The 115343-nt window shown below is 73.0% G+C and carries 69 protein-coding genes and 1 pseudogene (1 of these 70 running past the window's edge); 30 read left to right on the top strand and 40 right to left on the bottom strand.

The window, feature by feature from the left end; all coding sequences use genetic code 11:
* The 5 genes and pseudogenes from AB0I91_RS07230 to AB0I91_RS07250 form a co-directional block, all read right to left on the bottom strand.
* On the bottom strand, positions 1–11362 hold an 11362-nt coding region (locus AB0I91_RS07230), incomplete at its 3' end, for an SDR family NAD(P)-dependent oxidoreductase (protein ID WP_499635747.1).
* Between the two features lie 32 nt (positions 11363–11394).
* Entirely contained in the window at positions 11395–16011 is a 4617-nt protein-coding gene (locus AB0I91_RS07235; protein WP_499636138.1) for a type I polyketide synthase, read from the bottom strand.
* A gap of 28 nt (positions 16012–16039) precedes the next feature.
* Positions 16040–24349: pseudogene (locus AB0I91_RS07240) on the bottom strand (type I polyketide synthase); the annotation flags it as partial.
* 185 nt (positions 24350–24534) lie between these two features.
* Positions 24535–25953 carry an NAD(P)/FAD-dependent oxidoreductase gene (locus tag AB0I91_RS07245; RefSeq protein ID WP_498776761.1) on the bottom strand — a complete coding sequence of 473 codons (1419 nt, stop codon included), beginning with the start codon at positions 25951–25953 and terminating at the stop codon, positions 24535–24537.
* A 37-nt stretch (positions 25954–25990) separates the two neighbouring features.
* A complete protein-coding gene (locus AB0I91_RS07250; RefSeq protein ID WP_498776759.1) occupies positions 25991–26425 on the bottom strand; it encodes an SRPBCC family protein in 435 nt (144 codons plus the stop codon).
* A gap of 212 nt (positions 26426–26637) precedes the next feature.
* Here AB0I91_RS07250 and AB0I91_RS07255 point away from each other — a divergent pair, with 212 nt between their 5' ends.
* The 3 genes from AB0I91_RS07255 (at position 26638) to AB0I91_RS07265 (ending at position 29284) form a co-directional block, all read left to right on the top strand.
* Complete coding sequence (locus tag AB0I91_RS07255) at positions 26638–28218, top strand: acyl-CoA carboxylase subunit beta (protein WP_499614782.1); 1581 nt, start codon at positions 26638–26640, stop codon at positions 28216–28218.
* A gap of 4 nt (positions 28219–28222) precedes the next feature.
* A complete protein-coding gene (locus tag AB0I91_RS07260; RefSeq protein ID WP_498776755.1) occupies positions 28223–28405 on the top strand; it encodes an acyl-CoA carboxylase epsilon subunit in 183 nt (60 codons plus the stop codon).
* Positions 28406–28531: 126 nt separating this feature from the next.
* Entirely contained in the window at positions 28532–29284 is a 753-nt protein-coding gene (locus tag AB0I91_RS07265; protein WP_498776753.1) for a thioesterase II family protein, read from the top strand.
* 316 nt (positions 29285–29600) lie between these two features.
* Here AB0I91_RS07265 and AB0I91_RS07270 read toward each other — a convergent pair whose 3' ends face one another.
* Positions 29601–32378 (bottom strand): AAA family ATPase, encoded by a 2778-nt coding sequence (locus tag AB0I91_RS07270; protein WP_499635750.1) that lies wholly within the window; start codon positions 32376–32378, stop codon positions 29601–29603.
* A gap of 380 nt (positions 32379–32758) precedes the next feature.
* Between AB0I91_RS07270 and AB0I91_RS07275 the strand changes: the two genes are divergently transcribed.
* Positions 32759–33283: a flavin reductase family protein gene (locus tag AB0I91_RS07275; protein ID WP_498776749.1), complete on the top strand. Its 525-nt coding sequence runs from the start codon at positions 32759–32761 to the stop codon at positions 33281–33283.
* A gap of 103 nt (positions 33284–33386) precedes the next feature.
* Here AB0I91_RS07275 and AB0I91_RS07280 read toward each other — a convergent pair whose 3' ends face one another.
* The 10 genes from AB0I91_RS07280 to AB0I91_RS07325 all read right to left on the bottom strand — a co-directional run bounded on the left by AB0I91_RS07280 (position 33387) and on the right by AB0I91_RS07325 (position 46128).
* Positions 33387–34727: a coproporphyrinogen-III oxidase family protein gene (locus AB0I91_RS07280; protein ID WP_499614788.1), complete on the bottom strand. Its 1341-nt coding sequence runs from the start codon at positions 34725–34727 to the stop codon at positions 33387–33389.
* A gap of 35 nt (positions 34728–34762) precedes the next feature.
* A complete protein-coding gene (locus AB0I91_RS07285; RefSeq protein ID WP_499635753.1) occupies positions 34763–37366 on the bottom strand; it encodes an insulinase family protein in 2604 nt (867 codons plus the stop codon).
* Positions 37363–38436 (bottom strand): HesA/MoeB/ThiF family protein, encoded by a 1074-nt coding sequence (locus AB0I91_RS07290; protein WP_499614794.1) that lies wholly within the window; start codon positions 38434–38436, stop codon positions 37363–37365. Before AB0I91_RS07290 ends, AB0I91_RS07285 begins: the two co-directional genes overlap by 4 nt.
* Before the next feature lie 7 nt (positions 38437–38443).
* Positions 38444–39694, bottom strand: a complete 1251-nt coding sequence (locus tag AB0I91_RS07295) for an aKG-HExxH-type peptide beta-hydroxylase (RefSeq protein ID WP_499635755.1) — start codon at positions 39692–39694, stop codon at positions 38444–38446.
* On the bottom strand, positions 39687–40733 hold the full coding sequence (locus AB0I91_RS07300) for an aKG-HExxH-type peptide beta-hydroxylase (protein WP_498776739.1): 1047 nt from the start codon (positions 40731–40733) through the stop codon (positions 39687–39689). Before AB0I91_RS07300 ends, AB0I91_RS07295 begins: the two co-directional genes overlap by 8 nt.
* The gene (locus AB0I91_RS07305) at positions 40730–42034 is read right to left on the bottom strand and encodes a hypothetical protein (protein ID WP_498776737.1); all 1305 of its coding nucleotides are present in this window, start codon (positions 42032–42034) and stop codon (positions 40730–40732) included. The genes AB0I91_RS07300 and AB0I91_RS07305 overlap by 4 nt, the downstream gene beginning before the upstream one ends.
* On the bottom strand, positions 42031–43365 hold the full coding sequence (locus AB0I91_RS07310) for a tetratricopeptide repeat protein (RefSeq protein WP_499635758.1): 1335 nt from the start codon (positions 43363–43365) through the stop codon (positions 42031–42033). The genes AB0I91_RS07305 and AB0I91_RS07310 overlap by 4 nt, the downstream gene beginning before the upstream one ends.
* A complete protein-coding gene (locus AB0I91_RS07315; protein ID WP_498776733.1) occupies positions 43365–44660 on the bottom strand; it encodes an MFS transporter in 1296 nt (431 codons plus the stop codon). The genes AB0I91_RS07310 and AB0I91_RS07315 overlap by 1 nt, the downstream gene beginning before the upstream one ends.
* A 73-nt stretch (positions 44661–44733) precedes the next feature.
* Positions 44734–44883 carry a hypothetical protein gene (locus tag AB0I91_RS07320; protein WP_498776730.1) on the bottom strand — a complete coding sequence of 50 codons (150 nt, stop codon included), beginning with the start codon at positions 44881–44883 and terminating at the stop codon, positions 44734–44736.
* Between the two features lie 129 nt (positions 44884–45012).
* Positions 45013–46128 carry a phytanoyl-CoA dioxygenase family protein gene (locus AB0I91_RS07325; RefSeq protein WP_499614806.1) on the bottom strand — a complete coding sequence of 372 codons (1116 nt, stop codon included), beginning with the start codon at positions 46126–46128 and terminating at the stop codon, positions 45013–45015.
* A 508-nt stretch (positions 46129–46636) separates the two neighbouring features.
* Here AB0I91_RS07325 and AB0I91_RS07330 point away from each other — a divergent pair.
* Positions 46637–46813, top strand: coding sequence for a hypothetical protein (locus tag AB0I91_RS07330; RefSeq protein WP_499614808.1), 177 nt, complete (start codon positions 46637–46639; stop codon positions 46811–46813).
* A 46-nt stretch (positions 46814–46859) separates the two neighbouring features.
* Here AB0I91_RS07330 and AB0I91_RS07335 read toward each other — a convergent pair whose 3' ends face one another.
* The gene (locus AB0I91_RS07335) at positions 46860–49784 is read right to left on the bottom strand and encodes an AfsR/SARP family transcriptional regulator (protein WP_499614811.1); all 2925 of its coding nucleotides are present in this window, start codon (positions 49782–49784) and stop codon (positions 46860–46862) included.
* Positions 49785–49900: 116 nt separating this feature from the next.
* Here AB0I91_RS07335 and AB0I91_RS07340 point away from each other — a divergent pair, with 116 nt between their 5' ends.
* The 11 genes from AB0I91_RS07340 (at position 49901) to AB0I91_RS07390 (ending at position 69614) form a co-directional block, all read left to right on the top strand.
* Entirely contained in the window at positions 49901–50542 is a 642-nt protein-coding gene (locus tag AB0I91_RS07340; RefSeq protein WP_498776722.1) for a response regulator, read from the top strand.
* 207 nt (positions 50543–50749) lie between these two features.
* Positions 50750–52459 carry an IlvD/Edd family dehydratase gene (locus AB0I91_RS07345; RefSeq protein WP_498776720.1) on the top strand — a complete coding sequence of 570 codons (1710 nt, stop codon included), beginning with the start codon at positions 50750–50752 and terminating at the stop codon, positions 52457–52459.
* 161 nt (positions 52460–52620) lie between these two features.
* Positions 52621–55359, top strand: a complete 2739-nt coding sequence (locus tag AB0I91_RS07350) for a PKD domain-containing protein (RefSeq protein WP_499635763.1) — start codon at positions 52621–52623, stop codon at positions 55357–55359.
* 507 nt (positions 55360–55866) lie between these two features.
* The gene (locus AB0I91_RS07355) at positions 55867–59502 is read left to right on the top strand and encodes a tetratricopeptide repeat protein (RefSeq protein WP_499635766.1); all 3636 of its coding nucleotides are present in this window, start codon (positions 55867–55869) and stop codon (positions 59500–59502) included.
* 78 nt (positions 59503–59580) lie between these two features.
* On the top strand, positions 59581–61152 hold the full coding sequence (locus tag AB0I91_RS07360) for an OmpH family outer membrane protein (protein ID WP_499635769.1): 1572 nt from the start codon (positions 59581–59583) through the stop codon (positions 61150–61152).
* 30 nt (positions 61153–61182) lie between these two features.
* The gene (locus AB0I91_RS07365) at positions 61183–61752 is read left to right on the top strand and encodes a hypothetical protein (protein ID WP_498776712.1); all 570 of its coding nucleotides are present in this window, start codon (positions 61183–61185) and stop codon (positions 61750–61752) included.
* Positions 61753–61807: 55 nt separating this feature from the next.
* Positions 61808–62230: a hypothetical protein gene (locus tag AB0I91_RS07370; RefSeq protein WP_499635772.1), complete on the top strand. Its 423-nt coding sequence runs from the start codon at positions 61808–61810 to the stop codon at positions 62228–62230.
* Positions 62227–62808, top strand: coding sequence for a nucleotide exchange factor GrpE (grpE, locus tag AB0I91_RS07375; RefSeq protein WP_499635775.1), 582 nt, complete (start codon positions 62227–62229; stop codon positions 62806–62808). The genes AB0I91_RS07370 and grpE overlap by 4 nt, the downstream gene beginning before the upstream one ends.
* A complete protein-coding gene (locus AB0I91_RS07380) occupies positions 62805–64454 on the top strand; it encodes an Hsp70 family protein (RefSeq protein WP_498776706.1) in 1650 nt (549 codons plus the stop codon). Before grpE ends, AB0I91_RS07380 begins: the two co-directional genes overlap by 4 nt.
* 55 nt (positions 64455–64509) lie before the next feature.
* Positions 64510–66594: an Hsp70 family protein gene (locus AB0I91_RS07385; RefSeq protein ID WP_498776704.1), complete on the top strand. Its 2085-nt coding sequence runs from the start codon at positions 64510–64512 to the stop codon at positions 66592–66594.
* Between the two features lie 5 nt (positions 66595–66599).
* A complete protein-coding gene (locus AB0I91_RS07390; protein WP_499635778.1) occupies positions 66600–69614 on the top strand; it encodes a hypothetical protein in 3015 nt (1004 codons plus the stop codon).
* A gap of 48 nt (positions 69615–69662) precedes the next feature.
* On the opposite strand, the gene AB0I91_RS07395 is transcribed toward AB0I91_RS07390, so the two are convergent.
* Positions 69663–71432: a serine/threonine-protein kinase gene (locus tag AB0I91_RS07395; protein WP_499635781.1), complete on the bottom strand. Its 1770-nt coding sequence runs from the start codon at positions 71430–71432 to the stop codon at positions 69663–69665.
* 612 nt (positions 71433–72044) lie between these two features.
* Between AB0I91_RS07395 and AB0I91_RS07400 the strand changes: the two genes are divergently transcribed.
* Positions 72045–73493 carry a pectate lyase family protein gene (locus tag AB0I91_RS07400; RefSeq protein WP_499635785.1) on the top strand — a complete coding sequence of 483 codons (1449 nt, stop codon included), beginning with the start codon at positions 72045–72047 and terminating at the stop codon, positions 73491–73493.
* A 186-nt stretch (positions 73494–73679) separates the two neighbouring features.
* On the opposite strand, the gene AB0I91_RS07405 is transcribed toward AB0I91_RS07400, so the two are convergent.
* Together AB0I91_RS07405 and AB0I91_RS07410 are read right to left on the bottom strand one after the other, a co-directional pair.
* Entirely contained in the window at positions 73680–75254 is a 1575-nt protein-coding gene (locus AB0I91_RS07405) for a hypothetical protein (RefSeq protein WP_499635788.1), read from the bottom strand.
* A gap of 657 nt (positions 75255–75911) precedes the next feature.
* Positions 75912–76820, bottom strand: a complete 909-nt coding sequence (locus tag AB0I91_RS07410) for a LysR family transcriptional regulator (RefSeq protein ID WP_498776694.1) — start codon at positions 76818–76820, stop codon at positions 75912–75914.
* Positions 76821–76893: 73 nt separating this feature from the next.
* Between AB0I91_RS07410 and AB0I91_RS07415 the strand changes: the two genes are divergently transcribed.
* Positions 76894–77886, top strand: a complete 993-nt coding sequence (locus tag AB0I91_RS07415; protein ID WP_499635791.1) for a Gfo/Idh/MocA family protein — start codon at positions 76894–76896, stop codon at positions 77884–77886.
* Positions 77887–77982: 96 nt separating this feature from the next.
* On the opposite strand, the gene AB0I91_RS07420 is transcribed toward AB0I91_RS07415, so the two are convergent.
* Positions 77983–78813 carry a class I SAM-dependent methyltransferase gene (locus AB0I91_RS07420; protein ID WP_498776690.1) on the bottom strand — a complete coding sequence of 277 codons (831 nt, stop codon included), beginning with the start codon at positions 78811–78813 and terminating at the stop codon, positions 77983–77985.
* A 52-nt stretch (positions 78814–78865) separates the two neighbouring features.
* Positions 78866–79690, bottom strand: coding sequence for a methyltransferase domain-containing protein (locus AB0I91_RS07425; RefSeq protein WP_499635794.1), 825 nt, complete (start codon positions 79688–79690; stop codon positions 78866–78868).
* Between the two features lie 235 nt (positions 79691–79925).
* Between AB0I91_RS07425 and AB0I91_RS07430 the strand changes: the two genes are divergently transcribed.
* The 6 genes from AB0I91_RS07430 to AB0I91_RS07455 all read left to right on the top strand — a co-directional run bounded on the left by AB0I91_RS07430 (position 79926) and on the right by AB0I91_RS07455 (position 85401).
* Positions 79926–80783: a methyltransferase domain-containing protein gene (locus AB0I91_RS07430; RefSeq protein ID WP_498776686.1), complete on the top strand. Its 858-nt coding sequence runs from the start codon at positions 79926–79928 to the stop codon at positions 80781–80783.
* Entirely contained in the window at positions 80780–81250 is a 471-nt protein-coding gene (locus tag AB0I91_RS07435; RefSeq protein WP_498776684.1) for a PPOX class F420-dependent oxidoreductase, read from the top strand. The genes AB0I91_RS07430 and AB0I91_RS07435 overlap by 4 nt, the downstream gene beginning before the upstream one ends.
* A 64-nt stretch (positions 81251–81314) precedes the next feature.
* Positions 81315–81818: an SRPBCC family protein gene (locus tag AB0I91_RS07440; protein ID WP_498776682.1), complete on the top strand. Its 504-nt coding sequence runs from the start codon at positions 81315–81317 to the stop codon at positions 81816–81818.
* A 70-nt stretch (positions 81819–81888) separates the two neighbouring features.
* Entirely contained in the window at positions 81889–82422 is a 534-nt protein-coding gene (locus AB0I91_RS07445) for an EF-hand domain-containing protein (RefSeq protein WP_498776680.1), read from the top strand.
* Positions 82423–82573: 151 nt separating this feature from the next.
* Positions 82574–84040: a TldD/PmbA family protein gene (locus AB0I91_RS07450; protein WP_499635797.1), complete on the top strand. Its 1467-nt coding sequence runs from the start codon at positions 82574–82576 to the stop codon at positions 84038–84040.
* Complete coding sequence (locus tag AB0I91_RS07455; protein WP_499635800.1) at positions 84034–85401, top strand: metallopeptidase TldD-related protein; 1368 nt, start codon at positions 84034–84036, stop codon at positions 85399–85401. The genes AB0I91_RS07450 and AB0I91_RS07455 overlap by 7 nt, the downstream gene beginning before the upstream one ends.
* On the opposite strand, the gene AB0I91_RS07460 is transcribed toward AB0I91_RS07455, so the two are convergent.
* From AB0I91_RS07460 to AB0I91_RS07480, 5 genes are read right to left on the bottom strand one after another with little or no spacing between them, the layout of a single operon-like run.
* Positions 85306–86274: a homocysteine S-methyltransferase family protein gene (locus tag AB0I91_RS07460; protein ID WP_498776674.1), complete on the bottom strand. Its 969-nt coding sequence runs from the start codon at positions 86272–86274 to the stop codon at positions 85306–85308. The genes AB0I91_RS07455 and AB0I91_RS07460 overlap by 96 nt on opposite strands.
* Positions 86271–87425 (bottom strand): trans-sulfuration enzyme family protein, encoded by a 1155-nt coding sequence (locus AB0I91_RS07465; protein WP_499635804.1) that lies wholly within the window; start codon positions 87423–87425, stop codon positions 86271–86273. Before AB0I91_RS07465 ends, AB0I91_RS07460 begins: the two co-directional genes overlap by 4 nt.
* A gap of 8 nt (positions 87426–87433) precedes the next feature.
* Positions 87434–88297, bottom strand: coding sequence for a class I SAM-dependent methyltransferase (locus tag AB0I91_RS07470; protein WP_499635806.1), 864 nt, complete (start codon positions 88295–88297; stop codon positions 87434–87436).
* Positions 88298–88320: 23 nt separating this feature from the next.
* Positions 88321–89583, bottom strand: coding sequence for an aminotransferase class V-fold PLP-dependent enzyme (locus AB0I91_RS07475; protein WP_498776668.1), 1263 nt, complete (start codon positions 89581–89583; stop codon positions 88321–88323).
* Entirely contained in the window at positions 89580–90296 is a 717-nt protein-coding gene (locus tag AB0I91_RS07480) for a crotonobetainyl-CoA--carnitine CoA-transferase (RefSeq protein WP_499635810.1), read from the bottom strand. The genes AB0I91_RS07475 and AB0I91_RS07480 overlap by 4 nt, the downstream gene beginning before the upstream one ends.
* A gap of 154 nt (positions 90297–90450) precedes the next feature.
* On the opposite strand from AB0I91_RS07480, the gene AB0I91_RS07485 reads away from it, so the two are divergent.
* From AB0I91_RS07485 to AB0I91_RS07505, 5 genes are read left to right on the top strand one after another with little or no spacing between them, the layout of a single operon-like run.
* Positions 90451–91824 (top strand): DUF885 domain-containing protein, encoded by a 1374-nt coding sequence (locus tag AB0I91_RS07485; protein WP_499635813.1) that lies wholly within the window; start codon positions 90451–90453, stop codon positions 91822–91824.
* Positions 91821–92537: a DUF899 family protein gene (locus tag AB0I91_RS07490; protein WP_498776662.1), complete on the top strand. Its 717-nt coding sequence runs from the start codon at positions 91821–91823 to the stop codon at positions 92535–92537. Before AB0I91_RS07485 ends, AB0I91_RS07490 begins: the two co-directional genes overlap by 4 nt.
* A 52-nt stretch (positions 92538–92589) precedes the next feature.
* The gene (locus AB0I91_RS07495; protein WP_498776660.1) at positions 92590–93879 is read left to right on the top strand and encodes an aminotransferase class V-fold PLP-dependent enzyme; all 1290 of its coding nucleotides are present in this window, start codon (positions 92590–92592) and stop codon (positions 93877–93879) included.
* Positions 93880–93895: 16 nt separating this feature from the next.
* A complete protein-coding gene (locus AB0I91_RS07500) occupies positions 93896–95608 on the top strand; it encodes an ABC transporter substrate-binding protein (protein ID WP_498776658.1) in 1713 nt (570 codons plus the stop codon).
* The gene (locus AB0I91_RS07505) at positions 95605–96246 is read left to right on the top strand and encodes an NHL repeat-containing protein (protein ID WP_498776656.1); all 642 of its coding nucleotides are present in this window, start codon (positions 95605–95607) and stop codon (positions 96244–96246) included. The genes AB0I91_RS07500 and AB0I91_RS07505 overlap by 4 nt, the downstream gene beginning before the upstream one ends.
* A 15-nt stretch (positions 96247–96261) precedes the next feature.
* Here the strand turns inward: AB0I91_RS07505 and AB0I91_RS07510 are convergent, their stop codons facing one another.
* From AB0I91_RS07510 to AB0I91_RS07570, 13 genes are all read right to left on the bottom strand, one after another.
* The gene (locus tag AB0I91_RS07510) at positions 96262–96939 is read right to left on the bottom strand and encodes a winged helix-turn-helix transcriptional regulator (protein WP_499608328.1); all 678 of its coding nucleotides are present in this window, start codon (positions 96937–96939) and stop codon (positions 96262–96264) included.
* Between the two features lie 54 nt (positions 96940–96993).
* Positions 96994–98304 (bottom strand): ABC1 kinase family protein, encoded by a 1311-nt coding sequence (locus tag AB0I91_RS07515; protein WP_498776653.1) that lies wholly within the window; start codon positions 98302–98304, stop codon positions 96994–96996.
* Complete coding sequence (locus AB0I91_RS07520) at positions 98288–98926, bottom strand: NHL repeat-containing protein (protein ID WP_498776840.1); 639 nt, start codon at positions 98924–98926, stop codon at positions 98288–98290. Before AB0I91_RS07520 ends, AB0I91_RS07515 begins: the two co-directional genes overlap by 17 nt.
* The gene (locus AB0I91_RS07525; RefSeq protein WP_499608331.1) at positions 98926–99825 is read right to left on the bottom strand and encodes a class I SAM-dependent methyltransferase; all 900 of its coding nucleotides are present in this window, start codon (positions 99823–99825) and stop codon (positions 98926–98928) included. Before AB0I91_RS07525 ends, AB0I91_RS07520 begins: the two co-directional genes overlap by 1 nt.
* 79 nt (positions 99826–99904) lie before the next feature.
* Positions 99905–101107: a DUF6004 family protein gene (locus tag AB0I91_RS07530; RefSeq protein WP_498776650.1), complete on the bottom strand. Its 1203-nt coding sequence runs from the start codon at positions 101105–101107 to the stop codon at positions 99905–99907.
* Positions 101108–101517: 410 nt separating this feature from the next.
* On the bottom strand, positions 101518–101946 hold the full coding sequence (locus AB0I91_RS07535) for an acyl-CoA thioesterase (protein ID WP_499635817.1): 429 nt from the start codon (positions 101944–101946) through the stop codon (positions 101518–101520).
* On the bottom strand, positions 101939–107296 hold the full coding sequence (locus tag AB0I91_RS07540) for an SDR family NAD(P)-dependent oxidoreductase (protein ID WP_499635820.1): 5358 nt from the start codon (positions 107294–107296) through the stop codon (positions 101939–101941). Before AB0I91_RS07540 ends, AB0I91_RS07535 begins: the two co-directional genes overlap by 8 nt.
* Positions 107293–108240 carry an enediyne biosynthesis protein UnbU gene (locus AB0I91_RS07545; protein ID WP_499635823.1) on the bottom strand — a complete coding sequence of 316 codons (948 nt, stop codon included), beginning with the start codon at positions 108238–108240 and terminating at the stop codon, positions 107293–107295. The genes AB0I91_RS07540 and AB0I91_RS07545 overlap by 4 nt, the downstream gene beginning before the upstream one ends.
* Complete coding sequence (locus AB0I91_RS07550; RefSeq protein ID WP_499635826.1) at positions 108237–110126, bottom strand: CRTAC1 family protein; 1890 nt, start codon at positions 110124–110126, stop codon at positions 108237–108239. The genes AB0I91_RS07545 and AB0I91_RS07550 overlap by 4 nt, the downstream gene beginning before the upstream one ends.
* A 25-nt stretch (positions 110127–110151) precedes the next feature.
* On the bottom strand, positions 110152–111048 hold the full coding sequence (locus AB0I91_RS07555; RefSeq protein WP_499635828.1) for a DUF1702 family protein: 897 nt from the start codon (positions 111046–111048) through the stop codon (positions 110152–110154).
* A gap of 195 nt (positions 111049–111243) precedes the next feature.
* Positions 111244–112983 (bottom strand): ABC transporter substrate-binding protein, encoded by a 1740-nt coding sequence (locus tag AB0I91_RS07560; RefSeq protein WP_499635831.1) that lies wholly within the window; start codon positions 112981–112983, stop codon positions 111244–111246.
* Positions 112984–113025: 42 nt separating this feature from the next.
* Positions 113026–113511: an SRPBCC family protein gene (locus AB0I91_RS07565; RefSeq protein ID WP_498776636.1), complete on the bottom strand. Its 486-nt coding sequence runs from the start codon at positions 113509–113511 to the stop codon at positions 113026–113028.
* A gap of 103 nt (positions 113512–113614) precedes the next feature.
* Entirely contained in the window at positions 113615–115012 is a 1398-nt protein-coding gene (locus AB0I91_RS07570; protein WP_499635833.1) for a cytochrome P450, read from the bottom strand.
* Between the two features lie 323 nt (positions 115013–115335).
* On the opposite strand from AB0I91_RS07570, the gene AB0I91_RS07575 reads away from it, so the two are divergent.
* Positions 115336–115343 carry the beginning of a zinc ribbon domain-containing protein gene (locus AB0I91_RS07575; protein WP_498776632.1) on the top strand. The gene runs 556 nt beyond the window's last position, so 8 of the gene's 564 nt are visible here — the first part of the coding sequence; it begins with the start codon at positions 115336–115338; the stop codon falls past the right edge of the window.

The raw sequence follows: 115343 nt of genomic DNA on the forward strand, positions 1-115343 counted from the left end.
ACTCGTCCCGATCCCGACCGACCACCACCGCCCGGTGCTCGAACACCGAACGACCAGCCAACGACAAGCCGACGTCCACCGGCCGGACATCAGCGTCCACAGAAGCCAACCGCACAGCCTGAGCACGCACTGCCTCAGCCGAACGACCCGACAACACCCACGGCACCACCGGCAAGTCGTCGCCCACGGGCTCCCGGCGCTCGTCGCGCCCCTGCTCGATGATCACGTGCGCATTGGTGCCGCTGATCCCGAACGACGAGATACCGGCCCGACGAGGATGCCCGTTCGACGGCCACTCCCGAGCCTCCGTCAACAGCTGCACGTTCCCCGCCGACCAGTCCACGTGCGGGGACGGCTCGTCAACGTGCAAGGTCGGCGGCATCACGCCGTGCCGCATCGCCATGACCATCTTGATGATCCCGGCAACACCCGCAGCCGCCTGCGTGTGACCGATGTTCGACTTGATCGACCCCAACCACAGCGGCGCGTCCCGGTCACGCCCGTACGTCTCCAACAACGCCTGAGCCTCGATCGGATCACCCAACGTCGTGCCGGTGCCGTGCGCCTCCACCGCATCCACATCAGCGGCCGTCAGACCGGCGTTCGCCAAGGCCTGCCGGATCACTCGACGCTGAGACGGACCATTGGGGGCCGTGAAGCCGTTCGAAGCGCCGTCCTGGTTGATCGCCGTGCCACGGACGACCGCCAACACCCGGTGGCCGTTGCGGCGCGCGTCCGACAACCGCTCCACCAGCAGCATCCCGACGCCTTCACCCCACCCGGTGCCGTCCGCCGAACCCGCGAACGACCGGCACCGGCCGTCCGGCGACAGCCCGCGCTGACGGCTGAACTCCACGAACGTGTCCGCGGTCGCCATGACGGTCACGCCGCCCGCCAAGGCCAACGAGCACTCGCCCGACCGCAGCGCCTGGCTCGCCAAGTGCAATGCCACCAACGACGACGAACACGCCGTGTCCACCGTCACCGCAGGCCCTTCCAGCCCCAAGGTGTAAGCGACGCGACCGGACGCCATCGCGCCGGTGTTGTTGTTCGCTTCGTAGTCGTGGTACATCATCCCGGCGAAAACGCCGGTATCGCTGCCCCGCAGGGAAACCGGATCGATCCCCGCCCGCTCGAACGCCTCCCAGGACGTCTCCAGCAACAACCGCTGCTGCGGGTCCATCACCAACGCCTCGTTCGGGCTGATCCCGAAGAACGCCGGGTCGAACTCCGCAGCCCTGTACAGGAAGCCGCCCTCACGCGTGTAGCTGGTGTCCTGCCGCTGACCGGTCGGGTCGAACAGCCGCTCGACGTCCCAACCGCGATCGGTCGGGAACTCGCCGATGGCGTCGACACCGTCCGCGACGAGCCGCCACAGGTCCTCGGGCGTGCTGACACCACCGGGGTACCGGCAGGCCATGCCCACGATCGCGATCGGCTCGTCGGTCACCGACGTCGTCGCCACGACCGCCCGCGCCCGCTCGCCCTCACCGGTGACCTCGCCCAGCAAGTGCTCGGCCAGCGCGAACGGCGTCGGGTAGTCGAACGCGAGCGTCGCCGACAGCCGCATGTCCAGCGCCGTGCTCAGGCCGTTGCGGAACTCCACCGCCGACAACGAGTCGAAACCGAGATCGTTGAACGCCTGCTCCGGATCGATCGCCTCCGGACCCGCGTGACCCAAGGTCGCAGCCGCCTGCGCCCGCACCAACTCCACCAACACCGCGAGCCGCTGCTCCTGCGCCAACCCCGCCAACCGCTCACGCCACACCGACGAACCACCGGACGCCGCCGCACGCCGTGCCGGGCGGCGCAGCAACCCGTGGAGCATGTGGGGCACCTCGGTCGCGGTCGCGCCGGACATGTCGACGTGGATCGGCACCAAGGCAGGCAGGTCGAGTGCCAGCGAGGCGTCGAGCAGCGCGAGCCCCTCGCCGGCCGACAGCGCGAGCACACCGGACCGCCGCATCCGCTGCACGTCGGCTTCGCTCAGCTCGCCGCCCATGCCCGCTTCGTCGGCCCACAGGCCCCAGGCCAGCGAGTGCGCCGCCAATCCGTTCGTCCGCCGATACGCCGCCAACGCGTCCAGATACGCGTTCGCCGCCGCGTAATTCCCCTGACCCGGCGCACCCAACACCCCAGACGCCGACGAGAACAACACAAACGCCGACACATCGCCGACCAACTCGTGCAGGTTCCACGCCGCGTCCACCTTCGGACGCAGCACCCCGTCAACCCGCTCAGGCGTCAACGACCCGATCACACCATCGTCCAGAACACCCGCAACGTGGACCACACCACCGACCGGACGCCCGGCCAACAGCCCCGCCAACGCCTCACGATCGGCCACGTCACAGGCCACCAGCTCGACCTCGGCCCCAGCCTCAGCCAACTCCGCGACCAACTCGGACGCCCCAGGCGCGTCCATCCCGCGCCGACTCGTCAACACCAAGTCAGTCACACCATGCGAGGTCACGAGGTGCCGGGCCACCAACCGACCGAGCGAACCCGTCGCACCCGTCACCAACACCCGACCCGAGAACCGCACCTCAGACCCGGACTCGGTCACCCGAACCAACCGGGCGCCGTGCATCACGCCGTCCCGCACAACGACCTGCGGCTCACCGGTGCCCAGGACAGCGGCCATGTCGAGTTCGGCGTCGGTGTCCACCAGAACGATCCGGTCGGGGTTCTCCGACTGAGCCGAGCGCACCAAGCCCCACACCGCGGCACCGGCCAGATCCGTGACCTCACCGAACGCCACCGCACCCCGCGTCACCACGACGAGCGACGAACCGTCACCAAGTGCCAACCAGTCCTGGATCTCACCCAGCACCCTTGACACCTCTGCCCGCACTCCCGCAGCGTCCGCACCCGGCGCACCGGCCTCCAGCACCACAGCGTCCGCCGAGACGGGAGTCCCCGACACCGGCGACCACTCCACCCGGAACAACGACTGCGCGGACGGCGAAGCCGACTGACCGGTCGACACCGGGCGCAGCGCCAGTTCACGCACGGACGCGACCGGGTTGCCGTCGGCGTCCGCGACGTCCAGCGCCACCGCGCCCTCGCCCAGCGGCGACAACCGCACCCGCACCCGCGACGCCCCGGCCGCGAACAACGACACGCCGGACCACGTGAACGGCAACATGGCCTGCTCACCCAACGCCCCGGTGAACGAGGAAGCGTGCAGGCACGCGTCCAGCAAAGCGGGGTGCACCCCGAAAGCCGAGCCGTCGACGTCGTCCGGCAGCGCCACCTCGGCGAACACGTCGTCGCCCAGCCGCCACGCCGACCGCAACCCCTGGAACACCGGCCCGTACTCCAGGCCCGCCTCGGCCAGCACGTCGTAGTGCCCGGCGACGTCCAGCGGCTCCGCGCCGGCCGGCGGCCACTGCCGCAGGTCGAACCCCGCGACCGACGTCCCCGACGACAACACGCCCTCCGCGTGCAGCACCCAGGGCAGGTCGTCCCCGCGCTCCGGGCGCGAGTGGACGGTCACCGTGCGCCGACCGGTCCGGTCGGGCGCGCCCGCGATCACGCGCAGCTGAACGCCCTGGTCCCGGTCCTCGTCGGGCAGCACGAGCGGCGCGGTGAGCACCAGCTCGTCGAGCGTGCCGCAGCCGACCTCGTCACCGGCCCGGATCGCCAACTCCGCGAACCCGGTGCCGGGGAAGACGACCGCGCCACCGACCGCGTGATCGGCCAGCCACGGCTGAGCCCGCACCGACAACCGGCCGGTGAGCACCGCGCCATCGGTGTCCGGCGCCACCACGACCGCGCCGAGCAACGGGTGCTCCGGCACGTCCAACCCGGCGGACACGACGTCGCCCGCACCGAGGGTCGCGCCCGCCCACGCCTCACGCCAGTAGTCGAGCGAGTCGATCCAGTACCGCTCGCGCTGGAACGCGTAGGTCGGCAGGTCGACCCGCCGCCCACGACCGCCGAAGAACGACGGCCAGTCGACCGACCCACCGGTGGCGTACCACTGGCCGAGCCGCTTGACCAGCGTCAGCGCTTCGTCCTGCCCCTTGCGCTGCAACGGAATCGCACCATCGACCAGCGCGCTCAACACACCGTCCGGCCCGACCTCGACAAACCGCGCCACGCCCTCGTCACGCAGCCGCGTCACGGCATAGTGGAACCGCACCGCGTCCCGCACGTGCCGAACCCAGTACTCCGGATCCGTCACATCACCGGCCGTAGCGATCGGGATAGTCGGCTCCCGGAAGCCCAACTCCCGCACCACCACGCGGAAGTCGTCCAACATCGGGTCCATCAACACCGAGTGGAACGCGTGCGACACCGACAACCGCTTCGACCGCTCGAACCTCGCGGCCACCGCCAGCACCTCAGCCTCGACACCCGAAACCACGACCGAATCCGGCCCGTTGACCGCCGCAATGCCCACACCGGCCGTCAACAGCGGCAGCACCTCGGCCTCGGCGGCCTTGATCGCCACCATCGCCCCACCTTCGGGCAACTCCTGCATCAAACGCGCACGCGCCGACACCAAGCGACAGGCGTCCGCCAAGGACAGCACCCCGGCAACGTGAGCCGCTGCGATCTCACCGATCGAATGACCAGCAACCCGATCCGGCCGAACACCCCACGACTCCAACAGCCGGTAAAGCGCCACCTCGAACGCGAACAGCGCAGGCTGCGTGAACTCCGTGCGGTTCAAGCGGTCCGCGTCCTCGCCCCACACCACCTCCCGCAACACCGGGTCGAACCCGGCCAACACCTCGTCGAACACCCGAGCGAACACCGGGAACACGACCGACAGCTCACGGCCCATCCCCAACCGCTGCGAACCCTGACCAGTGAACAAGAACGCCGTCTCACCACCAGCCCGCGCCACCACCGGCACGACATCCGCCAAGCCGCGCACCAACTCGTCCCGGTCCCGACCGACCACCACCGCCCGGTGCTCGAACACCGAACGACCAGCCAACGACACCGCGACATCCACCGGCCGAACGTCAGCGTCCACGGATGCCAACCGCACAGCCTGAGCACGCACCGCCTCGGCCGAACGACCGGTCAACACCCAAGGCACCACCGGCAGGCCCGCGTCGTCCTCGTCGACCGACTCAGCAGCCACGCCTTCGACGATCACGTGCGCGTTCGTGCCGCTGATCCCGAACGAGGAGATGCCGGCCCGACGCGGCCGACCCTCGGCAGCCCACTCCCGAGCCTCGGTCAACAGCTGCACGTTCCCAGCCGACCAGTCCACGTGCGGAGACGGCTCGTCAACGTGCAACGTCGGCGGCATCACGCCGTGCCGCATCGCCATGACCATCTTGATGATCCCGGCAACACCCGCAGCCGCCTGCGTGTGACCGATGTTCGACTTGATCGACCCCAACCACAACGGCACCTCACGATCACGCCCATACGTCTCCAACAACGCCTGAGCCTCGATCGGATCACCCAACGTCGTACCCGTGCCGTGCGCCTCCACCGCATCCACGTCGGCAGCCGTCAAACCGGCATTCGCCAACGCCTGCCGGATCACCCGACGCTGAGACGGACCGTTCGGTGCGGTCAGGCCGTTGGACGCGCCGTCCTGGTTCACCGCCGTGCCGCGGACCACGGCCAGCACCGGGTGACCGTTGCGGCGGGCGTCCGACAGCCGCTCCACCAGCAGCATGCCGACGCCTTCACCCCAGGACGTCCCGTTGTTGGTGGCCGCGAACGACCGGCACCGACCGTCCGGCGACAACCCGCGCTGACGGCTGAACTCCACGAACACCTCGGGCGTCGCCATCACGGCCACCCCACCGACGAGCGCCAACGAGCACTCGCCCGATCGCAGGGCCTGGCTCGCCAGGTGCAACGCCACCAAGGACGACGAGCACGCCGTGTCCACCGTGACCGCCGGGCCTTCCAACCCGAACACGTACGACACCCGCCCGGACGCGATGGCGCCGGTGCTGCTGTTGGCGGCGTAGTCGTGGTACATCATCCCGGCGAACACACCGGTGTCACTGCCCCGCAACGACACCGGGTCGATCCCCGCCCGCTCGAACGCCTCCCACGACGCCTCCAGCAGCAACCGCTGCTGCGGGTCCATGATCACGGCTTCGTTGGGGCTGATCCCGAAGAACGCCGGGTCGAACTCGTCGGCGTCGTGCAGGAACCCGCCTTCACGGGTGTAGCTGGTGTTGGGCCGCTCGCCCGTCGGGTCGTACAGCTTGTCGACGTCCCAGCCCCGGTTGGTCGGGAACGGCGACACCGCGTCCACGCCGTCGGCCACCAGCCGCCACAGGTCCTCGGGCGAGGACACGCCACCGGGGTAGCGGCAGGCCATCCCGACGATGGCGATCGGCTCGTCGGTGACGGTCGTGGTCGCGACCGCCGCCGCGTCGTCACCGAGACCGGACACCTCGGCCACCAGGTGACGCGCAAGCGCTTGCGGCGTGGGGTGGTCGAACACCAGGGTCGCGGGCAGCCGCACGCCGACCGCGGTGCTCAGGCCGTTGCGGAACTCCACCGCCGACAACGAGTCGAAGCCCAGGTCGTTGAACGCCCGCTCCGGGTCGACCGCCGCCGCGGAGGTGAACCCGAGCACGGACACGACCTGGTTCAGCACCAGGTCGAGGAGCGCGGCCTCCCACTCGTCCTCGGGCAGCGCGGCGAGCACCCGGCGCAACTGGGCGGGCTCGCTCCCGGTGCCGGCACGACGCCGCCGCGCCATTTTCACCAAGCCGCGGAACAGCTCGGGCATCAGCTCGCCACGCGCCCGGATCGCGCCCAGGTCGAACGACGCGGGGATCACCGCGGCCTCACCCGTGCCGATCGCGGCGTCGAGGAGCGCGAGCCCTTGTTCGGCGGCCAGCGGCAACACACCGGCACCGACCACCCGGGAGCGGTCGGCGTCCGTCAGCCGGCCGGACATCCCGGCGTCCTCGGCCGCCCACAGGCCCCAGGCCAGCGACTGCGCCGCCATCCCGTTCGCCCGCCGATACGCCGCCAACGCGTCCAGATACGCGTTCGCCGCCGCGTAGTTCCCCTGACCCGGCGCACCCAACACCCCAGACGCCGACGAGAACAACACAAACGCCGACACATCACCCACGAGCTCGTGCAGGTTCCACGCCGCATCCACCTTCGGACGCAACACCCCGTCAACCCGCCCAGGCGTCAACGACGCGATCACACCGTCGTCCAACACACCGGCGACATGCACCACACCATCGACGGGGCGCCCGGCCAACAACCCGGCCAACGCCTCCCGATCAGCCACGTCGCAGGCCACCAACTCGACCTCGGCCCCAGCCCCAGCCAACTCGGCCACCAGCTCACGAGCACCCGGCGCATCCATCCCACGCCGACTCGTCAACACCAAGTCGGTCACACCATGCGCGACGACCAAGTGCCTGGCCACCAACCGACCGAGCGAACCCGTCGCACCCGTCACCAACACCCGACCCGAGAACCGCATCTCAGACCCGGACTCGGCCACCCGCGCCAACCTGGCCCCGAACAACGCCCCGTCACGCACCACCAGCTGCGGCTCACCGGCACCGAGCACCACGGCCGGGTCCACCTCGGCGTCGGTGTCCACCAGGACGATCCGACCCGGGTTCTCCGACTGCGCCGACCGCACCAGACCCCACACCGCGGCACCGGCAAGATCCGTGACCTCACCGAACGCGACCGCACCCCGCGTCACCACGACCAACGACGAGCCATCACCCCGCGCCAACCAGTCCTGCACCTCACCCAGGACCCGCGACACCTCAGCCCGCACGCCGGCAGGGCCGGCACCGGGTGCGCCGGCCTCCAACACCACGACGTCCGCCGACACCGGAGACGCCGACACCGGGGACCACTCCACCCGGAACAACGACTCGAACGTCCCGGCCGCGGCGGCCCCGACCTGCTTCACGTCGACCGGCCGCAGCACCAGCGACGCCACCGACGCGACCGGAGCGCCACCGGCGTCCGCCACGGCCAGCGCCACCGCGCCCTCGCCCACCGGCGACAACCGCACCCGCACCCGCGACGCCCCGGCCGCGAACAACGACACCCCGGACCACGAGAACGGCAGCACCGCGCGCTCACCGAACAACCCGGTGAACGACCCGACGTGCAGGCACGCGTCCAGCAACGCCGGGTGCAGCCCGAACGACCCGCCGTCCACCCCGTCCGGCAGCGCGACCTCGGCGAACACGTCGTCACCCAGCCGCCACGCCGACCGCAACCCCTGGAACACCGGCCCGTACTCGAGGCCCGCCTCGGCCAGCACGTCGTAGTGCCCGGCGACGTCCAGCGGCTCCGCGCCGGCCGGCGGCCACTCGCTCAACGACTCGCCGTCACCGACGGCCCCGGCACGCAGGAGACCGGTGGCGTGGTGGGTCCACCGCACGTCGGCGGGAGCGTCCTGCGGGCGCGCGTACACGTCCACCGAACGGCTCGCGGACTCCCCCACCGCGCCGACCACGACCCGCACCTGCGCGCCGCCGCGTTCGGGCAGCACCAGCGGCGCGGTGAGCGTCAACTCCTCGACCACACCGCAACCGACCTGGTCACCCGCCCGGATCGCCAACTCGACGAAACCCGTGCCGGGGAACACGATCGAGCCGCCGACGACGTGATCGGCCAACCACGGCTGCGCCGAAGCGGACAGCCGCCCGGTCAGCACCACGCCGTCGGAGTCCGCGAGGACGACGACCGCGCCCAGCAACGGGTGGTCAGCCGGGTCGAGGCCCGCCGAGGAGAGGTCGCCGAAGCCCGGCTTCACGTCGAGCCAGTACCGCTCGCTCTGGAACGCGTAGGTCGGCAGGTCGACCCGCGTGCCGCGGCCGTCGAAGAACGCCCGCCAGTCGACCGCGCCGCCCGTGCCGTGGAACCGGCCCAGGCCCGCCACCAGCGTGACCGCTTCGTCGCGTCCCTTGCGCTGCACCGCGATCGCGCCCTCGACCAGCGCGCTCAGCACGCCATCGGGCCCGACCTCGACGAACCTCGTGACACCTGCGCCCTGCAACTGCGTCACGGAGTCGTGGAACCGCACCGCGTCCCGGACGTGCCGAACCCAGTACTCCGGATCCGTCACATCACCGGCCGTAGCGATCGGGATGGTCGGCTCCCGGAAGCCCAACTCCCGCACCACCACGCGGAAGTCGTCCAACATCGGGTCCATCAACACCGAGTGGAACGCGTGCGACACCGAAAGCCGCTTCGACCGCTCGAACTTCGCGGCCACCGCCAGCACCTCGGCCTCGACCCCGGAAACCACGACCGAGTCCGCGCCGTTCACCGCCGCGACGCCCACACCGCCGGTCAACAACGGCACCACCTCGGCCTCGGCAGCCTTGATCGCCACCATCGCGCCGCCCTCGGGCAACGCCTGCATCAGGCTCGCCCGCGCCGACACCAACCGACACGCGTCCGACAGCGACAACACCCCGGCAACGTGAGCCGCCGCGATCTCACCGATCGAATGACCAGCAACCCGATCCGGCCGCACACCCCACGACTCCAACAGGCGGAACAACGCCACCTCAAAGGCGAACAACGCAGGCTGCGTGAACTCGGTCCGCTCCAGCCGCTCTGCGTCCTCGCCCCACACCACCTCCCGCAACACCGGGTCGAACCCGGCCAACACCTCGTCGAACACCCGCGCGAACACCGGGAACACGACCGACAGCTCACGGCCCATCCCCAACCGCTGCGAACCCTGACCAGTGAACAAGAACGCCGTCTCACCACCAGCCCGCGCCACCACCGGCACGACATCCGCCAAACCGCGCACCAACTCGTCCCGGTCCCGACCGACCACCACCGCCCGGTGCGTCAACGGCGCACGGCCCGTGGCCAGCGAGAACGCGACATCCGTCGGTCGAGCGGCGGGGTTGGCCGACCACCACGCGCGAAGCCGCTCGGCCTGCGCGGCGAGCGACGCCGCGTCGTTCCCCGACACCAGCAGCGGCACGACCGGCAGCTCTGCCGTCGCGAGCCCGGCCTCCTCCTCCGGCGCCTGCTCGATGATCACGTGCGCGTTCGTGCCGCTGATCCCGAACGACGACACACCGGCCCGACGCGGCCGACCCTCGGCAACCCACTCCCGGGCCTCGGTCAACAACCGCACGTCGCCGGCGGACCAGTCCACGTGCGGCGACGGCTCGTCCACGTGCAGGGTCCGCGGCATCACGCCGTGCCGGATCGCCTCGACCATCTTGATCACACCGGCGACACCGGCGGCGGCCTGCGTGTGACCGATGTTCGACTTGATCGACCCCAACCACAACGGCGCGTCCCGGTCACGCCCGTACGTCTCCAGCAACGCCTGGGCCTCGATCGGGTCGCCCAACGTCGTGCCGGTGCCGTGGCCCTCGACCACGTCGACGTCCGCGGCGGACAGCCGGGCGTTGGCCAGGGCCTGCCGGATCACCTGGCGCTGGGACGGACCGTTTGGGGCGGTCAGGCCGTTGGACGCGCCGTCCTGGTTCACCGCCGTGCCCCGCAGCACGGCCAGCACCGGGTGACCGTTGCGCCGCGCGTCGGACAGCTTCTCCAGCAGCAGCACGCCGACGCCCTCGCCCCAGCCGGTGCCGTCGGCCGCGCCCGCGAACGACTTGCACCGGCCGTCGCGCGACAGGCCGCCCTGCTTGCTGAACGCGACGAACGCGCCGGGCGTCGACATCACCATCACGCCGCCCGCGAGCGCCATCGAGCACTCGCCGGACCGCAGCGCCTGGCTCGCCACGTGCATCGCGACCAGCGACGACGAGCACGCGGTGTCCACCGTGACGGCGGGCCCTTCCAGGCCGAGCGCGTAGGCGACCCGGCCGGAGATCACCGCGCCGACGCTGGCCGTGCCCAGGTAAGCCTCGGCGAGTTCCGGTGAGCCGTCGAGCAGCGCCGAGTAGTCCTGCAACCCGGAGCCGACGAACACGCCGACCGGCGCGCCGCGCACCTCCTCCGGGTTGATGCCGGCCCGTTCGAACGCCTCCCACGACGCGTGCAGCATGAGCCGCTGCTGGGGGTCGGTGACGAGGGCCTCGCGCGGGCTCATGCCGAAGAAGCCGGGGTCGAAGTGGCCCGCGTCGGGCACGAAACCGCCGACGTGGACGTAGCTCGCGCCGATGCCGTCCGCGGTGCCGCCCACCAGCTCGCCCAGGTCCCAGCCGCGGTCGGCCGGGAACGGCGTGAGGGCGTCGACGCCGTCGTCGACGAGCCGCCACAGGTCCTCGGGCGAGGACACGCCACCGGGATAGCGGCAGGCCATGGCCACGATCGCGATCGGCTCCGGCTCCGCGCTCTCGACTTCCCGCAACCTCCGCTTGGTCTGGTGCAGGTCGGCGGTGACGCGCTTGAGGTACTCCAGGAGCTTGTCGTCGTTAGCCATCGTGTTCACGGCGTCCTTTGATTTCGTGCCCCTGCCCGGGGTCAGGAGATTCCGAGCTCGGTGTCGATGAAGGTGAAGAGGTCGTCGGCCGACGCGGCGCGGAGGCGGTCCTCGACGTCGGCCGCGGACCCGCCGACCTCGCCGAGCCGGCCCGCCAGCGCCTGGAGGCGCGCCACCAGGCCCAGGCGGGTGATCTCGGCGGCGGACAGGCCGGCGGCGGCCCGTTCCAGCCGTTCCAGCTCGGTGAGCGCGGACGGCGGCTCCGCCTCGCCGTCACCGAGCACCGAGTGCAGGTGGTCGGCGAGCGCGGCGGGGGTGACGTGGTCGAAGACCAGGGTGCTGGGCAGGCTGCGGCCGGTGACCGCGTTCAGCCGCGCCCGGAGGTCGACCGCGGCGACCGAGTCGAACCCCAGGTCGGTGAACGTGCGCGCCTGGTCCACCTCGGTCGGGTCGTCGTGACCGAGGATCGCGGCGACCTGCTCGCGCACCGCGCCGAGCACGACGCCCGCCCGTTCGGCGGCGGGCAGGGCGGCCAGGCGGGCGGCCAGCGCGGGTTCACCCTGCTCGGGCGACGGGTCGGCGAGGACGGCCGCGGCCTCGGGCAGGGCGGCCAGCAGGGGCCTCGGTCGGGCGGAGGTGTAGACGGAGGTGAAGCGGGCCCAGTCGAAGTCGGCCACGACCGGCGCCGCGTCGCCGGTCTCCAGCACCCGCCGCAACGCCCGCAGGGCGAGGCCGGGCGGCATCGCCGGCGCGCCGATCCGCCGCATGGTCGCGGCGATCTCGTCGTCCACCATGCCGCCGTCCCAGGAGCCCCAGCCGACGGCGGTGGCGGTGAGGCCGCGCGCCCGGCGGTCGGCGGCGAGGCCGTCCAGGTAGGCGTTGGCGCTGCAGTAGGCGGCCTGCGCCGCGCTGCCCCACACCGCCGACCCGGAGGAGAACAGCACGAACGCGTCCAGCGGCCGGTCGGCCAGCAGGGCGTCGAGGTGCGCGGCGCCGGCGATCTTCGCCGCGCCGACCCGGGCGAACCCGGCCGCGTCCAGCTCGGTGAGCGGGGCCAGCGGTTGGGACGCGCCGGCGGCGTGGACCACGGCGGTCAGGCCGGGCAGGCCGGCGAGCAACCCGCGCACGGCCTCGCGGTCGGTCACGTCGCACGCGGCGATCGTCACCTCGACGCCGCGCGCGACGAGGTCGGCTTCCAGGTCGGCCGCGCCGTCGGCGGCCCGGCCGCGGCGGCTGGTGAGCACGACGTGCTCGGCGCCGTGGTCGGCGAGCCACCGCGCCACGTGGGCGCCCAGGCCGCCGGTGCCGCCGGTGACGAGCACGGTGCCGCGGGCGCGCCACGGTTCGTCGGGCGTGCCGCCGGACCCGCGGACGAGGCGGCGCGCGAAGACGCCGCCCGGTCGGATCGCCACCTCGTGCTCGCCGCGATCGTCGGCCAGCACCGCGCCCAGCCGCTCGACGACCTGCGCGTCCACGTGCGGCGGGAGGTCGACCAGGCCACCCCAGGTGGTCGGCTGCTCCAGGGCGAGGCCGATGCCCAGGCCCCACGTCGCGCTCTGCCGCGCGTCGACCGGCTCCCCGGTCCCGACGGCGACCGCGCCGGCGGTCGCGCACCACAGCGGCGCGGTGATGCCGGCGTCGCCGAGCGCTTGGGCGAGCACGACGTTGTCCACGAGGCCGCGGGACAGCACGGCACGCTCCTCGGTGCGGTCGAACGCCAGCAGCGACAGCACGCCGTCGGGTTCGGGCGCGGCGGCCAGCGCGGTCGCCAGTCCGGCCCGGTCGGCGCCGCTCACCTCGACCGGCAGCACCAGGGCGCCGGCGTCGGCGAGCCCGGCGAGCACCGCGTCGAGGCGCGGGTCGTCCCCGGCGGGGTGGGCGACCAGCCAGGTGCCGTCGAGCCGCGCGGACGGCGGCGTCACGGGCTGCCACTCGACGCGGTAGCGCAGGGCGTCCGCCGGGTCCACCGCGGGCACGGGCACGTCCCGCCAGTAGCGGCGGCGCTGGAAGGCGTAGGTGGGCAGGTCGACGCGGCGCACGTCCCACCCCGCGAACACGCCGGCCCAGTCGACGGTGACGCCGAGCCCGTGGGCGTGGGCCAGCGCGGCGAACACGTCGTGCCGCTCCGCCCCGTCGGCCCGCACGGTCGGCAGGAACACCGCGTCGCCGTCCTCGACGCAGTCAGGCCCCATCGCGGACAACACGGCAGCGGGCCCCAGCTCCAGGAAAGTCGTGACGCCCTCGGCGTGCAGCCGGCGGACGCCGTCGCGGAAGCGGACCGCGTCACGGACGTGCCGCACCCAGTAGTCGGCCGCCAGGTCCCGCGCGCCGACCGGTTCCCCGGTGACGGTGGAGACGATCGGGATCGACGGCGCCCGGTAGTCCAGGCCGCGGGCGACCTCGGCGAAGTCGGCGAGCACCGGCTCCATCAGCGGCGAGTGGAACGCGTGCGACACGCGCAGCCGCCTGGTCCGGCGGCCGAGCGCGGTGAAGTGGGCGTCGACGGCGTCGACCGCCTCCTCCTCGCCGGAGACGACCACCGCGGTCGGTCCGTTGACCGCGGCCACGTCCACGCGGCCGTCCAGCAGCGGCACGACCTCGTCCTCGGTCGCCTCCACCGCGAGCATCGCACCGGTGCTCGGCAGCGCCTGCATGAGCCGGCCGCGTGCGGTGACCAGCGCCGCCGCGTCACGCAGCGACAGCACACCGCTCACGTGGGCGGCGGCCAGCTCGCCCACCGAGTGGCCCGCGAGCAGGTCCGGCCGCACGCCCCACGACTCGACCAGCCGGAACAACGCCACCTGGAACGCGAACAGCGCCGGCTGGGCGAACTCGGTGCGGTCGAGCCGCCCCGCGTCCTCGCCCCACACCACGTCCCGCAGCACGGGGTCGAGCTCGGCCAGCACCTCGTCCAGGGCGGCGGCGAACACCGGGAACGCGGCGTGCAGCCCGCGCCCCATGCCCAGCCGCTGCGCGCCCTGGCCGGTGAACAGGAACGCCGTGCGGCCACCGGGCCTGGCGTGGGCCGTGGACACCCCGGCGGGTGCGGCGGAGCCCTCGGCCAACGCGGTCAGGCCGCGCAGGAGCCCCGGCACGTCCTCGGCCACCACCGCGGCCCGGTGGTCCAGCGCGGCCCGCGTGGTCGCGAGGGAGAACGCCAGGTCGGCCACGTCCACCGCCGGGTCGCGCAGCACGTGGCCGCGCAACGCCGCGGCCTGCGCGGGCAGCGCCGCCGCCGTGCGGGCCGACAGCAGCAGCGGCACCGCGCCCGGCGCCCGGTCGGCCCGGTCCGCGGCAGGCTCCTCGGCGGGCGGCTCCTCGATGATCACGTGGGCGTTGGTGCCGCTGAGCCCGAACGCGGACACGCCCGCGCGCCGCGGGTAGCCGTGGTCCGGCCACGGCGCCTGGTCGGTGAGCAGCCGCACCGCGCCGCGCGACCAGTCCACATTGGACGAGGGCGCGTCCACGTGCAGGGTGCGCGGCAGCACGCCGCGCCGGATCGCCTCCACCACCTTGATCACGCCGCCCACACCCGCAGCGGCCTGGGTGTGCCCGACGTTCGACTTGATCGACCCCAGCCACAGCGGCCGGTCCGCGGGCCGGCCCCGGCCGTAGGTCTCCAGCAGCGCCACGGCCTCGATCGGGTCGCCCAACGTCGTGCCGGTGCCGTGCGCCTCGACGAGGTCCACCTGGTCGGCGGGCACCTGCGCGTCGGCGAGCGCGGCGCGGATGAGGCGTTGCTGGGCCGGGCCGTTGGGCGCGGTGAGCCCGTTGCTCGCGCCGTCGGAGTTGATCGCGGTGCCGCGCACGACGGCGAGCACCGGGTGCCCCTCGCGGCGGGCCTGCGACAGCCGTTCCAGCAGCAGCACGCCCACGCCCTCGCCCCAGGCGGTGCCGTCGGCGGCGTCGGCGAACGACTTGCACCGCCCGTCCGGCGCCAGCCCGTTGTCCTGGCTGAAGCCGACGAACGACTCCGGGCCGGGCATCACGGTCGCACCGCCCACCAAAGCCATCGAGCACTCGCCGGAGCGCAGCGCCTGGACCGCCCAGTGCAGGGCGACCAGGGACGACGAGCACGCCGTGTCGACCGTGACGGCCGGGCCGACCAGGTCCAGGAAGTAGGCCAACCGGCCCGAGGCGACGCTGGCCAGGCCGCCGGGACCGGCGCCGATGGCGTAGTCGTGGTAGACGACGCCGGTGAACACGCCGGTCGCCGTGCCGCGCAACGCGGTGGCGTCGATGCCGGCCCGTTCGACCGCCTCCCACGCGGTCTCCAGCAGCAGCCGCTGCTGCGGGTCGGTGTCCCGCGCGTCCCGGGGGCTGATGCGGAAGAAGTCCGCGTCGAACTCCGCCGCGTCGTGCAGGAACCCGCCCCGGGTCACGTAGGTGCGGCCCGGCGTCGCGGGCTCCGGGTGGTACAGCGCGTCGGCGTCCCAACCGCGGTCGGTCGGGAACGGCGAGATCGCGTCGACCCCGCCCTCCACCAGCTCCCACAACTGCTCCGGCGTGCGCACCCCGCCCGGGAAGCGGCAGCTCGCGGCGACGATCGCGATCGGCTCGTGCCGTCGCTCGTCCACCTCGCGCAGCTGCCGCTTCGCCTGCCGCAGCTCGGTCGTCGCGCGCTGGAGGTAGTCCCGGAGCCTGTCGTCGTCGCCCATCGCCTCATTCACCCAATCTCCGTGCGGACTACGCGCCGAACTCGCGGTCCAGAGCCGCGAACAGCTCCTCGTCGGTGGCCGCCTCGTAGTCGGCGTCCTCGGTCTCGACACCGCCCTGCAGGTCGCGCCACCGGCGCAGCACCGCCTCCAGCCGCGCGGTCACCAGGTCGGCGTCACCGTCGAGGGGCCCGGCCGCGGCCAGCGCCGCCTCCAACCGCTCGACCTCGCCGAGCACCGCGCCCGCCGCGCCGCCGTCCTCCGCCCGGACCTCGACCTCGAGGTAGCGGGCGAGGGCCTCGCACGTCGGGTGGTCGAACGCCAGCGTCACCGGCAGCTCAAGCCCTGTCGCCGCGCCGAGCCGGCGGCGCAGTGCCACCGCCGCCATGGAGTCGAAACCCAGCTCCTGCAACGGTCGTCCCGGCTCGACCGGCGCCACGGTGGCGTGCCCGAGCACGGCGGCCACGTGGGCGCGCACCAGGTCGAGCAGCACCCGGTGCCGGTCCACTTCGGACAGCGGCGCCAGCCGCGCGGTGAGCCCTTCGGTGTCCTCGCCCGCGCCCGCGAGCAACGGGTGCTCCGCGGCGAGCCGAGCCACGGCCGAGGAGTCCGCCCCGACCAGCCAGTACTCGTCGCGCTGGAAGGCGTAGGTGGGCAGGCCCACGACCACGGCGCCGGTGGGCGCGAAGAACGCCCGCCAGTCGACCGCCGTGCCGCGCGCGTGGGCCGTGGCGAGCGCCGTGACGAGCCGGTGCTCCTCGCCGTGGCCGCGCCGCAGCGTCGGCACGAACACGTCCGGGCCCGTGCTCGACAGGACCGCGTCCGGCCCCAGTTCGAGCGCCGTGGTCACGCCTTCGCCCAGGAGGCGCCGCACCGAGTCGTGGAACCGGACCGCGTCGCGGACGTGCCGCACCCAGTGCTCCGGGTCGGTCACGTCACCGCTCGTCGCGATCGGGATGGTCGGCTCCCGGTAGGTCAGACCCGTCGCGACCGCGCGGAAGTCGTCCAGCATCGGGTCCATCAGCACCGAGTGGAACGCGTGCGACACCGAGAGCCGCTTCACCCGCTCGAACTTCGACGCGACCAGCACCACGTCGGCCTCGACGCCCGAGATCACCACCGAGTCCGGCCCGTTGACCGCGGCGATGCCCACGCCCTCGGACAGCAACGGCAGCACGTCGGCCTCGGCGGCCTGGATCGCCACCATGGCCCCGCCCTCGGGCAGCGCCTGCATCAGGCTCGCCCGCGCCGAAACCAACCGGCACGCGTCCGGCAACGACAGCACGCCGGCCACGTGGGCGGCGGCGACCTCGCCGATCGAGTGCCCGGCCAGGAAGTCGGGCCGCACGCCCCAGGACTCCAGCAAGCGGTGGAGCGCGACCTCGAAGGCGAACAACGCGGGCTGCGTGAACTCCGTGCGGTCCAACCGCGCCGCGTCCTCGCCCCACATCACGTCCCGCAACACCGGGTCGAACCCGGCCAGCACCTCGTCCAGCGCGGCGGCGAACACCGGGTACACCCCGTACAGCTCGCGTCCCATGCCCGGCCGCTGCGAACCCTGGCCCGTGAACACGAACGCGGTGCGCGCGTCCCGACGTGCCCGCTCCACCACCGGCGGCACCCCGGGCCCGCCGGCCAGCACCGACACCGCGGCCTCCGCCTCGGCGCGGTCCGCCGCGACGATCACCGCCCGGTGCTCCAGCGCGGTGCGGGTGGTCGCGAGCGACAACCCCACGTCCGCCGCACCGCCGCGCGGGTCCGCCGCCAGCAACGCCGCGGCCTGGGCGGTCAGCGCCTCTTCGGTCCGGCCCGACAGCAACCACGGCACCACCCGCGGCTCGACCTCGGGTCGTTCGACGTCCGCCGGCGGCACGGCTTCGAGGATCACGTGGGCGTTGGTGCCGCTGATCCCGAACGACGACACGGCGGCACGGCGCGGGCGCGCCACCGCGGGCCACTCGACCGCCCCGGTGACCGGCCGCACCGCGCCCGCCGACCAGTCCACCTGCGTCGACGGCTCGTCCGCGTGCAGGGTCGGCGGCACCACACCGCGCCGCATCGCCTCCACGGCCTTGATCACCCCGGTGACGCCGGCCGCGGCCTGGGTGTGCCCGAGGTTCGACTTGACCGACCCCAGCCACAGCGGGTCTCCGGTGCGGCCCTGGCCGTAGGTGGCGAGCAACGCCTGCGCCTCGATCGGGTCACCCAGCGAGGTGCCCGTGCCGTGGCCCTCGACCACATCCACGTCCGAAGTGGACAGACCGGCACTCGCCAGCGCGCGCCGGATCACCCGTTCCTGCGACGGGCCGCTCGGCGCGGTCAACCCGTTGGACGCGCCGTCCTGGTTGACCGCCGACCCGCGCACCACCGCCAGCACCGGGTGCCCGTTGCGCCGCGCGTCCGACAAGCGCTCCACCAGCAGCAGCCCGACGCCCTCGGAGAACCCGGTGCCGTCCGCGCCCGCGCCGTAGGAGCGGCACCGGCCGTCGGCGGACAGGCCGCCCTGCATGCTGAAGTCGACCAACGTCTCCGTCGTCGCCATCACGGTCGCACCGCCCGCCAGCGCCAACGAGCACTCGCCGGCCCGCAGCGCCTGCACGGCCAGGTGCAGCGCCACCAGCGACGACGAGCACGCCGTGTCGATGGTGACCGCCGGGCCCTCGAAGCCGTAGGTGTAGGCGATCCGGCCGGACGCGATCGCGCCCGACGCGCTGTTGAGCGGGTAGTCGTGGTACATGACGCCCGCGAACACGGCGGTGTCGCTGCCGCGCAACGACAACGGGTCGATGCCCGCGCGTTCGAACGCCTCCCACGACACCTCCAGCAGCAGGCGCTCCTGCGGGTCCATGGTCAGCGCCTCCGCCGGGCTGATGCCGAAGAACCCGGCGTCGAACCGCCCCGCGTCGTGCAGGTACCCGCCGGCGCGGGCGTAGTGCTTGCCGGGCACGCCCGGTTCGGCGTCGAACCCGCCGTCGAGGTCCCACCCCCGGTTGGCGGGCAGGTCGGAGATCACGTCGACGCCGTCCGCCACCACCCGCCACAGGTCCTCCGGTGACGCCACGCCACCGGGCAGCCGGCAGGCCATCGCGACGATCGCGATCGGGTCGTCGTCCACCCGCCGTTCGACGACCTCCGCGCGGGCCGCCACCCGTGCGCCGAGCAGCTCGTCGAGGTAGGCGGCCACGGCCCGGCACGTCGGGTGGTCGAACACCAGCGTGGCGGGCAGCCGCAGCCCGGTCACCGCGTTGAGCCGGTTGCGCAGGTTCAGCGACGAGAGGGAGTCGAACCCGAGGTCGCGGAACACCCGGTCCGGGTCGACCGACGCCGCGCCGTCGTGACCGAGCACCTCGGCCGCGGCGGCGCGCACCTCGCCGAGCAGCACGCGGGCGCGTTCCTCGTCGCCGAGCGCGGCCAGCCGTTCGGCGGCGGAGGTCTCGCCCACGCTCTGCCGGACGGGCACCCGGGCCAGGTCGCGCAGCATCGGCGGCGCCTCGTGCCGGACGGCCCGTGCCCGCAGTGCGGCGCGGTCCACCCGCATCAGCGCGACGTGCGCCTCGTCGGTCCGCAGCGCCGCGTCGAACAACGCCAGTCCCGCGTCCACGTCCAGCGGCGGCAGCCCGAGTTCCGCCAGCCGCCGCACGTCCGCGTCGGCGAGCGACTCGCCCATGCCCGTCCCGGTCCACAGACCCCAGGCGAACGACGAGGCGGCCAGCCCTGCGGCGTGCCGATGGGCCGCCAGGGCGTCCAGGAACGCGTTCGCCGCGGCGTAGTTGGCCTGGCCGGGACCGCCGAGCGTCGCGGCGAGCGAGGAGAACAGGACGAACGCCGCCAGGTCGAGTCCCGCGGTCACCTCGTGCAGGTGCCACGCGGCGTCGACCTTGGGCCGCAGCACCCGCTCCACCCGGTCCGGCGTCTGGGCCGCGAGCACACCGTCGTCGAGCACGCCGGCCGCGTGGACGACCGCCGTCAGCGGGTGCGCCGCCGGCACCGAGCCCACCAGTGCCGCGACCGCGTCACGGTCGGCGAAGTCGCACCGGGCCACCGAGACGTGGGCGCCCGCCTCCGTCAGCTCGGCCACCAACGCGTCGACGCCGGGCGTGTCCGGACCGCGCCGGCCGGCCAGCAGGAGGTGCCGCACGCCGTGCCCGGCCACGAGCCGGCGGGCGACCCGCGCACCGAGCCCCGTCGTGCCGCCCGTGATCAGCACGGTGCCCTCGGGGTCGAACCCCGGCGCGTCACCACCGCCTTCAACCGCCACCAACCGGGGCGTGGCCAGGACGCCTTCCCGCACCGCGACCTCGGGCTCCCCACTGGCTATAGCCGCGGCGAGCACCGCCTCCGACTTTGCGAGCCCGTCGGTCTCCACGAGCACGAACGCCCCGGGGTTCTCCGCCTGCGCCGCCCGCACCGCGCCCCACACGGGCGCCACGCCCAACGCGGTCGCGTCACCGGTGACGACGACGAGACGGGAGGACGCCAACCGAGGCTCACCCACCCACTCCCGCAACACCCGAACAGTCCGCTGCACCACCTCGTGCACGGCGCCGGGCACCCCAGCCCCACCACCGGCAGGCCCGACCGCCGCGCCAGCAGCCGGCGCGACACCGACCAGCCCGTCACCGGCCGGCCTAGGCACCCGCCACACGACGACCTCGGGCACCTCATCACCCTCGAAGGCGGCGAGACCGTCCTCCCACCAGCCGTCGACCTCCAGCCACGCACCGTCCACCCCACCGGCAACCGCGGCGAGCGGCGTCCACTCCACCCGATAAGGCGTGTCCCGCCGGCCCGACCGCGCGTTCACCTGCTCGGCCGACACCTCCCGGATCACCAGCTCGTCCACCGACAGCACGGGCCGCCCGGCCGAGTCCGCCACCTCCACCCCGGACCCCGCCAACCGCACCCGCAGCGCGGTGGCCCCGGTCGCGTGCAACGTCACCCCGGTCCACGCGAACGGCAGCGCCGTCGCGCCGCCCTCGTCCGCCGTCACCAGCGCCGCGTGCAGGGCCGCGTCCAGCACCGCCGGGTGCAGCCCGAACCGGTCCGCGTCACCCCGCGCCCGCTCCGGCAGCACGGCCTCGGCGAACACCTCCTCGCCCCGCACCCACACGGCCCGCAACCCCTGGAACACCGGCCCGTAGGCATACCCCCGAGCCAGCAGAGCCTCGTAAGCCCCGGTCACGTCCACCTCGGTCGCACCGGCCGGCGGCCACTCGGAGGCCAGGTCCATCGAAGGCGCGCGGGCCGCGGACTCCGCGAGCGCGCCGACCGCGTTGCACACCCACGCGTCGTCGCCCTCCCGCCGCGAGTGCACGGCGACCGACCGCGCCCCGTACTCGTCGGCCACCCCGACGACCAGCTGCACCCGCACGTCCCCGTCGGCCGGCAGCACCAGCGGCTCCTGCAACGTCAGCTCGGCCAGCAGGTCGCACCCGACGTGGTCACCAGCCCGGATCGCCATCTCCAGGAGCGCCGTGCCCGGCAGCAGCACCGCGCCCAACGCGTCGTGATCGGCCAGCCACGGGTGCGTCCGCACCGACAACCGGCCGGTGAACACGTGCCCGCCGCCGTCCGGCAGCTCGACCGCCGCGCCGAGCAGCGGGTGGTCCACCCGGTCCTGGCCCACGGCGGGCAGGTCGGCCTCCGTCGCCACCGGCTCCAGCCAGAACCGGTCCCGGTGGAACGCGTACGTCGGCAGCTCCACCGTCCCCGAGCCGGGGTGGAACCCGGTCCAGTCGACGGGCGCGCCGTGCACGTACGCCGTCGCCAACGACAGCGCGAACCGGTCCAGGCCACCGTGGTCGCGGCGCAGCGAACCGACCGTCACCGCCGGCTCGCCCGAGTCCTCCACGGTCTCCTGCAGACCGACCTGGAGCACCGGGTGCGGGCTGCACTCCACGAACAGGCCGTAGCCGTCCTCCAGCAACGCGCGGGTCGCCTGCTCGAAACCGACCGTCCGACGCAGGTTCGCGTACCAGTAGCGGGCGTCCAGCACCGCCGTGTCGTCGAGCTTCCCGCCCGTCACCGTCGAGTAGAAGGCCACTGTGGACGATCGCGGCCGGACCGGCGCGAGCACGTCCAGCAACCGGCCCTCGACCGCCTCGACGTAGTGCGAGTGCGAGGCGTAGTCCACCGGGATGCGGCGGCCCTCGACCCCCGCCTCGGCCAGCTCGGCGAACATCTCGTCCAACGCGGCGGACTCGCCGCACACCACCACCGAACCCGGGCCGTTGACCGCGGCGAGCGACAACCGCCCGTCCCAGCGGTCCACCCACTCCTGCGCGCGCGCACGCGGCAGCGGCACGGACATCATGCCGCCCTTGCCCGCCAGCTCACCGGCGATGACGGCGCTGCGCAGCGCGACCACCCGTGCACCGTCCTCAAGGGACAGTGCGCCGGCCACGCACGCCGCCGCGATCTCGCCCTGCGAGTGACCGACCACCGCGGCCGGCTCCACGCCGCACGAGCGCCACAACGCCGCGAGCGACACCATCACCGCCCACAACGCGGGCTGCACGACGTCCACGGCCTCCAGCGACGGCGCGCCGGGCGCACCGCGCAGCACGTCGGTCAACCGCCAGTCCACGAACGGTTCGAGCGCTTCGGCGCACCGGGTCAGGCTGTCGGCGAACACCGGCGCGGTGTCCAGCAGCTCCACCGCCATGCCCGCCCACTGCGAACCCTGCCCGGGGAACACGAAGACGACACCCGGCTCTTCGTGCGCCACACCGCTCACGACCACCGGACCGCCGGCCGCGGGACGACCGGCGGCCAGCGCGTCCAACCCCGCCACCAACTGCGGACGGTCCGCGCCGAGCACCACGGCCCGGTGCTCCAACGCGGCACGGGTCGTCGCCAGCGAACGCCCCACCGCACCCACCGGCAGGTCGCGCACGGCCGCCAGCAGCCGCGCCGCCTGACCGGGCAACGCCTCCGCGGTGCGCGTGGACAGCGGCCACGGCGTCACACCGACGCCCGCGCCGTCCTCGACCGGCGGCACGTCCTGCGGCTCCGCCTCTTCCAGGATCACGTGCGCGTTGGTGCCGCTCACCCCGAACGACGAGACACCGGCCCGGCGCGGCCGGTCGGACGCGGGCCACTCGCGGGCCTCGGTGAGCAACCGGACGTCACCCGCCGCCCAGTCCACGTTCGGCGTCGGCTCGTCCACGTGCAGCGTCTTCGGCAGCACGCCGTGCCGCAGCGCCATGACCATCTTGATGATCCCGCCGACCGCGGCGGCCGACTGGGTGTGCCCGATGTTCGACTTGAGCGAGCCCAGCCACAGCGGTCGGTCCGCCGGCCGGTCCTGCCCGTAGGTGGCCAGCAGCGCCTGCGCCTCGATCGGGTCGCCGAGCCGGGTGCCGGTGCCGTGCGCCTCGACCGCGTCCACGTCGGCGGGCCCCAGTCCCGCGTCCTTGAGGGCGCGGCGGATCAACCGCTGCTGCGACGGGCCGTTCGGCGCGGTGAGGCCGCTGCTCGCGCCGTCCTGGTTGGTGGCGCTGCCGCGGATCACCGCGAGCACCCGGTGGCCGTTGCGGCGGGCGTCGGACAGGCGCTCCAGCAGCACCACGCCCGCGCCCTCGCCCCACCCGGTGCCGTCGGCCGCGGCGGCGAACGACCGGCACCGGCCGTCCGGCGACAACGCGCGCTGCTTGCTGAACTCCACGAACGTGTCGGTCGTGGCCATCACGGCGACGCCGCCCGCCAGCGCGAGCGAGCTCTCGCCCGTCCGCAGCGACTGCACGGCCAGGTGCACCGCCACCAGGGACGACGAGCAGGCCGTGTCCACGGTGACGCACGGCCCCTCGAAGCCGAACACGTACGACACCCGGCCGGAGGCGACCGAACCGTTGCTGTGGGCCTCCGGGTAGTCGTGGTACATCATCCCGGTGAAGACGCCGGTCGGGCTGCCCTTGAGCGACCGGGGGTCGAGGCCCGCCCGCTCGAACGCCTCCCACGACACCTCCAGCAGCAGCCGCTGCTGGGGATCCATGTAGAGCGCCTCGTTGGGGCTGATCCCGAAGAACGCGGGGTCGAACCCGGCGACGTCGTGCAGGAAGCCGCCCGTGCGGGCGTAGGACTTGCCCGGCCGGCCCGGCTCGGGGTCGTAGATCCCGTCCACGTCCCAGCCGCGGTCGCCGGGGAACTCCGTGATGGCGTCCGCGCCGTCGTCGACCAGCCGCCACAGGTCCTCGGGCGAGGCCACCCCGCCCGGATAGCGGCACGCCATCGCCACCACGGCAATGGGCTCGGTCGAAGTCGAACCGGAATTCTCCAGTTCGGTTATGCGCCGACGCGCCTCCCGCAAGTCCTGGGTGGCCCTTCTGAGATAGCCGAGAAGCTTTTCGTCGTCGCCCACCGCAGGCACTCCCCTGGTCAGCTTTCGCCCCAACGTCGACCGACGCTACGTTTTCCCCACCCCCTGACCACAACCCTTAGTCGTCCCGCGCGGCTCTTATTCACGCGGCGCGGTCCGCGCCGGCGGATCGGGGTCGGCGCGGACCGCGCGGGCGGGTCGGGCGCCGGTCAGCCCGGCGGGATCACGGATCCGATCCGGGACAGCGGCTCCCGGAACGCCGGGTACCGCTCGATCGCGTCCGCGAGCGCCATCTCGGGGTGCCGCGGTCCGCGCAGCACCGTGAACAGCAGCGGCAACGTCATCATCGAGCGCCGCGGCGCCAGGAACGACGCCACCTCGAACGTGGCCCGCGCCACCGCCGGGTTCTCCGCGGACACGCGGTTCCAGCGGGCGATGAACCGCTGCTGCCCCTTGCCGCCGCGCACCTTCATGGTCGACTCGGCGCCGGGGAACAGGCTGTCGTTGAACGTCGCGGCCTGCCACGACCCGACCACCGACTTCGCCACCGCGGTCTGCACCCGGCGGGTGAACCCGTCGGCGAGACCCCGCTTGACCAGCTCGGCGCGCAGCGCGAGCGCCTGGAACGCGGCCATCGACATGCCGGTGGCGTAGTTCGGGTTGAGGATCGTGGCCGCGTCGCCGACCACGAGGAACCCCTCCGGCACGGGCAGCTTCTCGAAGTGCCGCTGCCGGTTGACCAGGCCCCGGTAGGCGCGGATCTCGGTGAGCGGGCGTGCCGCCGCCATGAGCTCGGCCACCAGCGGGTCCTGCAGGCTCCGCGCGAACGCGAGGTAGCCCTCCTCGTCGGTGGGCGGCTGCGCGCCCTTCGTGCCGATCATCGACACGATCCACTTGCCGTCCTCGTTCGGCAGCAGGCCCGCGCCGCGACCGGGGCGGCCGGTGCCCGAGTCGGCCTGCACGAGGATCGCCGGGAAGCCGTCGGCCAGCGCCGCCGGCGCCTCGTAGGTGCGCCCGGCGTAGGCGAAGCCGGCGTCCTGGAGGTCCTCGGCGACCTTGGGCAGGCCCAAGGACTCCAGCCACACCGGCGCGCGCGACCCGCGACCGGTCGCGTCCACCACGACGTCCGCGGCCAGCGTGCGCTCGGGCCGGTCGGCGTCCTGGTCCGCCCGGCTCTCCAGCCGCACGCCGGTGACCCGCGCCGCGTCACCGATCAGGCCGACCGCCTTGGTCCCCTCGACCACGTCGATCGCCGGGTGGCCCAGCACCCGCCCGCGCACCACGTGGTCGAGCAGGTGGCGGCTGGCCGCGAGCACGTAGGCGCGCCCGTCGTACGGCCGCGACCAGCCGTGCATCGAGACGCCGAGGAACTCGTCGCCCATGCGCCTGCGGTGCGCGCCCGCCGCGTAGAGCAGGTCGCTGGTGCCGGGCAGCAGCTCGTCGAGCGCGTCGACCCCGCCGCCCATGAACATGTGGAAGTGGTGCCCCTGCGGCAACCCCTTGCGGGGTAGCGGCGCGTCGGGGAACCGGTCGCTCTCCACGACGGTCACCCGGTCCACGTGCTCGGCGAGCGCGGCGGCGGCGAGCATGCCGGCCATGCCGCCACCGAGCACGACTGCGTGCGTCATCACGGTCCTCCCGCGTCTGCCCGGCAGTGGGCGCGGCTCAGGCCTGGGCGGCGGCGCGGCGGCGCGCTTCCGCCTCCAGCGCGGCGAACGTCTCGTGCATGTCGGCGCGCATGCCCTTGAGGAACAGCTTCTTGAACACGGGGACGAACGCGCCGCTCAGCTCCACCTCGCGGGTGACCTTGACCTTGCCCTCGCCCACCGGCTCGAAGATCGTGTTGATCAGCATCTTCCCCATCGGCATCGGCGACTCGGTCGAGTAGCTGCGGCCGTCCTCGATCGCGGTGATGGTGAAGTTGCCGCGGGGGCCGCCGCGGGGCTTGGTCCAGCCGGAGGCGCCGACCTCGAACCGGCCCTCGAAGCCCAGCTTCTCCACGTGCGGGTCCCAGTCCTGCCACGCCTTCAGGTCCGAGGCGACCTGCCAGAGGTACTCCGGCTCGGCCTCGATCGTCGCGGACTCGCTGAATGACAGCATCACACACCTCACCTTTGCGCGGTCGATTTCCGCATCAGTCAAACCGCGCGCGCGGGCGCCGCACCAGAGGACGGACCCCCTAACAGTCGGTGGGCCCCTTAACGACTAGGGGGCACCACCGACACTTAGGGGACCGCCGGCATGGCCCAATTCGTCGCCGGACACTTCAATGAAATCGTCCCGGTCCGAGCCGACCCCGTGGAGTGCGACCCATGACGACAGCGCCAGAGCGCCCGCGACTCGTCGACATGCGGGCGCGGGCGGAGGAGTTGGCGGCCGTGCGGGAGTCCGCGGAAAGGGGCCCGTCGCCGCGCGCCTCGGAACAACAGCACGCGCGCGGGAAGCTCACCGTCCGGGAAAGGCTCGACCTGCTCCTCGACCCCGGCACGTTCCGCGAGGTCGAGCAGTTCCGCCGGCACCGCGCGACCGGCTTCGGCCTGGAGGACCGCCGTCCGCACACCGACGGCGTGGTCACCGGCTGGGGCGAGGTCGACGGGCGCACGGTCTTCGTCTACGCCCACGACTTCCGCATCTTCGGCGGCTCGCTGGGCGAGGCGCACGCGGAGAAGATCCACAAGGTGATGGACCTCGCCGAGGCCGCAGGCGCGCCGCTAGTGTGCCTGAGCGACGGTGCGGGCGCCCGCATCCAGGAGGGCGTCACCGCGCTGGCGGGCTACGGCGGCATCTTCAGCCGCAACGTGCGCGCGTCCGGGGTGATCCCCCAGATCAGCGTCATGCTCGGGCCGTGCGCGGGCGGTGCGACGTACTCGCCCGCGTTGACCGACTTCGTGTTCATGGTGCGCGGGATCTCGCAGATGTACATCACCGGGCCGGACGTGGTGGAGGCCGTCACCGGCGAGCGCATCACCCACGACGACCTCGGCGGCGCGGACGTGCACGGCAGCACGTCCGGCGCCGCCGCGTTCACCTACGAGGACGAGGCCGAGTGCCTGGCCGACGTCCGCCACCTGCTGTCGCTGCTGCCCTCCAACAACCGGGAGCTGCCGCCCGCCGCGCCCACCGACGACCCGTCGGACCGGCGCAACGACGTGCTGCTCGACCTGGTGCCCGCGAGCCCCAACCTCGGCTACGACATGCGCGCGGTGGTCGAGGAGATCGTCGACGACGGCGACTTCTTCGAGGTGCACGAGCGCTGGGCGCGCAACATCCTGTGCGGGCTGGCCCGGATGGGCGGCCACGTCGTCGGCATCGTCGCCAACCAGCCCTCGGTGCTCGCCGGCGCGCTCGACATCAACGCCTCGGAGAAGGCGGCGCGGTTCGTGCAGACCTGCGACGCGTTCAGCATCCCGCTGGTGACGCTGGTCGACGTGCCGGGCTTCCTGCCGGGCCGCGAGCAGGAGCACGGCGGCATCATCCGGCACGGCGCCAAGCTGCTCTACGCCTACTGCAACGCCACCGTGCCGCGGGTGCAGGTGATCCTGCGCAAGGCCTACGGGGGCGCGTACATCGTGATGGACTCCAGGTCGATCGGCTGCGACCTGTCCTTCGCCTGGCCCACCAACGAGATCGCGGTCATGGGCGCGGAGGGCGCGGCGAACGTCGTGTTCCGCCGCGAGATCGCCGCCGCGCCCGACCCGGCGGCGGCGCGGGCCCAGCGCATCAAGCAGTACCAGGCCGAGCTGGTGCACCCCTACTACGCCGCCGAGCGCGGGCTGGTGGACGACGTGATCGACCCCGCCGCGACCCGGTCGACCGTCATCGACGCGCTCGCCGTGCTGCGGGCCAAACAGGCCAAGCTGCCGTCGCGCAAGCACGGCAACCAGCCGGTGTGAGCCGATGAGCGCACCGCTGCTGCGCGTCCTCAAGGGACGGCCGAGCGACGACGAGCTGGTCGCGGTCGTGCTGGCGCTGGTCGCCGCCACCTCCGGCAACCCCGGACCGTCCCGTCCCCCGACGACGAGCCCCGGCTGGACCAGCGCGCCGAGCCACCGCGTGCCCGGCGCGTGGACCTCGCGCTGACCGGCCGGCACGCGGACCACGAACCCGGCGCGCGGCCCCCGCGCTCACCACCGAAACCTCAACCCGCCCAGACGCGCCGACCTCGCGCCCACCACCGATACCTCAACCCGCGAAAAGGACCGACCGTTGACCGCACCGCCCGTTGCCGGCGCCTGGATCAGGCGTTTCCACCCCTCGCCGGACGCACCCGTCCGCCTGGTGTGCTTCCCGCACGCCGGCGGGTCGGCGTCGTACTACTTCTCCACCTCGCGCGCCCTCTCCCCCGACGTGGAAGTGCTGGCCGTGCAGTACCCCGGCCGCCAGGACCGGCGGTCCGAGGCGTGCGTGGACGACGTGCACCGCCTCGCCGACCTGGTCGCCGAGGAGCTGGCCGCCTGGACCGACCGGCCGCTGCTGCTGTTCGGCCACAGCCTCGGCGCGTCCCTGGGCTTCGAGGTCGGGTGCCGGCTGGAGGAGTCGGGCGTGCGGCTGCTCGGCCTGTTCGCGTCGGGCAGGCGTGCACCCAGCCGGTGGCGTGACGAGCACGTGCACCTGTTGGACGACGACCAGCTCGCGGCCAACCTGGCCCGGATGAGCGGGACGGACTCGACCGTGCTCGCCGACCCCGAGATGCTGCGCGCCGTGCTCCCCGCCGTGCGGGCGGACTACCGCGCCGCCGAGACCTACCGCGGCCGGCCGGGCGCCCGGCTGGCCTGCCCGGTGCGCGCCCTGACCGGCGACGAGGACCCCGAGGTGACGCTCGACGAGGCCCGCGCGTGGGCCGAGCACACCACCGGCGGCTTCGACCTGGAGGTGTTCGCGGGCGGCCACTTCTACCTCAACGACCACGCGCCCGCCGTGCTGGCCTCGCTCCGCCGGCACCTCGCCCGGCCGACCTGACGGGGTGCCCGCGACCACGCCGGGGCAGCCCGACCCCACCGCGGCCCGACCCCGCCCGACCACGACCACCGCACCGGACCGGACGCCCCACCCGCCCACGCGCCGACCCGCAACCGGACCCGCACCCGCAACCGGCGAGACCCGACCCGAACCCGCAACAGCACCAGCAACCGGCGAAACCCGATCCGCACCCGCACCCGGCGCAACCGGACCCGGACCTGTACCCGCAACCGGCGCGGCGCGACCCGCCGACAACCCACCGGACCGACCGACCCGCCTGCCCGCGACCGCGCGCCGACCCCTGCCCGGCGCGGCCCTACGCCGGCGGGATGTCGTGCCGCACCAGCACCGCGGGCAGCTCGCTGCGGCTGGTCACGCCCAGCTTCCGGTAGACGCGGGTCAGGTGCTGCTCGACCGTGCTCACCGTGATGTAGAGCCGTCGCCCGATCTCGCGATTGGTGTGCCCGAGCCCCGCCAGCTGCGCCACCCTGATCTCGGCGTCGCTGAGCACCGCGGCGGTGGACGGCGTCGGACCCCGGCCGGCGGCCTCGCCCGGCGGCCCGCCCGGCTCGGCGCCGACGAGCACCTCCGCCTGCGCGGGCAGGCCGGCCCGGCACTCCTTGGCCTCGTGCGCGGCGCGGCGGGCGAACACCCGCGCCCGGTCCACATCGCCCAGCTCGTGGTGCGCCCGGCTCAGGTCCTGCAACGCGCGCGACAGCTCGAACCGGTCCCCCGCCTGCTGCAACGCGTCCACGGCCTGCGCGAGCAGCGCCGGCCGCTTCGCCACCTCACCGCACCCGGCGAGCACGCGCAGCGACAGGCCGGTCGTGCGGCGATCGGTGCCGCTCACCCGTTCGAGCTGGTGCCGGACCAGGTCGCGCGCGGTCAGCGGGTCGCCGAGCCGCAGGTGCGCCTCGGCCAGGTCCGTGCGCCACGGCAGCAGGGCCGGCACGTCGGCGCCCCGTTCCCGCGCCATCGCGCCGCACTCCTGGAGGTCGCCGACCGCCGCCAGCACCCGGTCGCTCGCGAGGTGGTGCAGCCCGCGGGCGCGCAGGAACCACAGCCCGTGCGACGTGCCCGCCATCGCGTCGGGCGTCGGCCGGCGCAACGTCTCCTCGGCCGCGTCGAGCCGCCCGGACGCCACCTGCGCGAGCGCGAGCGTCCCCAACGGCGAACCGACGCACACGCCCCAGTCGGCGGGCGGCATCAGCTCCAGCGCCGACTCCGCGGACGCGACCGCGTCCGCGAGGTCGCCCATCAGCAGCGCGAGACGCGCCCGGACGTCGCTGAGGTACGCCTGCCACGCCGTGGCGCCGCGCCGCGCGGCCTCCTCCACGAGCCGGTCGCACCACGCCGCGGCCTTCTCCGCCCGGTTGCCGTGCCCGAGCGCGATCAGCGCCGTGCCCATCGTCTCCAACGTCGCGTCGCCGAGCCGACTGCTGTGCAGGAGGTGCTCGGCGGTCACCGTCAACGCCTCGGAGACGCCCTGCGTCCACACGTTGCCGAGCAGGCTCGCCGCCCTCGTCCACGGGTTGTCCGCGGCGCGCTGGTGCGCGGGCCCCAGGTCGCGCACCCGTTCCCGGTGCGCGCCGTGCACCCACAGGTAGACCAGCCGCGCCTCCACGACCAACTGCGTGTCGACCTCGCGGTCCGCCCCCGCCAAGGAGTCCATTATCCCCAGCGCGAGCGTCGTGTCGCCGTGCCACAACGCCTCGCGGAGCGTGGCGAGGCCGTCCCGGTCGGACAGCTCGCCCTCGGCCGCGGCGGTGCGCACCAGCTGGCGCGCCACCCCCGCCCGCGACGGGCGGACCCGCCACGACGCCCGCACCACGGCGACGGCCAACGACACGCGCTGCCCAGGGTCCGTACACGTGTCCAGCGCCAGTTCGAGGTAGCGCACGGCGGTCTCCACGCGGTCGCCCGCCAACGCCACGTCCGCCGCCTCGCGCAGCACGTCCACCACCCAGTCCGCGTGCGGACCGGCCGCCTCCAGCAGGTGGTCGGCCACCTCGACCGCGGGCGCGCCGACCTGGCGCAGCAGGTCCGCGGCGTCGGCGTGCAACCGGGTGCGCCGCGTCCGGGGCAGGCTGTCGAGCAACGCCTTGGCCACCGCGGGGTGCCGCAGCCCGCACCCCTCCACCAGGCCGGCGGACACCAGCAGCTCCAACGCCCGCCGCACCTCCGGCAACGGCAGCCCGACCAGCCGCGCGACGTCGTTGGGACTGGCCTTGGCGCAGAGCACGGCGAGCCCGCAGGCCGTCTCCAGCAGCGGGGTGCCCCAGCGGTGCAGGGCGGCGACGACCTCCGGGCCGAGCAGGTCGCCCGGCGCGCCGTGCCCGCCCTCGCGCGACGCGGCGAGGTGCTCCTGGACCAGCACGGCGACCAGCAACGGGTTGCCCGCGCTCGACCGGTGCACGTCCGGCGCGACGCGCTTGGCCTCGTCCTCCGGCAGGAACCGCGACGCGTGCCGCACGACGCCGCGCACGTCCAGCGGGCCGAGCCGCAGCCGGCGGTGGGGCTGCCGGAACAGCTCCGCGTGGAACCTCGGCAAGGTGGACTCCGGCGTCGCCCACTCGCTGACGACCAGCATGACGCGCGCCGAGCTCAGCCGGCGCCACAGGTACAGCAGGAGCTGCAGGGAGGTGCTGTCGACGAACTGCACGTCGTCGATGCCGATGACGACGGGTCGTTCCCGCGACAGCTCGAGCAGCGCGCCGCAGACCTCGCGCGCGGCCCGCACCAGGCCGGGTTCGGCGTACCGGCCGGCGCCGATGTCGTGGTCGCCCTCGTCCACCGTGGCCGCGACCGCGGCGAGCGGTTCGAGCAGGCGTTCGGCGAGGTCGTCCGGCAGTTCCACCACGCGGAAGAGCTGTTCCATGACGGCCAGCTGGAGCTTGCTCTCCGCGGCCGAGCCGACCGCCATCAGCGACACCGCGCCCGACTCGGACGCCTGGCGGGTGAACTCGTGCAGCAGGGACGTCTTGCCCGTGGCCAGGCCGCCGCTGATCAGCGCGAGCTGGCCGCCGCCGACCGAGGTCTTGGCGAGCAAGGCGTTCAAGGTGCCCAGTGCGTCGTTGTGGTCGACGAATACCACCCAAGCGTTCCTTCCCCCAGTGGTGAAACCCCTAGCACCGTCGTCAGTGGACTCTCAGACCGCGGTGCCGTGCCCGGCTACCCCTAGTGGGCAGGACTGGGGTTCAAGCGCCCGATCGGCCGATCGGATCGGGAAGAAATGTGCGACCGATCGCGCGGCCGACCCGCCACCACCGGCGACGCAACCTGCCCGTGCATGGTCAATCACGGTCCGTAGAGGTCGACAAACCCAAGTGGACGGTAAGTGGACACATTCTTGCGAAATCCGTCGTGATGAACCGGGCGCCGGATGAACCACCCCCTAATCCCCGCTGTGGCACTGACCCGGCCACCGCCGGCCAAATAGGATCGACAATTGTCCCCAGGCGAATGGAGGGCGCGGTGGCGGACAGCCTCGCGGATGGGACGCCGGCCGACGCGGTGCGGTTCCGGCACGCGCTGGCGGCGTTCCCCAGCGGGGTGACGATCGTGACGACAGGCGACCCGGACGGCCGCTGGTGGGGCTTCACCGCCACCTCGTTCTGCTCGCTGTCGATCGACCCGCCGCTCGTGCTCGTGTGCCTGGCCAAGACCGCGTCGTGCCACGGGGCGTTCCTGACCGCCGAGTCGTGGGTGGTCCACGTCGTCCCGGCCCACCGCAGCGACCTGGCCCGCCGGTTCGGCACCAGCGGCGTCGACAAGTTCGAGGGCGGCGACTTCGAGCCCGACCCGCGCGGCAACCCCGTGTTCTCCGACGCGGCGGCGATCCTGCACTGCGACGCGTTCGCCCGGCACGACGGCGGCGACCACACCATCCTCGTCGGCCGCGTCACCGGGACCCGGGCGAACGGCCACCCGCCGACCGTCTACTTCCACCGCGCGTTCCACGCCCTCGACGAACCGGTGGCCGCGAACGGCCGGGGCTGACCGCGGCCCGCCGGACATCCACAAAGGAGGATCGCCCGGCACCTCCCCGCCGGACCTCCACGTTCCGAAGTCGCCGGCGACGGGCGGTCCGCGCGGGGCCCGTTCACGACGACGTGGTCACCCGGCTGACCCCGGGCGCCACCCGTCCGTACGCGATCCGATGCCGGTGCCAGCCCACACCGGACTCGGTGAGGCGCAACTCGCGCTCGTCGAGCGTGGCGAGCCCGGCGTCGACGACCTGACCCGCCAGCGCGCCGAAGTCGTCCACGAACGACGTGCCGAAGCTGCGCCGGTAGTCGGCCAGGTCGATCGAGTGGAACATCAGCCGGCCCACGACGTAGCGCTCCCGGCGCTCCTGTCCGGTCAGCTCGTCGGCGACCGAGTCCACCGCGTGCTCGCCGCGGCCGACGGTGGCGATGTAGCCCTCGACGTCCCGGTGCGCCAGGTAGCGGCGGCGGTTGACGTACCCGTACGCACCCGGCCCGATCGCGAGGACGTCGACGTCGTCCTTCTGGTACATCCACGTGTTGTACCGGCTCTCGTAGCCGGGCCGGGCGAAGTAGTCGATCATGTACATGTCGAAGCCGGACTTGCGCGCGGCCTCCACGACGTCGTCGTACATGGCGCGGACCTGCTCCGCGCCGGAGGGCAGCGGCGCGGGCACCTTCCCCCGCTTGATGAAGTTGTGCTGCGGGCTGCCGTGGTGGACCCGGTACTCGTAGATCGTGAAGTGCTGCACCTCCAGCTCCGCCAGGCGCCGCAGGTCGCTCTGCCACACCTCGCGGGTGTGCGAGGGCAGGTTGTACATCATGTCGAGCTGGATGTTGGTGTGCCCCAGGCGGTTGAGCCGGTTGATCACCCGCGCGCTCTGCTCCGCCGCGTGGGGCGAGCCGATCACGCGGAGGACGTCCTCGTGGAACGACTGCACGCCGAGGCTGACCCTGTTGATCGGCGATCCGGCGACGTACTCCACCTTGTCCTCGGTGAAGTCCCTGGCGTTGCCCTCCAACGTCAGCTCGCAGCCCTCGGCCAGCGGGAAGCTGGTGGTGATCGCGTCCACCACCCGTTCGAGGTTGGCGGTGGTGAGCACGGACCCGGTGCCACCTCCGATGTACACCGCGCGCAACCTGCCGGTCTGCCAACGGCGACGCCGCCCCCACCGCTGGATGTCCGCGACGAGGGCCTCGACGTACCGGGCCTCCCGGGCACGGGGGTCGTTCTCCGACAGCAGCTCGATGAAGAACGGGCAGGCGTGGCAGCGGACCCGGCAGAAGGGGATCGACACGTACAGGACGAAGTCGCCGCCGACCTCGTCGAGGCCGAACAGGCGCTCCGCGGCGGCCGCACCGCCGGTGTTCGGCCGCAACGGCGGCAGCACCGGGATCAGCGGGTGCGCGGACCGCTCGGTGGAGAGCGGGGTCGGCGGGGTCAGGTTGGTCGGCATGGCATCTCCTGTGTCTCGGGAGGTCTTCGTTCCGGTCAGCGCCGACTGCTCTCGCGGAGGTGGTCCAGCGCCTCGGGCGAGGCGGTGGCGCCGACCGCCGGCGCCCGACGGACGAGGTGATCGGCGCAGCGGAGCACGTCGGCGGCGCGCACGGAGGCGATCGCGTCGTGCGCCCGCCCGCGACGGCGCCCGAACCCGGACTCCCGGTCGGCGAGCACGTCGGCGGCCAGGGTGTCCACGGAGGTGAGCGGGTGGAGCGCGGTCGTCGCCGCGGTGTGCGCGGCGGCGACCTCCCGTTCGGACGGCGGGTCGCCGCCGAGCCCGGTGAGCGCGGCTCGGGTGAGCGCCAACGCCGCCGCGGCGTCCGCGCCGCCGACGCAGGTCGTGGTGAGGACGCCGGTGCGGAGCGAGAACGCGACCTTGCTGCCGTGCGCGCCGATCCGGCGCAGGGCGTCGCGCAGCCGCCGGTTGAGCACGGCGGCGGTGACCAGTGCCGCCGCGCCGTCCCCACCGCCGGGTTGCGCCAGGTCGTACGCGGTGGCGACGACGAGGTCACCGCCCCTGGACGGGATCAGCACCGGGCCGCTCACCAGCGGCGGCCGCACCGCCGTCGGGCCGTCGTCCGACCCGGTGAGCGCGGCCTCCCACCTCTCGACGTCCGGGGCCGGCGCGTCACCGCTCTGGGTGATCACCACCCGCGCCGTCCGCACGGCCACCGTGTCGACCGCGGCGGCGATCGCGCGGCGCAGCGCGTCCTGGTCGGCGACGAGGTCCTGGAGCGCTCGCCGCCGGCACCAGCCGTCGACCAGGTCCTGCGCGGCGCCCGTGGTCGAGACCTGGGCGTGGGCGGCGCTGACCACCAGGCCCGGGGTCGTGGGCGTGGCGGAGGCCTCGCGGCCCACCACCGCCGGGACCCGCTCGAACCACCTGTCCGGCTGGTCGCGCAGGGCCGTGATCCGCTGCGCCAGCCACGTGCGGGCCTCCGCCGCGTCGTCCTGGTGGTGGCGCAGGCAGACCCGGAGCCTGATCCGCGGCCGGTCCGGCGCGGAGTCGTGGGCCGTCGCCGTGACGGTCACGTCCGACCGCCACCGCCGCGCGTGCCGGAACGGCGCGACCGCGGTCGGCAGCAGCGGGAGGACGTCGAGGTCGCAGACGAGGTCGAGGTCGGCGACGGCGTACCCGATGCCCTTCGTGTCCGTGGTCCACAGCCAGGTCCGCGCCGCGCCGGGAACGGGTGTCGGCACGCAGCGCGGGTGCCTCGGTGCCGGCCGCGCGGCTGGGACGGCGGGCAGGGCCGTGTCCGGAGCGGGGCCCGCCGCGGCAGGGGTACCGGCGTCCACCGGCGGCGCCGGAACCCGTGACGAGGTGTGGTCGACGAGTGCCCGCCCGAAACGTACCGAGGTGCCCGTCAGCAGCGACAGGACGCGGTCCGGGTGCTCGGCGCACCAGCGGAGGTGCTCGGGCAGGTTCAGGGCGTCGACCGGGGACAGCCCGCGGACCAGGGGCGCCACCGCGTCGAGCACCAGCTGCACGGCCCACGGGTGGTGCGGGTGCTTGCCGTTGCTGCGGTCGAGCGCCCGCAGCAACAGGCGGCGGGCCGCGTTCGTCACGTCCTCCGCGCGGAACGCCTCGGGAACGACCTCGGCCAGGCGGTCGTGCACCCCGTCGGCCGCGTCCGGCCCGGTCACCCTCACGCCCACCGTGAAGAGGGTGTGGGGGTAGTGGAGGTTGACCCCGGAGCCCGGCGGGTACCGGTGCCCGCCGTGCTCGGCCAGCAGCCGGCGCAACGGGCCGTCCGTCGTGCCGGCCAGCGCCTCCCCGAGCACCATGGCCCGGGCGGTCGCCCCGGCGGCGGTCGACGGCTCCAGCGCGACCGCGAGCAGGGCGTCGACCCCCGGTGATCCCGGCGTCCCCGGCACGACGACCGCGGAGGGATGCGCGGCGAACGGGGCGAAGGCCGCGGGCGTCGACCCGTCCGGGCCGAGCACGCGTGAGACGTGCTCGTGGAACCGCGCGGGCGGCTGGTCCCCGACCGTCACCAGCCACGCCGCCGACGGCCGGTAGTGCCGCCGGTGGTACTCCCGGGCCTGCTCGGGGGTGAGGCCGGCCAGGTCGGCGACCGACAGGCCCTGCGCCTGGAGGCGGCTCAGCGCCGGTGCGTCGTAGACGGCGGCGGCGAGCGCTCCGAGCGCCACCGTCCGCGGGTCGTGCGCCCGGCTCACCGACTCCTGCCGGACCACGCCCGCTTCCCTGGCGAAGGTCGCGTCGAGCAGCAGCGGGTGGAAGACACCGTCGAGCAGCGCCTCGGTCAGCAGGTCGGCGCTCGCCACGCAGGTGGTGCCGGCCACGAAGCACGTGAAGTCCGGGCCGGTGAACCCGTTGACGAACGTGGTGGCGGCGGTGTCGGCCAACGACGGGAACACGTGCACGTCGCCGAAGCGGCGTGATCCCGCGCCCACCCAGTGCTCCAGGACGTGCGGCACGCCGGGGTGCGTCGACGGCGTGCGCAGGGCCAGTGCGACGACCAGGTGCGGGTCCCCGGTGTCGACGTGCACGTGCCGCAGGCCGGTGCGCCCGTCGCGGTGCAGCGCGACGTCCCCGACCTCGGTCGCCCACGTGCCCGCGGTCTCGAACGTCACGTCCGGAGCCCTTCCCCGTGGCACACCGGGCAGCCGGCCTGCGGCAGGAGCGGCGTGACGTCCGACGTGCCGCCGTTGCGCCAGGTCCACACCGCGTCCACGGTCATCGGGTTGCCCAGCCCGGCCAGGTGGCGGAAGACCTCCGCCGTGGCGACGCTCGCGGTGATGCCCGCCCAGGGCGCCAGCCCGCCCGAGGTGCCCCGGGGCAGGCGGCGCAGGCGTGCCACGGTCTCGGCGAACCGCGGCTGCTCCTGGCACCGCTGCGCGAACTCGCACATCGGGCACGCGCTGCGGCCGGGCAGGTAGAAGGGACCGACCCGCAGACCGCTCGGGTGCAGCAGCGGCACGCCCGCCTGTCGGCAGGCGCGGGCGAGCCATTCGCGGACCAGCCAGATCGGCTGGTCCGCCGCGCCGACGACCAGGTCCACCCCGTCGAGGTGGTCGAGCAGGTCGCCGGGGCCGGTGATCGGCGCGGCCACCGTCCGCACCCTCGCGCGGGGCGAGAACCGGGTCAGCGCCTCGGCCGCGGCGTCGACCTTGGCCCGGCCGATGTCGCCCTCCCCGAACAGGATCGACCGGTTCAGGTTGGACGGTTCGACCACGTCGGAGTCGACGAGGACGAAGTCGCGCACACCGCAGCAGGCGAGGCCGTAGAGCAGCCAGCTCCCCATGCCGCCCGTGCCGACGACCAGGACCCGTGCGTCCAGCAGGCGCCGCAACCGGTCGAACCGGGACACCGCGCCGTCCTCCTGCTCGGAGAAGTAGTGCAGGAGGCGGTCGAAGCGGGCGAGGTCCTCCGCGCGGATCGTGGCGGGCGGCTCGACCGCCTCGAGGAACCCGGCGTCGCGCAGGGTCGCCGCCAGCTCGTTGGCCCGGGTCCTGTCGTCGGGCCGCCAGTCCGCAGTCTCCTCGTCCAGGTCGGACGTCCCCTTCGCGAGCAGGTGCAGCACCTGCTCCTCGACCGGGCCGAACGGCGCGATCCGGGTCAGGCGGTCGCCCAACCGCGCGATGAGGGTGGGACCGGAGGGCAGCAGCTGGGTCCGCCCGCGCAGCCGCATCGTCGTCGTCACGACCGGCTCAGCCTTCCACGATCTCGCCGAACAGCTCTCGGAGCTGTCGGCCCGCGGGTGTGTACTCGACACCGCCCTCGTCCAGCGTCCGCAGCGCGTCGCGCAGGTCGTGCTGGACCGCCTCGTAGCGCTGGACGAGCTCCGGGCCGCCGCCGTCGGCCACCGCCGCGCCGAGGAACTGGGCGATCCGGGCGAACACGAACGTGCCGTGCAGGATCTGGTGCAGCGGCCGGGGGTCGAGGCGCCACGGCGACTTCACGAGCTTCGCCGGGTCGGCGTCGATGAGCGGGTCGTCCTCCATCAGCAGCGTCAACCGGTGGTGGCTGGCCTCGTGCAGCAGGTGTTCCGCGGTCAGGGCCGTGTCCGTGAACGGACCGAGGCGCTCGCTGATGAAGACGGTGCCGAAGAACCCGGTGTCGGTGAACGTCGACATCAGCCGGCTGCGGAACGGCGAGACGACCTTGATCAGCGCCTCGACCTCCGAGGCGAACCCGGGGCTCGTCGACCGGAGCAGGTCCAGCGCCCGGTCGAGCTGCTCGACCACCTGCCGGCTGATCGGCTCCAGCGGGGCGAGGTCCCGGCGGGGGTAGCCGGGCAGCGGGTTCCTGGCGTTCTGGCCCTCGAAGAACCGCCGGAACCACTCGTCGGACGCGTCCACCTCGATCGCGCCGCCCGCGATGGCCGGACGGGTGCCCAGCAGCGGGTGGTCGGTGGCGGCCGGCCCGAGCAGGTCGGCGACCGGGACCAGCCACAACCGGTCCGTCGTGTCGACCCGCAGCACGTCGCCGTCGTGGCGCAGCCGGGCGTGGCCGGGCCCGGCGCCGTCCAGGACGACGTGCCGGAGGTGACCGGGGAAGCGCAGCTCGCCGCGATCGGACAGGGGCAGGTCGAGCCGGAGGTCCGTCGCGGACCCCGAGGCGACCGCGCCGCGCAACGCGGGGATCAGCACGAACCGGCCGAAGTGCGGCAGCAGTCGCCGGATGCCGGCGTCGTCCCCGCCCGCGACGGCCGACTTCAGCTTGATCCACCACGAGCAGAACAGCGGGTGCTGGGCGATGTCACCGCGTTGCTCCGCCGGCAGGTGCTCGAAGCACTCCCAGACCTGGTCCACGCTGGCGGCCTGCGCCTCGTCCACCCGGTCGAGCAGTCGCGGCAGCACGCGGGAGATGCCCCGGGACACCCGGTCGCGGTAGGTCCTGAGCGGTTCGTCGGGGTAGCTGTCGGCCACCGCGAGGGGGGCCATCGTCTGGCTAGGCATCAGTGCTCCCAGTGGATCCGGTCTTGTCGAAGGCGTCGTGGGCAACCGCTTCGGTCGCGCGGCGGAACTCCTCGTAGGCGACCTGGCCGAACGGCGTGAGGCGGACCGAGTCCCGCAAGAGGTCCAGCGCCTCCCGCTGCATGTCGAGCACCTCGACCAGCCGGTGCAGCCAGCGGTCCTCGCCGAGCCGCCGGTGCGCCCGCAGGTGGAACTGCGCGATCCGCGCGAAGACGAAGGCACCGTGGTACAGCCCGTCGACCGGTCGCGGCACCTTCCGGTAGGGCGAGTGCAGTCGCTCCTCCGGCCCGTGCTCGTGCACCCGGTAGAGGTCGAAGACGGCGTTGAGCCGCAGGTGGCTCGTCTCGTGGACGAGGCGCTCGGTGGCGACCACCGGATCGGCGAGGTCCGCGCGGAGGAACAGCAGCCCGTCCAGCACGCTGTTGCTGAACGCGACCGTGTCGGCGCTGGTGAACGGCACGATCAGCCGGACCAACCGGGTGACCTCCTCGCCGAAGGCGGGCCACACGTCGTCGATCAGCGCCAGCGCGCGGGCCAGGTCGGGTCGCACCTCGTCGGGCGGCACCGGCGTGACATCACCCCGCCCGCCCTCGGCCCTGGTGTTCCCGTTGGCCGTCCGGACGTACTCGTGGATCCACGGGTGGTCGGCGCCGAGGAGGATCCCGCCGCGCAGCTCGACGGAGTCGGGCGACAGGTCGTCGCGCACCGGTTCGAGGAAGCGCCGGAGGTGGCCGACCCAGTCCGCCAGGGCGGTGAACTCACCGCGCCGGTAGTCCACGCACAGGCGGTGCCACCAGTAGCCGAACAGCGGGGCGGTGACCACCGCCCGCCGCTCCGCCTCCCCCAGCGACGCGAACTCCTCCAGCGCGGCGCGCAGCGCTCGCGCGGTGTCGACGGGAAGTCGGCGCGCCAGCACGGGGAGCACTCTGTCCACGGCGGACGCGCGCTTGGCCGCGAACGCGACCACGTACGGGTCGTCGGCGGTCGCGCACGCCATCACGGAGGCCTGGGCAAGGGTCATCGGACGGTCTCCTTCTCGCGGTCGGCGGGTGCGGGCAGGGCGGGGAGGGCGGCCGACCGCGACAGCGCCCACCCGCGCAGGCCGGCGTCGCCGATCGACGCCGCGCACCGCGCGACACCGTCGAGCGCCGTCAGCGATCCGGGATCCAGCTCGCACGCCACGAGGTACGCCTCGATCGCCGCACGCGGGTCGTCGAGCAGCTCGCGGCACCGCGCCACGAGCGCCCACGACACCGCCGCGAACGGGGGTCCGAGCGCGGCGGAGCGGGCGAACGAGCGCAGCGCCGCCTCGACGTCCTGCCGGGCCAGCAACAGGTACCCGAGGTCGCGGTGCGCCCGGCCGTCGTCGGCGTCCAGGTCGACGAGCTCCCTGGTGCGGTCGAGGGCCAGGTCCGCCTCCCCCCGCCACTGCGCCTCCCGGGCGCGGGTCTCGAGCACGGCGCGCAGGTTCTCGGCCTTGGCCAGGGCCCGCTCGGCGGTGTCCGCCGGCGCGGACCGCGCGAGTGCCTCGCACTCGTCCAGCAGCCGCGTGGTGCGGGCCTTGTCGCCGTCGAAGAACGGGGCGAAGCTGCACGCCCGGAGCACCGCGCTGTGCAGCAGCGCGTCGTCCTCGCCGCCGTCGAGCGCTTGGGGAAGCAGGTCCATCGACCGCGTGGCCCACGCGTCGACCTGCGCGCTGTCCCGGCTGACCCGGGCGTGGTGGACGGCCAGCGCCAGCGCCGCCAGCAACCGGGACCGGGCCGTCGACGCGTGCTCGACCAGCGACTCGTACGTCGGCACCGCCTCGCCCGCGGCGAGCGCCCGCTTGTACCGGGCGTTGGCGCGCAGCATGAGCAGGCTCGCGCCGGCGTCCCCGATCGCGGTGGGTGGCTCATCCGGGCCGGTCAGCCCCAGGAAGGTCGCGTAGAAGCCGAGGCGGACGAGCACGATGCCGGCGCGTGCCCTGGTGTCGTCGTCGAGGTCGGGCCAGTGCTCGACGTGCTCGCACAGGTCCTGCCACCGCCGGCCGCGCAGTTCCGGTGGCAGGTCGGCGGGGTGATCGGCGTGGAAGTCGGGCAGCCGCGCCTCGCGCAGGATGTGCCGGCGGGTGTGCGCGACGGGGTTGCTCTGGAACACCGCCCGCACCTGGTGGCCGCTCGACAACGCATCGGCGTAGTGCAGCAGCACGCGGGAGTGGATGGCGCCCCCGGCGCCGCGCAGGTCGACGTACGGGCGGACGGCGCGCAGGTCGCTCCGGGTCCCGGGCGCGGTGGTGATCCCCCGCGTCGGCATCCGCCGGAACGGGTTCGAGGAGACGCTCATCCGACAGTCCTTTCCGGACGGACGCGCAACCGGGCGCGCAGGTCGGCCAGCCACCGCACGCACCAGTCGGCCAGGTCGGCGCGACCGGTCCGCTCGGCGAGCCGGTGCACCGCCGCGACGGCCGTGTACGCGGTGGGGTCGGCGTGCGCGGCGGCCAGGAAGGAGTCGAGCGCGCCTTCCTCGTCGCCCGCGTGCTCCAGGTGCCGGCCGAGCGCCACCCGCGCGCGGGCGGCGTGCGGAGCTCCCAGCATCGCCGCGCGCCGGTACGCCTCCACCGCCGCCGCGGTGTCCCCGGCCCGCATCGCCACGTCGCCCAGCCCCAGGAGGACCTTGCCGTCGTACGGGTCGAGCGCCGCCAACTCGTGCGCGTACCGGAGCGCCGCGTCGAGGTCGTTCGCGGCCGCGGCGGCACGCGTCCGGGTCTCCAGCAGGGGGTGCAGGTTCTGGCGGCGCACGAGCGCCTGCTGCTCCGTGCCGTCCGGGAGGTCGCGCGCGTGCTCCTCGGCGCGGTCGAGCTCCGCGCGGGTGCGCTCGTGGTCACCGAGCAGGAACGGCAGGTAGCTCACCGCTCGCCAGTAGGCGCTCGTGAACAGCGCGTCCCGCCAGGACCCTCCCGGCGCGAGCCCGGCGAGGTGGGCGCCGGCCACTTCGCGCCAGTGCGCCGTCGCGGCGACGTCCGGTGCGCGTCCCTTCGCGTTGAGCACCACCAGGGTCAGCGCGGCGGACAGGGCGGTCGCGGCGGGCAGGCGCCGGCTCGTCGCCACCGCGGTGAGGACCTCGCGGTCCTCCGCACGGGCCGCCTCCGACCCGCTCGCCCGGACGAGCGCGTGCGTCCGCTTCATCGCCAGGCCCGCCGAGAGCTGGTCGCGACCGGCGTCCTCGGGCGTCGACGCCGGGAGGACGCCGAGGGCGCACGCGTCCAGGCCGAGGGCGCACAGCAGGGTGCCGAGGCGCAGGCGCGTCTCCAGGTCCAGGTCGAGCGGGTGCTCCGTGAGCCGGACCAGCGCGCGCCACCGCTCGGTCACCAGCTCGTCCGGCAGCGCGGCCGGGCCCGGCGACGCCAGCTCCGGCCACCGCAGGCACTGGGCGACCGCCTCGCGCAACCCGCGAGGCGTGTGGCACTGGAACGGCGTCGCCGGGCGCGAGGTGTCGAGCTCGGCGTAGGCGGCCGTGACGGTCGCGGTGTGCAGGGAGCACACCGGCGGTTCGTGCAGCCCGAAGTACGGACCGAGCAACCACAGGTCCACCCGCTCGTCCGGCCGCCACCGGCGTGGCCGTTCGGCGTCGGGGCGCAGTCCCGTGCTGTGGTAGGGAGGTCGCGTCGTGCTCATCACGAGGCTCCGCGGACCGCGGACCGGGTGGCCAGGAAGACGCCACCGAGGACGAACAGCGCGCCGGTGCAGACCATGGCCCCGGCCGGCGACCAGGCCGTGGCGACCAGACCGAGCACGAGCGGCGCCAGCGGCATGGCCGCGCCGCTCAACGACATCACGGCCGCGAAGACCCGGCCGCGCAGCTCGTCCGGGACGACCGACTGGACGAACGAGGTCACCGCGACGGTCGCCATGCCCGCGGGCAGGCCGACGAAGAGCAGCGCGAGGGGTACCACCCAACCGCTGTCGAACGCGGTCATCACCAGCAACGCCGTCCCCTGGACGATCCAGTTGCCCACGAACACGATGCCCCGGCGACGGAGCAGCGAGGTGTGCGCGACGGTGAACAGGCCGATCACCCGGCCGACGCCGATGGCCGCGACGGCCAGGCCGAAGTAGGTGGCGCCGCTCTCCTCGAGCGTGAGCAGGTAGCCGGGCAGCAGGAACACGATGCTGTACTGGGCCCCGTCCAGCACCGGGTAGACCAGGAACTGGGGCCGGAGGACCTTGTCGGCGAGGATGAACCGCAAGCCCGCCTTGGCGTTGGCGAGCACCCCGCTGACCGACCGCTTGGGGCGATCCGCGGCAGCACGCGGCGGCACGACCGGCAGAGACTTCCTGACCAGCAGGATCAGCACCATCGAGACGCCGAACGTGACCGCGTCCAGCGCGAGGAGGACCTCGATCTCCACCACGTTCAGCAGCAGACCGGTCAGGGACGGGCCCAGGATGGCCATGGTGGTGGCGCCGCCGATGAGCAGCGCGTCCATCCTGGCGATGCGTTCGAGCTTCCCGCCCGCGATGACCGGGATCAGCGTCTGCACGGCCGGCATGAAGACCGTCCCCGGCGCGGCGAGCAGCAACGTGCCCACCAGCAGCACGGACAGGGGCGCCAGCTGCGTCGCGACCAGCACCGCCATCGCCGCGACGACGACCATGCGCACGAAATCGGCCCCGACCAGCAACCAGAACCTGCTGTACCGGTCGACGAGCACACCCGCGACCAGGCCGAAGCAGGCGATGGGAATGGCCATCACGATGCCGATGAGGGCGCCGTCGAAGAACTCCCCGCGTTGGGTCGCGTACCAGGGCACCCCCACTTTGAAGAGCTGGTCGCCGAACGCGGACTGGACCAGCGCGACCAGCAGCAGGAGAAAAGGCGTGTTGCGCAGGACGTTGGCGGCGACCGCGGGCTCCGGCGCCGTGGCGGAGTCCGCGGGCGCCCCTCCGACGGGCGTGCGGTTGCTCGTCAAAACGGCACTCCTTGTCGACGAGGCGCAGCACGGTTCCGGTGGGGCCGCGCACGGCCCCACCGAAACCCTGCGGCTACACCATCTGGTAGTTGTACTCAGCCGACAGCAGCGTCCCGAATTCCTCGAGGAGCTGCTCCTCGTGCGACTCCAACGCGAACGGCGTGCTCGGCTCGTTCGCCGTCGCGGTCGCGGACTTCACCGCGGTGACTTCGTCGTTGTTCATCGATCCTCCATTCCGGCGTGGTCGTGCGTTCCATTCCCCGGCGCCGTCGGCTGGCTCACGACGCCGGCGTTCGTGGTGCGCCTCTCGCGGGCGCGGCGGACCGGAACCCGGCTCGGACCGGAATCCGGCTCAGGAGGCGCTTTCCTCCAGGGCGAGGCGGACCTTCAAGTCCGCCAACCCGATGTGCGGGTCGGCCTCCTCGACCTGCCGGAAGCGCGCGTCGCCCTCACCGGGCACGACCTCGGGCAGGATCTGCGGGTGCAGGGGGCCGCCGAACCGGTCACCCGGCCGCAGCCCGTGCTCCCAGAAGGTCGGGAGGGACCCGGTCGTCGGCGCGTACCGGACGTCGTCGCCCAGCCAGCGCGTGGCGAGGGCGCGACGCGCGCCGCCCGTGCCGCTCGTCCCCGTGGAGTAGTGCAGGATCCCCAGGTGGAAGATCAGGGCGTCACCGGGCTCGACGTCCCAGCCCACGATCGGGAGCCGGTCCCGGTTCGGCTCGATCTCCACCAGCCCGCGGAGCCCGCCCGGCAGCGGCGCGTGCGTCATCTCCTCCTCGACGCGCCGGTGCACGCCGCGGAACGCGGCCCGGGTCACCGCCGGCACGGTCAACGGCTCTTCGAGCCCGTCCAACGTCATCGGCTCGGTCGGCTTCCACCCCAGCTTGGCCAGCGCCTCGGCGACGCGGGCGTCGTCGAGCTCGCCGGACGCGCGCGCCGACCGCGCCGTCGGCCACCGGTGCGACCCCCGGATGAACTGGATGGCGCTGTTCTCCGTGGTGGCGTGGTCGCAGGCCAGCCAGATGTTGACCAGCTTCTCGCCGGCCACCGGCCACGCGATGGAATCGGTGTGCCAGCTCGTCGGGATGTCACACCCCGGGTCCTTCTTGAACATCTGGTCGACGAGGAAGTTGATCCGGCTCGACCGCGCCGCCTGCGCGGCGATGCGTGCCGCCGGTGAGTAGTAGGCGAAATCGCGGAACGCCTCGCTGTACTTCCACATGAACAGGTCCGTGTACAAACCCTTGCCGCGGGAGAGCAGCTCGCCGTACGGCGTGGGGTGCTCGATCATCCGGTCGATCGCGTCGCCGACGTGCGCGACCCACGAGTCCTGGAAGAGCCCTTTCGCGAGGATGACGCCGTCCCGCTCGAAAGTGGCGATCTCGTCTTCCGTGAGATCGCGCAGCGGCGCTTCCGCGGTCAGACCACGCGGGAGTCCCGACGGCTGCCTCACTGGTGCTGTCGTCATGTAACAACCCTTCCGGCAGGCAATTTCCGGTCCGTCCGCGCTTGACCGCGGGCGATCGACGCGTTTCCGGTGACCGACGACCGCCACGGTGTGGTTGGAGGTGTCCGACTTCATCGCTGCGACGAAGGACCAGAGGTGCGTTGCGTTATTCCGGCGAACATTCACATGGTGCGTGCGACTGATCGTCACGCTAAAGGCCCGCCACTGGCCGGATTGTCAGGCGAACGCCCGACAAACCTCCCTCGCCGGCCGACGGATCCGTTGGGACGGCGTCGATCCCGGCCACCGGCCACCGGCCACCCACACGTTCGGCGTGCGCGTGGCACACGCTCGCGCCCACGTGGCACACCGACGTGGCGGCACGTGTCAGGTGTTCGCCTGACAGCGGGTCGGCGCCGACGTTCGTAGTCTGCGAACCGAGGTCGAGCGTCTCGCCTTGACCGGCGGGCACGGACTGGTAGGGAGGATTCGGATGAAGGTGCGGAACCGAACAGTGGTGGTTGCGGTCATGGCTGCGGCGATGGCGTTCGGCGCGGCGTCGCCGGCGCTCGCGCTGGGCTACGACAGCGAGGTGTCGGGCGGTGGCACGGACGTCGTGACCGAGGTGTCGCAGGCGGGTGTCGACTGGGCGGGGGAAGCCGAAATGGGGACTCAGGGCCGGAAGTGGGGCTTCCCGTGGTGGTGACGGTCGCGACGTCCTGAGCCCTTGGACGGCGGCCGGCGGTGGCGCCTCACTCGGTCGCCCTGGCGCTGCGGGCGAGGGCGTTCTCGCGCAGGCGGTCGAGGATGTCCGCCTCCGCGGACCGGTTGCCGATCCGCCGCACGAGGTCCAGGGCTTCGCCGTAGTACCGGTCGGCCTGCTCGTGCCGCCCCGCTCGCGCGTGCAGGGTGCCGATCTCCCGCAGCGTCTCGCTCTGCCAGCGCCGGTCGCCGTTCTGCTGGAAGAAGGTCAGCGCCTGGTCGAGGTACGCCGTCGCCCGTCGCTCGTCCCCGAGCCGCGTGTGGACGCTGCCGAGGTTGGCCAGGGCGACCGCTTCGCCCTCGCGGTTGCCGATCTCCCGGTACAGCTCCAACGCGTGTTCGAGGTAGGTCTTCGCCACGTCGGGAAAGCCCGTGCCCGCGTACATGTCACCGATGTTCAGCCGGGCACGGGCCTCGATGTTCCGGTTGCCGACGGCGTGGGCGAGCCGCAGCGCCTGGTGGAGGTAGCGGCTCGACGCCTCGTCGTCGCCCCGCAGTGATTCGCCGTTGCCCAGGGTCATCAGCACTTGCATCTCGCCCGTGGGGTCGTCGGTGCCCGCGCAGATGGCCAGCGCGCGCTCGCAGTGCTCGATCGCCTCGTCGTGCCGCCCCAGCTGGAACACGGTGGTCGCCAGGTCGTTGAGCACGGTCACGGTGAGCAGCGGGTTCTCGACGTGGTCGAACAGGGCCAGTGCACGTTCGAACAGCTGCGCCGCGCGTGAGAGGTCGCCCAGGTACCACTGGGTGCGGCCGAGGTTGCGGGTGGCGCCCGCCTCGGCGAGAGGGTCGGCCGCGGCACGTGCGGAGGCGACGGCGTGGGTGTGCAGTGCCTCGGCTTCCCGGTGCCGCGCTTGTTGTTCGAGGTGGCGCCAGAGGATCAGGGACAGGTCGCAGGTGTGGGCGGGCCGGTCGTCCTGGGCGGCGACGGACAGCAGGTTCGGGGTCTCCCGGTCGAGCCAACGGCGGGCCGCCGCGACGTCGTGCCCGAACGGCAACGGAGCGGCGCCGGGGTCCTCGGTGCGCGGCCTGCGGTCCCGGTCGTGCGGGTCGAGCAGGTTCACCGCCTCCGCGGCGGTGTGGCGGAAGTGGTCGAAGAGCCGGGTGAGCGCCTCGTGCCGGGCCGCCGCCGGCTCTTCGTCCTCCGCGCACGCGCGGGCGTGTGCGCGGAGGAGGTCGTGGAACGTGTAGCGACCGGGGCTGGACTGCTGGAGCAGGTACTCGTCGGCGAGCTGCTCCAGCACGGCGTCGGCCACGTCGACGTCGAGGCCCGCCAGCGCGGCGACCGCGTACGAGTCGATGTCCGCACCGGGGTGCAGCCCGAGCAGCCGGAACACCCGTCGGTGGTCCGGGGCCAGCGCCCGGTACGACAGCGCGAACGCGGTCGTCACCCCGTGGTCGGCGGCCGCGGCGAGCGCGGTGAGCCTGCGCTTCTCGCCGGCCATCCGCTCGGTCAGGGACCGGATGGTCCACCGCGGGCGACGTTGCAGGTGGGCCGAGACGATGCGGATCGCGAGCGGCAGGCGCCCGCACAGCCCGACCAGCTCCGCGACGGCCTCCGGTTCGTCGTCGACCCGCGCCGCGCCCAGGATGGCGACGACCAGGGCCACCGCCTCCTCCTCCGGCAGCACGTCCAGCTCGACGGGGATGCTGCCGTCGAGGTTGGTCAACCGGCGGCGGCTCGTGACGAGCACCAGGCAACCGGGGCTGCCGGGGATCAGCGGCGCGACCTGCTTGGCGTCAGCGGCGTTGTCGAGGACCAGGAGCAGCCGCCGGTCCGCGACCTCGGTGCGCCACATCGCGACCCGCTCGTCGACGGAGGACGGTATCCGGTCGCGGGGCACGCCCAGCGTGCTCAGCAGCACCGCCAGGGCGTCCTCGGGGCTGGTCGGGACCCGGTCGGGGGTGAAGCCGTTCAGGTCGACGAAGAGCTGGCCGTCGGGGAACCGGTCGGCGAGCGCGTGCGCGGCGTGCACGGCCAGCGCGGTCTTCCCCACGCCGGCCATGCCCTCGACGGTCGAGATCACCACCGTCCGCGCCGCCGCGCCCAGGCCGAGCAGCCGTTGCAGCTCGGCGGGTCGGCCGGTGAAGTCCGGCACGTCGTACGGCAGCGTCCTGGGCACGGCGCGGCCACGCGGCGGCACGTCGGCGGCCCGGAGCCCCGGGCGCGGCGGGACCGGCTCCGGGTCGTCCCGCAGGATGGCGGCCTCCAGCTCCCGCAGCTCGGCGGGCGGGTCGAGGCCGAGCTCGTCGGCGAGGTGCCGCTTGGCCCGTTGGTAGGCGGTCAGCGCGTCGGCGGAACGGCCCGCGCCGTGCAGGGCGCGCATCAGCTGGCCGACGACCCGCATCCGCCCGGGGTGCTCGGCGACGAGCTCGGTGAGCTCGCCGACCAGCTCGCCGTGTCGGCCCAGGGCCAGGTCGAGCTCCAGGCGTTCCTCCAGCGCGAGGAGCCGTCGCTCGTCCAGCCCGGTCGCCAGGTCGCGCACCAGCCCGGCGCGCAGGCCGGCCAGCACGGGCCCGCGCCACAGGTCCAGTGCCGTGCGCAGCACCGCGCTCGCCTGCTCGAGGTTGCCCCGTTCGGCCCCGGACCTGGCCGCGCGCACGCCTGCCTCGAACCGGTCCGCGTCCACGACGTGCCCGTCGGTGTCCAGCCGGTAGCCGGCGTCCTCGGTGACCACGACCCGGCCCGGCGCGTCGCCGAGCGCCTTGCGCAGCGCCCACACGCTGTTGCGGACCTGGTCCCGGGCCGACGACGGCGGATCGGTGTCCCACACCGCGTCCACCAGCCGTTCCAGCGGGACCACCCGGCCGCGGTGCAGCAGCAGGACACCCAGCAGCGTCCGCTGCCGCAGACCGCCCACTCGCACCGTCGTCCCGCCGTCGACGACCTCGAGCGGTCCGAGTAGACGAAACTCCATCGCGCCCCCCAAGCCGCCGACCACAGGATAGTGGTCGTTCATGATCAACCGATATCGATCGGAGAGGTCGACCCGACAAGCTCACCGTCAGGGCGGGGTGACGGCGAGGGGGAGCGGTGACGACGGCGGTAATCGTCGACGACCACGCGGCGATCGTCGCGGGTGTCGGGCAGTGGTGTGCGCAGGCGGATCCACCGATCGAGCTGCTCGACACGGGCGGCAGCCTCGCCGGGGCGTGGACCGGGCCGGGCGCGGCGGCCGACGTGGTGATCCTCGACGTCGAGGCGCCCGGCAGCCAGGGGGCCACCGCGCTGCGGCGGCTCGTCGAGGTCGGCCGGCGGGTGGTCGTGTACGCGCAGCACGTGGACCGCGGAGCCGCCGAGCGGTGCATGGCCCTCGGTGTGCACGCGTACGTGCCCAAGTGCGAGGGCGCGGACCGCCTCGTGCCCGCGATCCGGGCCGCCGCAGCGGGCCGGACCTACCTGAGCCCGGCGACGAGCGGCGCGGCGCCGGCCGACTCCGCCACGCGGCCGAAGCTCACACCCCGTGAGCTGGAGGTGCTGCGCGCCTGGTTCGCCTCGCCGTCCAAGCAGCTGGTGGCGGCCCGGCTCTACCTCAGCGTGAAGACCGTGGACACCTACATCCAGCGGGTGCGGACGAAGTACGCGAACGCGGGCCGCCACGCGCGCACCAAGAGCGACCTGGTGACCAGGGTGCTCGACGACGGCTTGATCTCCATCGACGAGCTCACCGCTTGAGGCACGCACCGCTGCGCCGGGAGACGTCGAGGCGCAGGTCGGCGGAGCGCACCTCACTGTCCGAAGTGGACAGTGGTCACCGCCGGCCGGCGCCGCGCGGGTGGACCGGGCCGGATTTCACCTGGCCCTGCCGGTGCCCGCAGCGGGTAGGGTTCATCGCATTCCACGGATCAGGCCATCGCGCCGGTAGTCGGAAGGCGGTCGCACGTGACGCTCCGGAGCGCCCAGTGGTACGCGGGAGATCATCGCAACGCCTACATCCACCGCGCCTGGATGCGCCGCGGCGTGCCGGACGACGCGTTCGACCGCCCGCAGATCGCCATCGCCAACACCGCCTCGGACCTGACGCCGTGCAACGCGCACCTGACGGAGGTCGCGGCGTCGGTGCGCAACGGCATCTACGAGGCCGGTGGCATCCCGCTGGAGCTGCCCGTGGTGTCGCTGGGCGAGACGCAGGTCCGCCCCACCGCGATGCTGTGGCGCAACATGGCCGCGATGGCCACCGAGGAGATGCTCCGGGCCAACCCGATCGACGGCGTGGTGCTGCTCGGCGGTTGCGACAAGACCATCCCGTCGCTGCTCATGGCCGCCGCCTCGGTCGACCTGCCCGCCGTGGTCGTGCCCGGCGGGCCGATGCTGACCGGCACGTTCCGCGGCGTCCCGCTGGGGTGCGGCACCGACGTGTGGCGGCTGTCGGAGGAGGTCCGCGCGGGCTCGCTGTCCAACGAGCAGTTCATCCGGTCGGAGTCGGCGATGATCCGCAGCCGGGGCCACTGCAACACCATGGGCACCGCCTCCACCATGGCGCTGGTCGCCGAAGCCCTGGGCGCCGTGATCCCCGGCGTGGCGGGCACCCCGGCCCCGGACAGCCGACTGCTGGAAGCCGCCCACGCCACCGGCCGGCTGGCCGTGGAGCTGGTCACCGCCGACCGGCGGCCCGGTGCCCTGCTCACCAAGGCGTCCTTCCACAACGCCATCGTCGCCCTGGCCGCGATCGGCGGCTCGACCAACGCCGTGGTCCACCTGCTGGCCATCGCCGGCCGCCTCGGGATCGACCTGGCGCTGGACGACTTCGACCGGATCGGCTCCGACGTGCCGGTGCTGGTCGACCTGCTGCCCGCCGGTCGGTTCCTGATGGACGACTTCCACCGCGCCGGCGGCCTGCTCGCCGTGCTGCGCGAGGTCCGCGACCTGCTCGACCCCGACGCGCTCACGGTCACCGGCCGACCGCTGGTGGACTACCTGGACGACGCGCCGATCTGGGACCCCGAGGTCATCCGCACCCGGGCGACGCCGCTGGTCGAGCACGGCGGCATCGCCGTGCTGCGCGGCAACCTCGCCCCGCGCGGCGCGCTCGTCAAGCCCGCCGCCGCCTCGCCCCACCTGCTCCGGCACCGGGGCCCGGCCGTCGTGTTCGACTCCGTCGAGGACTTCCACGCCCGCATCGACGACCCCGACCTCGACGTGACCGCCGACTCCGTGCTCGTGCTGCGCGGCTGCGGGCCCAAGGGCTACCCCGGCATGCCGGAGGTCTCCAACATGCCGCTGCCCAAGAAGTTGCTGGAGCAGGGCGTGCGCGACATGGTCCGCGTCTGCGACGGCCGCATGTCCGGCACCGCCTACGGCACCGTCGTCCTCCACGTCGCCCCCGAGGCCGCCGCGGGCGGACCGCTCGCCCTCGTGCGCACCGGCGACGTGATCAGCCTGGACGTCGAGGCCCGCCGCATCGACGTCGAGGTGTCCGACGACGAGCTCGCCGCCCGCACGCCGAACGCGGCGACCGTCGCCGGGTTCGCCAACCCCCGCCGCGGTTGGGAACGGCTCTACGTCGACCACGTCCTGCAAGCCGACACCGGCGCGGACCTCGACTTCCTCCTCGGCTCCAGCGGCTCGGAGGTCAGCCGCGAGTCGCACTGAGCACGACGTCGGCCGCCGTGATCGCCGGCCGACCGCGCCCGATCCCCCTGTCGCACCGGCGAGCGGGACGGGCGGCGGCCCGTTCGGTCAACTCGTCATCCTCGGCGGCGGTTTCGCGGTAGAACTACCGCACCGCCCGTCGCGCGTTCCGAGGAGACACCGTGCGCTTGCCGAACATCGCCGCAGCAGCGGCATTCGTGGTCCTCGCCGGGGTGGTGACGACACCGGCGGCGCAGGCCGCGGCCACGACGCTGTACGTGAACGACGTCGCGACGTGCAGCGACAGCGGTGACGGCAGCGCGGCCACGCCGTTCTGCACGGTGCAGGCGGCGGCCGACGTGGTCGAGCCCGGCCAGGTCGTCGACATCACCGGCACGCAGGACGAGAGCGTGACGATCACCCGGTCCGGGACCGCCGACGCGCCGATCGTGTTCCAGGGCGGGGCCGTGCGGCGTCCGGCGGGCGGCACCACGCCGACGATCACCGTGCGCGGCGCGCACGACGTGACGCTGCGCGGCATGACCATCCACGGCGCCACGGTCGTCGACGCCGTCCTGATCGACGGCGCTGCCCGAGTCACGCTCGACCGCGGCTCGCTGCGCCCGGACGCGAACCCCTACGGCGGCGCCCACGCGGTGCGCGTCACGGGCGGGTCCACCGCGGTCACGGTCAGCCGCACGAACTTCGGCACGCGCGGCCGGGCCGTGTACGCCGACGGCGGCGCCAGCCTCACGGTCACCGGCAACACGATCACCGAGCTCGGCAACTTCGGCGTGATCGCCGAGAACGTCGACGCCGTCGCCGTCGCCGGCAACACCTTCCGCGACTCGTGCCACCGCGGGATCGTGATCACCGGCGCGACCACCGGCTCCTCGATCCAGAACAACATCATCTCGGAGGTGCTGTCCTCCTCGGTCAGCAGCTACTGCCCGCGGGGACCGGTGCACACGATCGAGGTCGACAGCGCGGCGGCGCCCGGGGTCACGCTCGACTACAACATCGCGTACCTGTGGGTCAACGTGTACCGGTGGGCAGGCGTCGTCCACCACGACCCCGCCGAGCTGCACGCCGCCACCGGGCAGGGCGCGCACGACCTGAAGACGGACCCGGACGAGGGCACGCCCGCCGTCGACTCCGGCAATGCGGACGCACCCGGCGTGGTCGACGCCGCCAACGGCCCCAGGGTGGACAACCCGCGGGTTCCCGACACGGGGACGGGTGCGGTCTCCTACCTCGACCGCGGCGCGCAGGAGCAGCAGGACCGGTTCGTCGACACGTCCATGAAGGTGTCCGCGTCGCAGGCGCCGGTCGGTGGTGTGGTCGACTTCAGCGGCACGGTCCGCTCCGAGTGGGGATCGCCCGTCACCTGCGCGGTCGACTTCGGGGACGGCACGACGACGTCCGTGTCGCCGTGCTCGGCGTCGCACGCCTACAACGCGACCGGCACCTACACCATCCGCGTGACCGCCTCCAGCGAGTCCCGCCTGACCACGAGTCGGTCCTGGTCGCTCAAGGTCGTGCCGGCCGGCGGCACGTTGACCCCCCGCCTGACCGCGAGCAGCTCGGGCGTCCTGACCGGGCACTTCACCGTGGACCCGGGCGACAACCCGTGGAACATCGCCAGTACCGAGTTCGACTTCGGTGACGGCGACACCGCAACCGTCGGCGGCACGGGCAGCCACCGGTACGACCTCCCCGGCACGTACCAGGTCCGGGCCACCGTCACCGACGCCGCCGGCAACACCGCGACGACGTCGACCACGTTCACCACGCTCGGCTCGGGTTACGTCAAGCACGGACCGACCCGGTTCCTGGACACCAGGAGCGGGGTCGGCGCCCCGGCCCAGAAGGTCGCGCCGTACGGCACCGTGCGGCTCGCGATCGGCGGCCGCCACGGGATCCCGGCGGACGTGACGGCGGTGACGGTGAACCTCACCGTCACCAGCGCGACGGCCGACGGGCACCTCACCGCCCACCCGGCCGGGCAGGCCAGGCCCACCGCGTCCGTGGTGGACTTCCGGGCCGGCGTGACCGTGCCCGGGCTGACGACCGTCGCGGTCGGCGGCGGCCACGTCGACCTGTACAACGGCAGCCCGGGCTCCGTCGACCTGATCGCCGACGTCGCCGGCTACTTCACCAAGGGCGCGACGGCCGAGGGCTTCACCACCGTCTACCCGTCCCGGCTGCTCGACACCCGCACCGGCATCGGGATGACGTCGCCCCGGCCGATCGCCGCCGGCGAGTCGTTCAGCCACCGGATCGCCCACGTGTACGGCACGGTGCCCGACTACGCGACCGCGGCCCTGCTCAACATCACGGTGGTCAACCCGCGCGCGTCGGGCCACCTGACGGCCTTCCCCACCGGCACGGCCAACCCGCAGACCTCCAACCTCAACTACGCGGCCGGCCAGACCGCCACGAACTCCGTGATCGTCCCCATCGGCGCCGACGGCCACGTCACGTTCCACCCGAACGCGACCACGGACCTCGTCGTCGACGTCGTCGGCTACTTCTCCTCGGGGGGCAGGAGCTTCCTGCTGCCCTTGTCACCGCGCCGCGCGGTCGACACCCGCACCGGCGTCGGCGGTCGCACCGGCGCGCTGCCGGGACGATCGACCACCGAGTACACCTTCGACCACAACGCTCCGTCGTTCAACTTCGTCCCCAGCGCGGTGATGTTCAACGCGAAGGTCGTCAACCCGCAGCGCGGTGGCTACCTCACCGCCTACTTCCCGGGTGCGATCCCCACTCCCCCGGACGCCGCCACCCTGAACTTCACCTCGGGCGCCGTGACCAACAACCTCGCGGTCACCGAGCACTCGAGGACGGCGTTCCACAACGGGAGCGACGGCACGGTCGACCTCGTGGTCGACGTGACCGGCTACTTCTACGAGAACTGACGCCCCGCACGACCCGGGCCAACCGGCCGTGACGACCACCGCGCCGCCCTCGACTCCACCGGGGCGGCACGGTGGTCGTCGGCGAAATGCCGAAAGACCCGCTCCCCGGCCGGGCAATCGATTCCCGGACGACCGTGGTCGACCCCGAGTTTTGCGGACAAGCCCGATAGCCGCCGCACCCGGAAACGGCGAGACCTCGAACCCCGATTTTGGCGGGTAACAAATCCGGGGTAGTGGCCGACTCAGGGGATGGATGATCCAGGAGCCGTCATCACCGGAGGTCGGGACGGGTCGGGAAACCCGAGTGTTCATCGCACTGGTCGGCGCACGACGACATGTACCCGATCGGGATGGAGTGGTGTCGGCAAGGGGGTACGGTCATCGTGATGCGGAGACGAGCGGTGGCCCACGCGTGTTCGAGGGCCGGGTATCGCGATTCGACGGGTGAGCGGTCTTGCGGATTGGCGTCCGGTCACCTCCTGGGCACGAGGAGGAAGTGATCCATCGGTGACGAATCCTTTTGCCCGGGGTGAGCGCTCGATCGCGTCGCAGCGGATCCAGGGCAGCATCGTCTCGTCCGGTGACAATGCGCAGAACTACCACATCACGCTCCCGAACAACGTCCCGTCGCCCCGCGATATCGCGCCGAATCGGTTGTGGAACCTGCCGCGCCGCCCGTCGGACGTGTTCGTCGGACGCCGCCAGTCGCTCGGCGAGCTGGGCTTGGCGATGGCCTCGGGCAACGGGGTCATCGGGCAGAGCGTCGCCGGGATGGGCGGTGTCGGCAAGAGCGAGCTGGCCCTGCAGTACGCGTTCCACCAGCGGGACCTGTACTCGTGCGTCTGGTGGATCACCGCGGACACGCCGGAGAACATCACGTCGGCGCTCGCCTCGATGGCGTCGAGGCTGGCCCCCGTGCTCGGCAGCACGCCGCTGGAGTTCAGGGCCGACTGGGCGCTGAACTGGTTGCAGGAGCACGATGACTGGCTGCTGATCCTCGACAACGTCGAGAACCCGGAGGACATCAACAAACTCCTCGTCGCCGCGGACCGGAGCCACGTCCTCGTCACCACCCGTCGAGATCTCGACTGGACGAAACGCGGGCTCCGCCCGGTGCGCCTGGGAGTGCTCAGCCGCACTTCCGCGATAACGCTGCTGTGCGAGCGGTCCCAACAGTCCGACGAACGCGCCGCGGCGTCGGTCGCCGAGGCGCTCGGGTTCCTGCCGCTGGCGTTGGAACAGGCCGGCGCCTACATCAGGTACCACCACGTCTCCATCGCCGACTACGCTTCCCTGCTCGCCGCGCAGCCGTACGAACTCCTGGCCGAGACCAGCCCGGAAATCAGCCAGGAACAAGCCGTCACCCGAACCTGGGACATCACGCTCGCCGCCCTGCGCGACGGGCCGGTCCCGAAAGCGGTCGACGTGCTGAACGTGCTCGCCTGGCTCGGGCCGGACGACATTCCGCGCAGCCTGGTCACGAACCTCCTGGCCGGTGACGAACTCGCGGCGAACCGGATCCTCGGGCACCTCGCGTCCTACAGCATGATCACCCTGACCGCCGACTCCATCAGCATCCACCGACTCGTCCAGACGATCCTGCGCGTGGGTCAGAAGGACGCGCCGCCCACGGATTCGGGACTCGCGCCCGCGGCGACCGAGGCGATCGACCTGCTGGAGCGGCAGATCCCGGAGGACCCGAGCACGAACGTGGACGGCTGGCGGCTGTGGTGGCGCCTCTTACCGCACGTGCACGCGCTGGCCGACGACATCGGCGGTGACAACCGGGACGCGCCTCTGCGCACGTTGTTCAACCAGGCGGGGCTGTTCGCCGCGGCGCAGGGGATGTACACGGCGACCGAGCGCTTCGCGACGCTGGCCATGCGCATCGGCGAGGCCACCCTCGCGCCGGACGACCCCGAGATGGCGACGTTGCTCGGCAACCTCGGCGCGGCCTACTGCTCGTTGGGCCGGGCCGAGGAGAGCATCGGCCTGGAGGAACGAGCCCTCGCCATCACGACCCAGCGCCTCGGGCCGAGCCACCTCGACGTCGCGACCAGGTTGAACAACCTGGCCACCAGCTACAGCCACCTCGGCCGCATCCCGGAAGCGGTGCCGCTGGCCGAACGCGCGCTGCGGATCGCCCAGGCGGGGCTCGGCCCGACCGACCCGTTCCTCGCCGGGTGCAAGGCGAGCCTCGCGGGCTTCTTCCGGGAACTCGGGCAGACCCGCGAGGCGGTGCCGCTGCTCGAAGAGGCGCTGGCCATCGAGGAGAGCGCGTACGGCTCCGACCACATCTTCGTGGCGTACCGGATGTGCGGCCTGTCGTCGAGCTACCGGGAGCTGGGTCGGACCAACGAGGCGCTGGCACTGGCCCAGCGCGCCCACGAGATCAGCAAGGAGCGGTTGCGGCCGGAGCACCCGGACCTCGCGTTCTTCCTCGCCGAGCTCGGTTCGGTGTACGGCGAGATGAACGAGTACGAGAAGGAGCTCGAACTCGAGGAACAGGCCCTGGAGATCACCCGGAAGTCGGTCGGGGAAGACCACCCCGACATGGCGTTCCGGCTCGGCGACATCGCCAACACCTACCGCCAGCTCGACCGCGCCGAAGAGGCCGCCCGGCTGGACCGGCAGGCACTGGACCTGCTGGAGGCCCGACGCGGACCCGACCACCCGGACGTCGCCACGCTGCTGGCCAACCTGGGGCACAGCTACCTGCAACTCGGGCTCGCGGCCGAGGCGGTGCCGCTGCTCAAGCGGGCGCTCGTCATCACCCAGACCCACTTCGGCCGCGACCACCGCGACGTCGCGCACCGGTTGCGCGGCCTGGCCTCCGGCTACCAGAAGCTCGGCCGGGCCGAGGAGGCCGTGCCGCTGCTCAACCGGGCGGCGCAGATCATGCGGCACACCTACGGGGAACGGCACCTCGGGCTGGCCCGGGTGCTGTCCGACCTGGCCGACGCGCACGCGGACCTGGCCAACCTGGACGACGCGGTCGGCACGCGGTGGCAGGCGCTGGAGATCACCCAGAACGTGCTGCACGCCTACCACCCCGACGTGGCCCTGCAACTGCGCGAGATCGCCACGACCTACAGCAGGACCGGTCGACCGGGCGACGCGGTGCCGCTGCTGCGGCGCGCGCTGGAGATCGTCGAGTTCGAGCACGGCCGGGACGCCCCGGAGACCCTGCCGTGGCTGGAGGCGGTCGCCGACGCCCACCAGGACGCCGAGCAGTTCGACCTGGCCGCGAGGTCGTACCGGCGGGCGGTGGGCATCAGCACCACCGAGCACGGTGAGGACATCGCCGCCGCCTACTACCTCACCGGCCTCGGCCACGCCTGCTACGAGCTCGGCCGCTACGAGGAGGCCGTGGCGGCGGAGACGCGTTCGCTGGAGATCACCAGGCGCCTGCTCACCGACCACCCGACCGCTGAGCTCGACCAGCGGATCCTGCTGCTCCGGCTGGACAACCTCGCGGCCACTTACCGGGCGCTCAGCCGGTACGACAACGCGCTGCCGTTGGCGCTGCACGCGTTGACCGTGGCCGAGGCGATGCACGGCAGCCGCAGCCCCGAACTGGTGTCACGCCTGGAGGAACTCGCGATCACCCAGCGCAACGTGGCGGACTACGCGGCGGCCGCGGTGACGGGACGCCGGGCGCTGGAGATCGCGGAGGCCGCGTTCGGCGAGGACCACCGTGACCTCGTGAGCCCGCTGCGCGAACTCGTCACCACCTACCGCGAGCTCGATGACTACCGCCGGGCCATCCCGCTGGTCCGGCGGGTCGTGCGCCTCGTCGAGGCGGAATCCGGGCCGGATTCGCTCGACGTCGCCCAGGAGCTCACCACGCTCGGCAACCTGCACTTCCTGGACGACGATCCGGGAGCGTCCATCCCGGTCGAGACCCGCGCGCTGGAGATCAGCGAGAGGGCGCTCGGCCCCGACCACGTGGACCTGCTCCTGCCGCTGTTCAACCTCGCCGCGAGTTGTCGGGCCCGCGGACGTGAGGCGGACGCGATCGCACTGGCCGAACGCGCGCTGACCATCGCGCAGAAGAACCTGGACCCGGACCACGTGACGATCCGCGACCTGCGCGACTTCCTCGGTCCGCCCGACCCGACCCCACCCCGGTGGGGCCCATGACCCACGACACGATCCCCCGTCCCGCGGCCCCGCCCGTGACGAGGACCGACTTACCCACCCTGCCCAGGAGGAGCCCGCATGACGGGTGAGCCAGTTGAGGAGCCCTCGGCCGCCGAGCCGTTCTCGGCCGTAGCGGGCCTCGGACCGCACGGCGAGACCGCCGCGGAGAGATTGCGGGAGGTCCACGCGGAGTTGCGCAAGCGCGGCGCGAGGGACGACGCCGAACGGCTCGTCGTGGCGAACCGGGCGGCGGCGCTGCGGGACTTCCCGGCGCTGGAACGACTGGTCGAGCGCGAGCACCGGCTCGACCAGCTCGAGGACCTCCAGCACCACGAGATCCGCCGGATCACGAGCCTGCGCAACGGCACGGCGCTGCTGCCGCTGGTGATCACCTGGCTCCTCCTCGGCTGGGCCAGCCTCCTCTACCAGCGGCAGCTCACCGCCGACCCGGACTTGGCGGCGCAACCGTTCCTGTCACTCTGGCAGACCCGGTTCGGCGGCGGGTTCATCCTCACGTTCACCGAGACGGCGCTCACCACCGTCGTCCTGATCCTGGCGATCCTGTGGTTGACGGTCCGGGCGCACCGGGCCGAGACCACGTCGAGCCGCGTGCTGGCCGACCTCGACGGCCGGCTGGACGACGCGATGGACGCGCTCGCCGCCGCCATCGCGGAGGACGTCGTGCAGCCGCCGGTGACCGCCCGGGAATGGGCGCAGACGGCGCAGGAGATCCTGGCGAAGACGCAGGACGCGCTGCGCACGACGCAGGAGACGATCACCACCGCGATCAGCGAGACCAAGGACCTCGCCGAGACGAACCGCAAGCTCTCCGCGGACGCGCGGGAGGAGATGGCGAGGCTCCAGCAGCAGGCGCAGGACCAGGTCGCCGGGCTCCAGCAGCGGGCGCAGGAGCAGATGGCCGGGCTCCAGCAGCAAGCCGAGACGCTGGTCGCCGGCCTGGCCAAGGAGGTCCGCGACACCCTGAGCGCGGTCCGGGAGGACAACACCCAGTTCATCGCCAGGACCACGCAGGAGGCGCTGCTCGTCCTGCGGCAGGCGGTGACGGACAACCGGCAGCTCGTCGAGCAGCAGATGACGCCGTTGTTCGACGGGTTCCGCGAGTCGTTGAAGGACTACCGGGCCGACCACCAGGTCTACCGGGCCGCCGCGACCGAGCTGGCCACCGAGGTGACCGGGCTGTCCGGGTCGGCCGCGGTGATCGCCTCCGCGTCCAGCTCGCACGCCGAGGCCGCGAAGGCGATCGACCAGCAGCTGGAGCACATCAAGCGATCGCAGACCGACCTGGTCGCCACGGTGGCGCAGCACTCGACCGACATCAAGAGCGCGGCCACCGCGCTGAGCGAGGTGGCCACCCTCCTGGCCGACCGGATGCGCGGCGACCTGGAAACGCTGACCGGCGACGTCGTCCTGGCGGGCAAGCGCATCGCCGACGTCGACGCCGGGCTGTCCGTCACCACGAGCGAGCTGGCGAAGACCATGAGCGCGCTGGCGACGACCACGAGCACGCTGGCGACGACCACGGGCGCCTTGCGGGGCGCGGCCACCCAGCTGGCGAACGCGGCGGCGGCGAGCCCCGCCCGGCGGGGCGCGTGGCGGCGGCTGTGGTTCCGGCGAGGCGGTGGCGCATGACCGATCCGAGGAACGAGGCGGTGAACCGGCGTGCGGACCTCGACCGGTAGGCGTCGCGCGGAACGCGATCCGGGCAACGCCGTCTTCGGCTCCATCGGCTGGCTCTTCGCCGACCTCATGCTCGCGCTCGCGCTCGCGTTCATCGTGGCCGTGACCGCCGCGCCGCCGCTGCCCCCGGGCGCCCAGGCCGAACCGACCACGACCACCACCACGCCACCGACCACGACGACCACCACCACGCCGAGCCGGCCCACCGGGCCCGCGCTCGAACTCGACCCGGTCAAGCTCGAACTGCCGATCGACGCGGCGGCGCTCCTGGGCGGCGACGCGGGGACGGCGCAGGGGTTGCGCGACCGCGTCCGGGCGGACCCGCGGCTCGCGGGACGCCGGGCCGGCCTGGTGATGACCTTCGGCGGCACCGGCGGGTCGAGCCAGGGCGCGAACGTCACGCGCGGCCTGGCGATCGCCGACCGGGTCAACGGCGTGCTCGGCGAGCTGGGCGCGCAGGGCTTCGTCTTCGACTCGACCGTGTACCGGTCGTTCATCAGCCTGGGCTCACCGGACGCGCTGAGCATGGACGTCTACCTGTTCAAGGTCTGACGGTGAGCACGTTCGCGGGAAAACACAACACATTCCGTCGTTGGAGGTAGTCGACATGAGTGCGGAGATCGCCGAGCTGGCGAACGCCGTGGTGCCCTACGTGACCGCCGCAGCTGGCGCCTACGGCAGCGCGGTGCTGACGAAGTTGCAGGAGCAGTCCGCCGACGCGACCGTCCGGACGGGCGGTTCCCTGCTGCGCAGGCTGCTGGGCAAGGAGAAGTCCGCGCCCGCCTTGGAAGCGGCCGTGCTCGACCTGGCCGAGGACATCGAGGACCCGGACCGGCAGGGGGCGCTGCGCTTGCAGATCCGCAAGCTCCTCGCCGAGGACGAGGAGCTGCGCGCCGAGATCTCGGACGTCCTCAAGAGCGCGGGCGTCACCGTCACCGCGTCCGGGGACCGGGCGGTGGCGGCCGAGGCGATCACCGACAGCGTCGTCTCCACCGGCGACGACGCCCAGATCACCCAGATCACCCGATGAGCTCGCCGGAGGCCCAGGACGCGACCGACGTGGTGCTGGCGGAGATCCGGCGCCTGCAGACCACGTTCGACGCGAAGATCCGCTACGACGAGGCCAGGGAGCGGGTCTTCGACGCGATGAGCGAGGAGCTGACCGCGCACCGCCAGGGCCTGATCCAGGCCCAGCTGCGGACGGTCCTGCTCGACCTCGTGACGATGCACGACGACCTCACCAAGCTGGCCGGGTCGCCCGGCCGCGACCCGGCGACCGTCGAGGCGCTGCTGTTCTTCCGGGAGACCGTCGAGCAGACCCTGGCCCGCAACGGGGTCGAGGCGTTCACCGTCGAGGGGCCCGAGGTGGACCGGGCGCGGCAGAAGGTCATCAGCGTCGTCGAGACCGCGGACCCCGGCCTCGACCGGCACGTCGCCGAGCGGTCCCGCACCGGCTTCTCCTGGCAGGACAAGGTGCTGCGGCCGGAATGGGTCAAGGTCTACGCCGCGGCCCAGGGCGCCGCGGCCGAGCCCGCCACCGCCACGTCGACCGACCCGGCCCCACCGGCAGACACCCCGACGACCACCGAAGAAGGAGCGCCGAGTTGACCGAAACACCCGTGTACGGAATCGACCTCGGGACGACCTACACGTGCATCGCGCACGTCGACCCGCTCTCCGGCCGTCCCATGATCACCCCGAACGCCGAGGGCGACCTCACCACGCCCTCGGTGGTCCTGTTCGAGGACGCGGACACGCGGGTGGTCGGCCGGGAGGCGAAGAGCACCGCGATGCTCGACGCGGGCCGCGTGGTCGAGATGATCAAGCGGCAGATCGGCCACGGCGAGTGGCGGCGGGAGTTCTTCGGCCGGGAGTACTCCCCGGAGGAGATCTCCTCCTACATTCTCCGCAAGGTCGTCGACGACGCGGAACGGCACGACACCGTCCGGCCGCACAAGGTCGTCATCACGTGCCCGGCCTACTTCGGCGTGGTCCAGCGGGACGCGACCGCGAACGCCGGGCGGATCGCCGGGCTGGACGTCCTGGAGATCATCAACGAGCCGACCGCGGCCGCGATCAGCTACGGCATGCAGGACCGGACCGACCAGGTCGTCCTCGTCTACGACCTCGGCGGCGGCACGTTCGACGTGACCGTGATCAAGATCGAGGTCGGCGCGATCACGGTGGTGGCGACCGACGGGGCGCACGAGCTCGGCGGCCGCAACTGGGACGAGCGGGTCGTCCAGCACCTCGCCGAGCAGTGGCAGGCCCAGCACGGGAGCACCAGCGACCCGCTCGACTCGCCGGAGACCCTGCAGGACCTCTGGCAGCAGGCGGAGATGGGCAAGCGGGCGCTGAGCGCCAAGGGCGAGACCCGGATGCGGGTCGTCCACGACAACCACCAGCTCGCGGTCACCCTGAGCCGGGAGAAGTTCGACGAGCTCACCCGCGACCTGCTGGACACGACGGTGGTGCTCACCAAGAAGGTGATGGAGACGGCGCGCGAACTCGGCCACCCGAAGGTCGACCGCATCCTGCTGGTCGGCGGCTCGACCAGGATGGTGCAGGTCACCGAGCGGCTGAAGGAGGAGTTCGACATCGAGGTGACCATGGTCGACCCCGACCAGGCGGTCGCCAAGGGCGCGGCGATCTACGGGCAGAAGCTGGCCGTCGGCGACCGGCTCCGCGAGGTGACCGCCGAGCTCGACCAGGACCCGGCGCGCCAGGGGACCTCGACGCGCGAGGCCGCCGAGGAGCTCGTCGCGTCCGAGCTCGGCCTGCGGCTGGACACCGTGCGCCACCTCGACGGCATGGTGGTCAAGAACGTGCTGAGCCACAGCTTCGGCGTCCGTTCCTTCACCAAGGACGACAAGCCGGTCATCTACAACCTCGTCCGCGCGCAGGAGCCCTTGCCCGCCGAGGCCATGAACGTCTTCGGCACCCGGCAGGCCGGCATGGGCGAGGTGGAGCTGCGCATCTTCGAGAACACGGTGCGGGACCGGATCGTCGAGGACTTCGACACCGCCGAGGAAGTCGGCCGCGCGGTGCTGAAGCTCGTCGCCGACCTGCCCGAGAACTCGCCGGTCGAGGTGCGCTTCAGCATCAACGGGCAGGGCCGGCTGCAGATCACCGGCCGCGACAAGGCGACGGGGGGTGCGGAGGTGAACGCCACCATCGAGACCAACCGCGCCCTGTCCGCCGCGGAGCTGAGCGACGCGGTCGAGCACGCCAAGAGCATCCGGATCATCAGCTGATGCCCGGGTCGACGACCGCGACGGTCCGGGCGCCGGACCGGGGAAGGCGGACACGATGACACCGGCTGTCGGCATCGACCTCGGCACCACGTACTCCGCGGTGGCGTGGGTGAACCAGGACGGCGACCCCGAGATCATCCCCGACGCGGCCGGCGAGCCGCTCACCGCGTCGGTGGTGAGCTTCGCCGGCGGCGCCCCGGTCGTGGGCGTCTCGGCCAAGGCCGACCTGGCCGCCGACGCGACCGAGGTCGCGCACCTGTTCAAGCGGTCGATGGGCAACGCGTCGTTCCGGTTGTCCCTCGGCGGTCGGGAGTGGAGCCCGACCGAGCTGTCCGCCCTGGTGCTCGGCCACTTGAAGGCGCAGGCCGAGGCCGCGCTGGGCGTGCCGGTGACCCGAGCCGTGGTGACGGTCCCCGACTACTTCACCCATCCCCAGCGCTCGGCCACGATCGAGGCGGGCCGGCTCGCCGGGCTGGAGGTGCCGCGCATCATCAGCGAGCCGACCGCGGCGGCCCTCGCCTACGGGCTGCGGCCGGGACCGCGGTCGCGGCGCGTGCTGGTGTACGACCTGGGCGGCGGCACGTTCGACATCTCGTTGGTCGACATCGACGCCGACGGGATCACCGTGCGGTCCACCGAGGGCGACCACGAGCTCGGCGGACGCGACTGGGACGAGCGCCTGGCCACGATCATCCTCGACAAGCACCCCGAGGACGCGGCCGCGATCGAGGCGCACCCCGGCCCGCTCCTCGTGGCCGTGGAGGACCTCAAGCGGATGCTGTCCGCACGCCGGGCCGCCGAGGTCCGGCTGGTCGTCGGCGACCGGACCCTGCGCTGCGTGGTGACCCGCGAGGAGTTCGAGGCGGCCTGCCGCGACCTGCTGCAGTCGACCGCGCAGCTGACCGGGAAGGTGCTGGAGGAGACCGGGCTGGCCTGGTCCGACATCGACGGCGTGCTGCCGGTCGGCGGCTCGACCCGGATGCCGATGGTGCGCGACTGGATCGAGGCCATGTCCGGCAAGCCGCCGATGAGCGGCGTCCACCCCGACCAGGCCGTCGCCCTCGGCGCCGCCGCCCAGGCCGCGATCCTGCTCGAGCAGGAGGCCGGGCTGAGGCTCGACGGCCCGGGCGAGGTCGAGCCCATCCTCCGGCTGTCCGCGCCGCGGCGGGTGGTCGGCACGGTCGCGCACAGCCTCGGCATGATCGCCGAGAACGCGGCGGGCGACCGCTACGTCAACAGCGTGCTGCTGCCGAGGAACCGGACGATCCCGTGCGTGGAGACGCGCCCGTACCAGTTCCACGTCAAGGGCGACGGCGCCGACCTCCTCGAGGTCTTCCTGACCCAGGGCGAGACGGACGACCCGGCGCCCTGCGCCTACCTCGGCCGGTACCTGGTCACCGGCTTCCCGGCGGGATCCCGGGGCCGGACGGTGGTCGACATCGCCTACGCCTACGACGACAACGCCATGGTCGGGGTGACCGCGACCGACCGGTCCAGCGGCGCCGCGCTGCACGTCGAGGTCGCCGACCTGCCGGAGGACGTGCCGCAGCGCTTCTTGGAACCACCCGTGCGCACCACCGTCCGCGAGCCCCTGACGATCTACCTCGCGTTCGACCTCTCCGGCAGCATGGCCGGCCGGCCGCTGGCCGCCGCGCAGGAGGCCGCGCGGGCGTTCCTGGTGCAGCTCGACCTGACGAGCACGGAGGTCGGCATCGTCTCGTTCTCCGACCGGGTCGCCGTCAGCCTGCCCGCCACCCACAACGCCGCCGACGTCGAGCGCGCGATCGGGCGGCTCACCGTCGGCAGCACCGGGGTCGGCAACGCGACCGACCCGTTCCGGGAGCTGCGCCAGTTGCTCTCCGGTGTCGAGGGTCGCAGGTTCGGCGTCGTCCTCGCGGACGGCGTCTGGTACAACCAGAGCGGAGCCGTCCAACGGGCGCACGAGTGCCACCGCGACGGCATCGAGATCATCGCGGTCGGCTTCGGGTCGGCCGACGAGAAGTTCCTCCGGAAGATCGCGTCCTCGACCGAGCAGGCCCTGTTCACCGACCTGGGGAAGCTGTCCTCCGTGTTCGGCACGATCGCCCGTGAGATCACCGAGAGCGGCTCGTCGGACTACCGGCTCTCCGGTGCCGGGTGAGCCCGGTGGCCAAGGACCGCCCGAACTTCTTCGCCCTGCTCGGCCTGGACCCCCACGCTCCGTGGGACCAGGCCCTGTTCGTGCGCGTGCTGGCCAAGCGCCGCAGCGAGTGGTCGACGGCCGCCCAGAACGGTTTCCCCCGCAAGAAAGCGCAGGACGCGAAGTACCACCTGACGCTGTTCGCCGAGATCAAGGAGGTCATGTCGAGCGCCGACCGGCGCAGGGAGGAACGCGAGCTGGCCATCCGGCACGAGCGCGCGGCACTGGAGGACCGCCGCCGGGAGGTGGGCGGGCGGCTGTCGCTCATGCTGGCCAAGGGCTACCTGCTCGTCGAGGAGGCGACCGGCCTGCGGGCGGAGTTCGCCGACGTCCTCGCCGCCGACCCGGCGCTGGCCGACCGGGTCGAGCGGGCCGAGAAGCGCAGCTCGGGCGGCGGGACGGCGAGCGCGCGGCTCCCGCCGGAGGACGAGAGCCGCTTGAGCGGTCAACTCGCGGAAGTCGGCGAGATCAGCCTCTACGAGCTGCTCCGGGGTGTCGACGAGTCCATCACCAACACCTCGCCGCTGCCGCAGCTGCGCCAGGCCGCGCAGGAGCTCTGGACGCGGACGCACCTGATCAAGGACAAGTCCGACCCGACGCTCCCGACGCGGGAACGCCTCGGTGTCTTCGCCAAGTCCGTGTTCGCCTCCGAGGAGAAGCGCGCACAGCACGACATGTCGATGAAAGCCGTGACGCTGCAAGCGATCATCAAGCGGTTCGAGACCACCTTGAAGCTCGCCGCGTCGGTGAGCGCCCGGCAGTTCGAGCTGTACCTCGAAGAGGCGCGGCTCGGCGGCGTCGACGACCTCGTGCTGGCGAAGCGCGAGTTCGTGGCCCACTTCGGCAAGCTCGGCTGGGCCGTCGAGCTGCCCGCCGCGGAGTCCGAGCGGCAACTGCGCAGCCGCGTCCAGTGCCCCAGGTGCGCGGACCTGAACGACGAGACCAGCACCGCGTGCAAGACGTGCGGCCTGCTGCTGCGCGAGCCCTGCCCGCGCTGCGGCGCCGTGGACCCGGCCTACGGCCTCGGTTGCCGCCGGTGCGGCTTCCCGATCGGGCAGCGGTACCTGGTGGAGGAGCTCATCACGGAGGCGAAGAGCGCGCTGAGGGAGCGCGACCTGGAACAGGCGCGGCTCAGCATCGACCGGGCCGCCAGGATCTGGGCGGTGCCCGCGGACCGGCCCGACCCGCTGGCCCGGGAGATCCGCGAGTTCAAGGGCTCGGTCGACACCACCCTGCTGTCGATCAGCGAAGCGGTGGCGCGCATCGACAAGCTGATCGACGGGCGCAACTACGTCGCCGCCGTCCGCGAGATCCGGGCCGCGCCGGAGGAGTTCCCCCGCCGTGACGTGCTCCTGGAACGGGCGCAGACCGAGATCGACAAGGCCACCGAGCTGTACCTGCGGGCCAGGCGGCCGGACACGCCGAACGCGCGCCGGGCCGAGCTGTACGCCGCCGCGCTCGACCTCTGCGCCGACCTGTCGGCCGCGCGCAACGAGCTCGACCGGATCCCGCCGAACCCACCGGGACGGGCGCGGGCCACCGTCACCGACCCGGCCGCCGGCGTCCGGCTGACCTGGCCCGCGTCGCCCGACCTGGACATCGCCTACGTCGTCGTCCGCGTCACCGGGGACCGGGTGCCCGAACGCCCCGACGAAACCTCCGGCCCCGCCCGCCTCGGCCGGACGACCACGACGGGGTTCCGCGACGCCGCCGCGGCCGGCCTCCCCGGCGTGCCGCTGCGCTACGCGGTGTTCACCGAGCGGTCCGGCACTTACTCCACGCCCGTCGTGACGGCGCCGGTCGTCATCACCGCCGAGGCGACCGTCGAGACCGACACCGACGACGGCGAGGTCACGGTGACCTGGCACGTGCCGGACACCGCCGTGCGGGTCGAGGTGTCCCGGGCCGAGGTCGGGGCCGAGCACGACGCGCCGGTCGTCCTGGCGACCACCGTGCCCGGCAGGGTGACCGACACGGACGTCCGCAACGGCGGCCGGTACCGCTACACGGTTCGCGTCGCGTACCCGGGCCCCGCGGGCGGGCTCGTCTGGTCGTCGGGCCGGTCGCGGGAGGTCACCCCGGCGGGCAGGCCCGCGCCGCCGGGTCCGCTGACCGCGGTGCGGATCAGCACCGAGCTGAGCCTGGCCGAGCACACGACCCAACTGCGCTGGCCGCCGCCCGGCCAAGGCGTCGTCAAGGTCGTCCGGGTGCGCGGCACGGGCGCCCTGCGGGAGGGCGACCGGGTCACCGAGGCCGACCTCTTCCACGCGGGACGCGTGCTCGACGGGCCCTCGCCGGTCAACGACGCGTGGATCGACAAGGGCCTCGTGCTCTGCACGTACCTGCCGGTCGTGATCCTGAACGGCACGGGTCACGTCGGCAAGCCGCGGCACTACGCGAGGCTCCCGGAGCCGACGGGCATCCACGTCGAGTACGTCGGCACGGCGGTGCGGGTCGGCTGGACGTGGCCGGAGGACGGGACCCGGGTCCTCGTCGGCTGCGAGCTGTCCGACCAAGCACCCGTGGATCCCACGGTCGCCGCACGGCAGGTGCTCGTCGGCAGGCACCCCGGCGATCGCTTCGGTGGCTGCGAGATCCCGGCGGGGTCGAGCACGCACGTGTCCGTCGTGCTCGCGTCCGCGGTCGACCACGAGGGCTTGCCGTTCGTCGGTTCCGGCGTCCCGGCCCATGCCGTCCGCCCGACCACGCACATCGGCTACGAGGTCCGCACGGGCGCCCGTCGGCGACTGGACCTCGTGCTGCGGGCCGACACCCCGGTCGACCTGCCCGCCCTGACCCTGCGCGGCCACCCCGACCGGCAACCGCACACCGCCGACGACGGCGAGGCCGTCACCACCCTGCCCCCGTCCCGCCTGGTCGACACGCACGCGGTCCACCTGCCCAAGACCGCCCGTCCCGACTTCCGGTACCGCCTCTTCCCCACCACCGCCCCGTCCTCCGTCCGCCTCGACCCCCTGTGACCGCGCCGGCGGGCCGGTGGCGCGACGCTCCCCCGACCCACGACCGGATCACGAGGGCAGGTTGGCGGCGGCCGCGCCGGCCAGCGAGGTGGCCTGCGGGCAGTACTCCCCGCCGGGGCGGTCGCTCCTGACCGACAACTTCAGCAGGTCGACCGTGGTGCTCCGGGGCCGGTTCGGCGGTTGGTGGAGCACGCTGACCGTGCAGCTCGTGCCCGTGTCGGCGTCCAGCTTCACGAAGGCGTGGTGCCCGCCGATCGCGACCTCCTCGCCCTCGACGGGATCGGTCGTGGCGTGCTGGTCGTAGCGCACGTAGACCTGCACGCGGTCGACCGCGCTGTACCACTTGCACCCCCAGCCGCCGAGCATGCCGACGGCCGAGCTCGAATCCACCGCGGGCAGCGCGGCCAGCGCGGTGTCGTCCAACAGGCCGCACGCGTCCACAAAGGCCAGTGACCCGGCGGGGAAGGGTTGGTTGCGACGCGCGATCCGGCCCTCGCCGACCACCTGGCGCACTGTGACAAGCGCGTGGTCGGCCATGGCGCACAGGTCCGCCGGCGCGTCGGGCGCCTTCGCCGTGACGCGCACCCCGTAGCTGTCGTCCACCAGGAACGTGCGGTCGCACTCGTCGGCGCTCGACGGTTCCGGCACGACCTCGAACGGCTCGCCCCGCACGGGGTGCGACTTGCGGGTCACCAGCTGGACCTCGACGTCGACCGGCTCCCGACCGCCGACGTCGACCAGCACGTCGCAGCGGTTGAAGTTGCCGTACGTGGTGTGCAGCTCGGCCGGGCCGAACCGGTCCCACGCGCCCTGGTCGACCAGCGCGCACGGGTTCGCGGTCCGCTCGTCGCCGATGAGCCCGCCGGCCCCGGGCCGTTCGGCGCCCGCCTCTCCGGACCCCGGCCACGGGTTCACCGCGTACAGGGTGGCGGCGATGATCGCGACCACGAGTGCCGCCGTGCCGATCCAGTACCGGCGGCGAGGTGGCCTCCGCTCCGCCGTGACGGGCGCGGCGGGCGGTTCCCAGTCGCCGACGATCTCCTTGATGCGGCTGCGAACCTGGCTGGCGGTGGGCCGCTTCCCGGGCCGCGGCGCCAACATCTCGGCCAGCAGCGGTGCGAGCGGACCGGCCTTGGCCATCGGCAGCGTCTCGCCCTCGCGGGCACGTCTCAGGACCTCGTACGCGTCGCCGGCGCCGTAGGGCGGAGTCCCCTCCACCGCGGCGAACAGGGTCGCCCCGAGCGAGAAGACGTCCGAGGCCTCGCCGGCCGGCTTGCCACCGGCCACCTCCGGCGCGGCGAACGCCGGCGTCCCGCTGATCCGGCCGTCGTCGGTGCGGGTCACCTCGCGCCAGATGGAGATGCCGAAGTCGGTCAGCTTGGCGAGGTCGCCGTCGCCGACCAGGACGTTGCCGGGCTTCACGTCCCGGTGGATGATCTTCTTCGCGTGCACGGCGGCCAGCGCGGCGGCGACCTGCAAGCCGATCCGCGCGACCCGCTCCGGCGGCAGCGGGCCGGAGGCCGTGAGGAGCTTGTCCAGGCTGTCCGCCGACACGAACTCCATGACGAGCCAGCACTCGTCGTGGTCGTCGACCGTGTCGAAGACCGAGATCGCGTTGGGGTGGTGGACCTGCGCGGCGGTCTCGGCCTCCCGGCGGAACCGCGCCCGGTCGGCGCCACCGGCCACCCCGTGCGGGCGCTTGAGCGCCACCACCCGCTTCAGCTTCTCGTCGAAGGCCTTCCACACGACACCGCCGGCCCCCGACCCCCACGCGTCCTCGAGTCGGTAGCGGCCGTCGACCACATCCCCCGTGCGCACTTCGCGCAGTCTAGTCGTTTCCGCGGTATTCGGTATCCGTCCTTTTGCGGATCGGAACCGGCCGTCAATGCGCAACCAGGACGGGCGCCTTGGAATAAGGCGAAGTGGTTCAGGCCACTTTCCTACCCAGCCGCACCATGACTGGAACAGTCTGCCGAAACCGTATTTTATTTCCAAGAATCGACCTTCAGCGACGAGTCCGGCCGGCCGGGGTGGGCACGGAAGCGCGCCGGGTTCACGTCGACGAGCAGACCGTCGCACACCCCTATTGTTCACGTGCGTGAATCGGTGGACGACCACCGCGAAGTGTGCGCCTTGTTGATCAACGAAGTCACCGCACTCCCGGCCGGCACGGCTCCGGCAGTTCACCGATGTGAATGTTGTTGCCTGTTCCGGAAAGTTGCGCAATGCTCCCTGGGAGCGTTCCCAGACACCGCTCCCTCGCGCCGAATCCGCTGTTCGGCGTCGGCTGGTGTCCGGAGGAACCACTGTCCGGGAGTGCTGTTCGCAAGGAGGCGACGCATGGATCTGCGCATTGGCAAACCAACGAGAAGTCGAGCCGCCGGTATTGCCGCGGCCGTGTCGGTGGCGGCATTGACCGGGGGTTTGGTGATGGCGGCCGGCACCAATGCCAATGCGGCGGCCGGGTGTCGCGTCGACTACACCGTGACCAACCAGTGGGAGGGCGGGTTCGGCGCCAACGTCACCGTGACCAACCTGGGTGACGCGGTGTCGAACTGGACGCTGGAGTGGTCGTTCGCGGCCGGTCAGAAAGTCACGCAGCTGTGGGGCGGCGAGTTCTCCCAGTCGGGCAGCGCGGTGACGGTCCGCAACGCCTCCTGGAACGGCTCGCTGGCGACGGGTGCGTCGGTCACGCCGGGCTTCAACGGGTCCTGGAGCGGCTCCAACCCCGCGCCCACCTCGTTCAAGCTCAACGGCGTGGCGTGCACCGGCCAGCCCACCGACACCTCGACGTCCACGGCGACCTCGACGTCAACGTCAACCTCGACCTCCACGTCGACCTCCACCACCACGACCACCACGACGTCGAACCCGCCCACGGGCGCCGCCACCGGCTTCGCGTCCCAGAACGGCGGCACCACGGGCGGCCGGGGCGGGGCGACGGTCCGGGCCACCACGGGCACCCAGATCCACCAGGCGCTGTGCACGCGGGCCAGCAGCTCCACCCCGATCGTCATCGAGGTCTCGGGCACCATCAACCACGGCAACACCGCCAAGGTCTCCGGCAACAGCTGCGAGACCGCCGCGGGCGTGATCGAGCTCAAGCGGGTCAGCAACATCACGATCATCGGCGTCGGCGGCGGCGCGGTGTTCGACCAGCTGGGCATCCACATCCGCGAGTCCCGCAACATCATCATCCGCAACGTGACGATCCAGAACGTCAAGAAGTCGGGCTCGCCCACCTCCAACGGCGGTGACGCCATCGGCATGGAGAGCAACGTCCGCAACATCTGGGTCGACCACGTCAACCTGCTGGCCTCCGGTGGCGAGTCGGAGGGCTACGACGGCCTCTTCGACATGAAGGACGACACCCAGTACGTGACCCTGTCCTACAGCACCCTGCGCAACTCCGGCCGCGGCGGGCTGATCGGGTCCAGCGAGAGCGACGTCTCGAACGGCTTCGTGACGTTCCACCACAACCTGTACGAGAACATCGACTCCCGCACGCCCCTGCTGCGCGGCGGCATCGCCCACATCTACAACAACCACTACGTGAGCCTCAACGAGACCGGCATCAACTCCCGCGTCGGCGCCAAGGCCAAGGTGGACAACAACTACTTCAAGAACTCCCGTGACGTCCTCGGCACCTTCTACACCACCGAGGCCGGCTACTGGCAGGTCAGCGGCAACATCTTCGACAACGTGACCTGGTCCGCCCCGAGCAGCGACCACAAGCCCGCCGGGCCGGACGTCAAGTCCACCACCACCGTCAGCATCCCCTACAGCTACACCCTCGACCAGGCCACCTGCGTGCCGAGCATCGTCAGCCGCACCGCGGGCGCCAACACCGGCCTGAGCGAGTCGAACGGCAGCTGCTGACCGACCACACCGTCGCAGAAGGCGGCTACCGGGCAGCACTCGCCCGGTAGCCGCCTTCTCGCCGAACGCAATCGTCCATCGCCTTGAGTACGACCTGTCCCGGGACCTCCAACAGAGGGGCTGAGACCTCGTCCCCGACCGAAGGCGCGGCCGGACCTGGTGGCAGGGCCGGCCGCGCGCCGCGGCTCAGCTCTTGTACTCCGAGTACAGGCAGTACAGGTCGAACCCGCCGGGCTGGGCGTCGAGCTGCTTGACCAGTTCTCCGCTCTTCTCGAAGTCGGCGAGCACGTGGTGGTTGCCCGCGCCCAGGCCGACCGCGAACAACGGCTTCCCGATGGGCGAGTCGCAGGCGGCCTCGCCGGTGCCGGGCGGGTGGAACTCCGGGCACGTCGTGCACGCAGGCAACGTGAACTCGTGCGCGGTGGAGCCCGCCAGCTTGATGTTGATCGGGCTGTTGACGGTGTTGTAGAAGGTGATCGTGATCGGGCCGCCCGCGCCGAGGGGTGCGGGGACGGGCACCCGCGCGCCGGTGCCGATGGCCACCTTGGCGGCGATGCGCGCCGACTGGGCCTGCGGCACGTCGCCGTGGTCGGCGAACGTGCTGATGAACCGGTCCAGCGTGCCGACCGCCTGCTCCGCCTGGCCGTCGCGCAGCTCGCTCAGCCCGCAGTCGAGCATGGTGCGCGGGTACTGGTTCTTCGCCTCGCCGGCCACCTTCGCGGCGACCTTGTTGGTCAGGCCGGAGAAGAAGGCGAGGACGTCCACCACCTTGCACGGCTGACCGGCGGCGAGCGGCGCGGTGGCCGCCGCGTAGAGCGCGTCGAACGCCGCGGGCACCTCCTTGGCGGCCGGCGTGTCGCCGAACTCGTCGGCGATCGCCTCGAGGGCGTTGGCCGCCGCGCTGGAGCCGACGGGCTGCTCGGAGGTGAGCTGCTTCGCCAGCCGCAGGTAGACGTCGGCGACCTCCGCGGCGAACGACTCGTCCTCGGAGAGCAGGTCGCGGTAGACCTTGATCGCGTCGACCAGCTTGCCCTCGTCGCGCAGGCCGCGAGCCCAGGTCGTGTAGGTCTCGACGAGCTCGTCGTGGACGAACGGGCTCAGCGGGCTGTCCGGGTGGTCGCGGCGGAACTGGCCGTAGCGCTGCACGGCGGTGGCCTCGTCCTCGGCGTCGGCCGCACGGGTGAAGTCGGCGCACTCGTCCAGGCCTCGGATCGCCGCGGCGACGTCCGAGCTGAGCGTCAGCTCGTAGGGCCCGGTCACCGCCTCGAACTGGCCGGTCGCCGCCGCGCAGTCACCGCGCCCCTGAGCCGCGAGCCCGTCGTCGTAGGCGCCGCGGCCCAGCACGCCGTACCCGATGTACGCGCCGACCACGGCGAGCACCGCGATCGCCCCGATCACCACCGGACGGCGGTTCGCGACCGGCGGGTGCTTCACCGCGATCCGCCACGCGTCGAGCACGAGGATCACGAGCCAGGCCGCCACCAGGCCCCGCCACAACCACGGGTTGGCCGCCGCGTTGGTGGCGAACGCGACGACGACGAGCGCGACCACGAGCACGACCGCCGTCCACGCCTGCCAACGTCGGCGCAGGTAGAAGTACCCGGCCCCGAGCCCGGTCAGGTTCAACAGCACCGCCGCCGCGGTGGACCTCGGCTCCGGCGGCGTCAGCGGGATCCGCAGGATCGGGTCGGTCGGCGTCGGATCGACCCACGTGACGTGCTCGTCCGGCCCGCTCGGCCGCGCCCACGGATTCGCCGCCACGGTGGCCTGAGCCGCCGAGGGTTCGGCGGAGTGAACCGCCGCCGTTTCAACGGCCGGCGACTCAACCGCCGGCGGTTCACCGGCCACTGTTCCAACGGCCGGTGCTCCAGCGGGATCCGGCACGACGGCGGCCGGGCCTGCCGCTGCCGGCTCAGTGGCCTGGGGTGCTTCCTGCTCCGCCCGCATGGGTTCCGCCGCAGCGGGTTCCACCGGCAGCTCGGCAGTTGCCGTCCCGGCCGTCGATGCCGCCTGCTCACCCGGCGCCGACTCCGCCGGCAGTTCCGCGACCGTGGTGTCACCCTGTGCCGGTTCGGCAACAGGCACCGACTCCGGCTCCGGCACCGACTCCGGCACCGACTCTCGCACCGGCACCGACTCTCGCACCGGCTCCGACACCGGTACTGCAACTGGCGCTTCGTCCGGCGGTCCGGCCGCCGGCGTCTGCGCCTTCGATCTGTCTTCGCTCATCCCAAACCCCCCACAACGGTGTCCCCGACCCCACCCATAGGGGACCACACCACGGTCATCGGGTGCAGGGATTTGTCGGCGACAAGTAGTTGGGCCGAACCGGTCATCTTCGCAGCGAATCGGCCCGCGGCATCCTCTCACGCGCAGCAGCTCGCACGAACCGGTGCCGGAGGCGGTCGAGCGGCTCCATCACCCCGCCGCTCGCCCCCGAACGGACGTGAGCAGACCGAGTGCCGTGGTGATCAGGGGCGAGTGCTGGGCGCCCTCGGGCACCGCGGCGAAGATCCACCGCTGTGGGCGGGACGCGGTGATCCGGCGGATCGTGACCGCGGCGGGCAGGTCACGTTGGGCAAGTCGTGGGATCAGCGCGACGCCGTGGCCGTGCGCGACCAGTTGGGCGAGCGCTTGCCAGTCGTTGGTCCGGTGCGCGACGTCCGGGGTGAAGCCGGCCGCCGCGCAAGCCGTGGCGGTGATGGCGCCGCAGCAGCCCCGGCCGTCGCCGACGATCCACGGGTCGTTCCGGAAGTCCTTGAGCCCCAGCACCTTCCGCTCCAGCAAGGGGTGCCCGGGCGGCAGTGCGACGTCGAGCTCGTCGGGACCCAGGTCGACGCGGTGGTAGCGCGGGTCGCCCGCGGCGGGCGAGCCGGTGAAGTCGACCGCGAGCGCGATGTCGTGACGTCCCGCGTCGAGTTCGTCGAAGAGGGCGGGCGGCTCGGCCTCCGTCACCGTGATCTTGACGTTCGGGAGCTCGTCGCGGGCCCGGTCGAGCACTTGCGGGAGCAGGCCCGTGATCGCGGTGGGGAACGCGCCGACCTTGATCGTCCCGCGAACGCTGTCATCCCACGAGTCGAGCTCGTGGCGAGCGCGTTCGATCTCGGCGAAGATCGCGTCGGCGTGGGAGAGCAGCGCGTGCCCCCGCGGCGTGAGCACCACCCGCCGCCCGACCTGCTGGAGCACCTCGAAGCCGACGTCGCGGGCGATCCTGGCGATCTGCTGCGACACCGCCGACGGGGTCAGGTGCAGGGCCGCGGCGGTGGCCGTGATGCTCCCGCGTTCGCGGAACTCCCGGAGCACCCGCAACCGGCGCAGGTCATCCATGAAGTCAACGCTTAACGGTTGCATCCACACATTGTAGATTGACGTTAGCGATCACCTCGCCGAGGCTTGCGGCATGCGATCTCGGACAGACCGGCCCGATCCCCTCCGCCTCGGCATCGTCGCGCTCGGCGCGATGGGCGTCGAGATGCTCGCCGCGGCCGTCGCCCACCCCGGGTTCACCGTCGTCCGCGCGTCCGACATCGACCCCGCCGCCATCGACCGCGTGCGGGCCGCCTACCCGACCGTCACGTTCACGACCGACGCGCGGGAGATCATCCGATCCCCGGACGTCGACGCCGTGTACATCGCCACCCCGCCGATGTTCCACGCGGACCTGGCGATCGCCGCGATGCGCGCCGGTAAAGCCGTCTTCTGCGAGAAGCCGCTGGCGATCGACCTGGCGGACGGGCGCCGGATGGTGCGCACGGCCGCCGAGCGCGGTGCCGTCGGCGCGGTGAACTTCGCCCTGTCCGACCGCCACGCCGTGCTCGAAGTCGAGCGAAGCCTGGCCGCCGGCGAGATCGGCGAGGTCACCGGGATCGACATCGGCCTGTCGTTCCCCGAGTGGCCACGACCGTTCCAGGCGGACGCCGCCTGGTTGGCGGGCCGTGACCAAGGCGGGTTCGTTCGCGAAGTCCTGTCCCACTTCGTCTACCTGACCGACCGCCTGCTGGGCCCACTGGACCTCGTCGACGTCGGAATCGACCTGCCCACCGATCCGCGCGCGAGCGAGACCGCCGCACGCGCCCACCTCCGCGCCGGCCGAACCCCCGTCCACGTCTCCGCCTTCTCCGGCGCCGCCGGACCCGAGACCTACGAGTGGACCCTCTGGGGAACCGACCGCTCGTACCTGCTGCGCAACTGGGGCGACCTGCTCACCTCCGACGGCGGCGACTGGCAACCGACCACCCCACCAGGCCCACGAGGCTCCGAGACCACCCGACTGTCCCTGTTCGCCGCCGCCGTCCGCGGCAACCACTCGCCCCACCTGGCCGACTTCGCCACGGCCCTGCGGGTGCAATCCGTCATCGAAGCCTTCCACCACCCCAAGCCCAGCCGGTCCTAGCCGAGAACGGCCATCTGCTCCACCGTGCCGTGGATTGCCGGCCACACGATCCTTCGGCACGGCGACACGTTGAAGCACCACCTCACCGAACCCGGGTCAGCTCCGCTGCGCGGTCATCAGCATGTAGGGGGGTTCGCCGGTGCGGGCGCAGTTGGTGAACACCGAGTCCAGGGCGGCGACCGTGTCGGCCCCGTACTCGGCGGTCAGGTCGTCGCGGTGGGCGCGCAGGCGTTCCAGCAGCATCGGGTAGTGCCGGTCGGTCCGCTCGCTGATGTCCAGGTACTCGATCAGGTGCAGGCCGGCGTCCCGCAGCATCGGCGGGTACTCCTCCAGCCGGTGGAACGGCGTGTTCAGCGCGGCCCGGCGGTACTCCTCGATCATCCGCAACCGCTCGCCGGTGAACGGGATCCGCTCGTAGAAGTCCGTCAACGCCAACCGACCCCCCGGCCGCAGCACCCGGCCGACCTCGCGGAACACCCGCGGCCGGTCGGCCATGTGCACCAAGGACTCGATGGCCCACGCCGCGTCGAACGAGCCGTCCGGGAACGGCAGGTCCTCCGCGTCGGCGACCTCGAAGCGCACCTGCCCGTCGAGGCCGGCCGCACGCGCCCGCGAGGTGGCCTCCCGGACCATCTCCCCGCTCGTCGAGATCCCCACCACCTCCACCCCGGTCGCACGGGCCAGTCGCAGGGCGGGCGCACCGAGCCCGCACCCCACGTCGAGCACCCGCTGACCGGAGGTCACCGCCAGGCGCTCGATCATCACGTCGGTCAGGTTGTCCATCGCCTCGTGCAACGTGCTGGTGTCCTCACGGGAGTGCCAGTACCCGTAGTGGACGTTGTCGCCGGCCAGGCGGGCGATCAGCGGCAGGGCGTTGTCGTAGAACGCGACGACCTCGGCGCTGCTGGGAACGTAGTCGGTAGTCATCGGGTGCCTTTCAGCCAAGCGCGTCAACGAACGACCTGATCGGCGCAAGAGGTCATCCGGGCTTGTGCCCGGCCACCAGCAGGTAGCCGAGGCTGGTGCGCCCGACCTCGAACACCGGGGCCAAGCCCTGTTCGAACACCCGGATCCGCTCCGCCCCATAGGAGTCGGCCAGGTCCTCACCGCGGTCGCGGAACACCGCCGCCACCTCGTCGTAGGTGCGCCGGACCCGCGTGCCCCAGTCCTGCCGCTCGTCGACCACGAGCCCGGCGTCGGCCACGAGGGCGCACAGCGCCGAGGCGGTGGGCGGGTCGAAGATCGCGTGCGTCGCGAGCACCTCGCGGTCCGCCGGCGTCAGCGCCGCCTCGGCGGTGTACTCGGTGACGGCGAACCGGCCGCCGGGCCGCAGCACCCGGCTCATCTCCCGCAGCCACCGTCCTTTGTCGACCGCGTTGGGCAACGAGTCGAAGGCGAGCACGGCGTCGAAGGCGGCGTCCGGGAACGGCAGCGCCTCGGCGTCGCCCTGCCGCGCGGTCACGAGGTCGGCCACGCCGGCGGCAGCCGCGCGACGGGCGGTTTCCCCGGCGTGCCAAGCGCTGTTGGTGATCCCGGTGACCCGGGCGCCGAACCGGGTCGCGATGCGGATCGCGGGCATGCCCACGCCGCAGCCCACGTCGACGAGGTGCTGACCGGGCGCCAGCGCCAGGGTGCCGGCCACCAGGTCGGTCATCCGGTCCAACGCGTCGGCCAGGGTGGCCGGGTCGTCGTCACCGGCCCAGTAGCCGAGGTGGATGTTGCCGTGGTAGATCTCGACGAGGTCGCTCATCCCGTCGTAGATCCCGCCGACCTCGTCGGCCTCCTGACTGGCTGGGCTGGACACGACCCGAACCCCTTCCGGTGCGAGGACGTCCTCGCACCGGATCTAACTACAACGTCATCCACCTTCCGCGCTCCGACCGTCCCTTGTAGCCGGACGGGTGAACCGCGAACACTTGTCCCCTTAGCGGGTGAAATGCCTCCATCACCCCTCCGGGCAGGTCGCACACCAGGCCCGATCAGTTGAGAAACTGATAGCTTGTGGACGTCCGTGTGACCACCGCCACCGGGAGCCCGGGATGACCGACACCAGCGCACTGGACGCCGAGGTCGCGCAGATGTACGAGCGGACCACCGCGCTCGTCGAGCTGATCTGGGGATCCAACCTGCACTTCGGCTACTGGACCGGTCCGCAGGACACCAGCGACAAGCACCTGGCGCAGGAACGGCTGACCGACCTGATGATCGAACGCGTCCCGCTCACCGCGGGGCAGCGCCTGCTGGACGTGGGGTGCGGCGTGGGCCACCCGGCCCTCCGCTTCGCGCGCACGACCGGCGCCGACGTCGCCGGGGTGACGATCGCACCGGGCCAGGTGAGCGCGGCCACCGCCGCCGCGCACGAGGAGGGCCTGCAGCACCGGGTCACCTTCGAACTCGCCGACGCCGCCGCGCTGCCGTTCCCGGACGACAGCTTCGACGGCGCGTGGGCGCTGGAGAGCATGCCGCACATGCCGGACCGGGCCGCGGTGCTGCGCGAGGCGGCCCGGGTGCTGCGGCCGGGATCGCGCATCGCCCTCACCGACGTGGCCCAGTGCGGGCCGCTCAGCGCGCGGCAGCGGCGGGACCTCCAGGAGCGGATGCTGATCACGGCACCGCCCCGGGCGGAGCTGCCGGCGCTGCTCGACGCGGCCGGGTTCGACCTCCTGGAGGTCCTCGACATCACCGCGAGCACCTCGCGCACCACGGAGTTGACCAGGCAGGCCCTGGAGGAGGACGCCGCCGGGCTGTCCCGGGAGTACGGCGCCGACACGGTCGAGCACATGGCGCGCGTGCTGGACGTCTACGACGACGCCGTGCGGACGGGGATGGAGTACCTCCTGATCACCGCTCGCCTCCGGTCCACGACCCGTCCCGATGAACCGGTGGGTACGACGTGAGCGGCGGCATGCGCGAGATGTCCGACCCGGAGTGGCGGGCGTTCATCGGCCACGGGACGCGCACCGGCAAGCTGGCCACCGTCCGCGCCGACGGCCGGCCCCACGTCGCGCCGATCTCCTTCCTGGTGCACGGCCCGGAGGTGCTGTTCTTCACGGGTCCGGAGACGGTCAAGGGCAGGGCGCTGCGCCACCGGCCGAGCTTCGCCCTCTGCGTGGACGACGAACGGCCGCCGTTCGCGTTCGTCCTCCTCGAAGGCGAAGCGCGGGTCGAGGACGAGCGCGAGGAGGTGCGGACCTGGGCCCGGCGCATCGCGACGCGGTACGTGGGCGAGGCGCACGCCGACGCGATCGCCAGGCACAGCGAGGAATCCGGCGAGGTGCTGGTGCGCGGGCACATCACCAAGGTGGTCGCCCGCACCGGGCTGGCCACCTCCGAAGCCGCGGCACAGCCGGTGGGCACACCGTGACGAGGGCCGGACACGCCGATCCGCCATCACCACACGACCAGCAGCACCAGGGAAGGACGAGGTCATGAGTTCGGACCGCATCGAGCGCGAGGTCTTCATCTCCGCACCGGTGGAGCGCGTGTGGGCGGCCCTCACCGAACCGGAGCACGTCGGTCGGTGGTTCGGCTCGGGCGCGCCGGCGCGGATCGAGCTGCGCCCCGGCGGGACCATGCACCTCGACCACGGGGAGAACGGGCAGTTCCCCACGACGGTCAAGACGGTCGACCCGCCGCGTCGCTTCGCCTACCTCTGGGCCAGCGCGCACCCCGGCGAGGTGGCCACCGAGGACAACGCCACGCTCGTCGAGTTCGACCTGGCGCCGCAGGGCGACGGGAGCCTGGTCCGGCTCGTGGAGAGCGGCTTCGACACCCTCGACATCCCGGAGGACAAGCGGGCCGGGGCCTCCCGCGAGAGCCACGCGGCCGGCTGGGGCGAGGCGCTGGAGGGACTGCGGCAGCACGTGGAGCGGCTCGGCCCGTCGTCACGCGGGCCACGGCCGGCCGGTGATCACGTCGATCACCTGGCTTGACCCGACTGTGCCGAGCACCCGCCCAGGCGCCGAATGCTGCGGGCGGTGCGTCGAGTGGAGGAGACAACAGATGACCAGTGACCTCATGCAGCGCAAGCACGACAAGGCGTTCGAGCGGCTCGACGCCGACCAGGACGGCCGGATCGACCAGAGCGACATCACCGCGCTGGCCGACAAGTGGCGCAAGGCGCTCGGCGCGACGCCGGGCTCGCCGGAAGCGGCCAGGCTCACCAAGCTGGCCAACGACATGTGGACGGGGATCCAGCAGCACACCGACAAGGACTTCGACTCGGCGATCAGCAAGGACGAGTGGAACGCCGCGTCCGAGGACCCGGGTTTCGTCGACAACGTCGCCGTGCCCTTCGCCCTGGCCGCCTTCGACGCCGCGGACGCCGACAACGACGGCCAGATCAGCAAGGAGGAGATGGCCAAGGCGCAGAAGCAGGCCGGCATGTCCGAGAGCGAGTCCCGGGCCGCGTTCGACAAGCTGGACACCGACCACGACGGCTACGTGAGCCGGAAGGAATTCGCCGCCGCGGTCAAGGAGTTCTACCTCAGTGACGACCCGAGCGCGTCCGGCACGGAACTGGCAGGCAGCCTGTAGCCCGTCGAGGACGATGAGCAGGTGCACGACGCGGCCGCCGGGACTCCTCGGCGGCCGCCACCATGCGGCGCGCCAGGTGCGCAGGCCCCGCACTTCATCCTTTCGTGTCAACGAGTTCGCCTCCGCCCGGTCTTGCCCTAGCTTCGGCGACATGGCCGGACCATTCTGCGCGGACGCCGCCCGCCTGCTCGCCGAGGCCGCGCTGGACACCGCCCGCCGGCTCGGCGCCCGGCACGCGTCGTTCCGGCTCGCCCGCGTGCGGACCGGGCAGCTGGTCCTGTTCGACGGCTCCGTCCGGTCCGCGCACGACGCCGCGGTCACCGGCCTGTCGGTGCAGGTGTGGCGCGACGGCGCCTGGGGGTTCGCCGCTTCGGGTGACGTGACGACGCGGTCGGCGCGCGAGACCGCCCGTCAGGCGATCGAGACGGCGAGGTCATGCGCGGCCCTCGGCCGGGAGGACGAACCCGTGCCCGAGCCCGTCCACGACGGCGCCTGGTCGTCGGGGTTCCGCGTCAACCCGTTCTCCGTGCCCGAGGCCGAGCGCGCCGACCTGCTGGCGGACTGGAGCGCGAGGCTGCTCGCGGCCCCCGGTGTCGCGCACGTGCGCGCCAAGGTCGTCGCCGTGCAGGAGGACAAGTTCTACGCCGACCTCGCGGGCACGTCGACCACGCAGCGGCGCGTGCGCGTGCACCCGCAGGTGGTGGTGGCCGGCGGGGCGACGGCGTTGCGCACGGTCGGGCCGCCCACCGGGCGCGGGTGGGAGTACCTGCTCGGCGAGGGGTGGGACTGGGACGCCGAGCTGACCGCCCTGCCGGGTCTGCTGCGCGGGAAGCAAGACGCGCGACCGGTGCGGCCCGGCGCGTACGACCTGGTCGTCGACCCGTCGCAGCTGTGGCTGACGATCCACGAGTCGGTCGGGCACGCCACGGAGCTGGACCGCGTGCTCGGGCACGAGGCCTCGTACGCGGGCACCAGCTTCGTGCGCCCGCGCGACGTGGGCGAGCTGCGCTACGGGACGTCGCTGATGACGGTGACCGCCGACCGGACCACGCCGCACGGGCTCGCCACCGTCGGCTACGACGACCAGGGCGTGGCCGCGCAGTCCTGGGACCTCGTGCGCGAGGGCGTGCTGGTCGGCTCGCAGTACGACCGCCGCACGGCCCGCGCCGCCGGTGCGACGCGCTCGGTGGGCTGCGCGTTCGCCGAGTCGGCGTTGCGGCCCGCGATCACGCGGATGCCCAACGTCTCGCTCGCGCCCGTCCCCGGCGGTCCCACCACCGAGGAGCTGATCTCGGCCGTCGACGAGGGCATCTACCTCGTCGGGTCCGACAGCTGGTCGATCGACGCGCGGCGGGACAACTTCCAGTTCACCGCCCAGCGGGCGCACCGCGTGCACCGCGGCGAGCTGGCCGGCCAGCTCGGCGGCGTCGCCTACCAGTCGGACACCAGGGCGTTCTGGGGCGCGTTGTCGGCGGTCGGCGGCGAGGGGACCTACCAGCTGTTCGGCGCCGACCTCTGCGGGAAGGGCCAGCCGGTGCAGGCGGCCGCGGTGAGCCACGGCTGCCCGACCGCGGTGTTCCAGGGCGTGCGCGTGCGGAACACGGCGGACTCGTGCTGACGCCCCAGGACCTCGCCGAGTCGGCGCTGGCCGCACCCGGTGACCGGATCGCGATCGTCGACGAGACCTCGACCGCGCACCTGCGGTGGGCGGACAACGCGGTGACCGGCAACGGCGTCGTGCACAGCCGGGCCCTCACGGTGATCGAGTCGGCGCCCGGGGCGGGGATCGGCGTCGTCTCCCGCGAAGGCGCGTTGGACGAGGACGCGGTGCGCGCGGCGGTGGAGGAGGCCGGGGCCATCGCACGCCGGGCCGCGCCCGCACCCGACGCGCACCCCCTGCCGCCCGCCGCCGAACGGCAGTGGTCGCAGCCCCCGACCGGGACGTCCGTCGCGGCCTTGGCCGGGGTCGTGGCGCAGTTGGCGGAGGTCTTCGAGCAAGCACGGTCCCGAGGGGAGTCCTCGTCCGGCTACGCCGAGCACGAGGTGCGCTCGACCTACCTCGCGTCGTCCTCGGGGCTGCGCCTGCACCACGCCCAACCGGGCGGCGTGCTCGACCTGACCGCGCACAGCGCCGACCGCACCGCCTCGGCGTGGACGGGTTCGGACCTGGCCGACCCGTCGCAGGCGGACCTGCTCGCTCGCTACGCCGGCCTGGCCGCCCGGCTCGACCCCTCGCGCCACCGCGTCGACCTGTCCCCCGGTCGCTACGACGTCATCCTGGCGCCGTCCTGCGTCGCCGACCTCATGATCCACCTCCACCGCGCCGCCGACCTCCAGGACGCGCTGGACGGCGGCACGGTCTTCAGCGGACCCGACGGCGGCACCCGCCTCGGCGAGCGGCTCACCGAGGCGCACCTGACCCTGGCGAGCGATCCCGCCGCGCCCGGTCTCGGCTGCCTGCCCTTCACCGTCGTGCGCGCACCGGGTCCGGGGTCGTCCTGCTTCGACAACGGCACGCCGCTGCGGCGCACCGAGTGGATCAGCGGCGGCTCGCTGGCCAACCTGGTCGCCACCCGGCACTCGGCGCGGACGGCCGGCCTGCCGTTCACCCCGCGGATCGGGAACCTGGTGCTGTCGGGCCGCCCCACCGACCGCACGCTCGACGACCTGGTGGCGAGCACCGACCACGGGCTGCTGGTGACCTCGCTGTGGTACCTGCGGGAGGTGGACCCGTCCCGGCTGCTGCTGACCGGCGTGACGCGGGACGGCGTCCACGTGGTGAAGGGCGGCGAGGTGGTGGGCACGGCGCCCGACTTCCGGTTCGACGAGAGCCCGGTCGACCTGCTGGCCCGCGTCGCCGAGATCGGCCGCGCGGAGCCCGCGCTACCCAGGGAGTGGGGCGACCGGGAGTTCCGGACCGCCATGCCCGCCGTGCGGGTCGAGGACTTCGCGCTGTCGTCCGCCGGCCATGCGCGGTGACCGCTCCCCGATCGCCTTGCGCAGTTCCTCGATGTGGGCCGGGGTGCTGCCGCAGCACCCACCCAGCACGTCAACGCCGTAGTCGGTCCGCCACCGGCTCATCGCGTCCGCGAACCCCGCTGGGTCCACGGCCGTGGGCAACGGGCCGTCGGCGTGCGCGCCGGTGCGCTGTTCCAGGTTCGGGTACGCGCCGATCGCGCCGGCGCAGTTGGCCCGCAGCGCTTCCAGGCAGCGCTCGGTCTCGGCGAACGGCGTGCAGTTGACCAGCACGGCGTCCGCGCCTTCCTCCTCGACCGCGCGCGCCGCCCTCCCCAGGTCCTCTCCCGAGAGCAGCGTGGCGCCGTCCGCGCACACGAAGCTCACCCACGCGCGGATCCCCACCGACCGCACCGCTTCCAGTGCGATCCGCGCCTCGCGCAGGGTGTTCATGGTTTCCACGAGCACCAGGTCCACCCGGGCCCGCGCCAACTCCGTGGCCAACCAGAGGTGTTCGCGGCGCAGCTCGTCGTCCGGTGGCACCAGGTCGGGGCGGTAGCAGTCCTCGACCGGCGCCATCGACGCCCCGATCAGCGCGTCCGGCGCCTCCGCCGAGCGGCGTGCGGCCTGCGCCACCCCGATCGCGGCGTGCACCATCCAGCCCAGGCCCGCCGCGTCCAACCCGTTGGCGCGCAACGCCCGCTCGTTGCAGCGCATCGTCGCGGCGGTGATCACGTGAGCGCCGGCCCGCAGGTACTGCTCGTGCACCCCGCGCAGCACCGTCCGGTTGGCGTCGGTCAGCAACGCCTTGGTCGTCCACCACGGGTGGCGCACCGGCAACCCGGCGCGCTCCAGCTCCGTCGCCAGCCCGCCGTCCAGCAGCACCGTCGCGGTCATCGCGTCGCACTCCTCTCCGCGTACGAGGCCGCCGCCATCGCGGCGCACAGGTCCTCCACCAGGTCGGCCGGGTCCTCGATGCCGAACGACAGCCGCACCAGGTTGTCCGCGATCCCCGCCCGCGCCCGGACCTCGCGCGGCACCGGCCGGTGGCTCATCGAGGCGGGGCACTCGATCAGCGACCGCACCCCGCCCAGGCTCACCGCCGCCGCGAACAGCTCCGTGCGGCGCAGCAGCTCGCCCACGTCGCCGAGGTACTCGAAGCTGACCATCGAGCCGGGCGCCGACATCTGCCGCGCGGCCAGCTCGAACTGCGGGTGGTCGGGCAGCCCCGGGTAGTGCACGGCGGCGACCAGCGGCGACGCGGTCAGCACCGCGACCGCCGCCCGCGCGTTGGCCACCTGCCGCGCGACGCGCAGCGACAGCGTCTTCAGGCCCCGGTGCACCAGGTAGCAGTCGAACGCCCCCGGCACGCCGCCGACGACGGTGCGGTGTTCGAGCAGCCGTCCGTGCAGCGTCGGGTCGTCGAGCACCAGCGCGCCGCCGAGCACGTCGGAGTGGCCGGCGATGAACTTGGTGGTGCTGTGCAGGCTCAGGTCCGCACCCGCGGCGAGCGGCTGCTGGAGGGCCGGGCTGGCGAAGGTGTTGTCCACCACGACGATCGCGCCGGCGCGGTGGGCCGCCGCGCTGATCGCGCCGATGTCGGCGACCTTCATCACGGGGTTGGTCGGCGTCTCGACCCAGACCAGGTCGACACCACCGGACAGCGCCGCGGCCGCGTCGTCCGCGTCGGACAGGTCGACCTGCCGGACGTCCACCCCGCGACGGCGGCACAGCTCGAACAACCCGTAGGTGCCCCCGTAGACGTCGTCGGACGCGACCACCCGGTCGCCCGGCTCCAGCAGGGACAGCACGGCCTCCCCGGCCGCCTGGCCGGAGGAGAAGGCCAGCGCGAACCGCACGTCCTCCAACGCCGCCAGGCACGTCTCCAGGTCTTCCCGGGTCGGGCTCTCCCCCCGCGCGTAGTAGTACCGCGCCGGGTCCTGGGCGGACGCGTCGAAGGTCACCGCGACGTGGATGGGCGGGATCACGTCGCCGTGGCCGAACCGCGTCCGCTGGCCCTCGTGCACCAGCTTCGTGTCGAATCGCATCGGGCCGCTCATCCGCGCGCAGCCGTCGCGCGCAGGCACAACGCGGTGCTGGGCAAGGAGATCGAGCCGTCCGCCCGGCGGTGCTCGGCGACCGAGGCGGCGACGTCGGCCCACAGCGCGGACGTGTCGGGGCCCAGCAGGACGCGAGCCGTCTCGCGGATATCCAGGGGCGTGACGGCCTCGGTGAACCGGGCGTAGGACTCCGCCGAGTCCAGCTCGAACGGCACCCGCACCTCGGTGACCGACACGTCGGTGAAACCCGCCGCGGTCAGCTGCCGAGACACCACCTCGGGGTCCGCCATGCTGAACGGACCGGGCCCGGGCCGTGGCGCGGGCAGGTCCAGCCACCTCACGAGCACGCCGAAGCCCAGGGAGAGCATGGGCGCGGTCTCGGGTGGGCCCCAGGTCGACGCGGCGAGCACCCCGCCGGACCTGAGCACCTCGGCCACCGAGCGGAACGCCCGCACCGGGTCGGGCGGGAACATCAGGCTCCACCGGCCGAGCACGACGTCGAAACCGCCGCGGGGCAGGTCGAGCGACTCGACGTCCCCGACCAGGAACTCCACGTTGTCCAGCCCGTCGGCCCGGCGGCGGGCCAGGTCGATCATGGCGGGTGAGAGGTCGACGCCGACCACCCGGCCGGTCGGGCCGACGGCGGCGGCCGCGGTGAGCGCGGGCTCACCCACCCCGGTGCCGACGTCCAGGACGGAGATGCCCGGCCCCACCCCGCCCAGCTCCAGCAGGCGTGAGGTCACCACCCGGGCGCCGCTCTCGAACGTGTCGGCGACGGACAGCCACCCGGCGCTGATGGCATCCCAGTGGAGGCGCTGGCCCTCCTTGAAACGGACGTGGTCGAGCTCGGTGGCGCTCATGGAACCCCTCGGGGTCGGTGCGGTCAGAGGAAGCGCTCGGTGGGGTGGTCGGCGGTCCACGGGCCGGGCCGTGCGGTCTTCAGCACCGACCGCAGGTACTCGATCTCCGCGAGCGTGTTGTAGACGGCGAAGGACAGCCTCACGGTCCCCACCAGGCCGAGGCTGTCGAGGAACGTGCTGGCGCAGTGCACCCCGCAGCGCACGGCGATGCCGTGGGCGTCCAGGTGGCTGCCCACGTCGTAGGGGTGGATCCCGCGCACGGACAGCGACACGATGCCGCACGGCATGGCGCCCGGGTCGCCCACGACCACGACGTCGTCGAGGTCCGCGACGGCGCCCAGCACGGCCTCGACCAGGCTCTCGTCGTGCTCGCGGACCGCGGGCACGCCGAGGCCGAGCAGGTAGTCCAGCCCGGCCGCCAGGCCGACCGCGCCCGCCACGTTCGGCGTGCCCGCCTCGAACCGGGCCGGGGTCGGGACGTAGCGCACCGGCTCGACGTGGCTGACGCCCTTGACCGTGCCGCCGCCGACCCGGTACGGCGGCAGGTCCGCGAGCAGGTCCCGCTTGCCGTACAGGACGCCGACGCCCATCGGCCCGTACACCTTGTGCGCGGAGAAGCAGTAGAAGTCCGCGTCCAGCTCCCGCACGTCCACCGGCAGGTGCGCCACCGCCTGCGCGCCGTCGACGAGCACGAGGGCGCCGCGGTCGTGCGCCGCCGCGGCCATCTCCCGCACCGGGTTGACGGTGCCCAGCACGTTGGACACGTGCGCCACGGCGACGATGCGCACCCTCGGCCCCAACAACGCGGTGAAGGCCGACAGGTCGACCCGCCCGTCCGCGCCGGTGGGCGCGACCACCAGCTCCGCGCCGACCTGCTCGCACAACCGCCGCCACGGCAGCAGGTTGCTGTTGTGCTCCATCCCGCTGACCACCACCTGGTCGCCGCGGCCGACGACGCGCCTGCCGACGACGTCCGCGACGAGGTTGGTGGAGTCGGTGGTGTTGGCCGTGAAGACCACCTCGTCCGCGTGCCGCGCGCCGAGGAAGCGGGCGACCGACGCCCGCGCGCCCTCGTAGCGGTCGGTCGCCGTCATCGCGAGCCGGTGGTAGCCGCGGCCGACGTTGCTGTTCGCGGTGCGGTAGTAGTCCACGACGGCGTCGAGCACCGCCTGGGGTTTCTGGGTGGTGGCGGCGTTGTCGAGGTAGACCGGCGCGTCCACGTCGCACAGCAACGGGAAGTCGTCGCGCACGGTCGTGGGCAGCGCTCCCGGGCGGACCTGGCTCATCGCGACTCCTCGGTGGCGAACAGCGCGTCGAACCGGTCCAGGTAGCGCCGGTCGAACGCGAACACCTTCTGCTGGGGGTACGGCCGGTCCCGGGCGGGCACGTAGCCCGGGGCGCCGGGCGAGCGGAGCGCACCGGCGGCGTCCCGGAGGTGCGGGCCGTAGAAGAACCAGCAGACCTGGCCGATCTGCTCGGTGAACAGCGCCGCCCGCGCGGACACCGGGTACATCCGCGAGTGCAGGTAGGTCGCGGTGAACTCGCCGCGCGGGCCGAAGCCCTGGTCGAACGCCACGTGCCCGAAGACGTCGTGCACGACCCGGAACACGTCGTTGTGGCACAACGGCACGCCGTCGACCTCGACCCCGGCGGGTTCGCGCATCGGGTGGTCCGCCGGGCAGGGGAAGGAGCCGTGCCCGTCCTCGGTGAGGTGCAGCTTGAGCACCCGGGTCTCGCGCACCGACCGGCGCAGTTCGGCGGACTCGCGGTACGGGAGCCCGGCGCCGCGCCACGGCTCGACGCGGATGCCGTGCTCCAGGACTAAGGCGAACTGCCAGGCGCTCACCCGCTGGAGCACGCGGTAGCCGTGGGCGAGGTCCGAGTCGAGCGCCCACGTCGGCGCGCGGTCGTAGACGTCGGCCACCTCGCGGCAGAAACCCTCGTCCAGTCGGACGTCCAGCACCTCGGGGCGTATCCGGTCCACTAGCGACTCGAACAACAGGCCAACCTCCCGACGGTCTGGTCGCCGATCCACTTCGACTGTAACAGCGGCTATATGTTCCTAAAGCCACCTGATCGAGTGGACGACGCGGCGGTGGGCCGGCGCCGCTCCCGCGTGCCGACCCCTCGGTCTCCCGTTACGTTGACGGCGGGTGCCGAGCCGGGAGGCGGCGATGTACGAACCGGAGGTGCGCGAGTACCTGCGCATCGGCCTGCTCCTCGGCCGGCTGGTCGAGGGCTTCGTGGACTGCTGGTTCGGCGATCCCGCGCTGCACCGGCAGGTGCGCGACGAACCGCTGCCCACGCCGGGAGAACTCGCCCGGCAGGCCACCGACGTCATGGCCCGCGTGGCGGACGGCGACCTCTCCCCCCGGCGCAAGCGCTTCCTGCACGCGCACCTGGCCGCGATGAGGTGCTCCGCCGAACGCCTGGCCGGCCGACCGGTGCCGTTCCGCGCCGAGGTCCGCGCCTGCTTCCAGGTCGAGGCCGAGGTGGGCGAGCAGGACCGCTACGCCGAGGCGCACGACGAGATCCGCGCCCTGCTCCCCGGCGGCGGCGACCTGCGGACCCGGCTGGAGCGGTTCCACGAGGCCAACACCGTGGGCCCCGACCACCTCCTGCTCGCGGTGCAGTCGGTGTCCGACGCGGTGCGCCCGCTCGTGCGGGAGCGGTACGGCCTGCCGGAAGGCGAGCACGTCCGCTACGAGGTGGTGCACGACAAGCCGTGGAACGCCTTCAACCGCTACCTCGGCGACTACCGCTCGCTGGTCCTGCTCGACTCGCGGGCGGGCCGCAACCTCGCCGCGCTGCCCCTGCTGGCCACGCACGAGTCCTACCCGGGCCACCACACCGACCACTGCCTGAAGGAGTCCGGGCTGGTGCGGCGGTGCGGCGAGGGCGAGCACACCCTCGTCGTGGTCAACACGCCGCGGTGCCTCGTGGCGGAGGGCATGGCCGAGCTGGCGCTCGCGGCGTCCGTCGGTGACGGCTGGGGCGCTTGGACTTCCGACGTCCTGGCCGCGCAGGGCGTGCGGGTCGACGGCGAGCGGGTGGAGGCGGTGATGCGCGCCTGGTGGAAGCTGATGGGCGTCCGCCAGGACGCCGCGATCATGCTGCACGACCGCGGCGCGTCGGCCGAGGACGTCGTGGCCCACCTGACGCGGTGGCTGCTGATCCCCGAGCAGCGCGCGAGGCACATGGTGGAGTTCCTGACCGATCCCCTCTGGCGCGCCTACACCGTGACCTACGTCGAGGGCAGGCGCCTGGTCTCCGAGTGGCTCGACGCGCGCGATGGCAGGACGACCGCCACCGACCGGTTCGACCACCTGCTGCGCGCCGACGTCCTGCCCGAGGACCTGCGTGACCCGACGACGTCGAATCACCCCATCGGGCAAGGCTCGGTGGTTGTGCCGCGCACCGCCGATGGGCAACCCTTTGTGCACGGCGCCCGGCAGCCCGTGCGCGGGACCGACCTCGCCCAGTCCACTGTGGATGGACCCGTCTCGGACACGGAAGGGGCACGATGAGCGGCACCAACGGCCAACCCGTCCTGCCGATCTGGCCGGAGGGCGCGAGCCCCGAGTACCAGGCCGCCCGCACGCAGCTCGCCAGGGCCGAACGAGCGCTGCGGGACCACGTGGAGGCGGTCGCCGCGGCGCGTCGGGCCATGCCTCCCGGGCCGGTGCTCCGCGACTACGAGTTGACGGAGGACGGGCTCGACGGGCCGGTCCGGACGCCGCTGCGCGCGCTGTTCGGCGAGCACGACACCCTGTTCGTCTACCACCTGATGTTCCACCCGGACGAGGACGAGGCGTGCCCGATGTGCTCGATGTGGGTGGACGCGCTGCGCGGTGTGGCCGTGCACCTGGCCCGGCACACGGCGTTCGTCGTGATCGCCAAGGCTCCGCCGGCCAAGCTCCGGGCGTGGGCGGACCGGCGGGGGTGGGACGGGCTGCGCGTCCTGTCCAGTCACGGCACCACCTTCAACGCCGACCTGAACGCCGAGCGCCGCGACGGCAACCAGCGGCCGATGGTGAGCGTGCTGCGCGCCGAGGGTGACGCCGTGCGGCACTTCTACTCGCAGCCCGCGAACCACTTCGACGGCGCCGAGCGGGGCATCGACCTGCTGAACCCGGTGTGGAACGTGCTCGACCTGCTCCCGGGCGGCCGCGGCGACTGGTACGCGGACAACGACTACGTCCCCGAGGGCGGGGGCGCCCGGGCGACCGCGACCGCGTGACGTCCCGAGGTTCCCACCGGCATCCGGGCGGTCGTACGAAGGGGGACGAACCGTGGCCGCGACCATCGACTTCGACACCAGCCTCGCCACCGCGTCGTGGGAGGCGATCCGCGACCTCTTCGCGCTCGATCCCACGGCCACGCACCTGAACACCGGCACGATCGGCGCGATGCCGCACGAGGTCGTCGAGACCTACGACCGGGTGACCAGGGAGTGGGCGGGCAGCCTGGCCAACATCTACCCGCCCAGCCTCTACCCCGAGTACCGGGCGCAGATCGCCCGGGACTTCGGCGTGGACCAGGACGAGCTGGTCATCTGCCACAACGCCACCGAGGGCATCTCGCGGATCGTCGCGGGCCTCGACCTCGGCCCGGACGACGCGGTGCTGACCACGTCCCACGAGTGCTTCTCCGTGCTGTCGAACTTCAACCTGGCGCACAACCGCTTCGGGGTGCGGGTCGACCTGGTCACCCTGCCGTCCGGCCCGGACGTCACCTCCGAGCAGATCGTCGCCGCGTTCGAGGCGGCGCTCACCCCGCGCACGAAGGTGATGGCCTTCGCGGCGACCACGCTGTACACCGGCACCCGGATGCCGATCCGCGCGCTGTGCGACCTCGCCCAGCGGCACGGCGTCATCACCATCGCCGACGCGGCGCTGCTGCCGGGCATGGTGCGGGCGAACCTGCGCGAGCTCGGCCTGGACTTCCTGGCGGGCTCCGGCTCGAAGTTCCAGTGCGGCCCGCTCGGCACCGGCCTGCTCTACGTGCGGAACAAGGTCTTCCCCGAGCACAACCCCCTGCCGCTGCCGCGGTTCTGGCCGGTGATCTCCACGTGGTACCCGCTCGTCGGCGACATGCCCAAGCGCACCACGACGTCGGTCGAGACCTGCAACATGGGCGACTACCTGCAGAGCGCGGGCAGCGCGAGCATCGGCCGCGCCGCCGCGCTGGCCAAGGCGTGCGAGCTGTGGAACCGGATCGGCCGCGGGCGCATCGAGGAGCGCGCCCTGGAGCTGGGTTGGCACGCCAAGCGGCGGGTGGTGGAGCTGTTCGGGGAGTCCGCCCTGTACTCCCCGCTGCACGACACCCGACTGCACGCGCCGGTGGTGGCCTTCAAGCCGTTCCGGGCGCCCGAGGACGCCTGGAACATCAACAAGGTCATGGCGTTCGTCGACCGGCTGGAAGCCGAGCACCGGATCTGGATCAGGTGGGTCGAGTTCGAGGTGCCCGGCTCGCCGCACATGCACTACGCGGCCCGGGTCTGCACGCACCTGTTCAACGACCACGACGAGATCGATCGGGCGCTCAAGGTGATGGCCCGACTCGCGGACGAGATGTCCTGACCCGGAGGTCACCAGCATGAGCGACAGCGCACCGCGACGCGGGGGAACCCTCCGGCTCTACGGACCCGGGAGCATGGACCACCTGGACCCGGCGTCGGCCTACTACGCGCTCGGCCACCAGATCACCCGGTTGTTCGCCCGGCAGCTGTTCACCTACCCCGCGGTCAAGGACCTGAAGGACTGGCGCGCGATCACGCCGGTGCCGGACGTCGCGGTCGAGGTGCCGTCGACGTACAACGCCGGGCTGAGCGTGAACCACCTGACGTACACCGTCCGCCTGCGCCGCGGCGTGCTGTGGGACACCACGCCGCCGCGCGAGGTCACCGCGCACGACTTCGTCCGCGGCTTCAAGCGGATGTGCAACCCGGTGTGCGGCGCCGGCGCGATCCGCTACTTCACCAGCACCATCCGCGGCCTGGCCGAGTTCGCCGCGGCGTACGGGGCGGCCGTGCCGCACGCCGACGCGACCGCCGCCGAGCTCGCGGACTTCCAGAACGGCCACGAGATCAGCGGCATCCGGGTGCTCGACGACTGGACGCTGGTGTTCGAGCTGATCCGCCCGGCCGCCGACTTCGTCCACATCCTGGCGGTGCCGTTCGCCTCCGCCGCACCGGTGGAGTACGACGCGCTCGTCCCCGACAGCGACGAGTTCCGGCGCGAGGTCCGCTCCAACGGCCCTTACCGGATCGTCCGCTACGACCACGGCAGGTACCTGCGGGCGGAGCGCAACCCCGTGTGGGACAAGGCCGCCGACGACGTGCGCAACCAGCACGTCGACGCCGTCGAGGTGGTCATGGAGCGGGCCGATCCGGTGCGGGTGGGCCAGGTGATCACCTCGGGTGGGGCGGACCTGTCGTGGGCCTCACCCGTCACCGAGCCCTACGAGGCCAACCCCACCGACCCCGGCAACGACCTCGGCTACGCGCTCAACCCGTACCTGGTGTTCAACACCGCGAGCCCGAACAACGGCGGGGCGCTGGGCAGGCCGCAGGTGCGCCGGGCGCTCGCGTGGGCCTTCGACAAGGTCGCGGTGCTCGACATCTACGACCAGCTCGCGGCGGGCACGGTGATGAGGCCGGCCCGCTCGGCGATCCCGCCCGGCAACGTCGGGTACGAGCCGTTCGACCTGTACCCGACGCCGGGCGACCGGGGCGACCCGGAGCGGTGCCGCGCGCTGCTGGCCGAGGCCGGCTACCCGGACGGGTTGACCCTGACCTTCCTGCACCGCGACGTGGACGCCAACCCGGAGGTGGCCAAGTCCTGCGCGGCGGACCTGGAACGGGCGGGGATCACCGTCGAGCTGCTGCCGATGGGCCACGCCGACTACTACGCCTACCTCCAGGACCCGGCCAACGCCGAGGCCGGCGCGTGGGACCTGACGTCCCCGTCGTGGACGCCGGACTGGTTCGGCAACAACGGTCGGGCGTTCCTCCAGCCGATGTTCCAGACCAACCGGGCCAGGGGCACCAGCAACTACGGGTGCTACAGCAACCCCGAGGTCGACGAGCTGATCGAGGAGGCGCTCGCCACCGTCGACGAGGACCGGGCGCACGGGATCTGGCACCGGGTGGACGAGCTGGTCATGAGGGACGCGGCCATCGTGCCGATCCTGGAGCACGCGCCGACCATCCCGCACCTCAAGGGCAGCCGGGTCCGCAACGCCATCCCCATGCCGACGATCGACCGGTGGTTCGACCTGTCCAACCTGTGGCTGGAGCCGACGCCGTGACCGCGCCGACGACCATCCCGGTGGTGCGCTCGCTGCCGACGCCCGGGAGCTACCCGTGCGGGCTCACCTGGTTCGACGGCCTGCTGTGGCACTCGGACCAGGACGCCGGCCGGATCTGGGCGATCCACCCCGGCTTCGGCGAGGTCGTGCGGGAACTGGAGTGCGGTCGCGTCCGCGCCGACCTCACCCACCACGACGGCGTGCTGTGCCAGGTCGGCGGGCGACCCAAGCGGATCGTGCTGGTCGACCCGGGGACGGGTGAGGTCGTCGGCACGAAGCCGGTCGACCCGCCCAGCGGCAGGCTGTGCGGCACGGAGACGTCCGCGGAGGGCGTGTGGATGGGTCTGCGCGAGCCGGCGGTGGTGCAGCTGCGGGACTTCGAGACCATGACCGTGCGGCGGGAGCTCCCGGTCGAGGGTTCGCCGTCCGGCCTCACCGTGGTCAACCGGACGGTGGTCTACGGGGACTTCGAAGCCGGCCTGGTGCGTGCCGTGGACACCCGGACCGGGCAGATCACCGGCACGGCCAGGGTCGAGGGCGCGCCGACGGGGATGGCCTGGGACGGCTACAGCCTGTGGTACTGCGACTTCCGGGCACGCAGGCTGAAGGCGATCAGGCTCGACGACGTCCTGAACTGACCGACCCGGCACCGGTCAGAGGGCCGGCACGGACGGCGCCCCGGCCTCCAGCCCCAGCAGGTCGCAGCAGCGCAGCACGGCGTCGGGGTCGCCGACCAGCGACAGCCGCCCGGTCACCATCGCGGCCAGCGGGGTCAGCAGGCCGGAACCGATCTGCACGAACGTCGCCGCGTCCGTGGTCGCCACCATGGCGGGCTCGACCGCCGGACCCTTCACCGCGCGTGGCACGCGGTCGCGCACCTCGACGTGGTAGACGTGGTCGTCCACCCGGAACTCGTAGCGCTCGTCGATCCCGGTCGTCCTCTCCGGGCGCAGCATCGCCTCCACGGCGAGGAAACCCCAGTGCGGGCGCACGGTGTCCGAGTCGGACTTCTCCCCCACGAAGCGCATCCCCCACCGGGCCAGCCCCGCCACCAGCGGCCGCAGCTGCTGCCCCACCGGGGTCAACCGGTACGCCAGCCGTGAGCCGGTGCCGTGCAGGTCGACCTGCTCCACGACACCCCGCTCCACCAGGAACCTCAACCGCTCCGCGAGGAGGTTGGTGCCCAGGGCGGGCAGGTCGGCCAGCAGGTCGACGTAGCGCCGCGGGCCCATCAGCAGCTCGCGCACGATCAGCAGCGTCCACCGCTCGCCGACCACGTCGAGCGCCGACGCCAGTCCGCAGTACTGGTTGTACGTCCGCTTGCCTGCCATCTCACTACTGTAAACCGCAGCGTGGCCGCGGAAGGGACGGCCTCGGCCACCGGGTCAGCGCGCGCTGAACCGACCTTTCATCAGCACGGGACGGGCGAGTTCCTGGAAGTCGACCTCCGGGTCGAGGTCGCGGATGGTGCCCTCGATGACCAGCAACGAGAGCAGCGGGAAGATCAGCTCCGGCGCGGCGTGGATGCCGTGCCCGCGCTGGAGGTCGAACATCTCCGTCGCGAACGCCATGAGGCTGAACTCCCGGGCCGGCAGCTTGTGGCTGCGCCGGACCAGGTCGGCCATCCGGTCGAGGAACCCGGTCAGGTCCGCGTCCGCCCGCACCTCGGCGGCGCTCTCCACGACGATCGCGGCGCACTTGTCGCCGTCACCGACGGCCATGTTGAGGAAGAAGTCGGCGAACAGCAGGCGCAACCGCTCGGTCAGCTGGACGCTGAACCCCGCGTCGAGCACCACCACCTGGGCGGACTCGGTGAAGTACAGGTTGCCGGGGTGCAGGTCGCAGTGGACGAAACCGTTCACGAACAACATCTCGTAGATCGCGGTGAGCCCGGACGCGGCGAACTTCCGGCGGGCCGCGGGCGAGCACCTCGACGCCGCGTCGACGTCCAGGTCGGGGATGAACTCCATGGCGATGCACCGCGGTCGGCACGCCTCGGGCACCACCCGCGGCACCCAGACCCGTGGCACCACGGCCAGTTCCACGCGCAGGCGGGCCAGGCCGGCCGCCTCGCGCTCGAAGTCCAGCTGGCCGAGCACCGCCGCGCACATGGCGTCGACGACCTCCAGCACCGGGACACCGCGCAACGGCGGCAACCGGGCCACCAGCGCGGCGCCGCGGCGCATCAGGCCCAGGTCCAGCCTCATCACCCGGTCGACGCCGGGCCGGCGCAGCTTCAAGGCCACCTCGGGACCGGACGCCAACCGCGCGCGGTGGACGCCCGCGATGCTGCCGCTCGCGACCGACGAGTAGTCCACCTCGGCGAAGAGGGTGTCGAGCTCGTCCCCGTAGACCTCGGCGAACGCCTCCCGGGCCTGCCGCGGGGACATCGGCGCGACCGCGTCCTGCAACGTCGCCAACTCGTCGCACATCCCGGGCGGGAGCACGTCGCGCCGGGTGCCCAGCACCTGTCCCGCCTTGACGAACGCGGGGCCCAGCCTCATCAGCAGGGTCGTCAGCCTCGCCCACACGTGCCGCCGGGCCGCCCGACCCCCTTGCGCCAGCAGCACGAGCGGACCCGTGACGAGGAGCGGGGCCAGCGTCGCCGCGACGACGAGGAGGACCTCGCCCAACCGCGCCGCGAGCGCGAACGCCCCGGGAGGGACGTCCCCGTCGCGCTCACCCCTTGTCGACACCCGGCACCTCGATGGCCCGCAGCTGCAAGGTCGTGTAGTCGCAGTACCAGATCCGGGTGCCGTCCCAGGTGATCCCGGTCGGGTTGCCCGCGACCGAGAACGAGGCCACCTCGCGCCGTTCGTCGATATCCACCATCGTGATGGTCGACGCGGCGTGGTCGGCGTAGGCGAGGTAGTTGTCCGACACGGTGACGCCGGCCGGCCTCCCGGAGACGGCGAAGGTGTCCACCAGGTCCATGTCCTCGTAGCCGCGCAGGTCGATGCGGCGCAGGTCCTCGTACCCCATCCAGATGCCGTGACGAGTGGCTTCCAGCCCGCACAGCACGTTGCCCGGCCTCGGGTTGGAGATCTCGCCCAGCTCGTCGCCCGACTCGGGGTCCATCACGCGCAGCGCCCGCCGGTCGCCCACGACCTGCACGAGGTTGCCGCCGACGGTGGTCAGGTCGGTGCGCACCTCGGGGCACGGGATCTCGCGCTCCACGTCGCCGCTGTACGGGTCCAACGCCATGATGCGGTTGGACACCGCTTCGGAGAACATCAGGAACTCGCCGGTCCACGTCAAGCCGCACAGCTTCAAGCCGCGGACCGGGATGTCGCGGACGGTGCCCGCCGCGAACGGCATCACCGCCTCACCGCCCGGGCGATGCGGCAGTCCAGGGTCCAGGCCGTGGCGTCACGCGCACGTCCCCGCCCGCTCGGCGGCACCACGCTCACGTGCAGCTCGTCGCCCTCCCGCACCCGCGTGTGCCGCAGCGGCCACACCCAGACCGCCCAGTTGCAGCCGGGGTAGGAGGGGTAGTTCGACAGCGACTCGCCATCGGCCAGCTCGGCGGTGAAGTACCCCATGACGGCCTGGAGGCAGCCTTCCCGCCGCACCGGCAGGCGCACCTCCCGCCGGGGCCGGCCCGTCGAGCCCTGCCCGATCACGTCGTCGCAGAGCTCGACGGGCGCGCTGAGGAACCGCGGCTCGCGCTGGAAGAAGTGCAACTGCGCGTGCGGTTCGACGAAGTCCTGCACCGCGTCGAAGCGGTAGCCGGGCACGACGTCGCCCCAGGTGCCCCAGCCCTCGCCGTCGAACTCGATGGCGACCAGCTCGGTCCTGAGGCGACGCGGCACGACCGCGCCGCCGGGGCGCAGGTTGTGCCTGGCCACCGCGTCCAGGATCTCGACCATCTGCTCCTCCGGGCCGAGGTTGCCCATCATCTCGGAGACGATCACGTCGGCGCGGCGCGGCAGCCTGGCCACCCGTGCGTCCCCCTGGACCAGGGTCACCCGGTCGTGGAGGTCGTTGTCCGCGATGATCCGCTCGGCCACGGCGGCCATCGCCGGGTCGGCCTCCACGGCGTAGACGTGCCCGGCGCCGTGCCGCAGGGCCAGCATCGACAGCACCAGCGTGCCCGCGCCGACGTCGGCGATCACGTCACCTGCCGTGATCACCGACGCCAGTGCCCGGTCGTAGGCGCTCAGCCGAGGACGGTCCGCGAGCATCACCTGGTGCATGACTAGGAGCCGTTGGTCCATGGGCGCCTTCCTGGCGAGGCGTTCCCCGAACGGCCGTCCGGAGGAACACGAGTATGTCCGGAAAACCGCCGGTGCGCTGTCAGACGTTGACCGCGGCGTGCTCCCCGACGAACGCGTCGCGCATGACCAGCCGCACGCCCGTCAGCCGGGCCTTGACCTCGTCCTCGGTCGTGACGAGCGGGGCGTCCACGCCGCTCATCGACAGCTCCGTGCCGGTCGCGCCCATGTCGGTGAGGTTTCCGCTGACGTGCACCGAGTTCGCCGCGTAGAGCGTGGCTTGCGGCGTCATGAGCTCGAACTCGGCGTCGAGGTGCAGCTCGCCCGGGAACCTGACGCGGCTCAGGCTCTCCTCGGAACCCTCGCCCAGCGTGCCGCCGGACACCCGCGGCCAGCTCGCCCGCAGCATGACCCGACCGCCCAGCTCCGGGCAGTGGCCCACGACGGCCAGCCGCGCCATCTGCGCCAGGACGCCCGTGCCCTCGGCGTGCTTCTCCGGGCCGAACAGCAGGATCTCCGTGCCGGCGGCCTTGCGGTGGTCGCCCGCCAGGTCGACGTGCACGGTCTTGCCGCCGACCTCGACCTCGATCCGGCCCTCCAGCGACACCTGCATGATCATCGACGGGTCGACCAGCATCGACATGCAGGGGCCCGCGCTCGGGGCGAAGAACACCGTCGGCGTGATGCCGACCGGCTGGTTCTCGTCGTCGGCCGGGTACCACGCCTCGGGCAACGTCGTGCCGCGGGCCACGTTGGGCGCCTGGACGACCTCGAACGGGCCGTCACCGCGCGGCTTGCCCAGGTACGGTCCGGTGAGCGGCTTCTTGAACGGCGGCACGTGGTCGACCACGCCGTGGATGTCGATCACGTTGCGGTGCGCCAGGCGCAGCGTGCTGGTCTCCAGGATGCCGAAGCGGCGGATGTAGAACTCCGCCGGGAAGTTCTTGCCCGGCACGATCTGCCGGACGTGGCCGGTGTTGGGCAGGAACGGGTTGGACAGGACCTGGATGCGGTCGTCGAGCTCGTAGCTGAAGCCCTTGATGCCCACCTCGGGCGCGCTGATGAGCTCCGTCTCGAACTCCGCGTACCCCTTCTCGTCGACCCGGTGCTCGAACCCCGGCATGGGCCACTTGTTCAGCTGGACGAAGCCGGACAGGTTGATGGTCTCGCGCCGGCCCGCGTAGTAGTCCTCGCCGAACACGACGGTCGCCGCGGCGAGGATGTGCGGTCGGATGGGTTTCGGTTCGAGGTTCAGCGACTCGTAGGTCTCCCGGGGATTGCTCACTGCTCTACCTCCAGCGTCTGTCTCGCACGAGGAAGTGGGCGAGACCGTCCACAAGTGACACAAGCTATGTGTTCCGATAGCCATGGTCCAGGTCGAGGGTCGCGTCGATGCGCGACTTCACAACACAGGCGTGTGTCGGGTAATCCCTTGGTGTTGAACGGATACACAACGTTGCGACACCCCGGACGACCTCCGGGCCAAGTCGACCCGTTCGTGGCAGCACGCCGGACCGGCCCCCTGGAGTAGCGTCGAACGCGGTTCAGTTTCCGATAGCCACTTCGGCTGGGAGCTCGGAGGACGAGATGGTGCCGCGCCACGACGAGAGCTCTTACCTGACCGCGCTGGCCGCCGTCGGGAGCTCGCTCGACCGCGCCGGTCAGGAGCACCCGGCGGCGACCGAGGACGGGCCCTCACCCCGTGCCGCGCACGAACTCGTACGGCGCCAGCGCGGTGACCAGCTCGTCGGGGACGGCGACGGGCTCGACCCCTGACCCGACGCGGCGCAGGCAGGCGACGCTCTGGTCGCCGCGCGCCACCAGCCGGTCGTCGCGCCGGAAGTCGAAGGCCATCCGCAGCCCGCTGCGCCAGCGCTCGCGCAGGGTCATCGCGATGACGACCTCGTCGAAGGCGAAGCACTCCCCGAAGTACTCCATCGAGCACGACGTGGTGGCCAGCACGAGACCACCGCCGCTCAGCTCCTTGAGCACCCCGGGCGCGTGCCGGGCCAGGAACATCTCGCGGCAGTGCCCCTGCCAGTGCAGGAACTGCGCGAAGTAGACGTTGCCGACGAGGTTGGTCTCGTCGAACGTCACCACGTGCCGCCAGTGGTACTCACGCACCGTTGTCACACCTCCGGGGCACGGCGACCGCGACGCACCGCGAGCCGACGAACGTGACGACCTCCGCCGCGGCGGTGCCGCCGACCAGGAGCCCGTCGTCGGTGGCCCGGTCGGCGACCACGTCGGCGTCACCGGGCAACCCCAGGTCCAGCAGCGCCTTCGTGGCGGCCGTCCGGCTGTCGTGGGCCCACCCGACACCCACGGGCGAGCCCCCGTCGGCGACCACGCCGTCGTCGGTGCTCACCAGTTCCAGGCGGTCGGCGATGCCCAGCTCGGACAGCCGCCTGCTCAGCAGCGGACCGATCAGGGGCACGGGCAGCGGTCCGGGCCAGGCCCGGTCGCCGAACGCGCGCAGCCGCAAACCCTCCCACCGCGCGACGGGCGCACCGTCCTGATCGGACAGCCAGAGGTCGTAGACGTAGTCGTCGCCCTCCCGCACCCGCTCCTCCGCGGTGACCAGCACCAGGCCCGTGGGCCGTTGCCACACCACCACCCGGTCGGCGGCGACGGGCAGCGCCCTGCGGTGGGGCAGGCACGCCAGCAGCACGTGGATGCCGGCGTCGTGCGCGCCCGGGTCGCCCAGCAGCAATCGGGAGGCGTGGTGCTCGGAGAACCAGCGCTCCTGACCGGACCGGACCCACGCCCGGACCCGGAAGGCCGACAGGTGCTCGTAGTCGACCAGGCCGCGCAGGCGTCCGGAGTGGAACAGCAGCTGCCCGTAGAACGGGTGCGGCCCGGCACGTCGTGGCGGTGCGGTGGTCGGGGCCCGGCCGGGCGGCGCGGGCGGGGCGGACCGGATCACGGCGCGGAAGCGATCGGTGGCGAAGCCGTCGGAACCGTCCCGCAGCACCACGTCCACCGCGGGCTCGAACTCGTCACGGGCGAGTGCCGCCACGCGCAGCGCACGCGGCTCGTGCGGGTTCACCATCACCGGGGCGGCCAGCTCGACGTCAGTGAACTCCCAGGCCTCCCGTTCACCGACCACGACCGCGGCGGCCTGGGCCATCGCCTCCAGGCCGACGACAGCCGGCAGCACCGGGACGCCGTCCACGCGGTGGTCGTCCAGGTAGGGGTCGCCGCTGAGGGAGATCACGGGCGCGAGCACCGCCTCCACCCCCGGGACGCGGACGAGGAGGTCGGCGGAGAAGCGGAGCGGTTCGGCCGGTGGACCCGACACGGAGAGCGTCGGGCCGTCCGGGAACCTCCCGGCGACCAGCTGCGTCACCGGCGCGTCCTCGTCGGCCAGCACGGCCAGCAGCGCCGCGACTCCGGCCGCGGGCTCGACCGGTGCGATGCCCCGGTCGCGCAACGAGTCCAGCACGCCCATGCGCGACCCCATGCCGACATCGCTCCAGACCGACCACTCCAGCACCCTGGTGCGGCAGGTCGGGTTCGCGGCGGCCCACCGCTCCAGGTGCGCGCGCTGCCAGTCGTTGGCGACGCAGTACTCGGCCTGCCCCGGCAGGCCGCGCCGGCCGATGATGGATCCGAAGCCGACCACCAGCGCGGGCGGCTCCCCCACCGCGGCCAGCAGGTTGTCCAGCCCGGTCACCTTGGGTGCGACGGCCTCGGCGAGGGTCGTCCCGGTGACCGCGTCCAGCGCGCGGGGCACGTTGACGCCGGCGCCGTGCAGGACGGCGCGCACCGGGCCGTGCGCCCGCGCCGCCGCGACCGCCGTGCGCACCTGGTCCGGATCGGTGACGTCGCACTCGACGTAGTGGGCGGTGACCCGCCCGTCGAGGGCGGCCAGCCCGGCTCGCACCCGTGCCGCCTCGCGAGGCGATCGCCCGACGAAGACGAGCGTGCACCCGGTGCTCGAGGCCAGGGCTTCCGCGCAGCGCGCCGTGATGCCGTCGACACCGCCGGAGGCCAGGCAGACCTCTCCCGGGCCGAGGGGCAGCGGCCCGCCCGGCGTCGCCGAGCGCACCCTCGTGACCGAACGCCGCACGCCGCCGGTCGGGTCCACGCGCAGCCGTCCGCCGATCCCGGCCAGGCGGAGGTCGACGTCGACGGTGTCCGCCGGCAGCTCGATCGAGGTCGCGGTGCAGGAAGCGATCTCGATCGCGGCGCTGCTCGCCACGGCGGCAGCGGCCGGGTGGCCGTGGTGCAGCACGACGAGCACGTCCGGCCGGTGCGCGGCGACGGACCGCAGCAGGTCCGCCACCGCCCCGGTGCCCGCGTCGTCGGCCAGCCACACGGCCAGGCCGTCGTGGGCCGCGCCGGCGACCTCGGGCGCCCTCGCGGCGTCGTGGAGCCACCGGGGCGCGGCGGCCGGCACGGTCCAGCGCACCGCGGTGCTGGGCACGGGTCCGGTCCACGGCTCCCACCGGTGCTCGAACGACCGCACCCACGGGCGCACGCCGTCGACCGCGTCGGGGGCCTGGTCGACCGGCGGCCGGCTCGCGACCAGCTCGGCCAGCTCGCCGACCGTCATCGTGTCCAGCGACGGCGGCAGGGCGGGCACGCGCCTGCCCATCAGGTCCGCGGCCTCGGCGACGAGCTGGACGACCTGCAACGAGTTCAGGTGCAGGTCGGCGAGCAGCCTGCGGTCCGGGCGGATGCCGGCCAGCGGCAGCTCCAGCGTGCGGCTGAGGTGGGTCCGCAGCAGCCGCAACGGGTCCGCGCCCGCGGTCGGTTCGGGCTCCGGCGCCCGCGTGGTGGGCGCCACCTCGGTCTCGGTCGGGTTCGCCAGCAGCGTGATGGGCGTGTCGAGGTCGAGGTGGCGGTGGGCCCGGTCGCCGAACCACCGGTCCAGGTCGCACGCGGACACCGCGGCCAGCGCGGCGCGCGCGATCGCGTGCTCCCGCCCGGAGCCGCCCGGGTCCAGCGAGACCGCCGGGAACCCGGTCGCCAGCGAGGTGAGCGTGGTGCCCGGCCCGGCCTCGACCAGCAGGTCGCACGTCGCGGTCAGGGCGGCGAGGGCGTCGGCGAACCGGACCGGCGCGGTGAGCTGGTCCACCAGCAGCGAGCGCAGGTCGGTGTCGGGGTCCAGCGGGCGACCGGTGACGGTGGAGAACACCGTCCGGCGCGGTGGCCCCAGCCGCACCCGCCGGAGCTCCTCGGCGAAGGGCGCGGCGGCCGGGCGCATCGCCTCGGTGTGGAACGCGTGGGACACCGCGAGCACCTTCGCCCGGGCGCGGGCCCGCAACGCGCGTTCCGCCACCCGGTGCACGTCCGCCGTCCGGCCCGCGATCGTGACCTGGTCGGGGCCGTTGACCCCGGCCACGACGACCGGCGTGCTCCCGGCCAGTTCCTCGACCGCGGCCAGGGGCAGGCCGATGCTCGCCATGGCGGTGCCCGCACGTCCGTGCTCACCCATCACCCGCCCGCGGGCGGTGGCCAGCCTCAGCCCTTCCTCGGCGGACAGGGCACCCGCCCACACGAGCGCGGTGATCTCGCCGAGGCTGTGCCCGACCGCGGCCACCGCGTCGCACCCCAGCTCGGCCAGCAGGGCCAAGGCCGCGAGGGACTGCCGGACGATGGCGGGCTGCGCGATGGAGGTCGCCGTCGCGCCGTCGTGCAGCCGCAGGTCCTCGGCGATCTCGGGCACGGTCAGGTCGCGCGCCCAGTCGTCGAGGCGGGCGCGCACCGGGGCCGCCTGCCCCGGGAACAGCAGCCCGATCCGACGCGCGGCCCGCCGTGCGAGCACGAAGCCCTCGTCGCGGTCGACCAGCAGGGGCGACTCCCAGCCCGGCACGCGGCGCGCCGCCCGGTCCGCGGCCCTGGCCAGCCGCTCGGGGGAATCGCTCACGAGCAGGCAGCGGAACGCGGGATCGGGCGCCGCCAGCCGGTGCCGCGTGGCCGCGAGGTCGTGCAGCTCGACCGCGCTCAACGAGCCCGCCTTGGCCGCCAGGACCGCCAGCTGGGCGGCCAGGTCGTCACGGTCCTCGGCGGTCAGCGGCACGATCTCGTGCGTCGGCAACGGCCTGCTCCACCGCAGCATCGGCTCCGGCACCACGCCGGTGCCGGCCTCACCAGACCCGGAGAGCACGACGTGCGCGTTGATGCCGCCGAACCCCAGCGCGGACACACCCGCGACCGGCGTGCGGTCCAGCCACGGTTCGGGCCCGGCGAGCACGCGCAGGGTGCTGTCGGCGTCCACCAGCAGCGGGTGCGGGTCCTCGCACCCGGTCGTGGGCGGCAGCACCCGGTGGTGCGCGGCGAGCACCGCCTTGATCAACCCGGCCACGCCCGCCGCCGCCTTGGTGTGGCCCACGTTGGCCTTGACGGAGCCGAGCGCGGCGCGCGCGGCCGCACCGGCGCGCACCCGGTTGAGCGCCACCAGCTCGACCCGGTCGCCGACCGCGGTGCCGGTGCCGTGCCCCTCCACGAGGCCGGCCGCCGAGGGGTCGACGCCCGCCATCGCGTACGCCCGGTCCAGCGCGCGCGCCAGGCCCGACGCCTCCGGCCGGGTCAGGCCTCCCGACCCGTCGCAGGACATGCCCCACCCGGACACCGAGGCGTACACCCGCAGCCCTCGCCGGTGGGCGTCGTCGGCGCGCATCAGCGCGACCACGCCGCAGCCCTCGCCCGGCAGGAAGCCCGTCGGGTCCGCGTCGTACACCCTCATCCGCCGGCCCTCGGCCAACGCGCCCAGCCGCGAGAACCCGACCAGCTCGAACGGGTCCAGGCTCAGGTCCACCCCGCCCGCGAGGGCGAAGTCCAGTTCGCCGGACGCCAGGGAGCGGCACGCCGTGATCACCGCCAGCAGGCTCGACGAGCACGCGCCGTCGACGGTGTAGCCGGTGCCGTGCAGGTCGAAGTGGTTGCAGACGCGGCCGGCGATCGTGTTGGACAGGGCGCCGGCCAGCGTCTCGTCACCCGGCTCCGGGAAGGGCTCCCGGACCAGGTCCCGGAGCAGCTCCACGGCGTGCTCGGCCTGGCTGTCGGGCACGCCCGCGCCCGACAGCGCGGCAACCGCGGCCCGCCGGACGAACGGCCAGCGCAGCCGCAACTGGGCGGCGCGGGAGAACTCCCCGGTGAGCGAGTTGCCCAGCACGACGCCCGCGCGGTCGCGGTCGAGCCCGTCGGCGTCGGGGAAACCGGCGTCCGACAGCGCCTCCGCGCAGGTCTGCAACGCGAGCCAGTGCGTCTGGTCGACCGCGCGGAACAACGGGCCGGGCACCTCGAACCGGTGCCGGTCGAACTCCCACCCGCGCAGCAGGCCCGCGTGGGTCACGTAGGTCTGGTCGGGCTCGGACCCCCGGTACCCGGCGCCGAGCCGCCGGTCGGGCAGCAGGCGGAACGCGCGGCGGCGGCCGAGCACCGCCTCCCACAGTTCGGCGGGACCCTCGGCATCGGGGTAGCGGCACGCGATGCCGACCACCGCGATCGGCGGCCGACCGCTCACGGTGTGGCCCCCGGCGTGCCGCGACGGCCGGTGCGGAGGAGCAGGACGAGGCAGCGCAGCACGCAGGTGATCACCAGGGCGAAGAACAACCCGAACGAGATCCCCGACACCACGAGGAGGCCGTAGACCGCCGCCGCGGTGACGCCGAAGACGACCTGGTCGCGCCTGCCGGCCGGGGACGTGGCGGGATCGGTGATCATGTAGTTGGTGAACAGGATGAACGCCAGCCCGGTCATGGGCGCCAGCGCCGCGAGCAGGTGGTGGTCCAGCAGCAACCAGCGCAGCAGCGCCTGGGCCACGAACCCGCCGAGCCAGCCCGCGATCAGCGGCATCCGGCCGGTCAGCTTGACGTTGATCACGGTGCCCGCCGCGAGCACGGCCAGCGGCAGCAGCCAGTCGATCGCGCCCGAGGTGTTGCTGGTGAAGTGGTAGGGCGGCGCGATGCTCACCCACGGGAACAGCAGCAGCACCACCGCGATGCCCGTGTTGGACGGGTTGAGCACGTGCCTCAGCCTGCCGCGCACGCGCAGCCGCACCAGGTACTTCGACCCGTTGCCCACCAGGATGGCGAAGATGTAGGGCCACAGGGAAGCGTTGCCCCACAACAGCATCCCGGTCGCCAGCCCGGTGATGTGGGCCGGCAGCAGGAAGACCACGAACGCCCGCCTGCCCTTGGCGAACTCGGCCCGCCTGCCGAACGCCCAGGCGTCGAGCGCTTCGAAGCACAGCGCGGACGCGTAGCTCACGAGGACGGCGACGACCGGCGTGACGGGCGCCTGCTCGAACCCGAGGAACACGTGCCCGAGGACGTTGAACGCGGTGATCGAGACGGCGAACCGGGTCAACGCCTTGACCCGGCGCTGATCGGGGGTCAGCCCGGGTTTCCCCGGTGCGACGAGCGGCCGCTCGTCCAGTGAGGTGCCGTCGAGGCGGGTCGCGGTCATCGGGTCACCGCCGTCGCGCCGGGGCCGAGCTCGACCGTGCGGTGCCCCGGCGTGACCAGGACGTCGGCGCGGTGCGTGCCGGAGCCGTCCCGCCAGGTGATCGTGGCCCGCACCGGACCTCCTCCGGGCAGCGCGAAGTGCAGTTGCGCGGCGGAGACCCCGCTGTGCCCGTTCGCCGGGTAGAGCTGCGCCTTCTGCGGGCGGTCGGGGTGGTGCAGCTCCACCTGCGCGCCGATGGCGTCGACGAACCCGCCGCCGACCGCGCCGGGGCGCACGAGGCGCAGGTCCGCCGCCGGGCCGCCCTTCACGCCGTGCAGCAGCACGGAGTCCTCCCACTGGTTGGCCACCAGGACGTCGAGGCGGTTGTCGCCGTCGACGTCGCCGACGGCAAGTCCCCTGGTGTTGTCGGGGAAGGACGCGCCCACCCGGTCCGCCAGGTCGAAGTACCGGCCGCTCGCGTCGCGGACCCAGAACCGGTTCGGCTCGCGGCCCGACAGGTCGTCACCCGGGCCGAAGCGGGGCCACACCGCCGGGTGGCGCAGCAGCTCGTCGTTGGCGATCGCCAACTCCTGCAGGACGGGCCAGCGGTTGACCTCCCCCTTGAGGAAGCCGTTGGCCTGGACGAGCTCGTCGACGCCGTCGTTGTCGAAGTCGCCCGCCTTGACGTCCCAGCACCAGCCGGCGCGGGCCAGGCCCAGCGCCTCGCTGCGCTCGGTGAAGGGCACCTCGCCCGCCAGCAGGTCGTCCGGCGCGCCGTCCGGGACGAACGCGAAGTTGCTCTCGTGCAGGCCGTACGGGACGGTGATGTTGCTGACGACCATCATCGGCAGGCCGGCGCCACCGGGGTAGGTGAAGGCGACGCCCATGCCCTTGAACGAGTCGCGGCCCAGCACCTCCGACTTCGGCGTCACCAGGTCGCGGGCGCCGGTGACCTCCTGCAACCGCACCGCGCCGGGCACCGAGCGGTTGACCATCAGCTGGTCCGGCCCGAAGTCGTTGGCCTGGTAGATCTCCGGGAGGCCGTCGCCGGTCAGGTCCTGCAACCCGGTGGCCAGCGTCCACGACTGGGCCGCGTCGCCGGTCAGGGCCACGCTGGCGTCCACGACGGCCGGCCTGCGGTCCGCGACACCCGTCGGCCGCGTCAGCAGGATCCGGTTCACGCCGCCGTTGCGGGCCGAGGACATGGAGTCCTGCATCCGGATGCGGGTCTCGTCCGACGCGGTGGGGTCGAGGACGCGCGCGCCGTCGGGGAAGTAGTTGCCCACCAGGATGTCGAGGTGGCCGTCGCCGTCGATGTCGCCGACGTTGAGCGTGCCGGAGTTCCACACCGCCATCGGCTCGATCAGCTCGTCGGCCCGGAACCGGGTGGGCGCGCCGGTCCCGCCGGTGTTGACGAAGAGGACCGGCGAGCGGCCCCAGTAGTGCACGACGAAGTCCACGTCGCCGTCTTCGTCGAGGTCGGCCGGGACGCAGCCCATGGGCGCCATCGTCGAGTCGTAGCGCAGGCCGTCCGGCCGCAGCGCGAGCGGGGCGTAGGGGACACCGCCGCCGATCGGCGCCGGGCGCAACGTCACCGAATCGTCGCGCGGGTCGACGAGGCAGACGTCGGCCGCCCGCCCGGTGCCGCGCACGTCCGCCAGCGCGACGGCCGCGCCCACCGACGAGATCCAGCCGCGGATGTCGTGCAGCTCCGGCGCGACGGCGCGCTCGGTCCGCGCGCCGACCGGCGTCTCGTTGAGCTCCAGCGCGGTGAACCCGAACCGGGCGGCGGCGGTCTCTTCGCCGAGACCCGGCCGCACCACCATCAGGCCGGCGGCGGCGCACGTGGCCACCACGACGATCACGGACAAAATCTTGCGCGCGGCAGCGGTCACCGTCACACCCATCGGTCCTCCCTGGCGAGCGGTCGGCTCAGGTTTCTGGGGCAATCCGGTCGCGCAGCCGCGCCTTCCACTTCAGGTACGCCTGCACGTCGGTGGCATCGAGCAGGTCCGCGCAGGCCTCGTCGGCCCAGCGCGCGGCTGCTTCGGCGGTCGTGCCGAGCACCTGCGCGCACGTCTCACTCGTGTGCCGCGGCACGACTCCCGAGCGGACCCGGGCGCCCGCCGCGAAGACGACGCCCTGCGCGAAGTGCGCCCGGTGCCGTCCGGCGCGGTCGATCAGCTCGGCGCGGGCCGATCCGTCCACCGCGCCCGCGTACGCGGCGGCGAGCCCGACACCGCTCCACAGGTGCGGCCGCGCGACGGCCGGCGCGCGGTCGATCACGTCGGCGACCCCCGCCGGGCAGGCGGACTCGGCGAACCACAGCGCCCGCCCGCAGCCGGCCAGGCGGGCCTGCCACACCGGCCCCGGTGCGCGCGAAGCCCGGCGCAGCAACGCCCGCGTGCCGCCGAAGTACACCTCGCCGAACCCCGAACCGTCGACGGCGAGCCACCGCAGCAGCGGGGTGCGGGGCAGGCGCGGCAGCACCGGCACGCGCGCCGCCGTGAACAACCACCCGGCGCCGACGTGCACCAGGTGCGCGTACGCGTTCCCCGGCCCGGCGAGCAACCGGTCGAGGGCGCCCGCCCGGCCGCCGGTGGCCAGGTCGAGCAGCCCGGCGAACATCGCGGCGCCTTCGTAGGCGAACCCGCGCTCCTCACCGTCCACCCGGCTCAGCGGCTCGTGCGGTCGGCGCCACGACCGCACCGCGAGGTTGAACCCGCCGAGGAAGTTCCGCGCGTGCCGTTCCAGGACGGCGCGCTGCGCCGGGCGGTCTACCCTGAAGCCCCGGCGCGAGAAGTCGGCCAGCCGCAGCGGCAGTCCCACTCGCGAAGAGGCCGCGGCGACCACGCCGTCGGTAAAAGCAAGCGCGGTTGCTGCATCACCCCTCCAACGGGCCGAAAACCCTTACCGGGCACGGTTTGCGCGGTGATTCCTGCCTACCAGAGCACTGGGGTGGCCCCAAGGATCCCTGGTCAGCTTCACGCGAAGGTGTCGCCGGAATCCCCAGGTCACCCCGCATCACTCCGACTCGTTCCCGTCCGCCAGCCAGAGGTTGGTGAGATCGCCGTTGAGCACCGGGTACGGCAACCAGTTCCGCACCCTCGTGGAGTGGAACCAGTACTGGTGGGCGAACAGGACGGGGACGATCGCGCCGTCCCGCAGCACCTGCGCCTCCACCTCCCGGAACAGCTCGCCGGCGCGCTCCTCGTCGGCGCACGTCAGGGCCGCCGTGAGCAGCTCGTTGACGCGCTCGCTGCGGTAGCGGCCGAAGTTCGAGCCCCAGTCGCCGTCGCGCGGCACGTCACGGCTGTCGAACAGCGGCTGGAGGTAGGTGCGGGCGTTGTTGCCGTACCAGTCCGGCTCCCAGCCGGTGAGCGCGAGTTCCCAGTCCTCCGGCCGTGCGGACGCCGACGAGGACAGGTACGCCGAGAACAGCTCGTTGATCGACGCCGGGACGAGCCGCACGCGGATGCCCGCCCTGGCCAGGCCCGCCCGCACCGCCTCGGCGGTGGCCGGGTGGATGTCGCGGTCGCGGTAGACCAGCCGCAGGGTGAGGCCGTCCGGGTAGCCCGCCTCCGCGAGCAGCCGCCGTGCCCGCTCGGGATCGCCCCGGCCACCGTCCGTGGCGTGCGGGCGGCTCTCCCGGTGGGCCAGGCACAGCGGCGGCAGGACCTGGTCGGCGATGTCGTTGAGCCGCGGTCCGCCCCACACCTGTGACACCGACGCCTTGTCCACCGCGTACTGGAGGGCGGTGCGGACGGCCTGCTTGCCGGTGGCGCCGCCCTCGGCCGTGCTCGCGAAGTTCACCACGACGTACGGGCTGAGCAGACCGGCCGGGCACACCTCCAGGCGCGGGTCGTCCGCCGCGAGCAGCGCGGGGAGCTCCTCGGTGAGCGGCTGGACGTCCCAGAGCATGTCGGCCTCGCCGCGGGCGACGAGGTCGTGCGACTCGCGCTCGTCCAAGCCCTGCCTGATCTCGATGCCGTCGAGGTGCGCGGCCCGGAGGTCGTCGGTCGCCGCGTCCCAGGCGGGGTTGCGGCGCAACTCGATCCGCTCGCCGGGGCGGTAGGCGGTGATCCGGTAGGGGCCGTTGGAGATCACGGCCAGTTCCGGGCTGCCCGGCGCGACGAACAGGTACTCCTCCGGCGCGGGGGACGCGAACGGCAGGGCCAGCATGTTGAGGAAGTCCGACATCGGGTAGCGCGTGGTGAAGCGGACCTCGGTGTCGTCGAGCGCGACGACACCGCTGATCCCGGTGTGCTCCAACCGGTCCGCGACCGCCTCGACCGTGCGGGGCGCGTCGGCGAGCACGTCGCGGAACTCCGCCATGCCCTCGATGGCGTTGAGGTAGTAGGCGAGTCCCGGGCTGTTGGCCATCGGGTGCGCCAGGCGTTTGATGCCGCGCACCACGTCCCACGCCGTGACCGGGCGGGCGCCGCCCGGTGCGTCCCACCGAACCCCGTCGCGGAGGGTGAACGCGTAGTGGGTGCCGTCCCCGGTGAGCCGCCCGTTCGCCGCGGTCGGCACCTCGGTGGCCAGGTCGGCGACGAGCGTCCCCGCCTCGACCCGGTCCCGACTGGCCACGTACCCCACGAGCTGCCGGGTGTACGCGCGCAGGATGCCCCTCGTCACGGTGTGGTAGGCCAGCGCCGGGTCGAGGTGGTCGACGTCCCCCGCGCCGACCATCGTCAACGTCCCACCGCGGCGGGGCGTGGCGCCGACCGCCGTGCCGGGGGACCTGAGCTGTGACTGCAGCACGGTGGACTCCGCCCTCCGTTGGATGGGCCTTCGACGGCGCGCTCAGCTCCCGCCGATGCCCTCGGGATGCCGGTCGGCGACGAGCGTCAGCACGATGCCGTGCTCGAGCAGCGCCTTCGCCGCGGCCAGCACCTCGGTGAACCCGCCCATCGAGCCCAGGGCCCAGGTGACGATCTCGTCGGGTTCGGCGCCGCCGAACCCCGTCTCGGTGAGGTCGACGCGGGTCACGTCGTCCGACCACGCCGCGAAGCGCATCTCGAACGTCGTCGGGCGGGGGCCGTTCTGCCACTCGATGGCGAACCGGCGGTCCTGCTCGAACTCCTTGACCCGTGCGGTGACCGTCAAGTCGTACATGTCCCACGTCCACCGCAGTTCGGCTCCCGGTTCCACCGGACCGCTGCTCCGGGTGAACCAGAACCTGCTCGTGATCGAGGGATCGGTGAAAGCCCGGAAGACCTCCGCCAGTGGTTTGCGGATCAACATCGTCGTCGCGACCACTGGAGACAGTTCGAGGCGGGAATTGCCCACGGCTTCTCCTCTTGGAGATGACGCACAGCCTGCGCCACGGGACGCTACCGCGCCCGGACGCCGCGAACCGCCGTCGTCGCCCGGTTGGCCCCGATCGAGTGCATCAGCCCGGGTGGATCGGTTCTTCCCCCCGCGCCGCGGAGCCACCGGCACGAGGCCGCACGCCGCGGCTGTGCGCGATCATCGGCAGCGCGTTCACCGGCATCGTGACGGCGGGCTTCGGCCGCACGCGGTGGCCGGGCACGGGAACCAGCCGCCACCGCGCCGCGATCGTGGCGAGGGAGAGGACCAGCTCCGCCCGGGAGAGTCCTTCGCCGACGCACCCGTGGAGCCCGATGCCGAACGGCAGGAACGCGGCGCGCGCCAGTGGGTCGACGCGTTCGGGCAGCCACCGGTCGGGGTCGAAGCGTTCGGGGTCGGCGTGGATGCGGGGGTTGTGGTTGAGCGCGTACGCGCTGTAGAGCACGACCGCCCCGGCGGGGAGGTGGTAGTCGCCCAGTCGAGTGTCCACTGTGGTGGAACGGCTCTGGAACAGGCCTTGCGTCCGGTGGCGGAGCGTCTCCGTGATCAACCGTCGGGTGTAGACCAATCGGTCGATGTCCTCGTAGGTGGCCGTTCTGCCGGCCAACACCCGGTCGACCTCGTCGTGCAGGCGGCGTTCGACGTCCGGGTCGGCGCCGACCTCGTGGAAGGCCCAGGACAGGGTGTTGCTGACCGTGTTGCTGCCCGCGATCAGGAAGGTCATGACCTCGTCGTGCAGCTGCCGGTCGTCCATGGCCGGCTCGCCGTCGTCGCCGGCGAGGACCATCTTCGACAGCAGGTCGCCCCGGTCGGTCCGCGTCGCCAGGTAGTCGTCGACCACCGCCCTGATCGTCCGCCGGAGGAACTCCTCCGCTTCGCGGTAGCGACGGTTGCCCGGCGTCGGCAGCCTGGTGAGGGCAGCGGGAGCGGTCATCCGCCGGAACAACCCACCCAGCACCACCGACGTCGCCGCCATGAACCGCGCCCGATCCAGCGATGCGCCGTCGGCGACGATGACCCGGACGATGTTCGCCAGCGCGAGCTCGTCCATCTCCTCGTGCACCTCGACCCGCTGCCCGTCGTGCCAGGACTCGGCCCTCTCCTCCGCGTGCGCACTCATCACCGCCGCGTAGTCCGCGATCCGCCCGTGGTGGAACGCCGGCAACACCAACCGCCGCTGCCGCCGGTGGAACGGCCCGTCCGAGATCCCCAACCCGTTGCCGAACATCTGCCGGAACCGATCGGCGATCGGACCACCCCTGGCGAACACGTCGGGTCGACGCATGACGTCACGCACGAGTTCCGGGTCGTTGACCACGAACATCGGCCTGCGTCCCAGCCGGATCCGCGTGACCGGTTCGCCCGACTGGAGTTCGAGCAGGAACGAGCCGGGACTTCGCTTCATCCGCAGGGCGTGCCCCAAGAACGGCAACGCACCGGGGTACGTCCCAGGTGGACGAACGGTGGCGGTGGTCGACATCAGCAGTCCTCACGCCGAGTGCTGTTGATTGTCAAGCAATGTAGCCGCACGACCAACCCCCTGCGACCCCTCCCGCCACCACGATCGCGTGAGCCGGCAACCAGGGTCACCCGGGTCCACCCCAACGACGGCATCCTGATCGGCCACGTGCGAACCAAACTGGGTGTGGTCGACCGCTGACTCTGCCCCTGCTTGTAACGGTCGGGCACGGATCGCGATGAGTGCGATATGTCGATCCTGCTCGCCCGGTGGGCCCGGGAACAGGGCTGCGCACCCGACCAGGCCGAACGCTCCCTCGTCGAGGGCATCCCGAAGGAATACCGTTGATCAT

The sequence above is a fragment of the Actinosynnema sp. NPDC049800 genome (genome assembly GCF_040656635.1).
Classification (GTDB): domain Bacteria; phylum Actinomycetota; class Actinomycetes; order Mycobacteriales; family Pseudonocardiaceae; genus Actinosynnema.

Coding starts and splice junctions, on each gene's coding strand:
- AB0I91_RS07235 (WP_499636138.1), bottom strand. CDS start 16,011: ATGGGCGACGACGACAGGCTCCGGGACTACCTCCAGCGCGCGACGACC.
- AB0I91_RS07245 (WP_498776761.1), bottom strand. CDS start 25,953: ATGACGCACGCAGTCGTGCTCGGTGGCGGCATGGCCGGCATGCTCGCC.
- AB0I91_RS07250 (WP_498776759.1), bottom strand. CDS start 26,425: ATGCTGTCATTCAGCGAGTCCGCGACGATCGAGGCCGAGCCGGAGTAC.
- AB0I91_RS07255 (WP_499614782.1), top strand. CDS start 26,638: ATGACGACAGCGCCAGAGCGCCCGCGACTCGTCGACATGCGGGCGCGG.
- AB0I91_RS07260 (WP_498776755.1), top strand. CDS start 28,223: ATGAGCGCACCGCTGCTGCGCGTCCTCAAGGGACGGCCGAGCGACGAC.
- AB0I91_RS07280 (WP_499614788.1), bottom strand. CDS start 34,727: ATGCCGACCAACCTGACCCCGCCGACCCCGCTCTCCACCGAGCGGTCC.
- AB0I91_RS07295 (WP_499635755.1), bottom strand. CDS start 39,694: ATGCCTAGCCAGACGATGGCCCCCCTCGCGGTGGCCGACAGCTACCCC.
- AB0I91_RS07300 (WP_498776739.1), bottom strand. CDS start 40,733: ATGACCCTTGCCCAGGCCTCCGTGATGGCGTGCGCGACCGCCGACGAC.
- AB0I91_RS07305 (WP_498776737.1), bottom strand. CDS start 42,034: ATGAGCGTCTCCTCGAACCCGTTCCGGCGGATGCCGACGCGGGGGATC.
- AB0I91_RS07310 (WP_499635758.1), bottom strand. CDS start 43,365: ATGAGCACGACGCGACCTCCCTACCACAGCACGGGACTGCGCCCCGAC.
- AB0I91_RS07320 (WP_498776730.1), bottom strand. CDS start 44,883: ATGAACAACGACGAAGTCACCGCGGTGAAGTCCGCGACCGCGACGGCG.
- AB0I91_RS07325 (WP_499614806.1), bottom strand. CDS start 46,128: ATGACGACAGCACCAGTGAGGCAGCCGTCGGGACTCCCGCGTGGTCTG.
- AB0I91_RS07330 (WP_499614808.1), top strand. CDS start 46,637: ATGGCTGCGGCGATGGCGTTCGGCGCGGCGTCGCCGGCGCTCGCGCTG.
- AB0I91_RS07335 (WP_499614811.1), bottom strand. CDS start 49,784: ATGGAGTTTCGTCTACTCGGACCGCTCGAGGTCGTCGACGGCGGGACG.
- AB0I91_RS07360 (WP_499635769.1), top strand. CDS start 59,581: ATGACGGGTGAGCCAGTTGAGGAGCCCTCGGCCGCCGAGCCGTTCTCG.
- AB0I91_RS07370 (WP_499635772.1), top strand. CDS start 61,808: ATGAGTGCGGAGATCGCCGAGCTGGCGAACGCCGTGGTGCCCTACGTG.
- grpE (WP_499635775.1), top strand. CDS start 62,227: ATGAGCTCGCCGGAGGCCCAGGACGCGACCGACGTGGTGCTGGCGGAG.
- AB0I91_RS07385 (WP_498776704.1), top strand. CDS start 64,510: ATGACACCGGCTGTCGGCATCGACCTCGGCACCACGTACTCCGCGGTG.
- AB0I91_RS07400 (WP_499635785.1), top strand. CDS start 72,045: ATGGCGGCCGGCACCAATGCCAATGCGGCGGCCGGGTGTCGCGTCGAC.
- AB0I91_RS07410 (WP_498776694.1), bottom strand. CDS start 76,820: ATGGATGACCTGCGCCGGTTGCGGGTGCTCCGGGAGTTCCGCGAACGC.
- AB0I91_RS07415 (WP_499635791.1), top strand. CDS start 76,894: ATGCGATCTCGGACAGACCGGCCCGATCCCCTCCGCCTCGGCATCGTC.
- AB0I91_RS07420 (WP_498776690.1), bottom strand. CDS start 78,813: ATGACTACCGACTACGTTCCCAGCAGCGCCGAGGTCGTCGCGTTCTAC.
- AB0I91_RS07430 (WP_498776686.1), top strand. CDS start 79,926: ATGACCGACACCAGCGCACTGGACGCCGAGGTCGCGCAGATGTACGAG.
- AB0I91_RS07440 (WP_498776682.1), top strand. CDS start 81,315: ATGAGTTCGGACCGCATCGAGCGCGAGGTCTTCATCTCCGCACCGGTG.
- AB0I91_RS07445 (WP_498776680.1), top strand. CDS start 81,889: ATGACCAGTGACCTCATGCAGCGCAAGCACGACAAGGCGTTCGAGCGG.
- AB0I91_RS07450 (WP_499635797.1), top strand. CDS start 82,574: ATGGCCGGACCATTCTGCGCGGACGCCGCCCGCCTGCTCGCCGAGGCC.
- AB0I91_RS07460 (WP_498776674.1), bottom strand. CDS start 86,274: ATGACCGCGACGGTGCTGCTGGACGGCGGGCTGGCGACGGAGCTGGAG.
- AB0I91_RS07465 (WP_499635804.1), bottom strand. CDS start 87,425: ATGCGATTCGACACGAAGCTGGTGCACGAGGGCCAGCGGACGCGGTTC.
- AB0I91_RS07470 (WP_499635806.1), bottom strand. CDS start 88,297: ATGAGCGCCACCGAGCTCGACCACGTCCGTTTCAAGGAGGGCCAGCGC.
- AB0I91_RS07475 (WP_498776668.1), bottom strand. CDS start 89,583: ATGAGCCAGGTCCGCCCGGGAGCGCTGCCCACGACCGTGCGCGACGAC.
- AB0I91_RS07490 (WP_498776662.1), top strand. CDS start 91,821: ATGAGCGGCACCAACGGCCAACCCGTCCTGCCGATCTGGCCGGAGGGC.
- AB0I91_RS07500 (WP_498776658.1), top strand. CDS start 93,896: ATGAGCGACAGCGCACCGCGACGCGGGGGAACCCTCCGGCTCTACGGA.
- AB0I91_RS07510 (WP_499608328.1), bottom strand. CDS start 96,939: ATGGCAGGCAAGCGGACGTACAACCAGTACTGCGGACTGGCGTCGGCG.
- AB0I91_RS07520 (WP_498776840.1), bottom strand. CDS start 98,926: ATGCCGTTCGCGGCGGGCACCGTCCGCGACATCCCGGTCCGCGGCTTG.
- AB0I91_RS07525 (WP_499608331.1), bottom strand. CDS start 99,825: ATGGACCAACGGCTCCTAGTCATGCACCAGGTGATGCTCGCGGACCGT.
- AB0I91_RS07545 (WP_499635823.1), bottom strand. CDS start 108,240: ATGACCGCGACCCGCCTCGACGGCACCTCACTGGACGAGCGGCCGCTC.
- AB0I91_RS07550 (WP_499635826.1), bottom strand. CDS start 110,126: ATGGGTGTGACGGTGACCGCTGCCGCGCGCAAGATTTTGTCCGTGATC.
- AB0I91_RS07570 (WP_499635833.1), bottom strand. CDS start 115,012: ATGTCGACCACCGCCACCGTTCGTCCACCTGGGACGTACCCCGGTGCG.